General features: G+C 72.7%; 103 protein-coding genes, 3 tRNA genes, 1 other RNA gene and 1 pseudogene (1 of these 108 running past the window's edge). 57 read left to right on the plus strand and 51 right to left on the minus strand.

The genetic code is table 11. The features are described from left to right. The 3 genes and pseudogenes from BMX97_RS04560 to BMX97_RS04570 form a co-directional block, all read left to right on the plus strand. Window positions 1–168, plus strand: a pseudogene (locus BMX97_RS04560) (septum site-determining protein MinD); the annotation flags it as partial. Further along, a complete protein-coding gene (gene minE, locus BMX97_RS04565) occupies window positions 165–434 on the plus strand; it encodes a cell division topological specificity factor MinE (protein ID WP_048461642.1) in 270 nt (89 codons plus the stop codon). The pseudogene BMX97_RS04560 and the gene minE, both read left to right, overlap by 4 nt. A gap of 82 nt (window positions 435–516) precedes the next feature. After that, window positions 517–1,083, plus strand: coding sequence for a hypothetical protein (locus tag BMX97_RS04570; protein WP_091745952.1), 567 nt, complete (start codon window positions 517–519; stop codon window positions 1,081–1,083). A gap of 115 nt (window positions 1,084–1,198) precedes the next feature. On the opposite strand, the gene BMX97_RS04575 is transcribed toward BMX97_RS04570, so the two are convergent. Further along, window positions 1,199–2,884: a methyl-accepting chemotaxis protein gene (locus tag BMX97_RS04575; RefSeq protein WP_091745955.1), complete on the minus strand. Its 1,686-nt coding sequence runs from the start codon at window positions 2,882–2,884 to the stop codon at window positions 1,199–1,201. 371 nt (window positions 2,885–3,255) lie between these two features. Between BMX97_RS04575 and BMX97_RS04580 the strand changes: the two genes are divergently transcribed. The 3 genes from BMX97_RS04580 to BMX97_RS04590 all read left to right on the plus strand — a co-directional run bounded on the left by BMX97_RS04580 (window position 3,256) and on the right by BMX97_RS04590 (window position 6,755). Continuing rightward, window positions 3,256–4,257 (plus strand): Gfo/Idh/MocA family protein, encoded by a 1,002-nt coding sequence (locus tag BMX97_RS04580; RefSeq protein ID WP_091745958.1) that lies wholly within the window; start codon window positions 3,256–3,258, stop codon window positions 4,255–4,257. Between the two features lie 410 nt (window positions 4,258–4,667). Further along, on the plus strand, window positions 4,668–5,921 hold the full coding sequence (locus tag BMX97_RS04585; RefSeq protein WP_244538283.1) for a glycosyltransferase: 1,254 nt from the start codon (window positions 4,668–4,670) through the stop codon (window positions 5,919–5,921). A 3-nt stretch (window positions 5,922–5,924) separates the two neighbouring features. Next, the gene (locus BMX97_RS04590) at window positions 5,925–6,755 is read left to right on the plus strand and encodes a WecB/TagA/CpsF family glycosyltransferase (protein ID WP_091745961.1); all 831 of its coding nucleotides are present in this window, start codon (window positions 5,925–5,927) and stop codon (window positions 6,753–6,755) included. Here the strand turns inward: BMX97_RS04590 and BMX97_RS04595 are convergent. The 7 genes from BMX97_RS04595 to BMX97_RS04625 all read right to left on the minus strand — a co-directional run bounded on the left by BMX97_RS04595 (window position 6,685) and on the right by BMX97_RS04625 (window position 16,426). After that, window positions 6,685–8,676 carry a right-handed parallel beta-helix repeat-containing protein gene (locus BMX97_RS04595; RefSeq protein WP_091745964.1) on the minus strand — a complete coding sequence of 664 codons (1,992 nt, stop codon included), beginning with the start codon at window positions 8,674–8,676 and terminating at the stop codon, window positions 6,685–6,687. The genes BMX97_RS04590 and BMX97_RS04595 overlap by 71 nt on opposite strands. Before the next feature lie 265 nt (window positions 8,677–8,941). Further along, on the minus strand, window positions 8,942–9,457 hold the full coding sequence (locus BMX97_RS04600) for a GrpB family protein (RefSeq protein WP_091745967.1): 516 nt from the start codon (window positions 9,455–9,457) through the stop codon (window positions 8,942–8,944). An 87-nt stretch (window positions 9,458–9,544) separates the two neighbouring features. Continuing rightward, a complete protein-coding gene (locus BMX97_RS04605; protein WP_091745969.1) occupies window positions 9,545–10,444 on the minus strand; it encodes a S66 peptidase family protein in 900 nt (299 codons plus the stop codon). Between the two features lie 128 nt (window positions 10,445–10,572). Then, complete coding sequence (locus BMX97_RS04610) at window positions 10,573–12,693, minus strand: GumC family protein (protein ID WP_091745972.1); 2,121 nt, start codon at window positions 12,691–12,693, stop codon at window positions 10,573–10,575. 87 nt (window positions 12,694–12,780) lie between these two features. Then, window positions 12,781–14,175 (minus strand): O-antigen ligase family protein, encoded by a 1,395-nt coding sequence (locus tag BMX97_RS04615; RefSeq protein ID WP_091745975.1) that lies wholly within the window; start codon window positions 14,173–14,175, stop codon window positions 12,781–12,783. Then, on the minus strand, window positions 14,169–15,443 hold the full coding sequence (locus tag BMX97_RS04620) for a lipopolysaccharide biosynthesis protein (RefSeq protein WP_091745978.1): 1,275 nt from the start codon (window positions 15,441–15,443) through the stop codon (window positions 14,169–14,171). The genes BMX97_RS04615 and BMX97_RS04620 overlap by 7 nt, the downstream gene beginning before the upstream one ends. Then, window positions 15,440–16,426 carry a lipid II:glycine glycyltransferase FemX gene (locus BMX97_RS04625; protein ID WP_244538284.1) on the minus strand — a complete coding sequence of 329 codons (987 nt, stop codon included), beginning with the start codon at window positions 16,424–16,426 and terminating at the stop codon, window positions 15,440–15,442. Before BMX97_RS04625 ends, BMX97_RS04620 begins: the two co-directional genes overlap by 4 nt. A 257-nt stretch (window positions 16,427–16,683) precedes the next feature. On the opposite strand from BMX97_RS04625, the gene BMX97_RS04635 reads away from it, so the two are divergent. Then, on the plus strand, window positions 16,684–17,460 hold the full coding sequence (locus tag BMX97_RS04635) for a polysaccharide deacetylase family protein (RefSeq protein WP_091745987.1): 777 nt from the start codon (window positions 16,684–16,686) through the stop codon (window positions 17,458–17,460). Between the two features lie 76 nt (window positions 17,461–17,536). Further along, on the plus strand, window positions 17,537–18,610 hold the full coding sequence (locus BMX97_RS04640) for a glycosyltransferase (protein WP_244538285.1): 1,074 nt from the start codon (window positions 17,537–17,539) through the stop codon (window positions 18,608–18,610). A gap of 9 nt (window positions 18,611–18,619) precedes the next feature. Here the strand turns inward: BMX97_RS04640 and BMX97_RS04645 are convergent, their stop codons facing one another. Both BMX97_RS04645 and BMX97_RS04650 read right to left on the minus strand, forming a co-directional pair. Next, complete coding sequence (locus BMX97_RS04645; protein ID WP_091745992.1) at window positions 18,620–18,943, minus strand: hypothetical protein; 324 nt, start codon at window positions 18,941–18,943, stop codon at window positions 18,620–18,622. A 265-nt stretch (window positions 18,944–19,208) separates the two neighbouring features. Next, window positions 19,209–19,688: an Lrp/AsnC family transcriptional regulator gene (locus BMX97_RS04650; protein WP_091746963.1), complete on the minus strand. Its 480-nt coding sequence runs from the start codon at window positions 19,686–19,688 to the stop codon at window positions 19,209–19,211. Between the two features lie 279 nt (window positions 19,689–19,967). Between BMX97_RS04650 and BMX97_RS04655 the strand changes: the two genes are divergently transcribed. Further along, window positions 19,968–21,314, plus strand: a complete 1,347-nt coding sequence (locus BMX97_RS04655; protein ID WP_244538286.1) for a bifunctional folylpolyglutamate synthase/dihydrofolate synthase — start codon at window positions 19,968–19,970, stop codon at window positions 21,312–21,314. 44 nt (window positions 21,315–21,358) lie between these two features. On the opposite strand, the gene BMX97_RS04660 is transcribed toward BMX97_RS04655, so the two are convergent. The 5 genes from BMX97_RS04660 to BMX97_RS04680 are packed head-to-tail and all read right to left on the minus strand — an operon-like array spanning window position 21,359 to window position 24,462. Then, entirely contained in the window at window positions 21,359–22,090 is a 732-nt protein-coding gene (locus tag BMX97_RS04660; RefSeq protein ID WP_143074562.1) for a hypothetical protein, read from the minus strand. 59 nt (window positions 22,091–22,149) lie between these two features. Next, window positions 22,150–22,866: an LrgB family protein gene (locus tag BMX97_RS04665; RefSeq protein WP_060847376.1), complete on the minus strand. Its 717-nt coding sequence runs from the start codon at window positions 22,864–22,866 to the stop codon at window positions 22,150–22,152. Beyond that, a complete protein-coding gene (locus tag BMX97_RS04670) occupies window positions 22,863–23,234 on the minus strand; it encodes a CidA/LrgA family protein (protein WP_060847375.1) in 372 nt (123 codons plus the stop codon). The genes BMX97_RS04665 and BMX97_RS04670 overlap by 4 nt, the downstream gene beginning before the upstream one ends. After that, window positions 23,231–23,980 (minus strand): glutamine amidotransferase, encoded by a 750-nt coding sequence (locus BMX97_RS04675; RefSeq protein ID WP_091745998.1) that lies wholly within the window; start codon window positions 23,978–23,980, stop codon window positions 23,231–23,233. Before BMX97_RS04675 ends, BMX97_RS04670 begins: the two co-directional genes overlap by 4 nt. Then, window positions 23,980–24,462: a tellurite resistance TerB family protein gene (locus BMX97_RS04680; RefSeq protein WP_091746002.1), complete on the minus strand. Its 483-nt coding sequence runs from the start codon at window positions 24,460–24,462 to the stop codon at window positions 23,980–23,982. The genes BMX97_RS04675 and BMX97_RS04680 overlap by 1 nt, the downstream gene beginning before the upstream one ends. A gap of 238 nt (window positions 24,463–24,700) precedes the next feature. Here BMX97_RS04680 and BMX97_RS04685 point away from each other — a divergent pair. Together BMX97_RS04685 and BMX97_RS04690 are read left to right on the plus strand one after the other, a co-directional pair. Beyond that, a tRNA-Thr gene (locus tag BMX97_RS04685) sits at window positions 24,701–24,776 on the plus strand. 572 nt (window positions 24,777–25,348) lie between these two features. After that, window positions 25,349–26,233, plus strand: coding sequence for a ribokinase (locus BMX97_RS04690; protein WP_091746006.1), 885 nt, complete (start codon window positions 25,349–25,351; stop codon window positions 26,231–26,233). Here BMX97_RS04690 and BMX97_RS04695 read toward each other — a convergent pair whose 3' ends face one another. Continuing rightward, window positions 26,234–27,190 carry a ketopantoate reductase family protein gene (locus BMX97_RS04695; RefSeq protein ID WP_091746009.1) on the minus strand — a complete coding sequence of 319 codons (957 nt, stop codon included), beginning with the start codon at window positions 27,188–27,190 and terminating at the stop codon, window positions 26,234–26,236. A 183-nt stretch (window positions 27,191–27,373) separates the two neighbouring features. Here BMX97_RS04695 and nikA point away from each other — a divergent pair, with 183 nt between their 5' ends. The 7 genes from nikA to BMX97_RS04730 all read left to right on the plus strand — a co-directional run bounded on the left by nikA (window position 27,374) and on the right by BMX97_RS04730 (window position 33,341). Continuing rightward, a complete protein-coding gene (gene nikA, locus BMX97_RS04700) occupies window positions 27,374–28,960 on the plus strand; it encodes a nickel ABC transporter substrate-binding protein (protein WP_091746012.1) in 1,587 nt (528 codons plus the stop codon). Then, window positions 28,960–29,901 carry a nickel ABC transporter permease subunit NikB gene (gene nikB / locus BMX97_RS04705; RefSeq protein ID WP_091746015.1) on the plus strand — a complete coding sequence of 314 codons (942 nt, stop codon included), beginning with the start codon at window positions 28,960–28,962 and terminating at the stop codon, window positions 29,899–29,901. Before nikA ends, nikB begins: the two co-directional genes overlap by 1 nt. After that, entirely contained in the window at window positions 29,898–30,731 is an 834-nt protein-coding gene (gene nikC, locus BMX97_RS04710) for a nickel ABC transporter permease subunit NikC (RefSeq protein WP_091746018.1), read from the plus strand. The genes nikB and nikC overlap by 4 nt, the downstream gene beginning before the upstream one ends. A gap of 26 nt (window positions 30,732–30,757) precedes the next feature. Continuing rightward, window positions 30,758–31,546, plus strand: a complete 789-nt coding sequence (locus tag BMX97_RS04715) for an ATP-binding cassette domain-containing protein (RefSeq protein ID WP_244538306.1) — start codon at window positions 30,758–30,760, stop codon at window positions 31,544–31,546. After that, entirely contained in the window at window positions 31,543–32,322 is a 780-nt protein-coding gene (locus BMX97_RS04720) for an ATP-binding cassette domain-containing protein (protein ID WP_091746024.1), read from the plus strand. The genes BMX97_RS04715 and BMX97_RS04720 overlap by 4 nt, the downstream gene beginning before the upstream one ends. Continuing rightward, a complete protein-coding gene (nikR, locus tag BMX97_RS04725) occupies window positions 32,322–32,783 on the plus strand; it encodes a nickel-responsive transcriptional regulator NikR (RefSeq protein ID WP_091746027.1) in 462 nt (153 codons plus the stop codon). Before BMX97_RS04720 ends, nikR begins: the two co-directional genes overlap by 1 nt. 399 nt (window positions 32,784–33,182) lie before the next feature. Then, complete coding sequence (locus tag BMX97_RS04730; protein WP_089504140.1) at window positions 33,183–33,341, plus strand: DUF3309 domain-containing protein; 159 nt, start codon at window positions 33,183–33,185, stop codon at window positions 33,339–33,341. 303 nt (window positions 33,342–33,644) lie between these two features. On the opposite strand, the gene BMX97_RS04735 is transcribed toward BMX97_RS04730, so the two are convergent. From BMX97_RS04735 to paaG, 5 genes are all read right to left on the minus strand, one after another. After that, a tRNA-Arg gene (locus BMX97_RS04735) sits at window positions 33,645–33,721 on the minus strand. Between the two features lie 61 nt (window positions 33,722–33,782). Beyond that, on the minus strand, window positions 33,783–34,412 hold the full coding sequence (locus BMX97_RS04740) for a TetR/AcrR family transcriptional regulator (RefSeq protein WP_091746030.1): 630 nt from the start codon (window positions 34,410–34,412) through the stop codon (window positions 33,783–33,785). Between the two features lie 108 nt (window positions 34,413–34,520). Continuing rightward, window positions 34,521–35,855, minus strand: coding sequence for a phenylacetate--CoA ligase PaaK (paaK, locus tag BMX97_RS04745; protein WP_091746033.1), 1,335 nt, complete (start codon window positions 35,853–35,855; stop codon window positions 34,521–34,523). A gap of 211 nt (window positions 35,856–36,066) precedes the next feature. Continuing rightward, window positions 36,067–36,492, minus strand: coding sequence for a hydroxyphenylacetyl-CoA thioesterase PaaI (paaI, locus tag BMX97_RS04750; RefSeq protein ID WP_091746970.1), 426 nt, complete (start codon window positions 36,490–36,492; stop codon window positions 36,067–36,069). A 35-nt stretch (window positions 36,493–36,527) separates the two neighbouring features. After that, on the minus strand, window positions 36,528–37,331 hold the full coding sequence (paaG, locus tag BMX97_RS04755) for a 2-(1,2-epoxy-1,2-dihydrophenyl)acetyl-CoA isomerase PaaG (protein WP_091746036.1): 804 nt from the start codon (window positions 37,329–37,331) through the stop codon (window positions 36,528–36,530). 256 nt (window positions 37,332–37,587) lie between these two features. Here paaG and BMX97_RS04760 point away from each other — a divergent pair, with 256 nt between their 5' ends. The 6 genes from BMX97_RS04760 to BMX97_RS33520 all read left to right on the plus strand — a co-directional run bounded on the left by BMX97_RS04760 (window position 37,588) and on the right by BMX97_RS33520 (window position 43,503). Then, on the plus strand, window positions 37,588–38,745 hold the full coding sequence (locus BMX97_RS04760; protein ID WP_091746039.1) for an ABC transporter substrate-binding protein: 1,158 nt from the start codon (window positions 37,588–37,590) through the stop codon (window positions 38,743–38,745). Window positions 38,746–38,970: 225 nt separating this feature from the next. After that, window positions 38,971–40,008, plus strand: coding sequence for a branched-chain amino acid ABC transporter permease (locus tag BMX97_RS04765; protein ID WP_091746042.1), 1,038 nt, complete (start codon window positions 38,971–38,973; stop codon window positions 40,006–40,008). Window positions 40,009–40,010: 2 nt separating this feature from the next. After that, complete coding sequence (locus BMX97_RS04770) at window positions 40,011–41,789, plus strand: branched-chain amino acid ABC transporter ATP-binding protein/permease (RefSeq protein WP_091746045.1); 1,779 nt, start codon at window positions 40,011–40,013, stop codon at window positions 41,787–41,789. Further along, on the plus strand, window positions 41,786–42,535 hold the full coding sequence (locus BMX97_RS04775; RefSeq protein WP_091746048.1) for an ABC transporter ATP-binding protein: 750 nt from the start codon (window positions 41,786–41,788) through the stop codon (window positions 42,533–42,535). Before BMX97_RS04770 ends, BMX97_RS04775 begins: the two co-directional genes overlap by 4 nt. 240 nt (window positions 42,536–42,775) lie before the next feature. Next, window positions 42,776–42,851, plus strand: a tRNA-Ile gene (locus BMX97_RS04780). Window positions 42,852–43,134: 283 nt separating this feature from the next. Then, a complete protein-coding gene (locus BMX97_RS33520) occupies window positions 43,135–43,503 on the plus strand; it encodes a hypothetical protein (protein ID WP_244538287.1) in 369 nt (122 codons plus the stop codon). Window positions 43,504–43,592: 89 nt separating this feature from the next. On the opposite strand, the gene BMX97_RS04790 is transcribed toward BMX97_RS33520, so the two are convergent. Beyond that, window positions 43,593–44,060, minus strand: a complete 468-nt coding sequence (locus BMX97_RS04790; protein ID WP_091746051.1) for a hypothetical protein — start codon at window positions 44,058–44,060, stop codon at window positions 43,593–43,595. A gap of 307 nt (window positions 44,061–44,367) precedes the next feature. Between BMX97_RS04790 and BMX97_RS04795 the strand changes: the two genes are divergently transcribed. Beyond that, complete coding sequence (locus tag BMX97_RS04795) at window positions 44,368–44,625, plus strand: hypothetical protein (protein WP_048431425.1); 258 nt, start codon at window positions 44,368–44,370, stop codon at window positions 44,623–44,625. Window positions 44,626–44,633: 8 nt separating this feature from the next. Here BMX97_RS04795 and argE read toward each other — a convergent pair whose 3' ends face one another. The 3 genes from argE to BMX97_RS04810 form a co-directional block, all read right to left on the minus strand. Continuing rightward, entirely contained in the window at window positions 44,634–45,830 is a 1,197-nt protein-coding gene (argE, locus tag BMX97_RS04800; RefSeq protein ID WP_244538288.1) for an acetylornithine deacetylase, read from the minus strand. 179 nt (window positions 45,831–46,009) lie between these two features. Then, a complete protein-coding gene (locus tag BMX97_RS04805; protein ID WP_091746056.1) occupies window positions 46,010–46,351 on the minus strand; it encodes a DUF1491 family protein in 342 nt (113 codons plus the stop codon). Window positions 46,352–46,461: 110 nt separating this feature from the next. Further along, on the minus strand, window positions 46,462–46,665 hold the full coding sequence (locus BMX97_RS04810) for a hypothetical protein (protein WP_091746059.1): 204 nt from the start codon (window positions 46,663–46,665) through the stop codon (window positions 46,462–46,464). 471 nt (window positions 46,666–47,136) lie between these two features. Here BMX97_RS04810 and BMX97_RS04815 point away from each other — a divergent pair, with 471 nt between their 5' ends. The 3 genes from BMX97_RS04815 (at window position 47,137) to BMX97_RS04825 (ending at window position 50,645) form a co-directional block, all read left to right on the plus strand. Further along, on the plus strand, window positions 47,137–48,303 hold the full coding sequence (locus BMX97_RS04815; RefSeq protein ID WP_091746062.1) for an MFS transporter: 1,167 nt from the start codon (window positions 47,137–47,139) through the stop codon (window positions 48,301–48,303). Window positions 48,304–48,345: 42 nt separating this feature from the next. Then, window positions 48,346–49,404 carry a spore photoproduct lyase family protein gene (locus BMX97_RS04820; RefSeq protein ID WP_091746065.1) on the plus strand — a complete coding sequence of 353 codons (1,059 nt, stop codon included), beginning with the start codon at window positions 48,346–48,348 and terminating at the stop codon, window positions 49,402–49,404. A gap of 203 nt (window positions 49,405–49,607) precedes the next feature. Further along, on the plus strand, window positions 49,608–50,645 hold the full coding sequence (locus BMX97_RS04825; RefSeq protein WP_244538289.1) for a CorA family divalent cation transporter: 1,038 nt from the start codon (window positions 49,608–49,610) through the stop codon (window positions 50,643–50,645). 55 nt (window positions 50,646–50,700) lie between these two features. Here the strand turns inward: BMX97_RS04825 and BMX97_RS04830 are convergent, their stop codons facing one another. The 4 genes from BMX97_RS04830 to BMX97_RS04845 form a co-directional block, all read right to left on the minus strand. Next, entirely contained in the window at window positions 50,701–51,084 is a 384-nt protein-coding gene (locus tag BMX97_RS04830; protein WP_091746069.1) for a response regulator, read from the minus strand. A gap of 34 nt (window positions 51,085–51,118) precedes the next feature. Next, window positions 51,119–53,953 carry a PAS domain-containing protein gene (locus BMX97_RS04835; protein WP_091746072.1) on the minus strand — a complete coding sequence of 945 codons (2,835 nt, stop codon included), beginning with the start codon at window positions 53,951–53,953 and terminating at the stop codon, window positions 51,119–51,121. A 213-nt stretch (window positions 53,954–54,166) separates the two neighbouring features. Then, window positions 54,167–55,069: a DMT family transporter gene (locus BMX97_RS04840; RefSeq protein WP_091746074.1), complete on the minus strand. Its 903-nt coding sequence runs from the start codon at window positions 55,067–55,069 to the stop codon at window positions 54,167–54,169. A 21-nt stretch (window positions 55,070–55,090) separates the two neighbouring features. Next, entirely contained in the window at window positions 55,091–56,041 is a 951-nt protein-coding gene (locus BMX97_RS04845) for an alpha/beta hydrolase (protein ID WP_091746077.1), read from the minus strand. A gap of 304 nt (window positions 56,042–56,345) precedes the next feature. Here BMX97_RS04845 and BMX97_RS04850 point away from each other — a divergent pair, with 304 nt between their 5' ends. The 4 genes from BMX97_RS04850 (at window position 56,346) to BMX97_RS04865 (ending at window position 59,453) form a co-directional block, all read left to right on the plus strand. Next, window positions 56,346–56,741, plus strand: coding sequence for a DUF6460 domain-containing protein (locus tag BMX97_RS04850; RefSeq protein ID WP_091746080.1), 396 nt, complete (start codon window positions 56,346–56,348; stop codon window positions 56,739–56,741). Window positions 56,742–56,788: 47 nt separating this feature from the next. Continuing rightward, on the plus strand, window positions 56,789–58,162 hold the full coding sequence (locus BMX97_RS04855; protein ID WP_091746083.1) for an MATE family efflux transporter: 1,374 nt from the start codon (window positions 56,789–56,791) through the stop codon (window positions 58,160–58,162). Between the two features lie 15 nt (window positions 58,163–58,177). Further along, window positions 58,178–58,573: a GFA family protein gene (locus BMX97_RS04860; RefSeq protein ID WP_091746085.1), complete on the plus strand. Its 396-nt coding sequence runs from the start codon at window positions 58,178–58,180 to the stop codon at window positions 58,571–58,573. Window positions 58,574–58,634: 61 nt separating this feature from the next. Beyond that, window positions 58,635–59,453 (plus strand): class I SAM-dependent methyltransferase, encoded by an 819-nt coding sequence (locus tag BMX97_RS04865; protein ID WP_091746088.1) that lies wholly within the window; start codon window positions 58,635–58,637, stop codon window positions 59,451–59,453. 41 nt (window positions 59,454–59,494) lie between these two features. Here the strand turns inward: BMX97_RS04865 and BMX97_RS04870 are convergent, their stop codons facing one another. Both BMX97_RS04870 and BMX97_RS04875 read right to left on the minus strand, forming a co-directional pair. Beyond that, entirely contained in the window at window positions 59,495–60,568 is a 1,074-nt protein-coding gene (locus BMX97_RS04870) for a quinone-dependent dihydroorotate dehydrogenase (protein WP_091746091.1), read from the minus strand. A gap of 2 nt (window positions 60,569–60,570) precedes the next feature. After that, on the minus strand, window positions 60,571–60,918 hold the full coding sequence (locus BMX97_RS04875) for a DUF952 domain-containing protein (protein ID WP_091746093.1): 348 nt from the start codon (window positions 60,916–60,918) through the stop codon (window positions 60,571–60,573). A 147-nt stretch (window positions 60,919–61,065) separates the two neighbouring features. Between BMX97_RS04875 and BMX97_RS04880 the strand changes: the two genes are divergently transcribed. Continuing rightward, window positions 61,066–61,737, plus strand: a complete 672-nt coding sequence (locus BMX97_RS04880; protein ID WP_091746096.1) for a S24 family peptidase — start codon at window positions 61,066–61,068, stop codon at window positions 61,735–61,737. 19 nt (window positions 61,738–61,756) lie between these two features. On the opposite strand, the gene BMX97_RS04885 is transcribed toward BMX97_RS04880, so the two are convergent. The 5 genes from BMX97_RS04885 to BMX97_RS04905 all read right to left on the minus strand — a co-directional run bounded on the left by BMX97_RS04885 (window position 61,757) and on the right by BMX97_RS04905 (window position 69,514). Continuing rightward, on the minus strand, window positions 61,757–65,299 hold the full coding sequence (locus BMX97_RS04885) for a PAS domain-containing hybrid sensor histidine kinase/response regulator (protein ID WP_091746981.1): 3,543 nt from the start codon (window positions 65,297–65,299) through the stop codon (window positions 61,757–61,759). Window positions 65,300–65,398: 99 nt separating this feature from the next. Next, a complete protein-coding gene (locus BMX97_RS04890; protein ID WP_060850933.1) occupies window positions 65,399–65,572 on the minus strand; it encodes a metallothionein in 174 nt (57 codons plus the stop codon). Further along, a complete protein-coding gene (locus BMX97_RS04895; protein WP_244538291.1) occupies window positions 65,569–65,919 on the minus strand; it encodes an ArsR/SmtB family transcription factor in 351 nt (116 codons plus the stop codon). Before BMX97_RS04895 ends, BMX97_RS04890 begins: the two co-directional genes overlap by 4 nt. 195 nt (window positions 65,920–66,114) lie before the next feature. Further along, window positions 66,115–67,659 (minus strand): glycogen synthase GlgA, encoded by a 1,545-nt coding sequence (gene glgA, locus BMX97_RS04900; RefSeq protein ID WP_091746099.1) that lies wholly within the window; start codon window positions 67,657–67,659, stop codon window positions 66,115–66,117. Window positions 67,660–67,885: 226 nt separating this feature from the next. After that, complete coding sequence (locus BMX97_RS04905; RefSeq protein WP_091746987.1) at window positions 67,886–69,514, minus strand: alpha-amylase family glycosyl hydrolase; 1,629 nt, start codon at window positions 69,512–69,514, stop codon at window positions 67,886–67,888. 717 nt (window positions 69,515–70,231) lie between these two features. On the opposite strand from BMX97_RS04905, the gene BMX97_RS04910 reads away from it, so the two are divergent. Continuing rightward, window positions 70,232–72,751 carry a glycogen/starch/alpha-glucan phosphorylase gene (locus BMX97_RS04910; protein ID WP_091746102.1) on the plus strand — a complete coding sequence of 840 codons (2,520 nt, stop codon included), beginning with the start codon at window positions 70,232–70,234 and terminating at the stop codon, window positions 72,749–72,751. A 333-nt stretch (window positions 72,752–73,084) separates the two neighbouring features. On the opposite strand, the gene BMX97_RS04915 is transcribed toward BMX97_RS04910, so the two are convergent. Next, complete coding sequence (locus BMX97_RS04915; protein ID WP_091746105.1) at window positions 73,085–74,644, minus strand: OpgD/OpgG family glucan biosynthesis protein; 1,560 nt, start codon at window positions 74,642–74,644, stop codon at window positions 73,085–73,087. Window positions 74,645–74,655: 11 nt separating this feature from the next. Beyond that, window positions 74,656–74,835, minus strand: a complete 180-nt coding sequence (locus tag BMX97_RS04920) for a hypothetical protein (RefSeq protein ID WP_060850654.1) — start codon at window positions 74,833–74,835, stop codon at window positions 74,656–74,658. 234 nt (window positions 74,836–75,069) lie between these two features. Between BMX97_RS04920 and BMX97_RS04925 the strand changes: the two genes are divergently transcribed. Beyond that, the gene (locus BMX97_RS04925) at window positions 75,070–76,668 is read left to right on the plus strand and encodes a gamma-glutamyltransferase family protein (protein ID WP_091746108.1); all 1,599 of its coding nucleotides are present in this window, start codon (window positions 75,070–75,072) and stop codon (window positions 76,666–76,668) included. A 334-nt stretch (window positions 76,669–77,002) separates the two neighbouring features. Here BMX97_RS04925 and BMX97_RS04930 read toward each other — a convergent pair whose 3' ends face one another. Then, the gene (locus BMX97_RS04930) at window positions 77,003–78,871 is read right to left on the minus strand and encodes a M3 family oligoendopeptidase (protein WP_091746111.1); all 1,869 of its coding nucleotides are present in this window, start codon (window positions 78,869–78,871) and stop codon (window positions 77,003–77,005) included. Between the two features lie 318 nt (window positions 78,872–79,189). Between BMX97_RS04930 and BMX97_RS04935 the strand changes: the two genes are divergently transcribed. From BMX97_RS04935 to BMX97_RS04945, 3 genes are all read left to right on the plus strand, one after another. Continuing rightward, complete coding sequence (locus tag BMX97_RS04935; protein ID WP_091746113.1) at window positions 79,190–80,677, plus strand: sigma-54-dependent transcriptional regulator; 1,488 nt, start codon at window positions 79,190–79,192, stop codon at window positions 80,675–80,677. A gap of 239 nt (window positions 80,678–80,916) precedes the next feature. Continuing rightward, on the plus strand, window positions 80,917–83,040 hold the full coding sequence (locus BMX97_RS04940; protein ID WP_091746116.1) for a L,D-transpeptidase family protein: 2,124 nt from the start codon (window positions 80,917–80,919) through the stop codon (window positions 83,038–83,040). A gap of 356 nt (window positions 83,041–83,396) precedes the next feature. Further along, a complete protein-coding gene (locus tag BMX97_RS04945) occupies window positions 83,397–84,932 on the plus strand; it encodes a peptidoglycan L,D-endopeptidase MepK (protein WP_244538307.1) in 1,536 nt (511 codons plus the stop codon). Between the two features lie 33 nt (window positions 84,933–84,965). Here the strand turns inward: BMX97_RS04945 and BMX97_RS04950 are convergent, their stop codons facing one another. From BMX97_RS04950 to fumC, 3 genes are all read right to left on the minus strand, one after another. Then, window positions 84,966–85,268 (minus strand): ribbon-helix-helix domain-containing protein, encoded by a 303-nt coding sequence (locus BMX97_RS04950; protein WP_091746122.1) that lies wholly within the window; start codon window positions 85,266–85,268, stop codon window positions 84,966–84,968. 104 nt (window positions 85,269–85,372) lie between these two features. Further along, a complete protein-coding gene (locus BMX97_RS04955) occupies window positions 85,373–85,564 on the minus strand; it encodes a DUF4169 family protein (protein ID WP_091746125.1) in 192 nt (63 codons plus the stop codon). A 77-nt stretch (window positions 85,565–85,641) separates the two neighbouring features. Next, window positions 85,642–87,051 (minus strand): class II fumarate hydratase, encoded by a 1,410-nt coding sequence (fumC, locus tag BMX97_RS04960; protein ID WP_091746128.1) that lies wholly within the window; start codon window positions 87,049–87,051, stop codon window positions 85,642–85,644. 103 nt (window positions 87,052–87,154) lie between these two features. Between fumC and BMX97_RS04965 the strand changes: the two genes are divergently transcribed. Then, window positions 87,155–88,546, plus strand: a complete 1,392-nt coding sequence (locus tag BMX97_RS04965; protein ID WP_091746131.1) for a cytochrome P450 — start codon at window positions 87,155–87,157, stop codon at window positions 88,544–88,546. A gap of 123 nt (window positions 88,547–88,669) precedes the next feature. On the opposite strand, the gene BMX97_RS04970 is transcribed toward BMX97_RS04965, so the two are convergent. Further along, on the minus strand, window positions 88,670–89,329 hold the full coding sequence (locus BMX97_RS04970; protein ID WP_091746133.1) for an SspB family protein: 660 nt from the start codon (window positions 89,327–89,329) through the stop codon (window positions 88,670–88,672). Between the two features lie 44 nt (window positions 89,330–89,373). Next, window positions 89,374–89,738: a transfer-messenger RNA gene (gene ssrA / locus BMX97_RS04975) on the minus strand. Between the two features lie 33 nt (window positions 89,739–89,771). On the opposite strand from ssrA, the gene BMX97_RS04980 reads away from it, so the two are divergent. The 7 genes from BMX97_RS04980 to BMX97_RS05010 all read left to right on the plus strand — a co-directional run bounded on the left by BMX97_RS04980 (window position 89,772) and on the right by BMX97_RS05010 (window position 96,363). After that, entirely contained in the window at window positions 89,772–90,515 is a 744-nt protein-coding gene (locus BMX97_RS04980; protein ID WP_091746136.1) for a CPBP family intramembrane glutamic endopeptidase, read from the plus strand. Between the two features lie 158 nt (window positions 90,516–90,673). Next, entirely contained in the window at window positions 90,674–91,468 is a 795-nt protein-coding gene (locus tag BMX97_RS04985; RefSeq protein ID WP_060850665.1) for a thymidylate synthase, read from the plus strand. A 1-nt stretch (window position 91,469) separates the two neighbouring features. After that, window positions 91,470–91,964, plus strand: a complete 495-nt coding sequence (locus BMX97_RS04990; protein WP_091746139.1) for a dihydrofolate reductase — start codon at window positions 91,470–91,472, stop codon at window positions 91,962–91,964. 208 nt (window positions 91,965–92,172) lie between these two features. After that, window positions 92,173–93,381: an FtsH protease activity modulator HflK gene (gene hflK / locus BMX97_RS04995; RefSeq protein WP_091746142.1), complete on the plus strand. Its 1,209-nt coding sequence runs from the start codon at window positions 92,173–92,175 to the stop codon at window positions 93,379–93,381. Further along, window positions 93,378–94,319 carry a protease modulator HflC gene (locus BMX97_RS05000; RefSeq protein ID WP_091746145.1) on the plus strand — a complete coding sequence of 314 codons (942 nt, stop codon included), beginning with the start codon at window positions 93,378–93,380 and terminating at the stop codon, window positions 94,317–94,319. Before hflK ends, BMX97_RS05000 begins: the two co-directional genes overlap by 4 nt. A gap of 174 nt (window positions 94,320–94,493) precedes the next feature. Then, a complete protein-coding gene (locus BMX97_RS05005; RefSeq protein ID WP_060850669.1) occupies window positions 94,494–94,688 on the plus strand; it encodes a DUF2065 family protein in 195 nt (64 codons plus the stop codon). A 160-nt stretch (window positions 94,689–94,848) separates the two neighbouring features. After that, the gene (locus BMX97_RS05010) at window positions 94,849–96,363 is read left to right on the plus strand and encodes a Do family serine endopeptidase (RefSeq protein ID WP_091746148.1); all 1,515 of its coding nucleotides are present in this window, start codon (window positions 94,849–94,851) and stop codon (window positions 96,361–96,363) included. 202 nt (window positions 96,364–96,565) lie between these two features. Here the strand turns inward: BMX97_RS05010 and BMX97_RS05015 are convergent, their stop codons facing one another. Together BMX97_RS05015 and BMX97_RS05020 are read right to left on the minus strand one after the other, a co-directional pair. Next, entirely contained in the window at window positions 96,566–96,817 is a 252-nt protein-coding gene (locus BMX97_RS05015) for a hypothetical protein (protein WP_091746151.1), read from the minus strand. 221 nt (window positions 96,818–97,038) lie between these two features. Continuing rightward, window positions 97,039–97,332, minus strand: coding sequence for a DUF6894 family protein (locus BMX97_RS05020; protein ID WP_091746154.1), 294 nt, complete (start codon window positions 97,330–97,332; stop codon window positions 97,039–97,041). A gap of 311 nt (window positions 97,333–97,643) precedes the next feature. On the opposite strand from BMX97_RS05020, the gene BMX97_RS05025 reads away from it, so the two are divergent. Beyond that, the gene (locus tag BMX97_RS05025; RefSeq protein ID WP_177202126.1) at window positions 97,644–97,946 is read left to right on the plus strand and encodes a hypothetical protein; all 303 of its coding nucleotides are present in this window, start codon (window positions 97,644–97,646) and stop codon (window positions 97,944–97,946) included. 25 nt (window positions 97,947–97,971) lie between these two features. On the opposite strand, the gene uraH is transcribed toward BMX97_RS05025, so the two are convergent. Continuing rightward, complete coding sequence (uraH, locus tag BMX97_RS05030) at window positions 97,972–98,334, minus strand: hydroxyisourate hydrolase (RefSeq protein ID WP_091746157.1); 363 nt, start codon at window positions 98,332–98,334, stop codon at window positions 97,972–97,974. Between the two features lie 131 nt (window positions 98,335–98,465). On the opposite strand from uraH, the gene BMX97_RS05035 reads away from it, so the two are divergent. Continuing rightward, entirely contained in the window at window positions 98,466–99,821 is a 1,356-nt protein-coding gene (locus tag BMX97_RS05035) for an 8-oxoguanine deaminase (RefSeq protein ID WP_091746160.1), read from the plus strand. On the opposite strand, the gene BMX97_RS05040 is transcribed toward BMX97_RS05035, so the two are convergent. Together BMX97_RS05040 and BMX97_RS05045 are read right to left on the minus strand one after the other, a co-directional pair. Beyond that, window positions 99,818–100,501, minus strand: coding sequence for an aspartate/glutamate racemase family protein (locus BMX97_RS05040; RefSeq protein ID WP_091746992.1), 684 nt, complete (start codon window positions 100,499–100,501; stop codon window positions 99,818–99,820). The two genes, BMX97_RS05035 and BMX97_RS05040, sit on opposite strands and share 4 nt — an antisense overlap. A gap of 110 nt (window positions 100,502–100,611) precedes the next feature. After that, complete coding sequence (locus BMX97_RS05045; RefSeq protein WP_091746163.1) at window positions 100,612–101,994, minus strand: M20/M25/M40 family metallo-hydrolase; 1,383 nt, start codon at window positions 101,992–101,994, stop codon at window positions 100,612–100,614. A gap of 305 nt (window positions 101,995–102,299) precedes the next feature. Between BMX97_RS05045 and BMX97_RS05050 the strand changes: the two genes are divergently transcribed. From BMX97_RS05050 to BMX97_RS05095, 9 genes are all read left to right on the plus strand, one after another. After that, window positions 102,300–102,821: a (2Fe-2S)-binding protein gene (locus BMX97_RS05050; protein ID WP_048426467.1), complete on the plus strand. Its 522-nt coding sequence runs from the start codon at window positions 102,300–102,302 to the stop codon at window positions 102,819–102,821. Continuing rightward, window positions 102,818–103,831, plus strand: a complete 1,014-nt coding sequence (locus BMX97_RS05055) for an FAD binding domain-containing protein (protein WP_091746165.1) — start codon at window positions 102,818–102,820, stop codon at window positions 103,829–103,831. Before BMX97_RS05050 ends, BMX97_RS05055 begins: the two co-directional genes overlap by 4 nt. An 8-nt stretch (window positions 103,832–103,839) precedes the next feature. Continuing rightward, window positions 103,840–106,077 carry a xanthine dehydrogenase family protein molybdopterin-binding subunit gene (locus tag BMX97_RS05060; RefSeq protein WP_091746168.1) on the plus strand — a complete coding sequence of 746 codons (2,238 nt, stop codon included), beginning with the start codon at window positions 103,840–103,842 and terminating at the stop codon, window positions 106,075–106,077. Window positions 106,078–106,158: 81 nt separating this feature from the next. Continuing rightward, window positions 106,159–107,055 (plus strand): alpha/beta fold hydrolase, encoded by an 897-nt coding sequence (locus BMX97_RS05065; RefSeq protein ID WP_091746170.1) that lies wholly within the window; start codon window positions 106,159–106,161, stop codon window positions 107,053–107,055. Between the two features lie 1,132 nt (window positions 107,056–108,187). Further along, on the plus strand, window positions 108,188–108,802 hold the full coding sequence (locus BMX97_RS05075) for a LysE family translocator (RefSeq protein ID WP_091746172.1): 615 nt from the start codon (window positions 108,188–108,190) through the stop codon (window positions 108,800–108,802). 70 nt (window positions 108,803–108,872) lie between these two features. Next, entirely contained in the window at window positions 108,873–109,574 is a 702-nt protein-coding gene (locus tag BMX97_RS05080; protein ID WP_091746174.1) for a helix-turn-helix transcriptional regulator, read from the plus strand. A 71-nt stretch (window positions 109,575–109,645) separates the two neighbouring features. After that, on the plus strand, window positions 109,646–110,011 hold the full coding sequence (locus tag BMX97_RS05085) for a VOC family protein (protein WP_091746176.1): 366 nt from the start codon (window positions 109,646–109,648) through the stop codon (window positions 110,009–110,011). A 91-nt stretch (window positions 110,012–110,102) separates the two neighbouring features. Continuing rightward, window positions 110,103–110,672: an isochorismatase family protein gene (locus BMX97_RS05090; protein ID WP_091746178.1), complete on the plus strand. Its 570-nt coding sequence runs from the start codon at window positions 110,103–110,105 to the stop codon at window positions 110,670–110,672. Then, window positions 110,669–111,655 (plus strand): GlxA family transcriptional regulator, encoded by a 987-nt coding sequence (locus BMX97_RS05095; protein WP_091746180.1) that lies wholly within the window; start codon window positions 110,669–110,671, stop codon window positions 111,653–111,655. The genes BMX97_RS05090 and BMX97_RS05095 overlap by 4 nt, the downstream gene beginning before the upstream one ends. 109 nt (window positions 111,656–111,764) lie before the next feature. Here BMX97_RS05095 and BMX97_RS05100 read toward each other — a convergent pair whose 3' ends face one another. Beyond that, entirely contained in the window at window positions 111,765–112,199 is a 435-nt protein-coding gene (locus tag BMX97_RS05100) for a tellurite resistance TerB family protein (RefSeq protein ID WP_048428998.1), read from the minus strand. Window positions 112,200–112,292: 93 nt separating this feature from the next. Beyond that, on the minus strand, window positions 112,293–112,532 hold the final stretch of the coding sequence (locus BMX97_RS05105; RefSeq protein WP_091746182.1) for a formate/nitrite transporter family protein. The gene runs 630 nt beyond the window's last position; 240 of the gene's 870 nt are visible here — the last part of the coding sequence; the start codon falls outside the window, past its right edge; its stop codon occupies window positions 112,293–112,295.

Consider the following 112,532-nt stretch of genomic DNA (forward strand, 5'->3'; position numbering starts at 1 on the left):
AAGGCCTCGAACCTCGGCAGCCCGGTGACGCTGAACGCGCCGCAGAGCGCGCCGGCGCGGGCCTACGCGGATGCGGTGCGCCGGCTCAAGGGCGAGACGGTGGCGATGACCGTTCCGAGCGAGAAGCGGTCTCTTCTCGGCAAGCTGTTCACCAGGAGGGCGGCATGAACCTGCTGAGCTTCCTGTCGCGGCGCGGGACGGCGCCGGTGGCGCGCGAGCGCCTTCAGATCCTGCTGGCGCACGAGCGCACGGCCTTCGGCCGCTCGGACCTGGTGGCGGTGCTGCGCGAGGAGATCCTGGCGGTCATCGCCAAGCACGTCGCCATCGACAAGGACAAGGTCAAGGTGACGATGGAGCGGGGCGACGCGGTCTCGACGCTCGGCGTCGACATCGAACTGCCGGACAACAAGGTCGCCCGGCTCGCCAGCGCCTGAGCCCGTCGCCTCGCCGGAGAGAGCGTACTATAGGCCGGTCGGGCGCGGGGTTCCCGGCGCCCGACCGCAAGAGGTCGAGGTCATGCCGGACGCGCCCACCATCTACGCCAACACCCTGATGGCGCTCAGCCTGCGCCGTCCGGGCATCCTGCAGGTCACCCTCGGCACCGCCGGTTTCAGCGGCGACGACGTCGAGGTCGCCGTGCGGCTCGCCGTGCCGGAGGACACCGCCGTCGAGATCGTCGAGGCCCTGGTCGAGGGCCTGCAGGCGGCAGCCGAAGCCGACGAGGACGAGGACGACGAAGTCCCCGAGCCCTACGAGGCCTCGGTCGGAGACGTCGCCACCGCGGGGCTGCTCGCCACGACCCTCGCCACCGCCATGGGCGACGCCCTCGACCTGCTCGCCGCGCGGCCCGATTTCCTCGAGCGCCTGACCGAGATCGAGGACCGCGCGGTGCTCACCACCCGCAACTCCGTCTCGGAGGGCGTCTCGGTCGACGACGAGGCGAAGGCCGTGCGCGACACCGTGGCGGTGCTGCAGAGCCTCTTCGCCCAGTGGCGCAAGGACCACGTTCCGCCGGTCCCGGATGCTCCTCCGGATTCTCCCGCCCCCGATTCTCCGCCGGAGGACGACACCCCGAAGACCTGAAGCCTTCGATCGTTCGGTCCCCGAGATCCAGGCTCCGATCGGGCGCCGCTCACGGGAAAGGCCGGCCCGGGGGATCGCCCCTGGGGCCGGCCTTCGCCACTCGTCCGATCCGCGGTCAGGCCGCCCGGACGGTCGCCAGGAACCGATGCACCTCCGCGGTCAGCTGCTCGGACTGGCGCGACAGGGCCGAGGCCGAGGTCAGGACCTGCGTCGCCGCCATCCCGGTCGTCTCCGAGGCCTGCGCCACCCCGGCGATGTTGCCGGTCACCGCGCTCGTCCCCACCGAGGCCTGGGCGACGTTGCGCACGATCTCCTGCGTCGCCGCACCCTGCTGCTCCACCGCCGCCGCGATCGAGGTCGCCACCACGTCGATCTCGCGGATCAGCGCCGTGATCGTCTCGATCGCCCCCACCGTCTGGTCGGTCACGCCCCGGACCTCGCCGATCTGGCGGGCGATCTCGTCGGTGGCCCGCGCGGTCTGGTTGGCCAGTTCCTTGACCTCGGCGGCCACCACCGCGAAGCCCCGTCCCGCCTCGCCGGCGCGGGCCGCCTCGATGGTGGCGTTGAGCGCCAGCAGGTTGGTCTGGCTGGCGATGTTCGAGATCATCCCGACCATGTCGCCGATCTTCGCCGAGGTCTGGCCGAGGGCCTGCACGAACTGCGTGGTGTGATCGGCCTCCGACACCGCCCGCTGGGCGAGCTGCGCCGACCCGGCGACCTGGCGGCCGATCTCCGAGATCGACGCGCCGAGTTCTTCCGCCGCCGCCACCGTGCCGACATTGGTCGCCGCCTCCTCGGCCGCCGCCGCGACGCTGGTCGATTGCGCCGCCGTCTGGGTGGCGGTGGCGGTCATCGACTGGGCGGTGACCTGCAGTTCGGAGGCCGACGACGACACCGCGCCGACGATGCCGCCGACCGTGGCCTCGAAGCCGTCGGCCATCTCGATCATGGCGGTCTGGCGGGCGGCGGCCGCCGCCGCGTCGGCGATCTGGCGCCGTTCCAGGTCCTCGGCGGCCTTGCGGGCGACCATCGCCTTGATGCTCTCGACGGCGCGGCCGAGGGCGCCGATCTCGTCGGCGCGGCGGGCCTCCGCGATGGTGGCGTCGATCTCGCCGGCGGCCATGCGCTCGAGCACGGCGACGAGGCGCGAGAGCGGGCGCTGGATGTTGAGCATGAGGAGGAGCGCGGCGCCGAGCAGGCTCAGCAGCATCGCCGCCCCGGCGACGAGGCCGAGCCGCGTCGCCGCATCAATCCGCTCGGCGGCCGTCGTCATCGCCGCCTCGGTGAAGCGGTTGGCGTTGGCGACGGATTCGCCGATCGTCTTCTCGGCGCGCCCGGTCAGGGCGGCGATTTCCTCGCGGGACGCGCTCGCCGCCGCGGCATCGACGGGCCGGCCGTAGAGGTCGGCGCGGCCGGCCTGCGCGAAGCGCTGGACCGCGCCGGCGAGGTCGTGGACCGAGCGCTCGCTCTCGCGCAGAACGTCCGGCTTGAGGGCGATGGCGATCGGCTGCGCGAGGCCCGCTGACGCCTTGCGCGCCTCGTCGAGGGCCGCCGCGACGGCGGCGTCGGCCGCGGCGGCGCTGCGCGCCAGCTCGACGGTCTTCTGGCCGACCTGGATGCGGGCCACCGCCATCTGCGCCTGCGAGATCCCGCGCAGGATGGTCTCCTCGCGTGCCAGCGCGTCGTTCGCCGCGCGGATCTCTCGATTGCTGGACCACTGGTTGTAGACGGCCCCGGCGACGAACAACGCGGTGACCGCGGAAGACAGCGCCAGCTTGCGCCCGATGCTGAGCCTGACCATCGTCGAATCCAATGCCCCGAACACGACAGAACGTTTCCAGGCGTGCATGAGTAGGATCCGGCCGTTAACAAGATGTCACGCGGTCGAAAACCGGGACAAAATTATTTTCTCGCCCCCTGGGGAACCGAAGACGATCTGGCGTCTCGTCTCAGCGGCAGGCATGTCGATCAGCTGGTGTTCGATCGGGCCGCCATGGGTTCTCGACGGGTCGCCGCGCGTCCGGATCTGCGGCGGGCCGGCGATGGTCGTGCGGCGGCGAGCCGCGACGGGTGGCTCCCGTGCGTCGCAGGCAGGCCGGGACGGGACCGTCCGGCTTTCCGCCACGGCCTGTTCGGCCTTAAGAGGACGCGACCCGGCAGCCAGGATCTCCGATGACCGTTCCCACCGCCCCCCTCGCCCTCGGCATCGTCGGTGCCGGCATCATGGGCGAGCGCATGATGAACGCCGTCCTCGGGCAGGACGCCCCCCTGGTCCGCATCGCGGCCCTGTGGGACCCGGCGCCGGCGGCGCGGGAGCGGATCGCCGCGCGCCATCCCGGCGTGCCGGTGGTCGCCGACGCCGACGCCGTGGTGGCGGCGAGCGATTGCGTCTACGTCGCCTCGCCGCCGGCCTCGCATCTCGGCCATGCCCGGGCGGCGCTGGCGGCCGGGCGCAGCGTGTTCTGCGAGAAGCCCCTCGCGGTCGACCTCGCCGAGGCCCGCGCCTTCGTGGCCGAGGCCGGGAGCCGGGGCGCCGTGAACTTTCCGTTCGCCTCCTCGCTCGGGGTCGCCGCCCTGGCGCGGTGGATCGCCGAGGGCGCCGTCGGCACGCCGCGCCGGCTGACGATCGAGGTTGCTTTCGCGCGCTGGCCGCGGCCCTGGCAGGAGGATGCCGCCGCCTGGCTCGACGCGCCGTGGGAGGGAGGCTTCACCCGCGAGGTGGTGTCGCACTTCCTGTTCCTGAGCCGGCGCCTGCTCGGACCCCTCGACGGCCTGGACGGCCACGCGGTCTTTCCCGAGCCCGGCCGGTCGGAGCGCGCGGTCGAGGCGACGTTCCGGGCCGGGGGCGTCCCCGTCCGGCTGCGCGGGCGGGTCGGCGAGACGCCGCCCGACGCGCACAACGCCGACGACCACAACACCTGGACGCTCGAGGGTGAAGCCGGTACGGTCCGCCTGCGCGACTGGGCGATCGCCGAGCGGCGCGGCGCGGACGGCCGCTTCGCCCCCGCCGCCGACGCGATGCCGAACGAGCGCGCCCGCCCGATCGCCCTGCGGCGCCAGCTCGAGGGCGTGGTGCGGATGACCCGCGGCGAGCCCCACGCTCTCGCCACCCTGGCGGAGGCGCTGGAGGTGCAGGAGGTCGTCGAGGCGATCCTGGCCTCGCGCACCGCGTGACGCCCGCCCCGGGTACGGGCATCGGAGCGCGGACATCGGGTCGCACCCCGGTACCCGGCCCCGGAGCCCGGACCACCTCCAGAGGAAGCCCATTCGACCCGGCGGCACGCGCAGGCCGCTGCGATCGCAGCCTTATCCCGATCGCTGGTCGATTTTTCCGGTCCGGCGGCGCATCGCGGAAATGTCGCGGCCGGCCGCGTCGGTAGTTCACCGCGCCTGAACGCTTTCCACGTCACGCGTTATCTGCGTACGGCATCGTCGAAGACGATCCCGGCTGTGCTCGACATTACGTTCGGGGAAGGTCGGTTCGTCTCGCGACGACGCGACGCGCGGTCGGGACCTGCGTGCCGCGTACTTTGCGCACCGCGGCGGACCATCGTCGGGACCGGTCGCCAGGAGAGGATCGCGGTTTGGCAGCGTCGAGCATCAGCACGGACCGTTCGGGCGCCCCCGCGGCGCGGACGGCCGACGGAGGTGCCCCGCTGCGCGTCCTCGTCGCCCATAACCGCTACCAGGTCCGCGGCGGGGAGGATGCCGCGGTGGCCCGCGACCTCGCGGCCCTGGAGCGCGCCGGCTGCGCCGTCGAGGCGGTGTTCCTCGACAACGACGCGATCGATTCCGCGCCCGCGCGGCTGCGGGCGGCTTTCTCCGCCACCCACGCGCCGGACGGGATCACCCGGGTGATGGCGGCCGCGCGCCGCTTTCGTCCGGACGTGGTCCACGTCCACAATTTCTTCCCGCTCCTCTCGCCCGGCATCCACGCCGCCGCCCGGGCGGCGGGCCACGCCACGGTGCAGACCCTGCACAATTACCGCCTGGCCTGCGCCAACGGCTTCCTGATGCGGGACGGCGCGCCGTGCGAGCGTTGCGTGACCGGCTCGCCGTACCGGGCGGTGCTCCATGCCTGCTACCGCGGCTCGCGGATCGGCTCGCTGGCCGTGGCGCGGATGATCGACCACCACCGCAGGGCCGGGACCTGGCGGCGCGACGTCGACCGGTTCGTCGCCCTGACGCCCTTCGCCCGCGAGCGTTTCGCGGCCGCGGGGGTCCCGGCCGAGCGGATCCGCATCCGGCCCAACGGCCTGCCCGATCCGGGCCCGCCCCCGGGCGGCCCGCGCGACGGCCTCCTCTTCGTCGGCCGGCTCAGCCCCGAGAAGGGCGTGCTCGTCCTGGCCGAGGCGGCCGCCGCCGCGGGGCTGCGGATCACCGCGATCGGCGAGGGACCGCTCGCCGGCGCGCTCGCCGGCCATCCGGGCCTCGACCTCGCGGGCGCCCGGAGCCCCGAGGCGGTCCAGGCGGCGATGGGCCGGGCCGCCGCCTTGGTGGTGCCCTCGCTCTGGTACGAGGGATTGCCGATGGTGGTGGCGGAGGCCTACGCCGCCGGGACCCCGGTCGTCGCCTCGCGGATCGGGGCGCTGGCCGGCCTCGTCGCCGACGGGGCGACCGGGCTCCTCGCCGCGCCCGGGGATGCGGGCGACCTCGGCCGTGCGCTCGCCCGCATCGCGGCCGATCCCGCGGGCGCCGCCGCCATGGGGCGGGCCGCCCGCGCCGTCTACGAACGCGAGTGGCGCGAGGACGTCACGACCCGCGCCCTCCTCGAGATCTACCGGGACGCCGTCGCCGCGCGCGCGGCGGACGCGTCCCTCGCCAGAACGGGAAGCTGACACGTGGCACACGACCCCCTCGTCCCCTCCTTCGCGATCGGCGACGTGCCGGTCTCGGCGACCGACATGGCCGGGCTGATCGCCGCCCTCGGGCGCCGGCTCGCCAGCGGCGCGGACCAGCCCGGCACCTTCGTGGTGTTCCGCGACGCGCACGGCGTGGTCCGGGCCCAGAAGGACCCCGTCCTGAAGGCGGCCCATCACGACGCGCTCCTCGTCTGCGCCGACGGGCGGCCCCTGAGCTGGATCGGCCGCTGGCGCGGGCTCTCCGGCATGCAGCAGGTACCGGGGATCGAATCCGTCGAGGCGGTGTGCCGGGCGGGCGTCGCCCCCGGCTGGCGCCACTACTTCCTCGGCGGCGGCGAGGGCGTGGCCGCCCAGCTCGCCGAGACGATGCGGGCCCGCATCCCCGGTCTGCAGGTCGCCGGCATCGAGACCCCGCCCTTCCGCCCCCTCGATGCCGCCGAGACCGAGGCGATGCGCGCCCGCATTCGGGATTCGGGGGCGCAGATCGTCTGGGTCGGCCTCGGGACGCCCAAGCAGGAGCTGTTCATGGCGGCCCACGCGCCGCACCTGCCGGGCACGATCGGCATGGGGGTGGGCGCCGCCTTCGACGTCGCCACCGGCCGCATCCCGCGGGCGCCGAAGGCCTTCCAGGTCGCCGGCCTCGAATGGGCCTACCGCCTCGCCCGCGAGCCGCGGCGGCTGTGGCGGCGCTACCTCGACACCATCCCGCGCTTCCTGCTGATCGCGGCGCGCGACGCCCTCAGCGCGCGAAAGGCGCCCCCGCCGCGCGCTCCCGGCGCATCCGGGCGAACGGGATCGCCGGCAGCCTGATCCCGCTCCCCACCGCGAGCGCGGCGAAGTCCTGCGGATCGACGGAGGTCCGCGCCAGCGCGGCGAGGTCGGCGGGCGGATGCGCCGGCCCGCGGTTGCGGGCCTGGACCTGCTCGGCCGCCTGGCCGCCGTCGGTGAAGCGGAACGGCTCGCTCAGGGCGAGCAGGTTGTCGCTCAGCACGTTGCCGCCCGCCACCGCCGGGCGGTCGTAGAGCAGCCCGGGCAGGCCCGGATAGCGCGCCCGCCAGAGGGGGGAGTCCACCGGCATCGCCGCGTAGGCGGCGCGCAGCTGCGACTCCGGATCGGTGATCGCGTCCCGGGCCCAGGTCTGCCCCCGGGAATCGACGTGGATGGCGGGGCTCGACGCCACGAAGACGTTGCCCTCGACGCGGTTGTCGCGCCCGCCGCCGATGAAGACCGGCTGGTCGACCCGCAGGAAGAGGTTGCCCGAGACGGCAAAGCCGCTCGCCATGTCGTCGAGGTAGACGCCCTTGACCTCGCGCTCCCCCCCGCCCCGGATGTCGTGCAGGAAATTGTTCGCGATCACGTTGCCGCGCGCGGTCCAGTCCCGGCCGGAATAGATCGCGCCGCTGTCGGTCGCCCCGGCGAGGAGCCGGGCGACCTCGTTGCCGGTGACCCGGTGGTCGTTGCCGCGCAGATGGATCGCGTAGGCGGGCGAATCGTGGATGAAGCTCCCCGACACCTCGGCGCCGACGCCGTCGAGGGCGACGGCCGGAGCTTGCGTCTCCCACCGCCGCGCGTAGGCCGTGAGGCGGCTGTCGCGCAGGAAGAGCCCGCCGGGGTCGAGGGTACGGCGCTCGCCGCCCGACAGGACCACGCCCTCGGCCCCGCTTCCGGCGACGTCGCAGCGGCGCACGCCGCCGTCCCGGACGCCGAGGAACGCCGCGCCCCGCCCCCCGGACGGGCCGAGCACGCTGTCCTCGACCACGACGTCGCGCCCGCCCTGCACGCGCACGAGGTCGCCCCGCGCCATGGCGAGGCGCAAGGCGGCGATCCGCAGGTGCTCGGTGCCCTCGGTGGCGATCAGCGTCTCGGCGACCGAGACCTCCACCGCCTCGCCGCCCCGCGGCCAGGCGAGCAGCGTGCCGGTGCGGACGTCGCGCCACCAGGCCCCGGGCCGATCGAGGCCGGCAAGGACGTGGACGAGGCGCACCGGCGCGTCCGGCAGGATACCCTCGTAGGGCGTGCGATCGAGGGTCAGGCGCGTGCCCTCCCCCTCTGCCGCGGCCCGCACCACCGGCATCGCCTCGAACAGCCAGCCCCAGCGCCAGTAGCCCTCGGCCCAGAGGTCCGGCTCGTCGCGCACGAGGCCGGGAGGGAGCCCCGCGAGGGTGAAGGCGGGCCCTGTGCCGCCCGCGATCTTGTCGAAGCCCTCCGACGGCCAGCGGGCGGGGTGCATCGCGCCCTCGTCGTCGAAGACCTCGAAGGCCGGGGGCGTGCGCGGGCCGTCGAGGACGATCGGCGCCTGGAACCGCGCCGCCCGGGCCGAGGCCGGCAGGCGGTAGGCCCGAACCTTGCCCCGTGCGCCGGCCGGCAGGCGGGCGGCGAGCGCGGGATCGAGGGGGACGGGCGTCAGGCGCAGGCTGCCGACGAGGCGGGCCGAGCCGTCGGCGGGCCCGCGGATCGTCAGGGGCGCGGCGGCGCTGCCGCCGTCCCGGCGGCCGAGACGCAGGCCGTCCGCGAGGCGATGGAGGCCGGGGCCGAGCGCGATGACGAGTGCGGCACCGGGATCGCGGGCGCGGCGCCGACGCGCCTCGGCCAGGGCCTCGCCCAGGGTGGCGACGCCGCCGGGTGCCGGGCGCGTGCCCTCGGCGGCGACCGTGATCTCGACCGGGGCGGCGAGGGCGGGGGGGTGAACGGCGCCGACGACCACCGCAAGGACGAGCCGGATCCGTATCACTGGGCTTCCCTCATGACTCGGACCGTCGGTGCGGCGGCGTTACCGGAGCGACCATCGAGGACGGCGTACGCGAGCGCATCTCGCACGAGCCCGTGCGGACCTTGACCTCGAAAACGCCAGCGCGCCAGGAGCTGACCCGGGCGGGGCGGCCTTCGCGTCGCGCGAACCGGCGACGGTCCTGGCGTCGTCCCGTGGCTTGCATCTCCATCGAAGTCGGTGGCGGGGCGGCGTGCGGTAGGAGCGGATCGATCCTCGTGTACGCCGCTCATTCGTCGGCCGCGGCGCGAGCGCGGCGGACGATGTCGGCGATGAACGCCCCCTTCGCGGCCGTGTAGCGGTCACCGTCGTAGGGATGTGCCACGGCCAGCCGCATCTTCAATCTCTCGTAGTCTCGTGCAGCCTCGTCATGGATCCGCAGGTAATCCCTGAAGGTGATGCGCCGGGCGTGGGCCTCGTTCCCCGCCGCGAAGACGTAGACGCGACGGGGCGGTACGGCGGTACCGTGCAGGAAGGCCCACATCCCGTCGCCGTAACGGTTTCCGCGGGATTCGTAGCCTGCGGCAACGAGCGCGGCACAGGCCGCGGAGATGTCGTGTCCTCCCCGCAGAGTCACGCCGATATCGAGAAGCGGCTTCGCCGACAGCCGGGGGACGGCCGTACTGCCGACGTGATCGACCGCGATCACGCAGGGACCGAGGAGTGACCGAAGCTCGGCCGCACAGGCCTCGAAGTGACGAGGCCACGCCGCGTCATAGGGCACGATTTCCACCAGGGTCGGCACGCAGAGCCTCCATCATCGGCACGATCCCCGCCATCCGCAGCGAGGCGCCCTCGGCCCGCCCAAACGGACGCCGGGCACAGCCAGCGATCAGCAGGCCGATGGACGATGGCTGATCAATCGCCCGCCCGTCCCGTCGAGGATAGCCTGCGAGCCGACCAGAACGCTCTGCGGGTCGTAACCATGGCCCAGCGGCAGGCCGCCCAGGACGGGAACGTCGAGCGTCGACAGGTGGTATCCGAGCACGTCGACGATGCCGTAGCCGTTCGAGGTCGCAAAGCCGGTGAACTGGCCGAGCGCCACCCCGGCCATCCCCGCCAAGTGCCCGGCCTTGCGCAGCATCGTCAGTTGCCGGTCGACCTGACCGAGACCCGTCCCGACCGCTTCCAGGAGCAGGATGGCGCCCTTCAGCGACGGAAGTGCCCAGCCCGCCGATGTCGCGACGGCATCGAGGTTGCCGCCCAGCAGGGGACCGCGCGCGACGCCGGGCCGGGTCAGCGCGGCAGTCGTCTCGTCGGCCCTGGCAGTGACGACGATGTCCCCCTCGCCCATCAGCGCTTCGCGCAGCGCCGGACCGTTCGTCGGGCCATCGTGCCCGAGGAACGCCCCGTGGATACCGGCGAGCCCGACATGCCTGGCGACGGACAGGTGGAGGTTCGTGATCTCGCTGAACCCGACCAGGGGCTTGGGATCGCGCCTCAGGGCCTCGAAGTCCAGCCGGTCCGCGATGCGGTACGCACCCTTGCCGCCGCGCGTCGCCACGACCGCCCGGACCCCTTCGTCCCGGAAGGCATCGTCGAGGTCGGCCAGCCGCGCGTCGTCGGTGCCCGCGAGGTAGCCCATCCGATCGAAGACATGCCGACCCAGATCGACCACGAGACCCCAGGACCGCAGGGTCGCGGCGCAGGCGAGGACGCTGTCCCGGTCGGGCGGGCTCGCCGGGGAGACGAGCCGGACCCTGTCGCCCGGCTCGAGGAACGGCGTTCTCATGAAACGCTCCGTCGGCCCGTCCGTCCGGGCAGGAGAGGGTGCGGGACCGGCGGCCTTCTCTCAGGGGCGGCTTCCGTCTCAACCGTCCCTTTCGCGAGCCGCGCGGGACGCGTCGAGGTCTCCGTCCCCTACTCCCCCGGCTGGGCGTCCGTCACGACGAGGCGCAGGCGGCGGTTGGTGCCGAGGCCGCGCATCGCCCGGTCGATGGCCGAGAAGCGGCTGCGGCGGGCGCTGGCGGCGAGGAGGAGCGCGGGGAGACGCTCGTCGGCGATCAGGCGCTCGGTCGTCACGTCACTGCCGACGAGGCCGAGATCGACCACCACGAGGTCGGCACCGCTGCCGAGCAGCAGGTCGGGCAGGCGCGCGGCCAGCCCCCGCGGCAGGCCCTCGGCGCGGGGCAGCACATTGAGGCCGGACGACAGGGTCACGAGGGCGTCGGCCAGCGGCGTCCCGTCGCGCAGGGTCGCAGCGAGGTCGCGGTGCGGGGTCGCGGCGAGGTCGCGGGTGAGCGTTCCCTTCGGGTCGGCATCGACCAGGATCACCCGCTCGCGGTCGGCCGCGGCCGAGAGCGCGAGGGAGCGGGCGAGGAGCGACTTGCCGGCCCGGTCGTCCGCCGCGCTGACGAGGACGACGAGCGGCGCCTGCCCGGGAAAGGCGGCGCCGAGGCGGTGGCGCAGGCGCGCGACCGCCACCTCGTAGCGCCCGTCGCCGCGCGTGGTGCCGATCTCGCCGTGGAGCGCCGCCGGGGCCGCGAGGGACCACGGCGCCCGCGGCACGGCGTCCAGCGCCTGGCGGCCGAGATGGCCTTCGAGGCGGCGGCGCGAGCGGACGCGGCCGGCGAGCAGCTCGAGGGCGAGGCTGCCGATAAGGCCGACGCCGAGCCCGGCCACCAGGGCGGCGACGAACACCACCGGGGTCGGCGGGCCGATGCGCTTCTCCGGCGGCGAGGCCGGCGAGATGATCCGGGAGGCCGAGGTGTCGAGGCGCTGCTGCTCCTGCAGCTCGCGGGCGCGGACCAGGAACGACTCGTAGATCGTCCGGTTCGCCTCGACCTGGCGCTCGAGCTCGCGCAGCTGCACGAACTCGTTGCCGACCTTCAGGGCGTCGGCCTTGCGCCGCTCGAGGGTGTCGGCGAGCGTGCGGGCGCTCGACAGCGCCGCCTGGTAGTCGTTGCGGCTGGCCGCCGCGATCCGGCGGGTCTCCGCCGCGATCGTGTCGCGCAGGGCCTTCTCCTGGATCAGGGCGGCCTGGTAGGTCGGGTGGCGCCGCCCCAGCGTCTCCTCGGCGTCGGCGCGCAGGCGCTCGGCCGCGGCGAGCTGGCCGCGCAGGCTCGTGATGGTGGGGTTCTGGACGATCTCGTTGACCGAGTCGGACGGCCCGCCGGCGAGCACCCCGTCGATCTGGCGCAGGCGGGCGCCGGCATCGAGGGCCTTGGCGCGGGCGGCGCCGAGCTGGTCGCTGAGCTGGGTCAGCTGCTGCTCGCTCACCAGCTGCGCGCGGGTGCCGACGATGTTGTGCTTGGCCCGGAAGGCCTGCGCCTTGTCCTCGGCCTTGCGCAGGGCGTCGCGCAGCTCGGCCAGTCGGCCCTCGATCGCCTCGCCGGCCTTCCGGGTCGTGTCGGAGCGGGTGGCGGCGTCGCGGGCCAGGTAGGTCTCGGCCACCCCGCGGGCGAGGCGGGCGGCCTTCTCGCGGTCCTCGGAGGTGACGCCGAGCTCGAGGACGAAGCTGCGCTCGAGGCGCCGCGCCCCGACCCGATCGCGCAGGGCCCGCAGCGCCTTGAGCCGCGGATCGGCCGGCGGCTCGGCGCGGCCGGTGAGGCGCTGGATCTCGGCCCGGATCGCGCCGAGCAGGCTGTCGCGGCCAAGGAACTCGGGGTCGCCCGCGAGGTCGAACCGGTCGACCACCCGGCCGAGCACGTCGTCGGAGGTGAGCACCCGCAGCTGGCTGTCGACGAGGAGCAGGCTCGCGTCGCTCGCCGGGTCCGGGGTGGTGAGCCCGTCCTTGACCACCTGAAGCCCGCGCGGGTCGATCAGGATCTGGGTCGAGGCGGTGAATTGCGGCGGGTTGAACGTCGTCCAGGCCGCGGCGACGGCCAGGAACAGCAGGACGGGCAGCAGCACCGTGAGCCAGCGCTGGCGGACCGAGCGCAGGATCTCCCGCGGATCGAGGAACCAGGGCTCGCGCCCCTCATCCCCCCGCGGGGCCGCACCGATCAGCAGCCCGTTTCGGACATTCTCGACCATGGTCATGCTGCGTCCAAGGCTTGTCGTTGCGGGTCGGAACCGTCCCGTTCCGGGACGACCGGACCGAACGACGTTCCGTCTGCCCCCGATGCTTCAAGCCGCGGGCCAAGCGGCGTCGGCCCCGCGCAGGGCCGGGACGGACCCGGCCGCGATCGCCGCGGCCTGATCAGAGGCGAGCGCCTCGGCCTCGGCCTCGCGCCGGGCCGCCCGCGCGTAGGCGAGCACCGCCACGTAGGCGAGCACGTTGACGTTCCAGTCCTGGTACAGGCCGGGCGTCGTCATGCCGTTGAGGGCCAGCATCAGGATCAGGCAGGCGACGAGGCGGCGGGTGCCGCGGTCGGCCCGGGCGGCGAAGCGGATCGGCTCGACCAGGCACAGGACGGCGAAGGACAGGCCGACGATGCCGGTCCCGGCCCAGGCGCTCAGGAACATGTTGTGCGAGCTCGTGATGAACACCGCCTCGCGGCCGAGTTCGTCGGCGAGCCCGGTGGTGGGGATCAGGAGCTGCACGAAGCGGTCGGCCGCCGAGAAGCCGGAGCCGAGCAGGCGGTCCTGCGTCGCCGCGATGAAGACCGGCCAGAACTGGCCCCGGCCGGTGGCGTTGGCGAGCTCGACCCGGGGCTTCTGGAGGATGACCGAGAGGAGGTCGAGCAGGGCCGGGAAGGTCGACAGGCCGACCATCAGGAACAGGAACACCGCGGTCGCCGCGACCGCCAGGACGACGCCGGCGACGCGCACGCCCGGGCGGCGCGAGGCGATCATCAGGGCCGGCGCGACCGCCGCGAGCGCGCCGGTCGAGGCCGCCGACCCGGCGATGACGAACCCGGCGGCGGCCAGCACGAGGTAGCGGCCGCGCCGCGGGTTGGGCGGCCCGAACACCACCGCGAAGCCGAGGGCCGCGCAGACGAGCGGCATCATGTTGTTCTTGGCCGAGGAGAACACGATGCCGGAAGCGAAGCTCGTCAGGATCTCCGGCGTCACGAAGACGAGCCAGGCCAGCGTCACGATCGCCAGGAGGTCGGCGAGCCGGCGCCGGATGTCGGGCCGGTCGAAGATCAGGATCAGCGCGAGGGTGAAGACCGCCAGCTCCGCCGTCCGGTACAGGGTGTAGGTCGGCACGATCGACCACGCCGCGCTCAGGCCGTCCATGCCGATCATCAGGGTGAACGGCAGGTAGGGCATCGCGAAGGGCAGGAGCAGGATGCGCCGGTCGGCGGCGATCTTGGCCGCGAGGTAGAGCGCGGTGAGGCCGGTGAGCACGATGGTGACGACGTTCGAGGCCGTCAGCCCCTGCTCCAGCACGGCGTTGCCGTCCTCGCGCGGGACCGTGAAGACCAGCGGCATGAACGCGAACACGGTCACCAGGGCGAGCGGCCAGAACACCGGCGCGCCGCCCGAGGGCGGGCGGGTCTCGAGGCGGCGGCGCAGGACCGGGTAGGCGACCGCAAACCAGGTCGCGACCCCGACGGCGATCAGGACGTTCAGCATCGCTCGGAAGTCTCCGCCCGGGGAAGCGCGCCGCGGCCGAGGGCGACGACGAGCGCCAGCAGGGAGGCGCCGTGGGCGATCGCCACGACCGCCGCCGCCCCGGCGGCGCCGTAGCGGCCGATCAGCGGATGGATCAGCGCCAGCGACACCACGAAGCTGACCGCGAAGGCGCGGAAGATCACGTCGGTGCGGCGACGGGCGCGGAAGATCTGGGCCGCCATGTCCCGCAGGAAGGTGAAGGCGACGCCGAGGGCGAGCCAGCGCAGGCAGGACGCGTAGGGGGCGTAGGGGGCGCCGAAGACGAGGCGCAGCCACAGGTCCGCCGGGGCCGCCACCACGCCGAGCAGGACGGCGACCGGCAGGCCGAGGCGGCGCGTGACGCCGAGGAGGTAGGCGCGCAAGGCCGGCTCGCCGCCGGCCTCGTAGGCGCGACTCGCGCCCGTCGGCACCACGTTCTCGGTCGCGGCGAGCATCAGCGACACGATGCCGACGAGGTACTGGGCCGCCCGCAAGCCCCCCAGGGCTTCGTCGCCCAGCGCGGCACCGGCCAGGATCCAGACCAGCTGCTCCTGCCCGAAGGTGACGAGGACCACCGGCAGGAACCAGCGCGCCATCTGCCAGTGCCGCCGGGCGGCGAGGGCAAGACGGCGCCGGCCGGGATCGGCGGCCCGGGCGAGGAGCGCCGGCAGCGTCGTCAGGAACGCCGTGAGCGCCAGGATCTCGATCAGCCGCGCCGCATCGAGGGGAATGCCGGCGGCCCACAGGGCCGCGACGCCGAGCGGGAACGCGGCCGCCCGGGCGAGGTCCATGACGAGGGCGCGGCCGCCGCCCTCGTAGGCGAAGAGCAGCCGGCGCGCGGTGAGCTGCAGGTTCTGGGCCAGGGTGAGCGCGCCGGCGGCCGTCACGAGGTCGATCGGGACCGCCTCGCCGCGGGCCTGGAAATACAGGGCGAGCGCCCCGGCGACGGCGAGGGCGAGGCCCGCGGCCAGCACCAGCGCGCCGGCGCTGACGGCGGCGGCGTAGCGTCCCGGGTCGCGAACGGAGCCCGCGAGGGTCATCAGCGGCGCCGTGACGAGGGCGTTGTGGAGCCCCTGGGCGAAGCCCGCGACGATGAGCACGAGGGCGAAGCGCCCGAACCCCTCCATGTCGATCAGGCGGGCGGCGGCGATGCCGGCGACGAAACCGAAGCCGCTCACCGCGCCCTGGTCGAGGAGCGAGAGCAGCGCCGGCCCGCGCAGGCGGGCAAGGAGGGCGGAGGCCAGGGTCACCGGGCGAGCACCGCCCCGGCCGCCGCCGTCACGAGGCGGCTGCGCCCGTAGAGCCAGAGCGGCCCGCTCGACGCGACGGTGCGGGTGAGCCCGCGCTTGAAGTCGTAGACGCCGCGGTTGCCCGCCGGGTCGATGCCGCCGAAATCGAACACCCGGCAGCCCTCCTCGGCCCCGCGGCGCAGGAAGCTCCACACCGCCAGGAAGGCGGCGGCGTTCGCCTTGGCCCGCTCGGTGGAAGCGGTGAAGAAGTCGGTGAAGCGGTCGCGACTCAGATGGGCGATGCGCACGAGGCAGATCTCCCCGTCCTCCCGGATCTCCAGGATGACGTGGCGCGGGTCGTTCGCCGCGAGATCGCGGTAGGCCGCGGCGTCGAAGTCGTTCGAGAAGCCCTTGCGGGTCTTCAGGGCCGCGTACATCGCCGTGAAGGCGTCGAAGGCGGCGAGCCGCTCGGCCGGGTCGTCGAGGAAGCGCACCGACAGGGCGGGGTTGCGCTCGGCCTTGCGCAGGGCCTTGCGCCAGCGCTGCTCCATCTCGGCCTGCACCGTGTCGAGGCCTCGGGTGAGGTCGACCTCCAGGGTGTGCCGGCCGGCGGTCGTCACCGGCTTGAACCCGGCCGCCAGGAGGCCGAGCACGGCGCCCGGGCTCTCGGCCCGGGCGAAATCCACCACCAAGAGGTCGAGCGGCCCGAGGGCGAGGTGGGCGAGGAGCGCCCGCACCACCGCCTCGCCCTGGCGCTCGCCCTTGTCGGTGAGGAGCGGCCCGCCCTGGATGTAGGCCTGCCGCGCCGGGCCGCGCCGCCTGAGCTGCACCTGCGCCAGCCCGAGGAGGTCGCCCGATTCGTCGACGACCTGGAGCCGGGCGACCTCCGCGCCGCGCCGCGCCTTGTAGGTCCCCCAGCCCGACGCGGCGAAGATGCCGCCGCGGGCCTGCGCCCACACGGCGGCGTCCCAGGCCGGCACATCGGCCGCGGGGAGGACCCGCAATCCGCTCTCGCGTTCCGTTCCGGTCATGGAAACCCCGTGCCAGGATGCGACAGACATCGTCGTCATGCCCGGCGTGACGCAAGCGGCGCACCGCCCGATGGCCGCGCACGGTTTCGTTAGGCTTGATCCCCGAAAGATCGGCGGGGACCGCGCCGTGAAGGCGGCGAACGGGCGAACCCTACGTTGTTCTTTCGTCTTGCTCCGGCGCCGGATCGATCACATCCTCGTCAGGTAGGGCCTTCGCAACGGCGGGTGAGATGCTGCAACCGTTCAAGACCCTCGCCCGCGACCATCCGGTGGTCCGCGCCGTGCTGCTGCGGGCACTCGCGCGCCTCCGCCGGCTCGCCCACGCGCCGCCGGGCCTCTACACCCTGTGCTACCACCGCGTGCCGGAGCGCCACCGGGCGGGCTTTTCGGCGCAGATCGGCTACCTGCAGCGGCACGGCCGCTTCGTCGGGGCCGACGAGGCGGTGACGCTGCTCGAGACCGGCACGGCGACGGCCGGGCGGCACTTCCTCGTCACCTTCGACGACGGCTACGCCGATACGGTCGAGGTGGCGCTGCCGGTGCTGAGGGCGGCCGGCGTGCCGGCGATCCTGTTCCTCGTCTCCGACTGGCTCGACGCCCCGCCGGCGAACCCGCCCGGCCCCTACGCCGACCGGGCGATGGTGGCGGCCTGGCTCGCGGCCGGCATGGCGGTCGGCTCGCACAGCTGCAGCCACGCCCGCATCGCCACCCTGGGGGATGCGGCGGCCGGGCGCGAGATCGCCGGCTCGCGCGAGGTCCTGGCGGCGGCGACGGGCGTGCCGATCCGGCACTTCGCCTGCCCCTGGGGGGTCGCGGCGCGCGACTACCGGCCGGGCCGCGATCCGGACCTGGCGCGGGCCTCCGGCTACGCCACCTTCTTCACCACCCGCCGCGGCGTCGCCACCGGCGCCCGCGACCTCCCGGCGCTGCCGCGCCACGTCCTCGAACCGGAATGGCCGTTGCACGAGATCGACGCCCTGCTGGGAGCCCGCCTTGCCCGGCGCTGAGCGGCCGAGCGCCGACGTATCCGGCCCCGTCTTGCCCGGCCCCGTCTTGCCGGCAACAAGCCGGCCGGTCGTCGTGGTGACCGGGGCCCTCGCGCCCTACACCCAGGTGCTCTACCGGGCGCTCGCCGCCGCCCTCGACGCGCCGCTCACCGTCCTCGCCTGCGCGGCGCGGGAGCCGGCGCGCCAGTGGCAGCTCGCCGCCGCCGACGGCTACGGCTTCTCGGTGCTGCCGGGCCTGCGCTGGCACCGGGACGCGGTGCGCAACCTCTACGTCAATCCGGGCGTCGTCCCGCGCCTCGCGGCCCTGCGGCCGGCGGCGGTGATCCTCAACGACTTCTCGCCCACCATGGCGATGGCGGCCCTCGCCGCCCGCGCCCTGCGCGTCCCCTACGGCATCCGCACCGACGGGGTGCCGGAGACCGATCCTGGCACGCGCTCGCCGGCCCACCGGGCCCTGCGGCGGGCGATCGTCCCGGGGGCGGCCTTCGGCCTCGCGCCGAGCGAGGGCAGCCGGACGCTGCTCGCCTCCTACGGGCTCGCGCCGGAGCGGATCTTCCGCGCGCCGCTCTTCCCGGCCTGGGAGGCGGCGGCCGCCCTGCCCGACCCCGAGACCCGGCCCTACGACGTCCTGTTCTGCGGCATCCTCAACGAGGAAGTGAAGGGCGCGCGCTTCTTCACCGACGTGATGCGGGCCTGCGCCGCCGCCGGGCGCCCCTTGCGGATGCGGGTCGCCGGCGACGGACCGCTGCGCGAGGAGATGGCGGCGCGACTGAGGGAGGCCGGCATCGCGGCCCGGTTCGACGGCTACCTCGCCCAAGACGCGCTGGCGGAGGCCCACGCCTCGGCCCGGCTCCTGCTCTTCCCGAGCCGCGGCGACGTCTGGGGCATCGTGGTCAACGAGGCGCTGCAGAGCGGCACGGCGGTCCTGGCCTCGCCGCATTCGGGCGCCGCCCGCGAATGGCTCGCGGCACGGGAATGCGGCGTGGTGCGGGCGCTCGCGGTCGAGGACTGGGCGCACGAGACCCTGGCGCTCCTCGACGACCCCGGCCGGCGCGCCCGGCTGCGGCAGGCGGCGGCGCGCACGATGCCGGACTTCTCCCTCGCCCGCGCGGTCGAGGGCTACCGGACCGCCCTCGCGTCCCTGCGGTGAGGGGTGCCGTCAGGGACGGTCGAGGCCGGCGGCGGCGAGGAGCGCCTCGTCGAGGCCGTCGCCGCCCGCCGACAGCGCCTCGCGCAGGGCGTCCTCGTCGGCATAGACCATCACGTCGCAGGCCTGCCCGCGCCCGGGGCCGAGATGCAGGCAGGTGCGGATGACGAAGCGGTCGTCGGGCGTGCGGTACAGCGTCTGGATCACCGGCAGGGCCTCGCCGGGCGGGCTCGCCGCCCGGCCGATCGGCACGGCGAACAGGCTGACCGGATCGGTCAGGCCCGTCGGCGGCGGGGGCCCGGGGCGACCGGGCGCGGAGGGGTGGGGCATCGGCATCCTTGAGGGTCTCGGCGCTCCGGCAATGCGGTCGAGTATTGTCGGCGGTCCCGGCCTCCCGTCACCGCTGGCGCACCCCGGCCCGGCAGCTCGGGGGGCTGCCGGCACCGACGGGGCGGCCCGATGACGCGGCGGGCACTGCGCCATGACAGCACGGACCGGTCTCCGGCGCATCTGCAATTCACGGCTCGACTGGTCCGCGCGCCCGGTTGTCACGGTTAAAGTGATGACCGGAGCGTTTCCGGAACCGGAGACTGGACCGGTATTACGTCTCGGCCGGGCCGTCCAGCGGGGCGATCGGCTCGTCCTTGATCTGGTCGATGGCGAGCGCCGTGCGCACCGTGCGGACGTTGGGCAGGCCGGTGAGATGGCCGACGAGCTGCTGGAAGGCGCCGAGGTTCGGCGCGACGCACTTGAGCAAGAAGTCGGTCTCGCCCGAGAGCGTCCAGCATTCCCGCACCATCGGCCAGCCGCGCATCTCGGCCGCGAAGGCGGCGAGCTCCGCCTGGCCCTGGGCCGCGAGCTGCACCATGGCGAAGCACACGACCTCGTAGCCCAGCGCCTTCGGCTCGAGGAGCGCGCGGTAGCCGCGGATGATCCCGGCCTCCTCCAGCGCCCGGACCCGCCGCAGGCAGGGCGGCGCCGATAGGCCGACGCGCCGGGCCAGCTCGACGTTGGTGATCGAGCCGTCGGCCTGCAGTTCCCGGAGGATCGCCCAATCGATGGCGTCGAGGCGGGCGGGCAAGGGGGCGATCACGATCCTGGCGGGTGGACACGGGCGAGCGCCGGCGCGACGGGCCGGACGGGCGGATAAGCGGGCGCGCGACGGCGCGAGGGGTCCGACGGGCCGCACCAGGCGGGCCGCATGAGTAGCCGGCCGGAGGGGCCGGCACAAGGTGACGCGCCGGCACCGCCCCGCACCCGGGTTCCGCTCTTCTGGGGGGCTGGCGGCACGGCGCGGGCGGGTCAAGGTAGGCGGCCGGGAAGCGCCGGCCCCGCCCGCCCTTCGACCCGACCGGACCCCATGCACGCCGCGCCCGCCCCGTCCGACGCGCCCCTCCCGTCCGCGAAAGCCCAGCCGCTGCCGGAGGTTCTGGCGCGCCTCGACCGGCTGACCGACTGGGAGAAGCGGCCGCGCGGCGGGATGCGGGTCGGCCTCGCGCCGATGCGCGACCTGCTGGTCCGCCTCGGCGCGCCGCAGAGCCGCCTGCGGGTGGTCCATGTCGGCGGCACCAAGGGCAAGGGCTCGGTCGGCGCCCTGATCGAGGCCGGGTTGCGGCGGGCGGGCCTGCGGACCGGGCGCTACGCCTCGCCCCACGTCGAATCCATCACCGAGCGGGTCTGCCTCGACGGCCGCCTGGTGGCGGAGGCGGTCCTCGCCCGGGCGCTCTCCCGCGCGCTCGACGCCCACGAGGCGGCGCGGCGCGATGACGGGCCCGGCGGCGACGCGACCTGGTTCGACGTTTTGACCGCCGCCGCCCTCCTGGTCTTCGGCGAGGCGGGACTCGACTGGGCGGTGATCGAGGTCGGGCTCGGCGGGCGGCTCGATTCGACCAACGCGGTCGACGGCGAGGTCGCGGTGATCACCAATATCGGCCTCGAGCACACCGAGATCCTCGGCCACACCCGGGCCGCCATCGCCGCCGAGAAGGCCGGGATCCTGAAGGCCGGGGCGGCGCTCGTCACCACGCTGGCGCCCGGGGACGAGGCCGGCGCCGTCGCGGCGGCCCGCGCCGCCGCCCTCGGCTGCCCGGTGCTGCGCCCGGTCCTCGCCCCCGATGCCTCGATCGCCGAGGAGAACGCGGCGCTCGCCGGCCTCGTCCTCGACCGGCTCGGCGCACGGGGCGTGCGCGGACCCGGCGGCATCCCCGTGGGCGCCGCCCTCCTCGACGGCGCCACCCGGGCGGCGGCCCGCCTCTCCGGGCGGCTCGAGCGGCGCACGGTCTCGACCGCGGCCGGCCCGGTGCCGGTGGTGCTCGACGGCGCCCACGTCCCGTTCAACCTCGCGGCGGTCCTGCGCGACCTCGCCCGCGCCGGCGACCTGCCCGGCCCGTGCTGCGCGCTCGTCGCGATGGCGGGGGACAAGGATGCGGCGGGTTTCCTCGCGGTGCTGGCCGGGTCCGCCGGGGCGATCGTCTGCACCGAGATGCCCGAGCGCCGCGGCCATGCCGCCGAGGCGCTGCGGCGTCTCGCCACCGACGCAGGCACCGCCGCCGCCGCGGTGGCATCGCCGGAGGCGGCGCTCGCCCGCGCCGCGGACCTCGCCGCGGCGCGCGGGGGCTGGCTGCTCGTCACCGGCTCGCTCCACCTCGTCGGGGCGTTGCGGGGGGCGACGCAGGCCGAGGCGCATGATCGGGGCCGGTCCCCCTGACCGGAGCCGTGATCACGGGCGACCGGTGAGACCGATCCGCTGCGTCACGTCCGCGGCAGCGGGCCGCCCCTCGCTGTCACCTCCGCGCCGTGCCGCCTGGCGAGGACCGTGACGACCTGGGCCAGAACGTAGGAATCCCGATCCAGCATCACGATGGGAATGCAGAGGGTGTCGGGGCGCCTGTGCCAGGCGTTGATCGTCGTTCCGGCCCGGAACGGATTGTGCCGCACCCGGATCGGGGCACGCAGCGTCAGATGAAGATGGGCCAGGAAATTCGGGGTGTACACGACGCCGACCCGGGACACCGTCGCCCACGGGATCGTCGCGCCGGCCCGCCGATCCTCGATGTTCCGCGACCGGACGATCAGGACGGGCTCCGTCCGGAAGGCGTCCCGCAGACAGATCCAGCCCTGAGGCAGTCCCTGGACGCCGAGGAGCAAACCGACGGGGAGGCAGCCCACCACGACGACCCAGGGCACCCACTCCGATGGGTGTGTCGCGACCAGCAAGAGCGCAATGGCGACCATCGCCATGCCGAACACGCCCGAGGCCAGCATGACGAGGCCGCAGAGGTACTGGAGGACCGGGCGAGTGTGGACGTCGAGCGGCAGATCCACCGGGATGGGAGGAATCGCGTAGGTCCGGCCGAAGCTCGGCAAGCCCGGCACCCGAACCGTTTCCGTGTCCGTCGTCGTGTCCTGCAGCATGGCAACGACGATACGACGAGGGATGCCGTCCGACCATGCGAACGAGACGCGGCCGGGGCGGATTTTCACGTCCGCCGATGCCGGAAGACGCCGCCGGCACGGGCGGTCCGACGAGGGCGGTCTTCGGCCTACCGCAGGAACGCCAGCGCCAGCGGCACCAGCACGGCGGTCAGGAAGGCGTTGAGCCCCATGGCGATGCCCGCGAAGGTGCCGGCGACCTCGCTGACCTGGAAGGCGCGGGCGGTGCCGATGCCGTGGGCGGCGAGCCCCGCGGCGAAGCCGCGGGCGCGGTAGTCGGTGACGCCGAGGCGGTCGAGGAGCGGGGTCACCAGGATGGCGCCGAGAATGCCGGTGAGGATCACCAGGACGGCGGTCAGCGTCGGGTCGCCGCCGAGCGCCGAGGTGATGCCCATGGCGACGCTGGCGGTGACGGATTTGGGCGCCAGCGCGATCAGGATCGGGTCGGGCACGCCGAGCAGCTTCGCCGTGCCGATGCCGGTGACGAGCGCGACCGTGGAGCCGACGACGAGAGCCGCCAGCATCGGCACCAGCACCCGGGTCACGGTCTTGCGGTGCTCGTAGAGCGGGATCGCCAGCGCCACCGTGGCGGGCCCGAGGAGGAAGTGCACGAACTGCGCGCCCTCGAAATACACCGCGTAGGGCGTGCGGGTGACGATCAGCACGAGGCCGACCATCCAGATCGCGTGCAGGACCGGGTTCGCCAGCGGATGGCGGCCGGTGGCGGCGGAGACCCGGTCGGCGACGACGTAGGCGGTCAGCGTCACGGTCAGCCACAGCAGCGGCGTGCGCGACAGGAACACCCAGAGGGCGAAATCCCCGGTCATCGCCCGGTCCTCTTGGCGACGTACGAGAAGGTCAGAACGGTGGCGACGAGGGCGAGCGCCGTCGAGACCACCAGGGCGGCGGCGAGCGCGAGGCCGTGGGCGGCGAGCACGTCGAGCCGGCCGATCACGCCGGCGCCGGCCGGCACGAAGAGCAGCGAGAGATGGGCGAGGAGCCCCTTGCCGGTGCGCTCCAGCGTGCCGTCGACCAGGGGGGCGGGCAGCCCTCCGGGGCGGCGGTCGCGCAGGACCAGCACCCCGAGGAGCAGCGCCATGCCGACGACCGGCCCCGGCACCGGCAGCGAAAGCGCCCGGGCCAGGATCTCGCCGACGAGCTGGCAGAGCAGCAGGAGGGTGAGGCTGAGGATCATGCCGCCGCCCGGGACGGGCCGGATAGCCAGTGGTCGAGGAAGGCGTCGAGCCAGGCGACCACGCGGCCGTCATGCATGAACCGGCCCTCGATCTGGCGCGCCCGGTCCTGCGCGCCGGGCAGGCGCAGGCGCTCGGCGGCGCGCACGGTCCAGCGGCAGATCATGGCGTGGGTCACCTCGGGGTGGAACTGGAGCCCGAAGGCCGCCGGCCCGACCCGGATCGCCTGGGTGGGAAAATCGTCGCCGGTGGCGAGCGTGTCGGCCCCGGCCGGGCAGGAGAACCCCTCCCGGTGCCAGTGGTAGACGTGGGACGGCCAGGGCTGGCCGATCTCGCCGGCGAAGTCCCGCCCGGCCTCGGTCGGCAGCAGCGGGTAGTAGCCGATCTCGGCCCGGCCCTCCGGGTGGGCGCGGACCGGGGCGCCGAGGCACTTCGCCAGCATCTGCGCGCCGAGGCAGAGCCCGAGGAACGGGCGCTGCTCGCGCAGCGGCACCCGGATCCAGTCGATCTCGCGGCGCACGAAGTCGTCGCCGTCGTTGGCGCTCATCGGCCCGCCGAAGATCACCGCGCCGGCATGGTCTGCCAGCGTCTCCGGCAGCGGGTCGCCGAAGCGCGGGCGGCGGATGTCGAGGGGGTGGCCGCGCTCCTGAAACAGCCGGCCGAGGCGGCCGGGGGTCGATTGCTCCTGGTGGAGGATGAGCAGCACGGGTTTCGCCCCGGCCTCCGGCGTCGCGACGGACCGCGCCATCACCGGGCCGGCACCTGCTGGGTCGGCAGGCCCGCCAGGGCGACCGCCCGGGTGGCGGTGATCGCCGCGTCGTCGAAGCCGAGGAGCTGGCCGACGCGCCAGACGAGGTCGTCCTCGAATTCGTGGACCTGCCCGTCGGCGGCGGCGACCGCCCAGGCGAGGCCGAGAAGCCCGCGCCGCTCCTCCTCCGGCAGGTCGCGGCCGATCATCTCGACGAGCTCGGCGACGTCGCGGGTCTCGTCGTCGAAGCTGATCGCGCGCTCTATCAGGGCCTTCGCCTGCGCCTCGGACGGGGCGAAGCGGTGGGTCAGGAGACGAGCCAGCCGGTCGCGCTCGACCGCCGCCAGCGTCCCGTCGACCCGCGCGACGTGGACGAGGAGCGCCGCGGCGGCGAGGTGCTGCTCGGCCTCGGCATCGAGCGGCAGGGCGGGCGCGCCGAACATCTCGGCGGCATAGGCGCGAAGGCGGGCGATCAGAGGCATTGGGGGGATTGGGTTTTTCCGGCTCGTCCCATCGTCCGGATTCGGCGGCCCAGCGTCAAGCGCCGTTGCGTGCCGGCACCGCCCCGGAGCCCTGCACGGGCAGCAAGTCCGCCCCGGTGTCGCCCGGAAACCACCCCCGCGGCCGCAGGCGCCGCGCGCCGTCCCGAGCCGCCTTGCCAACCCGACCGCCCCCGGCTATGAGAGCGCCACCGAACGCCGCATCGCCGGCCCGGTCGGCGCCGCAATAGCTCAGCTGGTAGAGCACCTCATTCGTAATGAGGGGGTCGGGGGTTCGAATCCCTCTTGCGGCACCACTTTTCTCCCTCAAATTTAGCGTCTTCAGCCGTCAGCGAGGCGGCAGGGGTCTACCGGCGTTTTGCGCTGGCAAGCACCTGGTACGCGGTCGTGATCGATACTGCAGGCGAGACGGGAAACGCCCGCTTGCAGAGGCGGCGGCCGGCCCCTTCCAGAGCTGAGCCAGTCTACACGCAATCCATACCGCTATCGCCGTGGCACGCGGCCAATTTCGGCACGGCGTCGGCCTCGACCTGAGGGAGCACGCCGGACGCGGGCCTCCTTCGCACGAGCATCGAGCGCTTCCTTGCGGACCAGTCCTTCGCGGCACGCGCCGAGGCGGTGGCCGCTGAATCCCGGGCCGTGGGGCGGCCGCGATCTTCGCAGTCGGCGACGGGCTGGCCGACTGGCGATGGAGTACGGCGGCGGGCGACGGAGCGCGGGCGGCATCGGCAAGGGACCCGGCATGCCGCCGGGCTCGACGGCTTCGCCGGTGGCGCGCTAGCGTGGCGCCGGCCGGCGCCATCGGCACGAGCGGCGAGGCACGCCGGCTGCGGGGGATGCGCATCGCCGGCCTGAACGGAGAACCCGCGTGATCGTCTGCTTCGGCTCCCTGAACGCCGACCTCATCTTCCGCCTGCCCGAGGTCCCGCGCTCGGGCCAGACCCTGCTGGCCGACGACCTCGCCGTGCAGGCGGGCGGCAAGGGGGCGAACCAGGCGGTGGCGGCGGCGCGCGACGGGGCGGCGGTCGCGATGGTCGGCGCGGTCGGGAGCGACGCCCTGGCCGAGGTGGCCCTGTCGGGCCTGCGCGAGGCCGGCGCCGACACCGCCCGGGTCCGGGCGGTCGCGGCGGCGACGGGCTGCGCCTCGATCTGGATCGACGCGCAGGGCCGCAACCGGATCGTGGTGGCGCTCGGCGCCAACGGGCACACGCGGGCCGACCAGGTCGCGGATGCCGATCTTGCCCGGGCGACGTCGCTGCTCCTGCAGATGGAGGTCGATCCGGCCGAGACGACGGCTTTGCTGCGGCGCGCCCGGGCGCTCGGCCTGCGCAGCATCCTCAACCTCGCCCCGGCCCTGCCGCTCGACCTCGACACGATGCGGCTCGCCGGCCTCCTCGTCGTCAACGAGGACGAGGCGGAGGCGACCGCCGCGCGCCTCGGCTGCGCGCCGGAGGCCGCGGCCCTGCACGCCGCCCTCGGCATCGACGTGGTGCGCACCCTCGGAGAGGCCGGCTCGGAGGCGGCCACGGGCGAGGGCACCTGGCACGTCCCGGCCCGCGCGGTCGAGCCGGTCGACACCACGGCGGCGGGAGATTGCTTCGTCGGCGTGCTCGCCGCGGCCCTCGACCGCGGCGCGCCGTTGCGCGCCGCGATGGAGCGGGCGAGCGTCGCGGCCGCCCTCGCCTGCGGGCGGCGGGGCAGCCAGGCGAGCCTGCCCTGGCGGGAGGAGACCGACCGGGCGCTCGGGGCCTGATCAGGTCGGGCAGCGCGCGGGGTCGGCCTGGACCGGGAAGGCGGTCTCGCGCGCCTTGATCAGCGCCACCACCGTGTCGTTGACCGGGGTCGGCACGCCGCAGCGGCGGCCGAGACGGGGAATCGACCCGTTGATCGCCTCGACCTCGCCGCGGCGCCCGGCCCGGTGGTCGAGCAGCATCGAGGGCCGGGCCGCCGGGATCTTGCCGCCGAGGCGGCGGATGTGCGCGACCGGGTCGCCGACCTGCAGGGCCACGCCCATCGCGGTCGCCACGGCGATCGCCTCCTCGGCGCAGGCCCGCGCCACCTTCCAGGCATCGGGATCGGCCATCACCTCGCCGATGGTGAGGCCGGTCAGCGTCGTGGTGCCCGAGAAGGTGACGTTCATGATCAGCTTCTCCCACACCATCCGGCCGAGATCGTCGAACAGGCTGACCGTGAAGCCGGCCGATTGCCAGATCGCCGCGGAAGCCTCCAGGCGCTCCCGCGAGAGTCCCGCGAAGGCGCCGAAGCGGATCATCTCGAGGCCGTTGTGGTGCGCATGGCCCGGCCCGCGCATCGAGGCGCCGAAGCCCCCGACGACGCCGACGGCGATCCGGTCGGGATCGATGACGGCGGCGGCGACCTCCGGCGAGCCGAGCCCGTTCTGGATCGTCTGCACCACCGTCCCGGGGCCGAGCAGGGGGGCGGCGCTCGCGGCTGCCGCCGCGACGTCGAAGGCCTTCGTCGCGACGATCACGAGGTCGCACGGGCCGATCCCCTCCGGGGTGGTGCCGGCGCTCGCGAGCCGCACCGTGCGGTCCCCGCTCGCGCCCTCGACCCGGAGGCCGTGCGCGCGCATGGCCGCGGCGTGGTCGGCCCAGAGCGTGACCGCGTGGACCTCGTGGCCCGCCGAGGCCATCAGCGCCGCGTAGACCGAGCCCATGGCGCCGCACCCGACGATCGCGACCTTCGCCATCCCGTCCCCTCCCCTGTCGTCGTCCTTCGGGGCGTCGTCCGGTCCGGCGCGCCCGTCTCATTGGAGCACGACCGACGGCCCCGGAGATACCCGCCCGCGCGGGCATGCACGGCCTTGCCATTCGCGCCCGCCGTCGTATCAGGGCGTAGGATGTTTTGGTGCGTTCGTCATACCAGGGGCCCGATGTCGAAGCCGGCGATCCTCGTCAAGGTCCGTGCCGCGCTGCTGGCCCTCGCCGCCCTGCACGCCGGCCCGGCCGGCGCCCAGCAGCTCGCCACGGCCTGGCCGAGCAACGTCGGGCCGCTCAACCCCCACCTCTACGCACCCAACCAGATGTTCGCCCAGGCGAGCGTCTACGAGCCGCTGGTGAAGTACCGGGCCGACGGCACCCTCGAGCCCTGGCTCGCCACCGCCTGGACGATCTCGCCGGACGGGCGGACCTACGATTTCACCCTGCGACCCGGCGTGACCTTCAGCGACGGCACGCCCTTCGACGCGCCGGCCGTGAAGGCGAATTTCGACGCGATCCTCGCCAACCGGGCCCGCCACGCCTGGCTCGACCTCGTCCGGCGGATCGACCGCACCGAGGTCACCGGACCGCTGGCCTTCCGCCTGGTGCTCGACGCCCCGCACGCGCCGACGCTGAACGAACTCTCGCTGCCGCGGCCGTTCCGCTTCGTCTCCCCGGCCGCCATGAAGGCGGGCGGCACCACGGCGGACGGGATCGCGGCGCCGATCGGCACCGGGCCCTGGCGCCTCGTCGAGACCCGGCTCGGCGTCTCGGACACCTTCGCCGCCAACCCGGCCTACTGGGGCGAGAAGCCCAGCTTCGCGCGCCTCGTCGTCAAGGTGATCCCCGATCCCAACACCCGGGCCATCGCCCTGCAGACCGGCGAGATCGACCTGATCACCGGCGCCGCCGGCCTGATTCCCTCGGAAGCCTTCCTGCGCCTGCGCGACCAGGCCCCGGCCTTCTCGGCCGCGCTCTCGCCGCCGTTCGCCACCCGGGTTCTGGCGCTCAACTCGGCCCGCTTCCCGACCGACGACCCGGCCGTTCGCCGCGCGATCAACCGGGCGGTCGACAAGGACACCCTGGTGCGCACCGTCCTCGACGGGCTCGAACCCCGGGCCGACTTCCTGTTCGGGCCGGGCGTCCCCGACGCCGATGCCGGCCTCACCCCCTACGGCTTCGACCGGACGGCGGCGGACACGCTTCTCGACGAGGCCGGCTGGATCCGGGGCCGCGACGGCGCGCGGACGAAGGACGGCCGGCCGCTCGCGGTCGAGCTCGCCTTCGTCGGCACCAACGCCCAGCAGAAGGCCATCGCCGAGGTGGTCCAGGCCGACCTCGCCCGGGTCGGCATCGCGGTGCGGCTCGTCGGCGAGGAGGAGAGCGCGATCCTCGCCCGCCAGAAGGACGGGCGCTTCGGCCTGATCTTCGGCGAGACCTGGGGCCCGCCCTACGACCCGGCCTCCTTCTTGAGCGCGATGCGCGCCCCCTCCCACGCCGACTACCAGGCGCAGAAGGGCCTGCCCGACAAGCCGACGATCGACGCCACCATCACGGCGGCGCTCGCCGCGACCGACCCGGAGGAGCGGCGCCGCCTCTCCGGCCGCGTCCTCGCGGCCCTGCACGAGGCGGCGGTCTACCTGCCGATCTCCTCGGCGGTGGCGATCGAGGTCCACCGCCCGACCGTGACCGGGGTGCGCTTCGGCGCCACCCTCAACGAGATCCCGTTCGCGGCGATGCGCCCGGGACCGGGCCGCTGATGCCGCGCTTCGTCCTCGCCCGCCTCGCCGTGATCCCGCCGATGCTGCTCGGCGTCTCGCTCCTCGTGTTCGTGATGCTGCGGGTCGGGCCGGGCGACCCGGCGCTCGACTACCTGCGCCTGTCGCAGGTGCCGCCGACCGACGCGGCGCTCGCCGATGCCCGATCGATGCTCGGCCTCGACCGCCCCTTCGCGGTCCAGTACCTCGACTGGCTGTGGCGGGCGCTCCAGGGCGATTTCGGCCTCTCCTACGCCACCCGTCGGCCGGTGCTGCCGGAACTCCTAGGCTACCTGCCGGCGACGCTCGAGCTCGCCGGCACGGCGCTCGCCGTCAGCCTCGCGCTCAGCCTGCCGCTCGGCGCCTGGGCGGCGGCGCATCGCGACGGCTGGCAGGACCGGCTGGTGCGGGGGATCGCGGTGCTGGGCGTCTCGCTGCCGAATTTCTGGGTCGCCTTCCTGCTCGTCGTCGCCTTCTCGGTGACGCTCGGCTGGCTGCCGGCGATGGGCCGCGGCGGGGCCGCCCACCTGGTGATGCCGGCGCTCGCCATCTGCCTGATGTCGCTCTCGGTGAATGCCCGGCTGCTGCGGGCGAGCATGCTGGAGGCGGGCCGCGGGCGCCACGTCCTCTACGCCCGCCTGCGCGGCCTCTCCGAGGGCGCGGTGGCCCGTCGGCACGTCTTCCGCAACGCGCTGGTGCCGGTCGTCACCGCCACCGGCATGCATGTCGGCGAACTTCTGGGCGGGGCCCTCGTGGTCGAGACGATCTTCTCCTGGCCCGGCATCGGCCGCTACGCGGTCTCGGCGATCTACGACCGCGACTATCCGGTGATTCAGTGCTTCACCCTGGTGATGACGCTGGTGTTCGTGCTGTGCAACCTCGCGGTCGACCTGGCCTATGCCTGGCTCGACCCGCGCCTGCGCCTCGGGCGGGAGGCCGCGTGAGACCCGTCCCGCTCATCTCCCGCCCGGTCGCGCTCGCCGGCCTCCTCGCGGCGGGCTTCCTGCTCCTGGCGCTGCTCGGACCGGTGATGGCGCCGCACGATCCCCTGGCGGTCGACCTCGCCCACCGCTTCGCGCCTGCGAGCCTCACCCATCCCCTCGGCACCGACCATCTCGGCCGCGACATCCTCTCGCGCCTCGTCGCCGGGGCGCGCACGACGCTGGGCGCGGTGCTGGCGGTGCTGACCCTCGTCGTCGCCCTCGGCCTCGCAGTCGGCGGCCTCGCCGGCATGCTCGGCGGCCGGGTCGACACGGCCCTGATGCGGCTCTGCGACGTCTTCCTCACCGTGCCGACCTTCGTGCTGGCGCTGTTCATGATCGGGGCGCTCGGCACCGGGCTCGCCAACGTGGTGGCGGCGATCGCGCTGTCGCACTGGGCCTGGTACGCGCGGATCGTGCGCGGCCTCGTCCTGGAGCTGAAGACCCGCGACTACGTGCTGGCCGCGCGGATCGCCGGGGCGCCGCGGCGGGCGATCTTCTCCGAGCACATCCTGCCCGGCGTGGTGCCGCCTCTCGCGGCGCTCGCGACCCTCGATATCGGCCACATGGCGCTCCACGTCGCCGGCCTGTCCTTCCTCGGGCTCGGGGTGCAGCCACCGACGCCGGAATGGGGCGTGATGATCAACGACGCCCGCGCCTTCTTCTGGACCCGGCCGCTCCTCGTCGTCTGGCCGGGCCTCGCCATCGCGCTCGCGGTGCTGGCCTTCAACCGGCTGGGCGACGCGCTGCGCGACCGGCTCGACCCGGCGCTGACCGCGGAGCGGGGCCTGTGAGTGCCCGCACGCTGCGGGCCGAGGGCCTGTCGGTCGAGACTTGGCGCGAAACCCGGCGCGAGACCCGGCACGACACCCGGGCCGGCCGCGAGTCGGTGCCGCTGGTGCGCGAGGCCAGCCTCGATCTCATCACCGGCGAGGTCCTGGCCCTCGTCGGCGCCAGCGGCTCGGGCAAGTCGCTGGCCTGCGCTGCTCTCCTCGGCGTGCTGCCGCCGGGCACCCGGCAGAGCGGCGGGCGGATCCTCCTCGACGGCGTCGCGGCGGAGCCGGCGGCGTTGCGCGGCCGCGCGGTCGCGACCGTGCTCCAGGCGCCGCGCACCGCCTTCAACCCGCTGCGCACCCTCGCCGACCACGCGGCCGAAACCCTGGCGGTGGCGGGCCTCCGCGGGGCCGCCGCCCGGGCGGCAACCGCGGAGGCCTTCGCGGCGGTCGGGCTCGGCGACGAGTCCCGCATCCCGGGCCTCTACCCGTTCCAGATGTCGGGCGGCATGCTGCAGCGGGCGATGATCGCGCTGGCGCTGATGTCCCGCGCGCCGTTCCTCGTCGCCGACGAGCCGACCACCGACCTCGACCTCGTCGCCCAGAAGCGCATCCTCGACCTCCTCGCCGGGCTGGTGCGGGCCCGCGGCCTCGGGCTCCTGATCGTCACCCACGACCTCGGCGTCGTCGCCCGCCTCGCCGACCGGATGGCGGTGATGGAGGCCGGGCGGATCGTCGAGGCCGGTCCCGCCGCGCGGCTCTTCGCAGCGCCCGCCGCCCCGGCGACGCGGGCGCTGCTTTCCGCCCACCGGGCCCTGCACCGGGACCCGGCATGACGGCCCTGCTCGCCGCCCGCGGGATCGGCCACTCCTATCCAGCGCCCGGCGCCCGCCGCACGGTGCTCGCGGGCATCGAGCTGGCGCTGGCGGAGGGCGAGTGCGTCGCCCTGATCGGCCGCAGCGGCTCGGGCAAGAGCACGTTCGCCCGCCTGCTCCTCGGGCTCGAGCCGGTGGAGGCCGGCGAGGTGCTGTTTCGTGGCACGCCCCTGTCCCGCCTCGACCGCGCCGGGTGGCGGGCCTTCCGGGCCGCGATCCAGATGGTGCTCCAGGACCCGCTCTCGGCGGTCAATCCGCGCCACCCGGTCGGGCGGATCGTCGCCGAGCCGCTGCGCCACCTGACCGGCCTGTCGGTCCCCGAGCGGCAGGCGCGGGTCGAGGAGGTGCTGGCCACGGTCGGCCTGGACCCCGCCGTGGCCCTGCGGCTCCCGGGGCAGCTCTCCGGCGGGCAGGTGCAGCGCGTCGGCCTCGCCCGGGCGCTCGCCACGCGGCCGGCCCTCGTCGTCCTCGACGAGGCGGTCTCGAACCTCGACGCGCCGCGCCAGGTCGAGATCCTCGACCAGCTCGCGGCCCTGCGCCGCCGGCACGGTACCGCCTTCCTGCTCGTCACCCACGACGTGCGGCTGGCGCGCCGCTTCGCCGACCGCATCGTGGTTCTGGGTGACGGGCGGATCGTCGACGCCTCGCCGTGCCGCCCGGCCCTGTCGCTCACCCATCCGGCGGCGCGCGAGCTCCTCGACGCGGTCCTGCCGGCCGAGCCCGCGGAGGCGCGCTGATGCAGCGGATCACCGTCACCCTCGATCCCGGCCTCGTGGCGGAGGTCGACCGGATCGCGACGCTGCGCGGCTATGCCGGCCGCTCGGAGGCGATGCGCGATCTCCTGCGGCGCGGTCTCGCCGAGACGCGCCGCCAGCTCGATCCCGACCTCTCTTGCGTCGCGACCTTCGGCTTCGTCGCCGAGGCGGGGGTGCGCGACCTCGGCCAGCGCCTCGCCGAGATCCAGCAGCGCCGCCACGACCTGGTGATCGCCCAGGTCCAGGTCCCCCTCGACCACGATGCCAGCCTGCACACGCTGATGCTGCGCGGCCGCGCCCGCGACATCCTCGCCTTCGCCGATGAGGTCGCGACCCAGCGCGGCATCCGCCACGACAGCCTCTCGCTGATCCCGGCCCGGATCGAGCTCGCCGACCACGGCCACGGCCCGGAGCCGCATCCGCACGAGCATATCCGGACGTGAGCCCCTATCGCCGGGCCCGGAGGCCACGGGCGGAGTCGAACGAATCGATCGAGCCGGCTCGACGCTCGCCGGGATGAGGACACGGCCGGGGCTCCGGCCCGTATCGGGCGCGGAAGCCGACCTCGATCGACACCGCCGGCGCGCCACGGCCAGCGCGCCGTAAGTGGAACCCGGACCGGCGAGAAGTCTGCGTCTCGGCCAAGTCCGACGGGGTCGGGCAGCTGCGCGGAAGGCTCAGCTGAGACGCGACGATCCGCGCCGCTCCACAGCGGTCGATCGAAAAACGCCGAAGCCACGATCGCGAAGCGACATCGCCGCAGGAAGCCACGCCCTGAAGGAACGAAAACGCGTGGCCGGCATTCCTCATGCCAGCCAGCTTGGCTTTAAGGACTGCTGCCCATGACGCTCCTGATCGTCCTCATCCTGCTCATCCTGCTCTTCGGTGGCGGCGGCAGCTTCTACGGTGGCGGCCGCTACCGTACGGGCGGCCTCGGCATCGGCGGCATCCTCCTGATCATCCTGATCGTGCTCTTGCTCACCGGCCGGCTGACCATCTGATCTCTCGCCCCGGCCACCCGCCGCGGCTCGCCCCGCGGCGGGTGATCCCGGTCGCCATGGACCTCGGGAACCAGGTATCCGGTTCCGGGACGTTTTGGTGAGCCGATCGGCTTGCAGTCGCCGCCGATCCGGTTGGGCGGCGACAGGAAAGAACGTCCCGCCAAACGTTCTTCGTAAGGTCGTTCGGGATCTTTCGCGCCGATTGGTTGCTTTCGGCGTCCTTCGCTCGCGATCCGCTGCTCTGGCGGACGGCTCTACATATACTTGAAATACGTCAACTCATTGACATGCAATGCGTGTCAGTGGCGACCCCGGCAGGGCTCGAACCTGCGACCTGCCGCTTAGAAGGCGGCTGCTCTATCCAGCTGAGCTACGGGGCCTGGCCGCCGGCGGTGGTAGCAGGAGCCTCGCCGGTCGTCCACGGTTGAGTCGGGCGGGCCGTCAGCCGCCGGCGGCGCGGCGCTCGGGGGCCGGCTCGGCGGCGATGCCGCGGGCGCCCTCGGCGATCAGCCGGGTCACGAGGTCGGCGTAGTCCGCCCGGGTCAGGCCGGCGCCGGGGCGGAACCAGAGGTAGTGCCAGTTGACCATGCCGAAGAACGACATGGTGACGGGCTTGAGCAGGGCAGTGCCGGCGAGGTGGGGCGCCACCCCGGCGATCGCCTCGGAGAAGAGGCGCACCAGCTCGCGCTCGCTCGCCTTCAGCTCCGCCTGCCGCTCGGGGGCGAGGAGGCCGAGGTGGTTGATCTGCACCTTGTGCTGGGCGTCGGCGTCTCGGTAGGCCTCGAGCAGCGCCTCGGCGAGGCCGCGCAGGCGCGCCTCCGGCGGCAGGCCCGGGCGGTCGGCGGCCTCGACGGCCTCCAGCAGCTCCTCGAGATGCAGCCGGATCACGTCGAACAGGATCTCGTCCTTGTCGCGGTAGTAATGATACAGATTTGCCTTCGAGACCCCGCAGGCCTCGGCGATCCGGCTCATCGAGGCGCGGTCGTAGCCGTGGGCGGCAAACAGCTCGGCCGAGCGATCGAGGATCGCCCGGCGCTTGTCGTCGTAGTCGGTGGCGCGGGTGCGGGCCATGAGGTCTCGTCGCTGCTGGTCTCGTATGAGTGTCTCTCACAAAACTCCCGATCACTGCCTCGGCTTGCTGTGGCAGCGACATTGCAGCGGGAGTTTTGTGAGGTGCACTTACTCGCGGGGACGCCGGTCGACGACCCGGCGGGCCTTGCCCAGCGAGCGCTCGATGCCGCCGGGCGCCAGCACGTCCACCGCCGCGGTGATCCCGATCGTGTCCTTGACCGCCTGGCAGAGCCGGTCGGCCGCCGCCTCGCGCAGATCCGCGATGTCGGCCTCCGGCCGGGCCTCGACGCGGATCGTCATGGTGTCCATCCGACCCTCGCGGGAGAGCACCACCTGGTAATGCGCCGAGAGCGCCGGGATGGTCAGGATCTTCTCCTCGATCTGGCTCGGGAAGACGTTGACCCCGCGCACGATCATCATGTCGTCGGAGCGCCCGGTGATCTTCTCCATCCGGCGCATCGCCCGGGCGGTGCCGGGCAGGAGCCGGGTCAGGTCGCGGGTGCGGTAGCGGATCACCGGCATCGCCTGCTTGGTGAGCGAGGTGAAGACCAGCTCGCCCTCCTCCCCGTCCGGCAGCACCGCGCCGGTCCGCGGATCGATCACCTCGGGGTAGAAGTGGTCCTCCCAGATGTGGAGCCCGTCCTTGGTCTCGACGCACTCGCTGGCGACCCCCGGTCCCATCACCTCGGACAGGCCGTAGATGTCGACGGCGTGGAGGTCGAACGCCTCCTCGATCTCGGCCCGCATCGCGTTGGTCCAGGGCTCGGCCCCGAAGATGCCGACCTTGAGCGAGGAGGCCCGCGGGTCGAGCCCCTGGCGGCGGAACTCGTCGAGGATCGCCAGCATGTAGGACGGCGTCACCATGATGATGTCGGGCTTGAAGTCCTGGATCAGCTGGACCTGGCGCTCGGTCATCCCGCCCGACATCGGGATCACCGTGCAGCCCAGCCGCTCGGCGCCGTAATGGGCCCCGAGCCCCCCGGTGAACAGGCCGTAGCCGTAGGCGACGTGGACCAGCATCCCGGGCCGCCCGCCCGCGGCGCGGATCGAGCGCGCCACCACGTCGGCCCAGGTGTCGATGTCGGCCTTGGTGTAGCCCACCACCGTCGGCTTGCCGGTGGTGCCGGACGAGGCGTGGATGCGCGCCACGTCTTCCCGCGGCACCGCGAACATGCCGAACGGATAGTTCGCCCGCAGATCCCCCTTCGCCGTGAAGGGGAAGCGGGCGAGATCGGGCAGATCGGAGAAATCGCGCGGGTGCACGCCGGCGGCGTCGAAGGCGGCGCGGTAATGGGGCACGTTGGCGTAGGCGTGGTGCAGGGTCTCGCGCAGCTTCTCGCGCTGCCAGGCGGCGAGTTCCGCCCGCGAGGCGGTCTCGAACCGGTCGAGCTCGGCGGCGTCCGGCACCATGCGGGCGAGCTTGCGGGGGGCGATCTGGAGCATGGCGTCTCTCCCTGGAGTATTTTTGACTTTCTATGTGTAGATTACCCCGATCACCCCATCCGCGGCCTCATCCTGAGTTGTCAGTCGATCGAAGATCGGCTGACCTCGAAGGAGAGCTCCAGGGAGCGCGAGACATCTGCAGCCCTCCTTCGAGGCTCCCTCCGGTCGCACCTCAGCATGAGGTTGTGGGTGGGATGAGGCGTCGCGGCGTTCAGGGGGGCTCCGATCGGGCGGACGGCACCGCTCCCCCCTCCCCCGCCAGCACCGTCCCCGGCACGGTCCGCGAGTGGCCGCGGAACTCCGCCACCACTCCGCCCTGCGCGTCGGTCACCGTCACGTCGTAGATCCCCGAGCGCCCCTCGCGTACCCGCTCGACGGCCCGCGCCGTCAGCACCTCGCCGCGTCGGCCCGGCCGCAGGAAGGTGACGGCGCAATGCTGCGCCACCGCCCGCTGGTCGTGCGCGTTGCACGCGAAGGCGAAGGCCGAATCGGCGAGCGCGAAGATGAAGCCGCCGTGGCAGGAGCCGTGGCCGTTCGTCATGTCGTCGCGCACCCGCATCGACAGCACCGCCTCGCCCGGCCCGGCATGGTCGAGGGTCATGCCGAGCCCCCGGCTCGCCCGGTCCTCGGCCCACATCGCCTCCGCGCAGGCGCGGGCCAGCTCGCCGGGATTCACCGGCGCCGCCCGGTGAAGCGGGCCGGGCGCTTCTCCAGGAAGGCCGCCACGCCCTCGCGGTAATCTGGCGAGCGCCCGGCCTCGCCCTGCAGCTCGCTCTCCACGGCGAGCTGGGCGTCGAGGTCGTTGGTCTCGGAGGCGTCGAGGGCGCGGCGGATCAGGGCGAGGCCGTAGGTCGGCTGCGTGGCGAGGTGGGCGGCGAGCCGATGCGCCTCGGCCATCAGGTCCGCGTCGTCGATCACCCGCCAGATCATGCCCCAGGCTTCCGCCTGCTCGGCGGTGATCGGCTCGGCGAGCAGCGCCATGCCGCGGGCCCGGGCCCGCCCGGCGAGGCGCGCCAGCAGCCAGGTGCCGCCGGCGTCCGGAATCAGCCCGAGCTTGGCGAAGGCCTGAAGGAACTTGGCCGAGCGGGCGGCGAGCACGAGGTCGCCGTGGAAGGCGAGGCTGGCCCCGGCGCCGGCCGCCACCCCGTTGACGGCGCAGATCAGCGGCATCGGCAGGTCGCGGATCTGCCGGACCAGCGGGTTGTAGAAGGCGTCGAGGGTGCGGGAGAGGTCGGGCTCGACGTCGGGCGCGAAATTGCGGGCCGAGAGATCCTGGCCGGCGCAGAAGCCGCGGCCGGCCCCGGTGAGGATCAGCGCCCGGCAGTCGGGATCGGCGGCGGCCTCGCCGAGCGCCTCGCGCAGGGCGAGGTGCAGCGGCTCGTTGAAGGCGTTGAGCCGGTCGGGCCGGTTGAGGACCAGCACGCGGTAGCCGGCGTGGCGCTCGACCAGCACCAGGGTCTCGCTCGTCTCGCTCATTCGGTTCCGTCCTCCCCGCCCCGCCGTGTCGAACCCCCAAGGAGCCGCCGGCGCGATCTATTGACCAACCGGACGGTAAATTATAAAGCTGCGCGGGTGATGTCAAACGCGCGCCCTTAGCCGAACGCCAGGGTGGACGGGCGCCGCGCGGACTTGCGAAACGGACTTGCAAAGCACGACCGGACGGGCTCAACGACGGCCCGGGACGCCAGCGACCGGATTCCAACCGGCGCGGCCCGAAGGGGAGGATACCACCATGAGGCGCATCGTCTGGGCGCTCGCCCTTGCCGGCACCGTTCTGGCCGGTCCCGTGCTGGCGCAGCCGATCAAGATCGGCGTCACCATCGCCAAGACCGGCCCGGCGGCCTCGCTCGGCATCCCGCAGGCCAACACCGTGACGCTGCTGCCGACCGAGATCGGCGGCCAGAAGGTCGAGTGGATCGTCCTCGACGACGCGACCGACACCACCAAGGGCGTCGCCAACGCGCGCAAGCTCGCGAGCGACGACCGTGTCGATGCCATCGTCGGCTCGTCGGTGACCCCGGTCTCGCTGGCGCTGATCGAGGTCGCGGCCGAGGCCAAGGTGCCGCTGATCAGCCTCGCGGCCTCCTCCAAGATCGTCGCCCCGATGGACGACAAGCGCCGCTGGGTGTTCAAGGCGCCGCAGAACGACGGCCTGATGGCCGAGGCGATCGCCGCCCACATGGCCAAGGCGGGCGTGAAGTCCGTCGGCTTCATCGGCTTCAACGACGCCTACGGCGACGGCTGGCTCGCCGAGATCACGCCCCGGCTCGAGGCCAAGGGCATCAAGCTCGCCGCGACCGAGCGCTACGCCCGCACCGATACCAGCGTCACCGGCCAGGTGCTGAAGGTGATGGCGGCGCGTCCCGACGCGGTGCTGATCGCGGGTTCGGGCACGCCTGCGGCGCTGCCGCAGAAGACGCTCAAGGAGCGCGGCTACGCCGGCAAGTACTACCAGACCCACGGCGTCGCCAATGCCGACTTCCTGCGCGTCGGCGGCAAGGACCTGGAAGGCACGGTGCTGCCCGCCGGCCCGCTGCTGGTGGCCGAGCAGCTCCCGGAATCGAACCCGGTGCGCAAGGTCGCCCTCGACTACACCAAGGCCTACGAGGCGAAGTTCGGTGCGGGCTCGCTCGCGACCTTCGGCGGCCACGCCTACGACGCGCAGGTGCTCTTGGCGAACGCGATCCCGGTCGCGCTCAAGACCGCCAAGCCGGGTACCCCTGAGTTCCGCGCTGCGCTCCGCGACGCGATCGAGGGGTTGAAGGACGTCGTCTACACCAACGGCGTCGTCAACATGACCCCGACCGACCATGTCGGCCAGGACGACCGCGCCCGCGTGATGGTGACGATCGAGAACGGCAAGTGGAAGCTGTTGCCGGCGACGAACTGACGGGCGGATCCTGATCGGACACCCACGCCGCTATCCCTCCCTCCCCCTCATCCTGAGGTGTTAGTCCATCGCCGATGGACTAACCTCGAAGGAGGGCTCCAGACATCCCTGCGATCACTGGAGCCCTCCTTCGAGGCTCGTTTCACTCGCACCTCAGGATGAGGGCGCGAGTGGGATAGACATAAAAAATCACGACATCCCCAAAGACGCCCAGGATACCATTCCGTGGACGCAACGATCCTCCTTCTCCTCCTCCAGGACGGCGTCGTGAACGGCGCGATCTACGCGCTGATCGCTCTGTCGCTGGTCCTGGTCTTCACCGTCACGCGGGTCATCCTGATCCCGCAGGGCGAGTTCGTCGCCTACGGGGCGCTGACGCTGGCGAGCCTGGAGGCCGGCACCCCGCCGGGCACCGTGCCGCTGCTCCTCGGCCTCGGCGGCCTCGCCTTCCTGGCCGATTGTGCCGAGGGACGCCACACCCTCGACGGGCGCGGGCTCCTGCGCCTCGCGCTGCGGGACCTCGCCCTGCCGGCGCTCGTCGCCGCCGCGGCCTGGGTCCTGGCGCCGACGAAGCCCGGCCTCTTGGTCGAGATCCTCCTGACCCTCGCCATCGTGACGCCGATGGGCGGCTTCCTGCACGCGGTGGCGTTCCGGCCGCTGGCGCATGCCTCGGTGCTGGTGCTCCTGATCGCCTCGGTCGGCGTGCACCTGGCGCTGACCGGCCTCGGCCTGGTGTTCTTCGGCGCGGAGGGCTCGCGCACCCCGCCCTTGTCGGAGGCCTCGTTCCCGGCCGGGCCCCTGCTCGTCAGCGGCCAGTCGCTCTGGATGATCGGGCTGACGCTGACGATCATCGTCGCGCTATGGCTGTTCTTCTCGCGCACGCTGCTCGGCAAGGCGCTGATCGCGACGGCCGTCAACCGCCTCGGCGCCCGGCTGATGGGCATCGCCCCCTCGCTCGCCGGTCGGCTCAGCTTCTCGGTCGCGGCCTTCATCGGGGCGCTGTCCGGCGTGCTGATCGCGCCGCTCACCACGGTCTACTACGACACCGGCTTCCTCATCGGCCTCAAGGGCTTCGTCGCGGCGATCATCGGCGGGCTCGCGAGCTACCCGGCGGCGGCCGCCGCCGCGATCCTCGTCGGCATCATCGAATCCGTCGCCTCGTTCGAGGCCAGCGCCTTCAAGGAGGTGATCGTGTTTATGGCGATCATCCCGGTCCTGCTTTGGCGCTCCCTGCGCTCGGCCCCGGTGGAGGACGAGGAGTGACCATGCCCACCCGTCCCGCCCCCACCCCACTCCTGACCGGCCTCTTCGCCCTCCTGGTCGTCGCCCTGCCGTTCCTGCCCGGCGTGCCGCCGTTCTGGCTCACGCTGATGATCTATGCCGGCCTCTCGGCGATCGTGGTCACGGGCCTCGTGGTACTGACCGGGGTCGCGGGCATCACCTCCTTCGGGCAGGCGATGTTCGTCGGCATCTCGGCCTACGCCACGGCGCTGCTGACCACGCAAGGCGGGCTCTCGCCCTGGCTCTCCCTGCCGGTGGCCCTGCTCCTGTCGGCCGTCGCCGCCTGGGTCATCGGGGCGATCACGCTGCGCCTGTCGGGCCACTACCTGCCGCTCGGCACCATCGCCTGGAACATCTCGTTCTTCTACGTGCTGGGCAACACCGACGCGCTCGGCCGCTACGACGGGCTGACCGGCCTGCCGCCGATCTCGCTTTTGGGCCACCCGGTGCTGGGCGGCGGCGAGGCGATGCTGCTGACCTGGGGATTCCTGGCGCTGAGCCTCTGGCTCACCCACCGCCTGCTGCGCTCGCGCACCGGCCGGGCGATCCGGGCGCTCAAGGGCGGGGTCGTCGCGGCGGAATCCTTCGGGGTCGACACGGCGCGGGTGAAGATCGTCGCCTTCGTCTACGCGGCGATGCTGGCGGCTTTGTCGGGCTGGCTCTACGCCCACATCCAGCGCGCCATCAACCCGACGCCCTTCGGCATCAATGCCGGCATCGAGTACCTGCTGATGGCGGTGATCGGCGGGGCCGGCTCGATCGGCGGCGGCGTCTTCGGCGCCGTGCTGGTGACGGTGCTGAAGGACCAGCTCCAGAACGTGCTGCCGCTGGTCTTCGGCGCGCAAGGCAACTTCGAGGCGATCGTGTTCGGGGTGCTGCTGGTGGTGATGCTCCAGCGCGCGCCGGACGGCCTGTGGCCGCTGATCGTGCGCCGCTCCGTCGCCGCACCGCCCGACCGCGGGCCGGCGCGCGAGCCCCTGGCGCCGCGCCCGGCCGCCGCCCCCGGCACGGCGCTTCTGGAGGCCGCGAACCTCAGGAAGACCTTCGGGGGCCTCGTTGCGGTCAACGACATCGGGTTCGCCGTGAGGGCCGGCGAGGTGGTGGCGCTGATCGGGCCGAACGGCGCGGGCAAGAGCACCACCTTCAACCTCGTCACCGGGGTGGCGCGCCTCACCGCCGGCGCGGTGCGGCTCCGGGGGACGGACGTGACCGGCCTGCCGGCACGGCGCATCGCCCGGCTCGGCTGCGCCCGCACCTTCCAGCACGTCAAGCTCGTCGCCGGCATGTCGGTGATCGAGAACGTGGCGCTCGGCGCCCATCTGCGCGGCGCCGCCGGCCCGGTCCGCGGCGCGCTCGGCCTCGATGCGGCGGAGGAGGCCGCGCTCTTCGCCGAGGCCGACCGCCAGCTCGCCCGGGTGGGATTGACCGCCTGCCGCGACCTGCCGGCGGGCAGCCTGGCGCTCGGCCAGCAGCGCATCGTCGAGATCGCCCGCGCGCTCTGCCTCGGCCCCCAGCTCCTCCTCCTCGACGAGCCGGCCGCGGGCCTGCGCCACCAGGAGAAGCAGGGCTTGAGCGACCTCCTGCGCCGCTTGCGCCAGGAGGGCCTCGGCATCCTGCTCGTCGAGCACGACATGGATTTCGTGATGGGGCTCGCCGACCGGCTGGTGGTGATGAACTTCGGCGCCAAGCTGTGCGAGGGCGCCCCCGCCGCGGTCCGCCGCAACCCCGCGGTGGTCGAGGCCTATCTGGGGAGCCCCGCATGACCGTCCCGATGCTCGAGGCGCATGCCGTCTCCGTCGCCTACGGCAAGGTCGAGGCGGTGCGGGGCGTCTCGCTCAGCGTCGCGCCCGGCCGGCTCGTCACGGTGCTGGGCGCCAACGGCGCCGGCAAGACCACGCTGCTCAACGCCCTGATGGGGGTGCTGCCGGCGAAGGGGATCCTCCGCTTCGAGGGGCGCGACCTAACGCGGCTGCCCGTCGAGGCCAGGGTGGCGCTGGGGTTGAGCCTGATCCCCGAGCGGCGCGAGCTCTTCTCGACCATGACCGTCGAGGACAACCTGAAGCTCGGCGCCTTCCGGTTCCGCACCTCGGGAGGCGGCGGCGACCTCGGCGAGATGTACCGGCTCTTCCCCCGCCTGGCCGAGCGCCGGCGCCAGCAGGCCGGCACGCTCTCGGGCGGCGAGCGCCAGATGCTCGCCATGGCCCGCGCGTTGATGGGCCGTCCGCGGCTCCTGATGCTCGACGAGCCGAGCCTCGGCCTCGCCCCGCTGATCGTCGCCGAGGTGATGCGCACGGTCGCGCGCCTGCGCGACGAGGGGGTGGCGATCCTGCTCGTCGAGCAGAACGCCCGCGCCGCGCTCCGCATCGCCGATCACGGCTACGTCCTCGACGGCGGCCGCGTGGTGCTGGAGGGCGACAGCCGCACCCTCCAGGCCGATGCCCGGGTCGCCGAGACCTATCTCGGCAGCCTCGGGGCCGAGGCGCCGGACCGGGCCGCGGCGACGGGCTGACCCGGGGGGCCGCGCGGGACGGCCGGCAGTGCTCAGAGCGGGAGCGCCGCCACCCGCCAGGGTCGTATCGCGGCCTCGCAGGATACAACCGCCCCCTCCCGGTCCGGAACCGCCACCGAGGGGCTTGCCGCCACCGCCCTCGCCGGGTACCTACGGACAGGTTTCGCGTCACCGTCCCCGCGACCGAGCGCGCCGCCCCGTCCGCGGGCCAGCCGCGAGGATGCCGAAGACGAAACCGAAGGGCCTGTAGCTCAATGGTTAGAGCCGACCGCTCATAACGGTCTGGTTGTAGGTTCGAGTCCTACCGGGCCCACCATTCTTCCTTCTCGATCCGCATGATTGACGGCCTGTTGTATCGGTGCCGTGCAATTCGGACCGAGACGGAGGCAAGTCCGAGCCGACCAGCCGGCTTGCCTCCGCGAGGCTTTATCCTGAGAGAACCGCCCTGTTGTGGCTCTTGCCGCCATCGGATGGGCGCTGGGAATCGTTTCCAGGGTTCCGATCGGCGAAAGCGGGCATTTGAGCGGTGCGGATCAGGGATTCGCAGCGGACGCGGCCTCACGGTGGCGAGGTCCCTCCTGCCCGGACCGAGCCGTCTCATGATCCTGTGCCCCGCCCTCCGCCGCCGCACCCTCGTCACCGTCGTCGCCGTGCTCGCCGGCTCGCCGGCCCTCGCGGACGGGCGTTCGATCGTCGGGGATTGGGCGCCCGATCCGCGCCAGTGCCGGCCGGTCGACGGGGCCGTGCGGATCGCACCGCTGGGCATGGCCGGGGACGAGTTCGCTTGCACCTTCAAGAGCGTGTCCCGGGCGGGCGACGTCGTCACCTGGCGCGGTTCCTGCTCGTTCGCCGACCGGTCGAAAGCCTCGACCGTCGTCGCGGCCCTGCAGGACGACCGGCTCTCGGTCCGGGTCGACGGCAACGCCCTCGGCTCGTATCGGCGCTGCCGAGCCGGCAGCGGGGCCTGACGCCCGGCCCCTGTCCTTCCCTGGAGCGGCGTCCGGACGGGGACCCGCCGGACCCCGCCCGGACGAACATCTGCGGGCCGCTGCCTCCCTTACGGCACCGGCACGGCGTGGCGCCGGGTACCGGTCGGGCAGCAGCGGGCGTCGTTCTCGCGCAGGACCTGCATGGTGAAGACGGCGCGACCACCCTCGAACCCGATCCGACCCGGGCCCTGGCCGAGGATGTCGCCGACTTTCCGCACGAGGACCCAGCGCCCGCCCACGGCGCGGAAGGTCGCCACCTCCAGGTTCTCGGCGTTCCCGGTCGGATCGGCCTGGAAGCGGACGAACGCGATCGCGGCGGCGCCGTCCGGTGCGTAGCCGACGGTGTAGCGAGGACCGTTGCGGGCGGTGCAGCGCGTATCGGTGCCGTCGGCGGAGACGCAGAGCGGCCGCGCCGCGCTCCGGAACCAGGCATCGACGGCACCCGCGGCGGGTCCCAGCCCCTGGGCGCTCGCCCCGCAGACGCCGGTGGCGAGGGTAAGAGCGACGAGGCCGCCGCGGCGCGCGGAACGGTGCATGCGAGATCCCCGAGCGGTGGCGGGCGGAGATCGGTCCTCCGCCCCGGGCGCCGGACCAGATCACGGGAACCCTCGCGACGGGATTAAAGATCTCGCGGCAATGCTCCTTCCGGGCCCGATCGCGGAACCTCGGGACGGCCTTCCGACGACGGGGCTTCGCGGACAGGACGATGCCGGTCGGAGGGCTTCCGTCGGGCAAGCGGTCGAGCGACGATGCCGCGTTGCCAGCGCGGCCCGATCTTCCCATCCTGGCCCCGTCGGCGGCACGCCGGCATCCCCTTGGTCGAACGCGCGAGGGAGGAGCGGCGTGGAGGATTACCGGGCCGAGTTGCTGCGCCAGGTGCGCCTCGGCGACATCGCCACCGGCGAGGCGGCAGGGGCTTGCCTGCCGGGCCTGCTGCGCCGCCTGACGCACCACGAGACCCGCGCCGGCACCGCCGCGCTGCCCTGGCGCCTCTATCACCGCTGGCGCCGCGACAGCCTGCGCCGGCAGGTGGCCGATGCGCGCTGGCACGTCGAGCAGGGCCGCGCCGCCCGGATGGGGGATCTGGCCGCGCGGCGCTGAGGGCTCGCTTACGCGCAGCTCTCGGCGATCAGCCGGCGCAGGAAGGCGGCGCAGTCGGCGAGCTCCCGGGTCTCGACGTACTCGTCGGCCTTGTGGGCGCGGGCGATGTCGCCGGGGCCGATCACCACCGAGGGCACGTCGCCGAGGCTCTGGAAGAGACCGGCCTCGGTGCCGTACGAGACCTTGGCGTGGCCGTTGCGGCCGGCGAGCCGCTTGGCGACCGTGACGAGGGGCGCATCGGGGGCGATGTCGAGGCCCGGATAGTCGATCACCGGCTCGACCGCGATGCCGCAGGACGGGTCGCGCGCCTGCATCTCGGGCACCAGCACGTCGCGGGCGTAAGCGAGCACGGTCTCGGCGAGGCCGCGCGGGTCGTCGCCGGCGATGGCCCGGAACTCGAACCCGACGGTGCAGCGGTCGGGCACGATGTTGAGCGCCGTGCCGCCCTGGACGAGGGCGGTGAGCCCGGTCGTGTGGGGCACGTCGTAGAGCTCGTCGCGGACGCCGTCGCGGGAGAGCCCCTCGGCGGTCAGCCGCACCCGCTCGATGAAGCGGGCCGCGTACTCGATCGCGTTGACGCCGGTGGGCGCCAGCGCCGAGTGGCAGGCCCGGCCCCGGAAGGTGACCTTGGCGCCGTACTTGCCCTTGTGGCCGATCACCACCGCCATCCCGGTCGGCTCGCCGACGAAGCAGCCGAGGGGCTTCACGCCCCGCTCGCGCATGTGGCCGATGAGCGGGCGCACGCCGAGGCAGCCGACCTCCTCGTCGTACGAGATCGCGAGGTGCAGCGGGCGGCTGAGCGGGGCCGCCGCCATCTCGGGCAGGAGCGCCAGGCAGACCGCCAGGAATCCCTTCATGTCCGAGGTGCCGCGGCCGTAGAGGCGCCCGTCGATCGCGGTCAGGCGGAAGGGGTCGTGGGTCCAGTCCTGGCCCTCCACCGGCACCACGTCGCTGTGGCCCGACAGCACGTAGCCCGGCCGGTCGGCCGGCCCGACCGTGACCCACAGGGCCGCCTTCTCCCCCGTCTCGTCCGTCACCCGCTCGACCGCGGCGCCGTGGCGCCGGCAATAGGCCTCGACGTGGTCGACGAGGGGCAGGTTGGTCGCCGAGCTGACCGTCTCGAAGGCCACCAGGGTGGCGAGGAGGTCGGTGATCGCGGGAAGGGTCGGATCGGCGGGGGACGAAGCGGAGGGGGATGGGGACACGGTGGGGGCCTGACGGAGAAGGGACGGAGCGTCGCGCCGGGGCGGAACGGCCTTGTCGGCGTACCGGACGGGCAGGGCGGACCCTGCAGGGTCGGTGCCACCGCGGGACGGCCGGACCCTCCCCTTATGCCGTGTTCGAGCCCCGGCGGACAGCCGGGCGCCGACGCACCGCCTGGCTTCTACCCGGCGAGATCGAGGAAGTGCCGGCCCTCGCGGTCGTCGATCTCGACGATCCAGAGATCGGAATCGAACCGGATCTCCTTGGCGAGCCGGGCCTCGACGTCGGGCGGGAAGGCCTCCCGCATCAGGGGCTCGAAGCGGCGCCCGCCGGTCTCGTCGTCCTCGAACAGGGCCTGGGGCGCCGGGCCGTAGAGGTCGGCGCGGCCGTCGAGGCGGTCGACCTTGACGAAGATCGCGCCGGCCTCGGGCGCGCCGCGCCGGCGCTGCACCGCGCTCAGCCCCTCGACGGCGCAGCGGCGCAGGTGGGCGGCGACCCAGAAATCGGAGCGCAGGCGGGCCATCGGGCAGGAGGTCCTCGGCAAGTCCTTGGGGAGGTTCCTCATAGGACGACGCCCGATCGCGGGGCAATCGGGCGTCGTGGGCTCGAGGCATCGGGTCGGGGGGTGCCGGATCAGGCGGCGCGGGTCGCCCCGGAATCGAGCTCGGCCACGTCGGCCCGCTCGCGCCAGTCCTCGACGCCGTGCTGGCGGGCGAAGCGCAGGGCGGCGGCGCGCACCGCCCGGTCGGGATCGCGGGCGCGGCCGATCTCGACGGCCCCGACGGTGAACGGGACCCCGAGGATCTGCTTGGCGAACAGCACGCGGTACTGCGACATGGTGCATCTCCCTGGACACTGGATCGCGTCGACGAGGGTGCGGGTGTCCCCGCTCGAAGGCTCCCGAGGCGACCTCGCCGCGGCCCGTGGAGGGGCCGGGGCCGCGGGGCCGGATGCTGCGTCGCATCCCGGCCCGCGAGGGAACCGATCGACCACGATCGATGGATCGGTATGGGGGCGGGCCGGTGTCCCAGCCGCCCGATTAGAGAGATGGGGATCGATCTCCCCCGACGGAAGGTACCCCGGGGGGCGTGCGATTGCCGCATGTCGGGGGGCAGGGATGTCCGACGGGCAGAGCCGGTGTGCGGGCCAAGCCCGTGCCGCGGCGCGAAAAGCCGCTATGTCGGATCACCGTCCACCAGGGCGATCCCCCGGCGCGGTCGTCTCCCGGGCATCCTGCCGCGCGATACCGCCCCAAGTTCCCGCCCCCAAGTCTCCGTTCCCGCCCAGGCCCCTCCCCGGAAGCCATCGATGACCGCGCTCACCGCCGCGACCCGCCTGAGCCTCAGCCTGATCGCCGGCGGGGCGGTCGCCAACATCTACTACAACCAGCCGCTGCTCGGGCTGCTCGCCCAGGTCTTCGGCCACGACGCCTCGGTTCTGGTGCCGACCGCGACGCTCGCCGGCTACGGCCTCGGCATCCTCGGCCTCGTGCCGCTCGGCGACGCCCTGCCGCGGCGCAGCCTGATCGTCGGTCAGCTGCTGCTGCTCGCCGCCGTGCTGGTCCTGGCAGCGGCGAGCACGAGCCTGTGGGTCCTGGTGCTGGCGAGCTTCCTGATCGGCGTGCTGTCGACCGCCGCCCAGCAGGCGGTGCCCTTCGCCGCCGAGCTGGCGCCGGACGCCACGCGCGGCCGGATGGTCGGCCAGGTGATGACGGGCCTGCTGCTCGGCATCCTGCTCGCCCGGACCCTGAGCGGATTCGTCGGCGCCTGGGCCGGCTGGAGGGCGGTGTTCTACGGGGCGGCCGGGCTCGCGGTGGCGCTGGCCGGCCTCGCCCGGCTCGGCCTGCCGGGGACGGCGCCCAGCACCCGGATCCGCTACGGGGCGCTCCTGGCCTCGCTCCTCGACCTCGTGCGCGAGCAGCCGGTCCTGCGCCGGGCGGCACTCGCCCAGGCGCTGCTGTTTGCCGCCTTCAACGCATTCTGGACCACCCTGGCGCTCCTCGTCGAGGCGCCGCCCTTCGGGCTCGATCCCGCCGGGGCCGGGCTGTTCGGGCTCATCGGGGCGGCGGGCGCGCTCTGCGCCCCGGTGGCCGGGCGCTTCGCCGATACCCGCAGCCCGCGCCCGGTGCTGGTCGGCGGCGGCGCGCTCACGCTCGCCGCCTTCGCGGTGTTCGGGCTCCTCGGCGGCCATTCGCTGGTAGCCTTGGCGGTGGGCGTGCTGCTCATCGACATCGGCATCAACACCGCGCTCATCGCCAACCAGACCCGGGTCTATGCGCTCGCGCCGGGCGCGCGGGGCCGGATCAACACCGTGTTCTTCACCGCGATCTTCGCCGGGGGCGCGCTCGGCGCCTCTGCGGGCACCCGGGCCTTCGCGGCCGGCGGCTGGCCGGCGCTCTGCGCGGTCGGCGGCGCCTTCGCGGCGGCGGGCCTGCTCGTGCCCCTGCTGGAGCCCCGCGACCGCCCTAGATCCTGAGAGCCCGCGCCCTGCACGCAAGCCCCGCATCCGAGCCCGTCCCTGTCAAACCTCCTGGCCATCGACACGATCTACCTCGAGCCCGCCGTCGCGGCCTATCCTCTCGGCCGGGAGATCCTGGAGCGGTTCGGGCCGGCGCGGCGGATCGAGGTCGCCTCGCACTGGAACATCCCGGAGCTGCACGGCAATGCCGGCTCGGTCGAGGACTGGGTGCGGATCAAGCGCTCGACCCTGGTGCTCGGGGTCAAGAAGGGCCTCGCCTCGCGGCCGAACGGCCGCAGCGCCCACTTCATCGCGCCGTCGAGCTCCAACGGCTGCGCCATGGCCTGCGCCTATTGCTACGTGCCGCGCCGCAAGGGCTACGCCAACCCGATCACCCTGTTCGTCAACACCGAGGCGATCGGCCGGGCGATCGCCCGCCACGCCGCCGGGCAGGGCCCCCTCCCCGCCCCCGACCAGATCGACGACCGGCACTGGGTCTACGACCTCGGCGAGAACGGCGACCTCTCGGTCGACGCGCTGGCGAGCGGGGGCGTGCGCGACCTCGTCGGGCTGTTTCGCGGCATCCCGAACGCCAAGGCCTCCTTCGCCACCAAGTTCGTCAACCCGGACCTCCTCGCCTACAGGCCCGAGGGCAAGACTCGCATCCGCTTCTCGCTGATGCCCGAGCGCATCGCCCGGGTGGTCGACGTGCGGACCTCGCCGATGCCGGAGCGGATCGCCGCGATCGACGCCTTCGTGGCCGCCGGCTACGAGGTCCACGTCAACTTCTCGCCGGTGATCCTCTACGAGGGCTGGGAGGAGGATTGGCGGGCGCTGTTTCGCGCGCTCGAGGCCGGCATCGGCCCGGCCGCCAAGGCGCAGCTGAAGGCCGAGATCATCTTCCTCACCCACAACGCCGCCCTGCACGAGGTGAACCTGCGCTGGCACCCCAAGGCCGAGGCGCTGCTGTGGCGCCCCGACATCCAGGAGACCAAGCGCTCCGAGGGCGGGATGGAGAACCTGCGCTACCGCACCGGCTGGAAGGGCCGCTGGCTGTCCCGGTTCAAGGCGCTGCTGGCCGAGGAGCTGCCGTATTGCGGCGTGCGCTACGCGTTCTGAGGGACGCGGCCCGGCAGCGGGCGCCGTCATCGAACCGTCGCGCTCCGTCCCTAGAGCGCTTCACGATCGCGTTGCAATCGCGAAGCTCTCTAGAATTTTGATTTTGCCGCATTTTCGTCGACGAACCGGCATCCACTTCGTCGGAAAATGCTCTAGCCCTCGGGCCACGCCGTCTCCGGCGAAGAGGCGCGAAGGACGCTGCGATGACCCATCTCCTCAGCGACGAGCCGGCCCTGCCGGGCCTGATCTGGGCGATGCGGTTCGACGCGGGCGGGCGCGGGCGCCTGGTCGAGCCCGGCGAGGAGGTGCCGGCGCTCGGCCGCTTCGGCGACGGCTTCGTCTGGCTCCACGTCAACCTCAACGACGCCCGGGTGCCGGGCCTGATCGCCGAGGGGCGGCTCGGTCCGCCCGACCTCGCGGCGGCGGCCTTCGCCAGCGATCCGCACCAGCGGGTGAGCATCGAGGACGGCCAGGTCGGCGGTGTCATCGCCGACCTCGCCCGGGAGGCCGAGGGGCCGGAGGCCGCGCCCGAGCGGCTGCCCGACGCCGCCGGGCGGCTGCATTTCGTGCTGGGCGCCAACTTCCTCGTCAGCGGGCGGCGGCACCCGATCGTCGGGCCCGACGCGGTGCGGGAGGTCGTCGCCGGGGGCCGGCCGCTTGCCGGGCCGGTGGCGCTCCTCGAAACCTTGATCGGCCGGGTCGCCGCGGCGATCGGGGCGCGGGGCGCCGCCCTGTCCGACCGGCTCGACGGGATCGAGGACCACATCCTCGACGAGCGCATCCGCCAGGAGACCCGCCAGCTCGGGCCGATCCGCCGCGACGCGGTGCGGCTGCATCGCCAGCTCAACGGGTTGCGGGCGGTCTTCCACCGCCTGGAGGAGGAGAGCGACGACCTGCCGGAGGAGACCCGGGAGGCCGCCGCCCGCATCGCCCAGCGGCTCGACGCCCTCGACCGCGACATGGTGGTGCTGGCCGAGCGCAGCCGGCTCCTGCAGGAGGAATTGTCCGGCCTGCTCGCCCGGCAGTCGAACCGCCAGCTCCACACCCTGTCGATCCTGACCGCCCTGTTCCTGCCGCCCACCCTCGTCACCGGCCTGTTCGGCATGAACACCAAGGGCCTGCCGCTCGCCGAGTGGGACGACGGCTCGACGGTGGCGATCCTGATCGCCGCGATGTCGGCGGCGGCCGCCTTCCTGCTGATCCGCCGGCTCGGGCTCGGCGGGCAGAGGGGCCAGGGCTGATCCTCCGAGGCTCTTGGCGATCGAGGGTCTGCTGGCGACCCATCGCGGAACCTGGTCAACCGGCGGCTGATAGGAATGAGCGAATGCTTCCGACAATGCCCGCGTGGTTGAATGGCTTGTCGTGGAACACACCACGGGCCGGGATGCTCGACAGATCCGGCTTCACCGCACCCGTCAAGATCAGTTCAATTGGCGGCCAGCGGTCTCGGATCAGGGCGGCCAGCTTCAGCCCCATCACCGATCCGCGCACATCCAGGTCCGCCATCACCACGCGGATGTCCGTGCGCTCCTCTAGGAGACGGACCGCCTTGGCGGTCGTCGTCGCCTCGACAACGTCGCAGCCGGCATCCTCGATCAGGTCCGACAGGGTCATCATCAGGATCGGTTCGTCTTCAATCAGAAGTACGATCGGTCGGCGCTCGTCGCGCTGCGTCGTCATGGGCTCCCCTCGAGAGAACCCGTCACCGCCCGGATCACGACGCCACTACCTCTGAGCTGGGCGCCCGAAATTCAGCGTCGAAGCCCAACGTGCTATAACTCAGCCGGGTGTCACGGGTTCCGACCAGTCCGAGCTGTATCAACCGCGTTCCGAAACCACGACGCGTCGGCGCCTGCGCTGGCGGACCACCACGCTCCTGCCAGGTCAGCACGGCCGTTCGATCGTCGTCATCCTCGACCCGCCAGGTAACACTGACCATCCCCGCTTCTGTCGAGAGCGCGCCGTACTTTACGGCGTTCGTGGTCAACTCGTGCAGCAGCATCGAGAGCGACAGTGTCGCCTGAGGGGCCAGCGACAGGTTGGGGCCATTAATCCGGAAGCGCTCCAGGGGCGCTTGCACGGCCAGCACACGGTCGACGACGGCGCGCATCGGCGCGGATGTCCAGCTGTCCTGCAAGAGCACATCGTGCGCCTGCGACAGGGCTACCAGCCGCTGCGTGAAAGCCTGGACTGGGGCTTGGTCCGGCACGCTGCGTAGCGTCTGGCTGGCGATACCCTGCACCATCGAAAGAGTGTTCTTGAGCCGGTGCGACAGTTCGCCGTTCAGCAGCACTTGCTGCGCCTCCGCCTGCACGCGCGCCACAGCGACCTGGATCCGATCAGCCACGGCCCGCACAAAGGCCAATTCCTCGGCTGAGAGGGCGTTGGGTCGATCGGAGTTGATGAAGCCAATCCCGACGAGGCGCCCGCGCTCCATCACGGGCACGTTGATCAGCGTCCGCACACCGATCGCGAGCAGCTTCACCGCGCTCTTCTGCGTGCGTGGGTCGCGCTCCACATCCTTGATCAGGACGGCTGCGCCGCGCCGCAGGTCCTCGATGTATGAGCCGTAGTCGCGGAAATCGTGCAGGCCCGCGACGGAGGCAATCCCCGGTGCGCACCAATCGGATGGAACCTCTACCGTCTCGCGTGCGACATCGACCAAGCCATAACCGGCACGTGTTGCACCGAGCATCCGCGCGACGGTCCCAGCCGCTGCGTGTACGATGGTGGGCACCGTGCCAAGGTCGCGCAACTGGTCACCTATCTCGACCAATGCTGCCTGCCGCGCCTCGGCGGTTCGACGGGCGGTCACGTCGCTCGCCGCCCCGAACCACTCTGCGATCTCGCCGTGCTCCTCGAAGAGGGGGACGGCGCGCGAGAGCGTCCAGCCGAAGCTTCCATCGGCCCGCCGCACCCGATGCTCAAGCTCGAACGTACCCTTGCGCCGGATCGCATCCTCGATCGCTGCCATCATCTCCGGGCGATCGGCGGGATCGATGTACAGGTCGAGCCAGTGCACGGTTGGCACGACCGTGTCGGCGAGAAAGCCATGCCCGTCGAGCTGGCGCATCTCCTGCCAGTCGGGACTCATCCGGTAGACGGACTGTGCGCCCGCAGTCACGAGCGCCCTCAATCGGCTCTCGCTCGCGGTCAGCGCGGCCTGGGCAGCGCGTCGTTCCTCGATATCGAGCAGGACGCCAGGAAAGCTCAGCGGTGTGCCATCCTCCGCCCTGTCGACTCGACCGTTGGCCTCGATCCAGTAGTAGCGCCCGTCCGCGCGGCGCACCCGGTACTGATGGGCGTAGGCACCGCCACGCAAAATAGCGGTGGTGATGGCGGTCGATAACCCGCGCTTGTCGTCGGGATGCACGGTGGCGACGATCTGAGCGAGCGGGATGCCTTTACGTCCGAGGGCCGGGTCAAGGCCGAAGGTCTGGGCGAAGGCTTCGTCGATGGTGAAGCGGTCCGAGGGAATGTCCCAATTCCAGGTGCCGATGATCGCCCCGGCCGCCAGCGCCAGCTGCACGCGCTGGACGCTCTCCCGAGCCAGTGCCTCGCTGGCGTGCAGGGCGTCCTGCACCTTGCGGCGCTCGGTGACGTCCCGGACGGTGCCGAACATGCCGACGACGGTCCCATGCTCGTCGCGGGTGAAGCTCGCCCGACGTGCGATCCAACGCAACTCGCCGTCGTCCGCACGGTGGATGCGGTACTCGACATCGAGCGCTGCGCTGCCATCCTCGCGGCTCGCGTCGCGGGAGCGCACGTTGGCGTCCTCGGGCAGCACCAGCGCCTCGAAGGTTGCGGCCGAGTAGAGGGGCGCGATCGGCACGCCGTAGAGGCGGCAGAACTCGGCCGAGACCTGCATCATGCTGGAAGCGACGATCAGCTCGAACGTGCCGACGCCACCGGCCTCTTGGGCGAAGCGCGAGCGTTGGTCGCTGACGCGGAGGAAGATATTCTGCGCCTCGCTCACTGCGGCGCGCGCGAGCGCGGAGGCCTGCGCCTCCCTCTTCTCGACGGCCTCGGCCCTGTCGCGGGCCATCGATCGTCGCGCCTCAAGGAGGAGGACGACCTGGCGGCCCAAGGCGCGCAGGTCGTCACCCTGTTGCGGGGTCAGCCCTTTGGGCCGGGAAACGGTATCGATGACACACAGCGAGCCGACGACCGCGCCGTCCGTCAGGCGCAGCGGCGCTCCGGCGTAGAAGCGGATATGGGGCTCTCCCGTGACGAGGGGGTTTGATGCCGTGCGCGGATCAGCGGCGAGGTCCGGGATGACGAGCAGGTCGGGCTCGGTGAGCGCGAACTTGCAGACCGAGCCCTCAAGGCCGGTTTCGCAGCGCGGGAAGCCGACGTTGGCCTTGAACCACTGTCGATCAGCGGCGACGAGGCTCACGAGAGCGACGGGTGCCGCACAGAGGCGAGAAGCGAGGCGCGCGACGTCATCGAAGCTCTGCTCGGTCGGAGTGCCGAGCACCGCCAAGGCATCGAGAGCCGCGAGCCGGTCCGGATCGGCGATAGAATGGCCAAGGGGGTCGATTTGCGTCACAGCAGCTCACACGCACGGCGAGCCCTTCCCACCCGTCTGCATCTCGTTTGTAGCGGCGACGTTCCGCTTTGCCAGCCGGTTTCGGTCGGCGATTGGTCCCGATGCATACATGTACCAGGTCGCGAGCCGCTCTTGGATGCTGCGGATCAGTGCGCTTACCACCCCCAGCGGTCATTCACGCGGTCATGATCGACCGTGCGTCCGAGCGGCGGCTCAAGCCGCCTTGCGCCCGAAGAACTCCGCCACCGCGATTCCACCGAGCACCAGGGCGAGCGCCAGCGCCTCGACGGTGCCGAACGGCTCGCCCACCAGCCCCACCGCCAGGAGCGCCCCGAAGGCCGGGACGAGGTTGTTGAACAGGCCGGCGCGGTTGGGGCCCAGCGTCTCGACCCCGCGCATGTAGGCGAGTTGCGCCGCGAGCGACGGCCCCAGCGCCGTGAAGGCGATCAGCCCCCAGCCGGCGGCGCCGGGCCACAGGGTGCGGCCGCTCGCCCACTCGCCGAGCAGGAGCGGCAGCGAGGTCGCCCAGGCCGCCACCGCCATGGCGGCGAAGAAGGCGAGCGCCGGCACCGCCGGGCGCGCCGGCAGGGCGATGGTGTAGCCGGCGTAGAACAGGCAGGCGAGCGCGGCCAGAAGGTCGCCGCGGTTGAGGTCGAGGGCGGCGAGCCGGGCGAGATCGCCCCGGCTCACCACCAGCACCACCCCGCCGAGCGTGATGGCGGCGCCGAGGAGCTGGCCGCCCCGCACCGGCACGCCGCGCACGAGGAAGTTGAGGACGAGCACCAGGACCGGGATCGTGCCCTCGATCAGCGCCAGGTTGACCGCGCTGGTCATCGCGCCCGCCTCGTAGGTCAGCGCGTTGAAGCCGGTATAGCCGAACCCGCCCATCAGGAGGATCATCGGCCAGTGCGCCCGCAGGGTCGCGCGGTGGCGGATCGTCTCGCGCCCGGCCAGGACCGCGATGGCGGTGAGCGCGATCGACCAGCGCAGGGCCACCAGCGCCTGGGGCGAGACGAGGCCGACCGCGACCTTGCTCGCCACCGCGTTGCCGGCCCAGAGCAACGTCGCGAAGGTCAGGAGCGCGTAGGCGAGCGCCGCCGCCCGGCCCGGCGCCACGCCGGGCGCCCTACCCCGCCCTCACGCGAGCGCCATCAGGAACCGCTCGATCAGCTCCAGGGCCCGCTGGGTCATCGCCAGGTTGTAGCGGATGAAGACGTGGCAGCCGCCGGTATAGACCGAGGTGTAGCCGCCGTTGTTGGCCGAGGCCCAGCGCATCGACATGAACAGCGTGTCGTCGAGGAGCGGATCGCGGGTGCCGACCGAGAACAGCGCCGGGGGCAGGCCGGCGAGGTCGGCGTAGAGCGGGGAGACGTCCGGCGAGCGCCGGGCGACGCCCTCGGGCACGAAGCCGTCGGCGAAGCGGCGGATGTCGGTCGAGTTGAGGACGAGGCGCTCGTCGCCCCAGTTGCGGGCGCTCGCGGTCACGCCGAGGTCGTAGAGGCCGGAGAACAGGTTGGCGCCCCGGAAGGCTTTCGGCAGCCGGTGGCGGTCGCGCAGGCGCAGGAGCGTCATCACGCTCAGGTGCGCCCCGACCGATTCGCCGCCGATGGTCAGGGCCTCGACCCCGAACAGCGCCCGGCCCTCGCGGTAGAGCCAGAGCGCCGCCGCCTCGCAATCGTCGATCGGCGCCGGGTAGGGGTGCTCGGGGGCGAGGCGATACTCGACCGAGACGCAGACGAAGCCGCAGCGCTCGGCGATGCGCTCGAGCCAGGGATCCTGCTCGTCGGCCCCGCCCCAGACCCAGCCGCCGGAATGGATATGCAGGTAGGCGCCCCGGGCCTTGCGCTGGGGCCGGATCACCCGGAGCGCCAGCGGGCCGCCGGGGCCGGCGATCGTGATCGTCTCGGCCCGGGCGCTGCGCGGCATCGCCGGGTAGGCGATGCTGCCGCGGCGGCGGCGCTCGCGCACCTCGGCCACCGGCATCGACCACGGGTCGGGCGCCTGGGCCTGCGCGGCGATGATCTCCCGGTTCAGCCGCTCGGCGTCGGGATCCGTTTTCGCCGGGTCGAAGAGCGCGTGGTCGATCATGCTCGGGGTATCAATCTCGCGGCGCCGCGCCGGGGCGGGGCGTCTCGGGGTTGCGGGGGGCCCTCGTCCGGCCCGGCGTGTTCGGATGCGTCCCGTTCAGGCTCGTGCTGTCACACCGGGCATCTCAGCTTGGGCATCTTGGGATAATCCGCGAAGGTTGCCATCTCAGGTGCGGATTGCCAAACGGTGCAATGCGCCAGGCCGCGCCGGGTTTCGTCGAATCTGTGACAATCCCGCCACGGTCGGAGCGCATCGCCGTTTTACAGGTCCGGACAGGCGCAACGGCGAGGGGTCGCGAGGACACATGAGCGAGCAGAGATTCCAGCGGCCCTTCGGCGGCCAGGGTCCCCGTGGTCAGGGCCCCCTCGGCCAGGATCCCTACGGCCAGGGGCCGGCCGGCTTCGATCCGGGCCCCGGCGCCTACCGCGACCGCCCCTCCTCCGGCCTGCACCGTTTCCTGGGCGGTTCGCCCGGCGCGGTCCTGCTGAGGCTTGTCTTCCTGTCGGTCCTCGTCGGCGCGGGCATGGCGATGCTCGGGGTCACGCCCGGCCTCCTGTTCGCCCAGGCCTACGACACCGTGCGCTCGCTGCTCGAACTGAGCTTCGACACCTTCCACGATGCCGGCCGCTGGTTCGTCGCCGGCGCGGCGGTGGTGGTGCCGCTCTGGCTCCTGTCGCGCGTCTTCGCCCGCAGCCGCTGAAGGCCCCTGCGGGTCAGGATCGGCGAGAGAGTATCGGAACACGATCGATGAACCCTGCCGCCGCGGGCCCGGGCAGTGCGGGCCCGGAGGTCACGCATCGCCGCATGCTGGCGCTCGCCGTGCCGATCACGCTCGCCAACGTCACGACGCCGCTCCTCGGCCTCGTCGGGACGGCGGCGGTCGGGCGGCTCGGCGACGCGGCGCTCCTCGGGGCGCTGGCGCTCGGCGCGGTGGCGTTCGACTACCTGTTCTGGACCTTCGGTGCCCTGCGCATGGCCACCGCCGGCCTCACCGCGCAGGCGACCGGGGCGGGCGACGCCGCCGAGATCGACCGGACGCTCGCCCGGGCGCTCGCCGCGGCGCTGGCGGTGGGCCTCGCCCTGGTGGCGCTGCAGGGCCCCCTCGCCGCGGCGGCCGTGCGGCTGTTCGGGGCCAGCCCGGCGGTGACCGGCGCGCTCTCGGCCTATTTCGCCGTGCGGATCTGGTGCGCGCCGTTCACGCTCGCGAACTACGCGATCCTGGGTTCGACCCTCGGGCGCGGCCGCACCGATCTCGGGCTCGGGCTCCAGGTCGCCATCAACGCCGTCAACGTCGTGCTCACCCTGCTGTTCGTGCTCTGGGCGGATTACGGCGTCGCCGGCGCGGCGCTCGCCACGGTGCTGGCCGAGATCGCCGGCACCGCGCTGGGGCTCGCGGTGCTCCACCGCCTCGGCTCCAGGCCCTGGCGGGTCCCCGTCGCCGAGATCGGCGAGCGGGCCGGCCTCGCCCGGATGCTGGCGGTCAACGGCGACGTGATGGTGCGCACCCTGGCGCTGATCACCGCGCTCGCGCTCTTCTCCGCCCTCGGGGCGCGATCCGGGGACGCGACGCTCGCCGCCAACGCGGTGCTGCAGAACCTCTTCCTCGTCGGCAGCTTCTTCCTCGACGGGTTCGCCACCGCCGCCGAGGTCCTGTGCGGCCAGGCGCTCGGCGCCCGCGACGAGGGCCGGTTCCGGGCCGCGGTGCGGCTGTCGCTCGGCTGGTGCCTCGGCTTCGCGCTCGCGGTGTCGGGCCTGTTCCTCGTCGGCGGCGGATCGTTCATCGACGCGATCACCACCGCGCCGGAGGTGCGGGCCGTCGCCCGCGACTACCTCGTCTACGCCGCCCTCACGCCGGTCGCGGCGGCGGCCGCCTTCGCGTTCGACGGGGTCTATGTCGGAGCGACCTGGACCCGGCCGATGCGCAACCTGATGCTCGCGGCGCTCGCCGTCGACGTCGCGGTGCTGACGCTGACGCGGGGGGCCGGCAATACCGGGCTGTGGCTCGCCATGCTGGCCTTCCTGGCGGCCCGCGGCCTCGGCCAGGCGCTGCTCTACCCGCGGCTCGTCGCCGGCGCCTTCCCGCAGGCCCCGGCCGGGCGGGCGGCCGAGGCGGCCCGGTGAGCGCCGCGGGGGCCGATCGCCGGCGGATGCCGCTGCGGCGCGGTCCGCTACGCGGCGGACGGCGAGCCGTGGAACCGGACCGTCTGCCACTGCACCGATTGCCGCGCCGCCACCGGCGCGCCGATGGTCGGCTGGCTCACCGTGCGGCGCGACGCCTGCCGCTTCACCGCCGGTCCGCCCGCCTGGTCGCGCTCGAGCCCGCGGGCCGAGCGCGCCTTCTGCCCGTCCTGCGGCACGCCGCTGGCCTACCGGGCCGATGCCCTGCCGAACGAGATCGACCTGACCCTGGCGAGCCTCGACGACCCGGAGCGGTATCCCCCGCGCGACCACGTCTGGGTCTCCCGGCGCCTGTCCTGGGTCGCCCTGCCGGAGGGGATGCCGGCCTATCCGACGGCGCGGGACGACGCCTGACCCCCGCCCTTTCGCCCGAACCCGCCGCCCCACGAGACGAACCCCGCGAGATGACCCCCGCATGACGACGGCGGACCCGCCCGCGCAGACCGAGCCCCCGTTCCTGCCGCCCCGGGTGGTGGACGACCGGGCGGAGTGCACGTTCAACCACACCATCGACCTGCCCGGCCACGGCACCGTGCCGGGGACCTGGGACCTGCGGGCGGGGCTCGACGCCTATCTCGGCGTCGTCGCGGTGGCGGGCAAGCGGGTGCTCGATTTCGGCGCCACCAGCGGCTTTCTCGGCTTCGCCATGGAGGCGCGGGGCGCCGAGGTGGTGTCCTACGACTTTTCCGGCGAGGCCTGCTGGGAGATGGTGCCCTACCCGGATTTCGAGCGCGCCGTGATCGCGCCGGAGATCCGCAACCACCTGCGCCGGTTCGAGAACGCCTACTGGTACGCCCACGCCGCCCTCGGCTCCCGGGCGCAGCGGGCCGGCGGCTCGCTCTACGAGGTGCCGGCGGCGGTGGGTCCCGTCGACGTCGCGGTGCTGGGCAACGCGCTCACCCGCCTGCGCGACCCGTTCCGGGCGCTGCACGGGACCTTGCGGCTCACCCGCGAGACCGTGGTGGTGACCGAGATGCTGCCGAAATCGCTGCATCTCCTGCGCTTCCTGCCCCGCCGCCTCGGCCTGCCGGTCTTCCTGCTGCCGCGCAGCGACCAGCGGATCCGCTTCGATGCCTGGTGGACCATCGCGCCGACGACGATGCAGGAGCTGCTGGCGATCCTCGGCTTCGGCGAATCGGCGGTGACGTATCACCGCCAGTCGCTGCTCGGGCAGAAGCGCCTCTGCTACACCGTGGTGGCCCGGCGCACGGAGCCGACGAACCCGGAGCTGTGAAGCGGGCTCCGGAGGGTTGCCTCCGGACCCCCTGTGCCCCGTCAGGCCGACTTCGCCAGCTCCGCCGCGTCGCGGCCGACGACGCCGGCGAGGCTCCGCAGTCCCTCCCGCTCCATCCGCTCGACCAGCCCGGCCTTGATGTCGCGCGCGAGGCCCGGGCCGGCATAGACGAGGGCGGAGTAGAGCTGGACCAGGCTCGCCCCGGCCCGGATCTTGGTCCAGGCGGCCTCCGCCGAATCGACCCCGCCGACGCCGATCAGCGGCAGCGCGGTGCCGACCCGCAGGTAGGCCTCGGCGAGGAGCCGGGTCGCGGGCGAGAAAAGCGGCCGGCCGGACAGGCCGCCGGTCTCCGCCTTCGCGGCCCCCCGCAGGCTCGCGGGCCGCGCCACGGTGGTGTTCGAGACCACGAGGGCGTCGACGCCGCGGCGCCGGGCGGTGGCGGTCATCGCGTCGAGGCCGTCGAGGCCGATATCCGGGGCTATCTTGAGCAGCACGGCGGTGCCCGGTCCCGTCTCGTCGCGGGCCGCGACCACCCGGGCGAGCAGGTCGTCGAGGAAGGCCTCGCCCTGGAGGTCGCGCAGGCCCGGGGTGTTGGGCGAGGAAACGTTGACGGTGATGAAATCGACGAGGCCGGCCAGAGCGCGGGTGCAGGCGACGTAGTCGGCCAGCCGGTCCGTCGCCTCCTTGTTGGCCCCGATGTTCACCCCGACGACGCCCGGTCGGCCGCGCCTGGCCTCGAGGCGGGCGCGCACCACCGCCAGCCCCTCGCTGTTGAGGCCGAACCGGTTGATCACCGCCCCGTCCTCCGGCAGCCGGAAGACCCGGGGCCGCGGGTTGCCGGGCTGTGGCCGGGGGACCACCCCGCCGACCTCGACGAAGCCGAAGCCGAGCCCGAGGAGCGCGTCGGGCGCCCGGGCGCCCTTGTCGAACCCGGCCGCGAGGCCGACCGGGTTGGGGAAAACCTGCGACATAACCGTTACGCAGAGTCGCGGGTCGTCGGCCGGGGGGTCACGCAGGGGAAGGCGCGCGAGGCTCCCCAGGGTCAGCGTGTGGGCGGTCTCGGGGTCGAGGGCGTGCAGGAGCGGACGGACGAGCGGGAAGACGGCCTCGAGCACGGTCAACCTCCGATGGAATCTGGGAAAACATGGCGGCCGTCGGGTCCGGCCGGCAGCGGCGCGACCCAGGCGACGGCGGAGAGCGGCAGCGGGCCGTAGAGGTGGGGAAAGAGCGCGCCGCCGCGGGACGGCTCGAAGCGCAGGGCAGAGCCCAGCGCCTCGGCCTCGACCGCGACGAGGAGAAGATTGTCCTGTCCCGAGAAGTGCTTGGCGGCGGTCTCGGGCGCCTGCGCGGCGGTCGAGAAATGGATGTAGCCGTCCGCGAGATCGACCGGCGCGCCGTCGAACCGGCCGGCGGCCTCGGCCTCCCGCCACAGGGCGGCGGGGCAGATCTTGTAGATGAGGGACATGGGCGCCGCGGGCTTCCTGGAGGGTGGGCGGGCGAGCGATAGCGGCCGCGGGACGGCGCGGCAACGCCGTTGCCTTTCCGCGAAGGTTCGGTAGTTTACATTTGATAGTCCGGTGGCGACCACCGAGGGCGTCAGACCAGGTCTCCAATGCTGTCCCACGAGCGAATCTGGTCCGCGATCGATCACCTGGCCCAACGCAACAATCTGACGGCCTCCGGGCTCGCGCGGCGCGCCGGCCTCGACGCGACAAGCTTCAACCGCTCGAAGCGGATCAGCCCCGACGGGCGCAAGCGCTGGCCGTCGACGGAATCCGTCTCGAAGGTCCTGGCCGCCACCGGGGCGAGCCTCGACGAGTTCCTGCGCCTGATCGAGCCGCGCGGCCCGGCGCCCGCCCCGTCGGCGTCCCGCCCGGGTGCGATCCAGCCCTGCGAGGCCCGCGTCACCGTGCCGGTGATCGACAGCGGGAGCGCGGCCGGGCATCTCGGCGCCAACGGCCTGCCGGGCCGGGGCAGCGTCCTGCAGGAGATGGCGCTGCCGGGCCTCGACGAGGACGGCTGCTTCGCCATCGAGGTCCGGGGCGGCGCCCTGACGCCGCTCTACCGCGAGGGCGACGTGCTCGTGCTCTCCCCGACGGCGGCGATGCGCGAGGGCGACCGGGTGGTGACGTGCCTGGACGGGGGCGGCATCCTGGCCGCCGAGCTCCGGCGCCGCACCGCCCGGGCCGCCGAGCTGAGCGGCCCCCTCCCCGGCGCGCCCGACCGGGTGATCCCGGCCGCCGAGATCGCCTGGATGGCGCGGGTGATGTGGGTGCGGCACTGACCGGACGCGGGCGTCCGGGCTATTCCGCCGCTTGACGGCCGCGCCACTGGGTCAGCAGGGCGCGCAGGGAAGCGGGCTTGAGCGGCTTGTTCAGCACCTGGACGCGCTGCGCGGCCGCCGCGTCGCGCACGTCGGGCGAGCGGTCGGCGGTGAGGAGCACCGCCGGGATGTCGGCGGCGAGCGCGGCCCGCAGGGACACGATCAGGTCGAGGCCGGTGCCGTGGTCGAGGTGGTAGTCGGCCACGATCACGTCCGGGCGCAGCGCTCCGCCGAGCACCAGGGCGAGGGCCTCGCTGAGCGAGCCGGCGGTGTGGAGCGCACAGCCCCAGCTGCCGACCAGCACCCGCATCCCGTCGACGATCGCCGGCTCGTTGTCGACCGCGAGCACCGTGAGGCCGGCGAGCGGCACGGTGGCGGGGCGCGGCGCCTCGCCCTGCGCCTCGAGGGCCGGCCGCACCGGCGCGCCCGGCACCGCGACCGAGAAGGCCGAGCCGCGGCCGGGCTGCGACTTGAGCCCGACCGGATGGTCGAGGAGCCGCGCGGTCCGCTCGACGATCGAGAGGCCGAGGCCGAGGCCGCGGGCGACCCGGGCGCCCTGGTCGAGGCGCTGGAACTCGCGGAAGACCAGCTTCTGCTGCGCGGCCGGGATACCGAGCCCGGTGTCGCACACCATCAGCACCACCCGGTCGCCGCGCCGCCGCGCGCCGACGAGCACGCGCCCTTCCGGCGTGTACTTGATGGCATTCGAGACCAGGTTGTGGAGCAGGCGCCGCAGCAGCTGCCGGTCCGAGCGCACGGCGAGCGACGAGGGCATGACGGCGAGGTCCAGGCCCTTCTCCTGCGCCATCGGGCCGAACTCGCGCTGGACCTGGCGGAAGAGGTCGGAGACCCGCACGATCGAGAGCTGGGGCTTGAGCGAGCCGGTGTCGAGGCGCGAGATCTCGAGGAGCGCGGTCAGGATCTCCTCGACGGCGTCGAGGGAGGCGTCGACGTTCTCGGCGAGCGTCGGGTCGGTGCCGCGGTCGCGCTCGACGAGCGCGCTGGCGTAGAGCCGCGCGGCGTTGAGGGGCTGGAGGATGTCGTGGCTGGCCGCCGCCAGGAAGCGGGTCTTCGAGGCGTTGGCGTCCTCGGCCTCGGCCTTGGCGCGGGTGAGCGCCGCGTTGAGGCGCGTCAGTTCCTCGGTGCGCTCGCGCACCCGGCTCTCCAGCTCCTCGTTGAGGCGGGTGCGGGCCTCCTCGGCGGCGACCGAATCGGTGACGTCGGTATAGGTCGCCACCACGCCGCCGTTCGGCAGCAGGTTGGCGCGGATCTCGATCACCCGGCCGCTCGGATGCAGCCGCAGGCGCTGCGGCCCGGATTCGAGCCGGAAGGCGGCGATGCGCTCGGCCACCAGGGTGTCGGCGTCGCGCACCCCGTAGGCGCCGCGGCCGGCATTGTAGCGCACGATCGCCTCGAGCCCGATGCCGGTGCGGATCATCCCGGCCGGCAGGTCGTAGAGGTCGGCGAAGGCGCGGTTCCAGACGATCAGCTTCATGTCGCGGTCGAAGACCGTGATGCCCTGCTTGGCGTGGTCGAGGCCGTGCTGGAGGATGTCGCGGCTGTACTGGAACGCCGCCGAGGCGTCGTCGAGGAGCTTCAGGGCCGCCCGCGGCGAGACGTTGCGCCGGCGCAGCACCAGCGACAGGGCGAGGCGGGCCGAGGAGGCGCCGATCGCCGAAGCGAGCAGGTGCTCGGCGTGGCGCAGCTCGGGCAGGCCCGCCACCGCGTCGTCCGGCATCGGGCTGCGGCCTTGCGCCTGCGCGAAGTCCCGGAAGGCGCGCGACGCCCGCTCCTCGCCGAGGAAGCGGGCGACCGTGGCGCGCAGTTCGCCCAGGGTGACGGCGCTGCGAAACAGCCGGAAGCTCGGCGCGACGGGACCGGCCTCGTCGAAGCCCGCAACCTGACCGAAGGCCTCGGCCTGCAGCCGCTCGATCGCGCTCGGCGGGCGCAGGAGCGAGAAACCCACGTAGGCGAGCGTGTTGAGGCCGAGGCTCCACAGCGTGCCGTGGACGAGGCGCGGCACGTCCTCGAGGCCCATCAGGGCGGTCGGGCTCAGGGCCTCGATGCCGAACGGGCCCTCGGCGATGAGCGAGGCCGCCCAGCCCTCCCCGGTAACGAGGCTCGGCAGGAGCAGGGTGTAGAGCCAGACCGCGAACCCGACGGTGAGCCCGGCGGCGGCCCCGGTGCCGGTGCCGCGGCCCCAGTAGAGCGCGCCGACGAAGGCCGGGCCGATCTGCGCCACGGCGGCGAAGGACAGGAGCCCGATCGAGGCGAGGGCGACCTCGCCGGCGACCCGCGAATAGGCGTAGGCCACCAGCACCACCGCGACGATCGCGATGCGGCGCACCACCAGCACGTAGCCGCCGAGGTCCGAGGCGCCGGGCTCCGGCGACGGCGAGGCGCCGGCCACGAGGTTGCGGCGGCGCAGCGTCACCGGGATGACGAGGTGGTTCGAGATCATGATCGCCACCGCGACCGACTCGACGATCACCATCGCGGTCGCCGCTGAGAGCCCGCCGATGAAGGCGACGAGCGCGATGCCGTCGGCCCGTTCGTGCAGGGGGAGCGCCAGCACGGTCATGTCGCGCTGGACAGTGCCCTCCGGGAAGAGCGCCAGGCCGGCGAGCGCGAGCGGCACCACGAACAGGTTGATGAGCACGAGGTAGAGCGGAAACGTCCAGGCGGCGCGCCCGACATCCGCGACCGCCCGGTTCTCCACCACCGCCATGTGGAACTGGCGCGGCAGCAGCAGCACGGCGGCGGCCGAGAGCAGGACCTGGACGACCAGCGTCGCGGGCCCCGAGGTCTGCCCGACCAGCGTGCCGAGGGAGACCTCGGCGACCGGCGGGGCCGGCACGTCGCGCAGCATCCAGCCGACCACGAAGCCGCCGACGGTGATGAAGGCCACCAGCTTGACGAGGGATTCGAGCGCGACCGCCAGGGTCAGCCCGTCCTGATGCTCGGTGGCGTCGGCGTGGCGGGTGCCGAAGGCGACCGCGAAGCCCGCCAGGACCAGGGCGACGAACAGCCCGAGATCGCCCAGCATGCCGGCCGACACCCCCACCCCGTCGGTGGTGCGCAGGAAGACCTGGAGCGAGGCCGCCACCGCCCGCAATTGCAGGGCGATGTAGGGTACGGCCCCCACCACCGAGATCAGGCAGACCAGGGCGGCGATGCGCTCGCTCTTGCCGTAGCGGGCGGCGATGAAGTCGGCGATCGAGGTCGAGTTCTGGGCCTTGGCGATCCGCACCACCCGGGCGACCAGCCGGTAGCCCAGCCCGATCACCAGGACCGGGCCGACATAGATGGTGAGGAAGTCGAGGCCGGTATGGCTGGCGAGCCCGACCGAGCCGAAGAAGGTCCAGGAGGTGCAGTAGACCGCGAGCGACAGGGCGTAGATCGTCGGCCGCACCCGTGCGTCGCGCATCAGGGTCCGCCCGGCCACGTCGCCCCAATGGGCGACCGCGAACAGGGCGCAGATATAGACGAGGGCCGCCAGCACCACCGTCCAGCCCGCGATCATCGGCTCATCCATCCCCCGATCCGGGCGGGGGCCCGGATGCGCTCGTATCCGGGGGCTTTAGAGCATGCCGGGGCCGGACGCGCGACCCCGGCGGGACGCTCAGCCGTGGCAGGTGCAGCCGGCGTGGTCGCAGCCCGCGTGATGGGGATGGCCCTCGGCGCATTCCTCGCAGCAGAAGGCCTTGCCGTCGCGGGAGACGGCCTTCGCCACCGGGACCGTGCAGACGCAGTCCTCGCAGGCGCACTTCACGGTCTCGACGTTGGTGCTGGTCATGGGTCAGGTTCCTCGCGGTGGGACCGATCGTGGTCGTGGCTGTGATCGTGATCGTGCGGCTCGGTGAGGTGGGCCACCATGTTGCGCAGCACGTCGCGCACGTGATCGTCGTCGATCGCGTAGGCGACGTGCCGGCCGTGGCGGATCGCCCGCAGGATGCGGGCGGTCCGCAGCAGGCGCAGGTGGTGCGAGGTCAGCGATTGCGACAGGCCGAGGGCCTCGCCGATCTCGCCGACCGTGCGCTCCGTCTCCAGGCAGGCCAGCACGATGCGCAGGCGGTTCGGCTCGCCGAGGAGCCGAAAGACCTCCGCCACGTCACCGACCTGCTCGGGCGACAGGACCTGCACTCGCCCTCTCATCGACACATGAACACGTGCTCATGTATTTCTGCCGTTGCGGCAGATGTCAAGCGCCTCGGCGTCCTGCGGCGGCGTGGACGCGGCCCGAACGCGAAAGACCCCGCGGTGCCGGGGGCACCGCGGGGTCTTGGAAGACCGGAAGACTTGGAAGACCGGTGATCGGATGGTGACGAGCGATCCGCCTCAGGCGACGGCGCGCGCCCGCATCAGTTCGCCGCCGTTGCCGACGGCGCGGGTGTAGAGCGAGGAATAGCCGTCGGCGGCCCGGTCCCAGCCGAACTCGCGCGCCATGGCGTTGCGCCGCATCGCGCCAAGGCGGCGCTTCGAGGCGAAGACGTCGAAGGCGCGGCGGATGGCGCCGCTCAGGCCCTTGAGCGAGGATTCGCCGAACAGGAAGCCGGTGACGCCGTCCTCGACGGTGTCGGCCAGTCCCCCGGTGCGGTGGACGATCGGCAGGGAGCCGTAGCGCTGGGCGTACATCTGGGCGAGGCCGCAGGGCTCGAAGCGCGACGGCATCAGCAGGAAGTCGCTGCCGGCGAACATCCGGTGCGCGTCGGTCTCCTCGAAGCCGACCCGGACGCCGACCGAGCCGGGATGGCGCCGGGCGAGGTCGAGGAAGGCGGCCTCGAAGCGCGGTTCGCCCTGGCCGGTGACCACGAGCTGGCCGCCCTCGGCGACGATCGACTCGGCCGCCGCGAGCGTCAGGTCGACGCCCTTCTGGTGGACGAGGCGCGACACGATGGCGAAGAGCGGCCCGCGCGACACGCCGAGGCCGAAGCGGGTGCGCACCGCGTCGGCGTTGGCACGCTTGCCCTTCCAGTCGTCGGGCTCGAACCGCGTGGCGAGATGCGGGTCGGTGCGCGGATCCCAGGACTCGTCGATGCCGTTGAGGATGCCGGCGAGCCGCCCCTGATGGGCGCGGGTGCGCAGGAGGCCGTCGAGGCCGCAGCCGAATTCCGGCGTGGTGATCTCGTGGGCGTAGGTCTCGCTCACGGTGGTGACGTGGGAGGCGTAGTACAGGCCGGCCTTGAGGAACGACAGCTTGCCGTAGAACTCGACCCCGTCGATGTTGAAGGCGCTCTCCGGCACGCCGAGGCGGCCGAGGGTCTCCCACGGAAAAAGGCCCTGGTAGGCGAGGTTGTGGATGGTGAGCACGCTCGGCGTGCGCAGGCCGCGCCAGGCCAGGTAGGCCGGCGCCAGCGCCGTCTGCCAGTCGTTGAGGTGCAGGAGGTCGGCGCGCCAGTCCGGGTCGATCCCCTGCGCGAGCTCGGCGGCCGCGAGGCTGAGGCGGCCGAAGCGCAGATCGTTGTCGGGGAAGTCGACGCCCTGGTCGCCGTAGGGCGAGCCGTCGCGCTCGTAGAGCGCGGAATTGAGGATGACGTAGACCGGCAGGCCGTCGCCGGTCTCGATCAGGCCGAGGTCGCATGGCGGCATCTCGGCGTCGCCAGGAAGGTGGGCGACCACCGCGATCTCGGGATGCCGCTCGACGACCTGGCGGTAGCCCGGGATCAGGATGCGCACGTCATAGTGCTGGCGCAGGGCGCGGGGCAGCGAGGCCGCGACCTCGCCGAGGCCACCGGTCTTCACGAAATCCGCCATCTCCGGCGTGGCGTAGAGGATTCGCGGCTTGAGCGAGCCGCGCAGCCCCTCGACGGTCTCTCGAGGAGAGCCGCCAGACGACACGGCCGGCGAATGCCAAGCCAACCGCGCCGACGCCGGAAATGTCATGAAAGAGCCCTCACGCCGCGAGCCGGACGGATTGCGAGCGGACGAAACCGCGACGTACTGCCACGACAACGCACGACTCCCGCTTTGGTTCCTGTGCACTGCACAATATCATGCGATTCCGGAGCGGCAATATTTTTCTCATAAACGACAAGAAAAATCCCGATTTCGCGCCTCACGCAGAAAGCTGTACCGCGTGAGGTCGGAGCTTAGGCGCGTAAACCACCGGTCAGCCCTGCGCGGCCGCCGCGCGCCGGATCAGCACGAGCGCCTCGTCTCCCGCAAGTGCGAAATGGCCGTCGAGCGGCCGCTCGCCGCGCCGGCCGCCGGCGCTCGACAGGAGGATCTCCCAGCCCTCCCGGGCGCCGTCGGGCTGCGCGACGGCGATATCCCCATCGACCTTGCAATCCCCGTGCCCGAAATTGAGGGCGACCCGGATCGTCTCGTCGGCGTGCCGGCGCTCGTAGACCAGGACGTCGCCGTCGACTGAAACCGGGCGGTAATCGCCGACGCTCAGCGCCGGATGCTCGCGGCGGAGCGCGATCAGGCGGCGATGCAGGGTCAGGATCGAGCCGGGATCGTCGCGCAGCACCTCGACGTTGCGGGACTGGGCCTGGGGGTCGAGGGGCAGCCACGGCTCGACGGTGGAGAAGCCCGCCTGCGGCCCGGGCTGCCACTGCATCGGCGTGCGCTCCGGGTCGCGGCCACGGCCGGGCTCGTTGTGCTCCCAGGGGTCGCGCACGCGCTCGGGCGGGATCGGCACGCGGCCGAGCCCGATCTCGTCGCCGTAATAGAGCGTCGGCGTGCCCCGCAGGGTGAGCAGCAGCACCGCCGCCACCCGGGCCTGCGCGTCGCCGACCCGGGCGGCGATGCGGGGCTGGTCGTGGTTGCCCAGCACCCAGTTCGGCCAGCCGCCTTCGGGCAGGGCCGCCTCGTATTCCTCGATTAGCCGCGCCACGGCGGGCGCGTGCCAGGGCGTCTGGATCAGCTGGAAGTTGAACGGCAGGTGCGCGCCCGACAAATCGACGCCGTAATACGCCACCAGCCGCTCCAGCGGCAGGTAGATCTCGCCGATCAGCACCCGGGCGTCGTATTCCTCCAGCACCGCCCGCATCTCGGCGATGACCTGCATCACCTCGGGCTGGTCGGCGGAATGGAGCTGGACGAGGCTGTTGATCTCCGGCTCGCCGGCGACGTAGTCCGGGTTGACCGGATTGTCGCGGAGCGCCTCGTCCTTCATCAGGTGCCAGATCACGTCGACCCGGAACCCGTCGACGCCGCGGTCGAGCCAGAAGCGCAGCACGTCCATCATCGCGGCGCGCACCTGCGGGTTGCGCCAGTTCAGGTCCGGCTGCTCGCGCAGGAAGGCGTGGTAGTAGTATTGGCCGGTCGCCGGATCGAGGGTCCAGGCCGGGCCGCCGAAATTGCTGATCCAGTTGTTGGGCGGACCGCCATCGGGGCCGGGGTCGCGCCAGATGTACCAGTCGCGCTTGGGGTTGTCGCGAGAGGCGCGGGCCTCGCGGAACCAGGGGTGGTCCTGCGAGGTGTGGTTGGGCACGAAGTCCATGATCACCCGCAGGCGCCGGCGATGCGCCTCGGCCACCAGGGCGTCGAAATCGGCCAGCGTGCCGAACAGCGGGTCGATGTCGCAGTAATCCGAGACGTCGTAGCCGTAATCGGCCATCGGCGAGCGGCAGACCGGCGACAGCCACACCGCATCGACCCCGAGCCAGGCCAGGTAGTCGAGCCGGGCGGTCACGCCCTCGAGGTCGCCGACGCCGTCGCCGTTCGTGTCCTGGAACGAGCGCGGATAGACCTGGTAGACGATGCCGGCCTTCCACCACAGCTCGCCCGCCAGCAGGCGGGCGGGCTTCGCGTCCTCGGTCATGCGGATCTCCTGAGCAGGTTTCGCGGGCGGGTTCGGATGGAACGGGCCTGCCGGCGCCACGACGGCGGGTGGGCCGGGATGCGGCCGGGACCGGGCCGGGGTTGAGGAGGCGGGCGAGCGCCGTTATACATCGCGTCCGATCATGATGCCCGCGATCGAATATTTTTCGGCCGGCTTCCTTGCGGGAAGCCGCGTCTTCGTCTCCGGTTCCCCCGTCGCCCGCGCGGGGGCCCGAGCGTGGCGATCCTGCATCACGGCTCGCCAGGACCAGGGCTCGCCAAGATCGCGGCCTGCCAAGATCGCGGCTCGCCAAGACAGGGGCATGACGCCGACCCGCCGGAAAGAGCGGAAACGGCAGCCCCGAGGCCAGACCGGAGGCGCAACCCTGCCCCGCCGGCTAACTCTTCCCTAGGGGCATCTCCTAACCCTAAGGTCGCAGATGCGGACGGTCTCGGAGGCGTTCACACTCGCTTCAGGCCGGTTCGCCAAAATCAAGTCGCGTTTCCGTGAGACGTGTCGGGACAGCAACACGCGAACAATCGTGTGGTCAAGCTTGATCCTGGCGTCTCGACATCGCCGTTCCACAGCCACACGATGCTGCCGTGGCCGAAGGTTTGCTGCAGAGCACGCGACGCGAGATCGCGCTGCAACAACTGAAGACCTACGGCAAGGAAGGGGGTTCCTCAGGTGCTCAACGATGCTGTTCTGACCGGTCGCCGCCGCGACGAGACCTCGCGGGATGCCGCCGAGGCGCCGCGCTCCTGGATGCCGCAGGCCGCGCCTGCGGTGCCCGCGGGCGACGACGTCACGGTGATGCGCACCGCGATCCTGGCTAAGCTCGCCTACGCGCTCGGCAAGACGCCCGCCACCGCCCGCGACCGCGACTGGTTCGTGGCCACCGCGCTGGCGCTGCGCGACCGGGCGGTCGCCGCCAGCGCCATCTCGGCCGGGATCGTTCCGCCGAAGCGCGTGCACTACCTCTCCCTCGAATTCCTGATCGGCCGCCTGCTCTCCGACGCTATGGGCAATCTCGGCGTCGCCGAGACCGTGCGGGCGGCGCTCGCCGGCCTCGACGTCGACCTCGAGGCGGTGGCCGGCGCCGAGCCCGATGCGGCGCTCGGCAATGGCGGCCTCGGGCGGCTGGCCGCCTGCTTCATGGAGAGCATGGCGAGCCTTGCGATTCCCGCCTACGGCTACGGCATCCGCTACGATCACGGCCTCTTTCGGCAGGTGATCGAGGACGGGGTCCAGCGCGAGGTGCCGGAAACCTGGCTCGCCGAGGGCAACCCCTGGGAGTTCGAGCGGGCGGAGGCCGCCTGCGAGGTCGGTTTCGGCGGCGACGTCGCCATGAGCGTCCAGCCCGACGGCACGCTGCGCCGCGTCTGGCGCCCGGCCGAGACCGTGCGCGCGGTCCCCTACGACACCCCGGTGATCGGTCGCGGCGCCAAGCACGTCAACGCCTTGCGCCTCTGGGCCGCCCGCGCTCCGGAAGCGATCGACCTCGCCCGCTTCAACGCCGGCGACCATGTCGGCGCGGTGGCCGAGCGCGCCCGGGCCGAGGCGATCTCGCGGGTGCTCTACCCGAGCGACGGCACGCCGGCCGGCCAGGAGCTGCGCCTGCGCCAGGAATTCTTCTTCACCTCGGCCTCGCTCCAGGACCTGGTGCGCCGCCACGTCGCCGAGCGCGGCGACCTGCGCTCGCTGCCCGACCACGCCGCGATCCAGCTCAACGACACCCACCCGGCCATCGCCGTGCCGGAGCTGATGCGGCTCCTCGTCGACGTGCACGGCCTGTCCTGGGAGGATGCCTGGCACGTCACCACCCAGACGCTCGGCTACACCAACCACACCCTGATGCCGGAGGCGCTGGAGACCTGGCCGGTGGAGCTGATGGAGCGGCTGCTGCCGCGCCACATGCAGATCATCTACCTGATCAACTGGATGCACCTCGAGGAGGTGTCGAAGCACGGCAGCACGCCCGAGCACCTCGCCGAGGTCTCGCTGATCGACGAGAGCCACGGCAAGCGGGTCCGCATGGGCCACCTCGCCTTCCTGGGCGCGCGCCGCGTCAACGGCGTCTCGGCGCTCCACACCGAGCTGATGCGCCAGACGGTGTTCGCGCCGCTCCACGCCCTCGACACCGACAAGATCGTCAACAAGACCAACGGGATCACCTTCCGGCGCTGGCTCCACAACGCCAATCCGGGCCTGACCGCGCTCGCCGTCGAGGCGGTCGGCGCGAAGGTGCTCGACGATCCCCGCCACCTCGAAGGGCTCGCCGCCTTCGCCGACGATTCCGCCTTCCAGGCCCGCTACGCGGCGGTGCGCCGCGAGCGCAAGGAGGCGCTCGCCCGCGTGGTCGAGGAGCGCACCGGCATCGCCCTCGATCCCGACGCGCTGTTCGACGTCCAGATCAAGCGCATCCACGAGTACAAGCGCCAGCTCCTCAACATCCTGGAGACGGTCGCGCTCTACCAGGCGATCAAGGCCGAGCCGCACCGCGACTGGACGCCCCGGGTCAAGCTCTTCGCCGGCAAGGCGGCGCCGAGCTATACCCAAGCCAAGCTCATCATCCGGCTCGCCAGCGACGTGGCGAAGCGCGTCAACGCCGATCCGGACGTGGCCGGCCGCCTGACGGTCGCCTTCGTGCCGAACTACTCGGTGAGCCTCGCCGAATCGATCATCCCGGCCGCCGACCTGTCGGAGCAGATCTCGACGGCGGGCCTCGAAGCCTCGGGCACCGGCAACATGAAGCTCGCTCTCAACGGCGCGCTCACCATCGGCACGCTCGACGGCGCCAACATCGAGATCAAGGACCATGTCGGTCCCGACAACATCTTCATCTTCGGCCTCGACGCGGCCGGGGTGCAGCGGGTCCAGGCCCAGCCGGGCTACGCCTCGCGGGCCATCGCGGCCTCGGCCCGCCTGCGCGGCGCCCTCGACATGATCGCGGCGGGCGGGTTCTCACCCGGCGAGCCGGGCCGCTTCCGCCCGCTCGTCGACGAGCTGACCCACGGCGACCGCTTCCTGCTCACCGCCGACTTCGACGATTACTGGCGCGCCCAGCGCGAGGTCGACGCGGCCTGGCGCCGGCCCAAGACCTGGTGGAAGTCGGCGATCCTCAACACCGCGCGGACCGCGTGGTTCTCCTCCGACCGGACGATGCGGGAATACGCCGAGGAGATCTGGCGGGTGCGGGTGGTCTGACGCCTTCCGATCCTAAGACGAAAAGAGAAGCCCCGCGGCGCAAGCCGCGGGGCTTCTCTTTTTGGAAGCTATGGTGACGCGCGATCACCGGCTTAGTTTGGTCGAGGCTTAGTGAAGCGCGGGATCCCCTCTCCCGTGTGGGAGAGGGGTAGGGGTGAGGGTGGAGACGGTGCAGCTAGAAGCCTGAACCGTCACGCTGCCAGCACAACGATCAGTGCTTGAACAAGAACCGTAGCACCCTCACGCGGGATCTTCGATCCCCCGACCCCTCTCCCACACGGGAGAGGGGAGACGCGCTCAATCTTTCTTCGATTCTATCAACTCGAATCTGTTTCACGCCGCCGGAATATACTGGTACGTCCAGGTCTCGCTCAGCGTCTCGTCCCCGCGGCGTAGGAACAGCCGCAGCTCGACCGGCTCCGCCCCCGTCACAGCGAGGTCGAACTCGGCGCGCCAGTGGCCCGGCACGTCGTCCGGCACCGCCTCGGTGCGGGCGAGCGGGAAGGTGCCGCGCGACGCGGTGAGGACGGCCTCCGGCTTCACCCCGGCGGGCAGGCGTCCGAGCGGCTCGCCCAAAAACTCGACCACGAACTTGCGCACACCCTTCGGCCGGTCAGTGCCGGCCTGGCCGCCATTGCCCTCGCGGGTGGCGACGACGCGGGCGAGGTTGCTCGGATAGGGCTCGCCCGCGACCCAGTGCAGGCGGTAGGCGAGGTCGTGCGAGGAGCCGGCGCGGGCGGGTTCGGCCGGCACCCACATCGCCACCACGTTGTCGTGGATCTCGTCGTCGGTGGCGTTCTCGACCAGTTGGACGCTGCCCTTGCCCCAGTCGCCGAGCGGCTCGACCCAGAGCGAGGGCCGGCGGTCGTAGTAGACGCCGTCCTGGTAGTGGTCGAACAGGCGGTCGCGCTGCATCAGCCCAAAGCCGCGCGGGCGCTCGTCCGAGAAGGCCGACACCATGGTGCGGGGCGGGTTGCGCAGCGGGCGCCAGATCCGCTCGCCGGTGCCGGTCCACAAAGCCAGCCCGTCCGAATCGTGCACCTCCGGGCGCCAGTCCACGGCGGTGGGCTTGGCGGTCTCGGAGAACCAGTACATCGAGGTCAGCGGTGCCAGGCCGAAGCGGCCGACATCCTTGCGCAGGTGCAGGCTCGCCTCGATGTCCATCACCACCGACTTGGTGCGGCGCATCCTGAAGCGGTAGGCGCCGGCGGCCGAGGGGCCGTCGAGCAGCGCCATCACCGTGACGGTGTCGGAGTCCGCCGCCGGAGTCTCAAACCAGACATGGGTGAAGTCCGGGAACTCCTCGGGGCGGTCCGGCATCACCGTGTCGAGGGCGAGCCCGCGGGCCGAGAGGCCGTACTGATAGAGCTCGCCGATCGCCCGGAAATACGAGGCGCCGAGGAAGGCGACCCAGTCGTTGCGGCGCCAGTCGAGGAGACCGCCGCGGCGCTCCTGGAAGCGAAAGCCCGCAAAGCCCGGATTCGGAGGCAGGCGCCGTGCCGGGGAATCCGCCGGCATCTCGAAGGCGGCCGGATCGTAGACGATCTCGCGGGCCTGGCCGCCCTCGACGACGTGCATCCGCACCGGCTTCTGGAAGTAGCGGCCGAGGTGGAAGAACGTGACCGGGAAGGCGCTCGGGCCGTCGGCCCACAGGGCGTGGTCGGGCTTGAACTTCAGCTTGCCGTGGGCGTCGTAGTCGATCGCCTGCAGCGCGTCGCGGTCGGGAATCGCCGGGGGCGCGTAGGGCTTGGCCGCCATCTCCCGCGCCCGCGCCTTCAGGGCCTCGAAGCCGAAGGGCTCCGGCTTGCCGAGGGGCAGCTGGGCGCTCATCACCTCGGGGCCGGAGGCGAGCAGGAGCGCGGCGCCGGCGAGCAGCGAACGACGGTCGATCATCGGCAGGTGCCCTAGCGGATCGGCTCGATGCTGGTGGCCCGGCGCCAGAGCTGGACCATGATGTAGAGGGCGCAGAGGCTGAACAGCACCATCAGGATGTGGCCGACGGTGTCGCCGAGCTCGAAGATGCCGGCGAGCGCCCAGCCCGCCGCGATGGCCACCGCGAACACCTCGACGCCAACCAGCACCATGATGCTGAGGATGGTGAGGAGGCTGCGGGGCTTGAGGGAAGCTGATGCGGGCACGCGGCCTGACCCTTGTGCTGTGTGGCGGGGCGACGGGCGCGCGAGGCGCCTATCGTTTCATGGCTCCGGGGACTAGCCTGAACCGGCGGCTGCGCGCAACCGCGCGGGCCCCCGGCCGTCGATTTCGTAACGTCATCGCAAGCCGCCCGTCACACGAGCCGAGAGCCGTCCAAACCGCCGATGCCCGAGACCCCCGTCTTCCCCCGCGCCGCCTGCGCGGCTCCCCACCATCTCGCCGCCGAGGCCGGCCGGGCGATCCTCGCCGAGGGCGGCAACGCCGTCGAGGCGATGCTGGCCATGGCGGCGACCATCGCGGTGGTCTACCCCCACATGAACGGTCTCGGCGGCGACGGCTTCTGGTTGATCCGCGGGCCGAACGGCGTCGTGCGGGCGATCGAGGCCTGCGGGCCGGCCGGCAGCCTCGCGACGATCCGGCGCTACCGCGACAAGGACTACGAGACGATCCCCGAGCGCGGGCCTGACGCGGCCCTGACGGTGGCCGGTGCGGTCGGCGGCTGGGCCGTCGCGCACGGGATCGCCCGCGACCTCGGCGGGCGCCTGCCCCTGGACCTGATCCTGTCCGACGCGGGACGCCACGCCCGCGAGGGCGTCGCGGTCTCGGCCTCCGAGGCGCGCTACGTGCCGAAGGAGCTCGACACGCTCCACGACCAGCCGGGCTTCAAGGAGACCTTCCTGGTCGACGGCAAGCCCCCGAAGGCCGGGACGGTGCGGGCGCTGCCGACGCTCGCCGCGACGCTCGAGCAGCTCGGCCATGCCGGGCTCGACGACTTCTACCGCGGTGATATCGGCCGCGAGGTCGCCGCGGACCTGGAGCGGGCCGGCAGCCCGGTCACCCGCGCCGACATCGCGCGCTACCGGGCGGTGTCGCGGGCGCCGTTGTCGCTGAAGCTCTCGGGCGGGACGGTCTACAATTGCCCGCCGCCGAGCCAGGGCCTGGCGGCGCTGATGATCCTCGGCCTCTACGAGCGGCTGGGCGCGATCCGGCCCGAGACGGCGGCGCATTACCACGGCCTGATCGAGGCGACGAAGCGGGCCTTCCGGGTCCGCGACGCGGTGGTGACCGACTTCGACCGCCTGCGCCACGACCCCGCGACCTTCCTCGCGCCGGAGCGCCTGGCGGCCGAGGCCGCGGCGATCCGCATGGACCGGGCCTCGCCCTACCCCGTGCGCCCGGTCGGCGACGGCGACACGGTGTGGATGGGAGCGATCGACGGCAACGGCGTCGCGGTCTCCTACATCCAGTCGGTCTACTGGGAGTTCGGCTCCGGCCTCGTCCTGCCGCGCACCGGCATCACCTGGCAGAACCGCGGCATCGCGTTCTCGCTCGACCCCAAGGCCGTCAACCCGCTGGAGCCGGGGCGGCGGCCGTTCCACACCCTCAACCCGGCCCTCGCCGTGCTCGCCGACGGGCGGGTGCTCTCCTACGGCAGCATGGGCGGCGACGGGCAGCCGCAATTCCAGGCCCAGGTCTTCACCCGCTACGCCAGCTACGGCATGGGCGTCGCCGAGGCGGTGGACGCGCCGCGCCTCCTGTTCGGCCGCACCTGGGGCGCGGACTCGATGACCGTGAAGGTCGAGGACCGGTTCGACTCGGCCTGCATCGCGGCGCTGTCGCGGATGGGCCACGAGATCGAGGAGCTGGGCGGCTCCTACATCGATTCGCTCGGCCATGCCGGCCTGCTGGTGCGCCACCCGGGCAACGGCCGGATCGAGGCGACGCACGATCCGCGCTCGGATGGCGGGGCGGCGGGGGTGTGAGGTGCCCTGAGTTTTCGGCAGCGGTTCCTGCCGTCTTCTCAGGCTCCCTCGACCGACGATCCCCGTATCGTCGGAGATTTTTCGTCCGACCCACACCCTCATCCTGAGGCGTCGGCCCATTGGAGATGGGCTGACCTCGAAGGAGGCCTCCAGCAGGCGCAGAGCTTCCTGGAACCCTCTCCTTCGAGATCGGTCGATCCGCGATCGACCGACACCTCGGGACGAGGCCGCGAGTGGGAGAAGGAGAGGCTTGGCAGCCCTCACCCACCGATCCGCGACCGCGAAACGCGACGCCCGGACCGACGGCCGGGTCACCGGCCGCCTGCCGGCGCCCTCACGCCTCCATCGCCTCCAGCTCGGCGATCATGCCCTCGATCATCGACAGGCCGATCTGCCAGAAGGCCGGGTCGCGGGCGTCCAGCCCGAACGGCGCCAGGAGCTCGCCGTAGGGCCGGCTGCCGCCGGCGGCGAGCAGCGCGAAGTAGCGCTCGACGAAGGCCTCCTCCGCCGCCGGGGCCCCGTTCGCCCCCTGGTAGACGCCGTAGAGCGAGTTCACCAGGCAGTCGCCGAAGGCGTAGGCGTAGACGTAGAACGGCGAGTGGATGAAGTGGGGGATGTAGGCCCAGTAGGGCTCGTAGCCCTCGTCGAGGCGGATCGCCGGCCCGAGGCTCTCGGCCTGGACCGACATCCACAGCTCGCAGATCTTCTCGGCGGTCAGCTCGCCCTCGCGGCGGGCCAGGTGGACCTTGCGCTCGAAGGCGTAGAACGCGATCTGGCGCACCACCGTGTTGATCATGTCCTCGACCTTGGCGGCCAGCATCGCCCGCCGCTGGACCGGGTCGGTGGTGGCCTCCAGCACGCGCCGGAAGGTCAGCATCTCGCCGAACACGCTGGCGGTCTCGGCCAGGGTCAGCGGCGTCGGGGCCATCAGCGCGCCGTTGTGGCCCGCCAGCACCTGGTGGACGCCGTGGCCGAGCTCGTGGGCGAGCGTCATCACGTCCCGCGGCTTGCCCTGGTAGTTGACCAGCACGAAGGGATGGGCGGAGGGCACGGTCGGGTGGGCGAAGGCGCCCGGGGCCTTGCCGGGGCGCACCGGCGCGTCGATCCAGCTGCCGTCGAAGAAGCGCCGGGCGATCTCGGCCATCTTGGGCGAGAAGGCGCCGTAGGCCGACAGCACGGTCTCGCGCGCCTCGGCCCAGGGAATCGTGCGCTGCTCGACCTTCGGCAGCGGCGCGTTGCGGTCCCAGTAGGCCAGGCTGTCGCGGCCGAACCAGCGCGCCTTCAACTTGTAGTAGCGATGCGACAGGCGCGGATAGGCCGCCTGCACGGCGGCGACCAGCGCCTCGACGGTGTCGCGCTCGACCCGGTTGGCGAGGTGGCGGGCATCCGACACGTCGGTGAAGCCGCGCCAGCGGTCGGAGATCTCCTTGTCCTTGGCGAGCGTGTTGGTGATCAGCGTGAACACCCGCAGGTTCGTGCGAAACACGCTGCTGAGCGCGCCGGCCGCGTCCCGGCGTACGGTCTCGTCGGAGTCCTGGAGCTTGTTGAGGGTCGGCTCCAGCGTCAGCTCCTCGCCCCGCAGCGGGAAGCGCAGGGACGCGATGGTCTCGTCGAACAGCCGGTTCCAGGCGGCGCGGCCGGTCACCGACTTCTCGAGGAAGAGCTTTTCCGCCTCGTCGCTGAGCTGGTGCGGCTTCTCGCGGCGGATGTCCTCGAGCCAGGGGCGGTAGCGCGAGAGCGGCGGGTGGGCGGCGGCCGCGTCGACCAGCCGGTCCTCGATCCGGTTGAGCTCCAGGGTGAAGAACAGGAGGTCGCTCGCCGCAGCGGTCAGGCGCTCCTGGGTGTCGCCGTAGAACTTCGCCCTCGCCGGGTCGGTGGTGTCGCCCGAATAGACGAGGCCGGCATAGGACATCAGCCGGCCGAGCCGGTCCTCGATCGCCTCGTAGGCGGCGACCGCGGTGCCGAGCCGGTCGGAGGCGCCGTCGCCGGCGACGAGGTCGGCGACGCGGCCGCGATAGCTCTCGGCGAAGGCCCGGCACTCGGCCTCGGCCTGCGCGAGGTCGGCCGCGAAGGCCGGGTCGTCGAGACCGGCATAGAGGTCCGACAGGTCCCATTCCGGCAGCGGCCCGAGATCGACGGCGCGGGCCGTGGCCTGGGCGGTGCTCAGGGCGCTGTCCGACGGCGCGGCGGCACTCTGGGGCATGGGGGATGTTCCTCTCGGGGCGCGAAGGCGGTGTCGGGCGTGCGCCGGGACATATCGGCTCCCACCGGCCCGCGATCAACCGAGGCGGCGGCGATTGCCGCGCAAGGCCGGCCGGAGCATGGGCCGTGCCGCCGGACGGCCCGCGGGCCGGGAACCGTCCGTTGGCGTTAAGGGCGACTTTACGGTTGTGGCGCAGCATGCGGCTCGAAACGAAACAGTCCCGCGATTCGCGCCGCCCCCTCGCCGGAGCGCGGTGCCGGACACGGAACGAGGACCCGGGCGGCGCGACCCGCCGCCCCGGTCCTCCGAGGAGAGCAGATGACCACCACGGTCCTCATCGTCGACGACGATCCCGTGCAGCGCCGCCTGGCGGAGGCCATGGTGCGGCGCCTCGGGTACGACGCGGCGGTCGCCGAGAGCGGGACCGCCGGGCTCGACGCGCTGCGCGCCCCCGATGCCGGCATCGACGTGGTGCTCCTCGACCTCGCCATGCCGGGCGACCTCGACGGGCTCGGCGTGCTGGCGGAACTCCGCAAGGCCGGGATCGACACGCCGGTCATCGTCCAGACGGCGAACGGCTCGATCGACGCGGTCGTCAACGCGATGCGGGCCGGCGCGGTCGACTTCGTGGTCAAGCCCGCCGGACCGGAGCGGCTCCAGGTCTCGATCCGCAACGCCCTCCAGGTCGACCAGCTCCAGGACGAGATCCGGCGGATGCGCCGGCGGGCGTCGGGCGCCCTGTCGTTCCGCGACCTCACCTCGAAGAGCCCCGACATGGGCCGGGTGATGCGGCTCGCCGAGCGGGCGGCGAAATCGAACATCCCGGTGCTGATCGAGGGCGAGTCCGGCGTCGGCAAGGAGGTGCTGGCGCGCGCGATCCAGGGCTCGGGCGAGCGCCGCGGCAAGCCGTTCGTCACGGTCAATTGCGGGGCGATCCCCGACAACCTCGTCGAATCGACCCTGTTCGGCCACGAGAAGGGGGCGTTCACCGGTGCCACCGAGCGCCATCTCGGCAAGTTCGTCGAGGCCTCGGGCGGCACGCTCTTCCTCGACGAGATCGGCGAACTGCCCCTCGACGCGCAGGTGAAGCTCTTGCGCGCGCTGCAGGAGGGCGAGGTCGATCCGGTCGGCGGGCGCAAGAGCGTGCGGGTCGACATCCGGCTGATCTCGGCGACCAACCGCTCGCTCCTCGACCTTGTGAAGCAGGGCCGCTTCCGCGAGGACCTGTACTACCGCCTCAACGTCTTCCCGATGACCCTGCCGCCCTTACGGGCCCGGCGCGAGGACATCCCGGACCTCGCCCGCTCGTTCTGCGCCCGGTTCGCGGCCGAGGAGGGCAAGCGGGTCCGCGGCATCGCCGCGGAGGCGATGGCACTGATCACCCGCTACGACTGGCCCGGCAACGTGCGCCAGCTCGAGAACGCGCTGTTTCGCGCCGTGGTGCTCGCCGACGGCGACGAGCTGACGATCGCGGAATTCCCGCAGATCGCCGCCCAGGTCCAGGGCTTCGACGTGCGCATCCCCGCGGCGCCCGCTTCCCCCGAGCCCGGCACCGCGCCGGCCCCGGTGCGCGAGATCGTCCGGGTCGAGGTGCGCGACCCCCACGCCCTCTCCCTCGTCGCCGAGGAGACCGGCGAGATGAAGACGATGGAGGGGCTGGAGGGTGAGATCATCCGCTATGCCCTGCAATTCTATCGCGGGCGAATGTCCGAGGTGTCGCGCCGGCTCGGCATCGGCCGCTCGACCCTCTATCGCAAGTTGAAGGAACTCGGCCTCGACGACGAGAAGGCGGAAGACGCCGCCTGATTCTGCCGTTCGGTCCGAAGAAAACCGCATTTGACGGGCTCTGGGCTCTCCTGCCGGGGGAGCGCGAGCGATGTCGCGCGGTGAACACTGTCGCGTGCCGTGGCGCACGTCGTGCACGAGGCCGGGCGGCATTCCGACCGGGTGTGGCAGCCATGCGATGGTGCGACCTGCACCGACGTGCTGACTGATCGAGTTATCCAGCGTGGCCGCTCCCCGGCCGCAGCTTCGAGGAGAGGACCATGGCTCCCAAGCGCAGGACCGGCCGGAATGTCGGCGCAGCGGCGACCCTCGCGGTGCTGCTGGCGGCCCAGCCCGGCCAGCCGGGCGCACGGGCCGAGGGCGTCGCCGCGGTGGCGACGACCGGCGAGGCCGCCGCGAGCGCGGCCGCGCCGCCCCCCGCGGTCACCACGATCCCGGACAGGGCGGCCGCCGCGAGCCCGCCCGAGGCCGCGTTCCCGAAGGCCGAGGCTCCGAAGGTCGAGACCTCCAAGGTCGACTTGCCCAAGGTCGAGGCCCCCAAGCCCGACCTGACCAGGGCCGCGACCGCCGCGGTCTCGCCCGAGGCCGTGCCGGCGACGCCGCCGGCCGCCGCGAGCCCGCCCGCTCCCGAGGCGCCCGCGGCCCCGGCGGAAGCCGCGGCGCCCGCCCTGCCGCCGCCCGCCCCCGGCGACCCGGTGGCCGAGGTGGTGGCGGCGCGCCTCGCCGACCCGGCCTTCACACTGATCCGCCGCCTCAACGCGAAGCAGCGCGAGGCGATGCAGGCCTTCTACGCGCTCGGTGCCTTCAAGGCGGTCTGGCTGACCGAGAGCGGCTGGTCCGACGCCGCCAAGGCGGTGATCGCCCGGCTGCAGGCGGCGGGCGAGGACGGGCTCGACCCTCTCGCCTACCCGATCCCGCTCCTCGATCCGCCCCACGCCACGGCGGCGGACCGGGCCGAGGCCGACCTGAAGCTCTCGGCGGCGGCGGTGCTCTACGCCCGCGACGCCCGCGGCGCGCGCCTCGAGCCGTCGCGCCTGTCGCGCTTCATCACCCCGAAGCTCGACCTGCCCGGGGCCGACGCGGTGCTGACCCGGCTCACCCCGGCCGGGACGAATGCCGGCGCCCTGCTCCAGACCTACAACCCGGCGCAGCCCGGCTACCTCGCCCTCAAGGCCAAGCTCGCCTCCCTGCGCGCCCAGCAGCCGAACCGCGCCGTGCCGATGGTGCGCCTGCCCAAGGGCCCGGCGCTCAAGGCCGGCATGCGCGACGCGCGGGTGCCGCTGATCCGCGCCCGCTTCGGCCTGACCGGCGCCCAGGACGCAACCGCCTACGACGAGGGCGTGGCGACCGCGGTGGCGAGCTTCCAGCGCCAGCGCGGCCTGAAGGCGAGCGGCGTCCTCGATCCCGCCACCGTGGCGGCCCTCGCCGGCCCGAGCCCGGACCGGCAGGAGGCCGACCTCCTCGCCAACATGGAGCGCTGGCGCTGGCTGCCGGCCGATCTCGGCCGCACCCACGTCTTCGTCAACATTCCCGAATACAAGGTGCGGGTGATCCGCGACGGCCGCGTCCTCGACGAGGCCCGGGTCATCGTCGGCAAGCCGGATTCCCCGACCCCGATCTTCTCCGGCGAGATGACCTACGCGGTGGTCAACCCGTCCTGGACGGTGCCGCCCTCGATCCTCAAGAGCCAGTTCCTGCCGGGGCTGGCCCGCGACCCGAACTACGCGGCGCGCCTCGGCTACCAGGTGGTCAAGCGCGGCAACGGCATCGCCATCCGGCAGCCGCCGGGCGAGCGCAACGCGCTCGGCTTCATCAAGTTCATGTTCCCCAACGACCACGCGGTCTACCTGCACGACACGCCGAACCGCACGCTGTTCTCCCGCTCCGAGCGGGCGCTGAGCCACGGCTGCGTGCGCGTCGACGACCCCTTCCGCTTCGCCCAGGTGGTGCTCGGGCCGCGCTGGCCGACCGAGCGGCTGAAAGGCCTGATCGGCAAGGGCGAGCGTACCGTGATGCTGCCCGAGAAGATCCCGGTGCATCTGGCCTACTTCACCCTGGAGGCCGACGGGACCGGCGCGCTGCGCAGCCTGCCGGACCTCTACGGCGTCAACGCCCGGGTGAAGGTGGCGCTCGGCCTCTCGAACGAGGCGCTGCCGCCCGAGGCCGGCCACAAGCCGAAGGTCGCCAAGCCCGCCGGGACGCCGTCCGGCGCGCCCGCCGCCGCACCGCGCCGAGACCGGGACGTAGCGCAGCACCAGGCCGCGCCGCGCCCGGCCCCGCGCCGCCCGGTCGCCACCGCGACCGAACCGCAGGAGCCCGCCGTGGTGCAGCCGGCCCCGGACTATTTCGGCGAGACCGGGGCGATCCGCCGAGGCTGGTGGTAGGGGCCGCGGGCCCCGTCCACGCCATTCCTCCCCTGCTCCGGGCCGCTCGCGCGGCCCGCGACGGCCGGCCGCGATCCCGTCCCGGGGTCGCGGCCGCGCGCGTGCCGAGCCCTCGCGCATCCATCCCGCACGGAAACGTGAAGCGGGGCCGATTTTCGCCACGGTTACGACTTAGCGCTCTTCGGGTCCTGTCGCGGGGACCCGCTAACCCTTTGTTTACGGTTCTCGGCAACCCTGCGTTCACCATGTGGGCCCGTCGGCCCGAGTGAGGATGAGGGATCGTGCGAGCGCTCAAGCGTGCCGGCCGCGGGGCGGCCGACCCGACCCGGGGATCCCGCTCCTGCCGCCGCGCCGCGCTGGCGCTGGTCGCCTGCCTGGGCACCGTGCTCGGCTCGACCAGCGGCACGCAGGACGCGGTCGCCAACGGCGATACCCGAACGATCTCGATCTTCCACGAGCACACCAAGGAGAGCGCCGCGATCACGTTCAAGCGTGACGGACGCTACGACCGGGCCGCCCTGGAGCAGCTGAACTGGCTTCTGCGCGACTGGCGCCTCGACGAGCCGACCAAGATGGACCCGCGCCTGTTCGACGTGGTGTGGGAGGCCCACCGCGCCGTCGGCTCGCAGGACGCCATCCACGTCGTCTCGGCCTACCGCTCGCCCCAGACCAACGCCGCCCTGCGCCGCCGCTCCCGCGCGGTGGCCGAGCACAGCCAGCACATGCTCGGCAAGGCGATGGACTTCTACCTCGCCGACGTCTCGATCGACCGGATCCGGGCGATCGGCATGCAGATGCAGCGCGGCGGCGTCGGCTGGTACCCGCAGGCCAACAGCCCGTTCGTCCACCTCGACGTCGGCTCGGTGCGCTCCTGGCCGCGGATGAGCCACGACCAGCTCGCCCGCCTCTTCCCCGACGGCCGCACCGTCCACCTGCCGGCCGACGGCCGGCCGATGCCGGGCTACGAGATGGCCAAGGCGGAGATCCTCTCCCGCGGCGGCACCGTGATGGGCGTCAACCAGGCCATCGCCGCGGCGGACGAGGAGGACAGCCCGAACGTCGTCGGCCAGTTCTTCGCGATGCTGTTCGGCGGCGCCAAGCCCGCCGCCGCCCCGCCGCCCGCACCGGTGGTGCTGTCCTCGCGCTCCGGCCGGGTCCGCCCGGTGGCGCTCGCGAGCGCCCAGCCGGACGAGGCTGCCAGCCGCACCGCCATGGCCTATGCCGACGCGGCGGCCCCGAGCGCCCTCATGCCGGAGGCGGCTCCCCGCCAGGCCGCCCTGCGCGTGCCGGAGCCGGTCGCGCCGCAGGAGGCGCCCGCCGCGGCGGCAGCGCCCGACGCGACGAGCGGCGCCGCCGAGCCCGAGGCCCCCGAGGCGCCGGAGAAACCCGAGAAGCCGCGCCTCGCCACGGCGCCGCTGCCGCCCCGGCGGCCGTCCGAATTCGCCGGCCCGGCGCCGACCGCGATCGCGGCGGCGACCCCGACGACCGCGCTCGCCGCCGCCCTCGTCTCGGTGCCGCTGCCCCCGGCGCGACCCGCCTCGATCCACGTCGCCTCCGCCGACGCCGATCCGGCGGTCCTGGGCGCCATGCTCCGCCCGCGCCTCGGCGCGGTGCCGTCGATCAGCCCGTCCTTCGCAATGCCGAAGGTCGGCGCCGACGGCAAGATGCAGATGCGGGCCCTGTTCAGCGCCGGCGCCCCGGTCTCGCCGCCTGCCAAGGGGGCTGCGGCCCACCCGCCCGTCCACGTCTCGCAGAAGGTCCAGCGCGGCGCCCCGCCCGCCGGCCTCGTCGCCGCCCCGGCCGGCAAGGTCGCCACCCGCTTCCGCCGCGACGCGACGGACGAGACCACGAAGACCGGCAGCTTCAGCGGATCCGCGACCGGCCGGCGCTGACGGCCGGCACGGCCGCAGGGGCGAAAGGCGGGATCACCCGCGGACCGGCTGGGCCTCACGCCGGATGTCCGCCGGCCCGACCGAACCCTCGCCGGGCCACACCGCCCGCAGGACGAAGACCCGGATCGCCGAGGACAGGTTCTGCTCGCCCCGCTCGGCGTCGATCCGCCCGACCAGCGCCTGGATAGACAGGCCGCGGGCGGCCGCGAGCCGCCGCAGGGCCTCCCAGAACGCCGCCTCGAGGGAGACGCTGGTGCGGTGGCCGGCGATGACGAGGGAGCGCTTGAGCAGGCCGCCCTCGGGCAGGCGATCCGGCGGCGGGCCATCCGGGTCCATCCCCGCGGGGTCGTCCTCCGGGCGCGCAGGGGGCGAACCGCCCTCCGGGCGCACACCTCTCGGGTCGCCCTCCGGGCTGATGCCCCTCGGACCGCCCTCCGGGCTCATGCCTCGCCGTCGGGCGTCTTCAGCCGGTGGCCTTCATGGCGGGCGGTCTCCAGGCTCTTGCGGGCCTCCTCGCGGGTCTTCGCCGCCTTGGGGCGGCCGAAGACGACGCGGTTCTCCGCCGCCTGCGCGTCCTTGGCGGCGCGCTCGCGGGCCTTGCGGACCTGCTTCAGGTTGATGATCTCGGCCATGCCCGATCCTCCGCGCCCCCATGGTGGAAACGCCCCGCGCGGCCGGAAAGCTGCGCGGGGCGGATGTCAAATTGGGGTTATTCGGCGCTCGGCGCCAGCATGTCCTCCGGCCGCACCACTGCGTCGAACTGCTCCTCGGTGACGTAGCCGAGGCGCAAGGCCTCCTGCTTCAGCGTGGTGCCGTTCTTGTGCGCGGTCTTGGCGATCTCGGCGGCCTTGTCGTAGCCGATCGAGGGCGCCAGCGCGGTGACGAGCATCAGCGAGCGGCTCATCAGGTCGGCGATGCGATCGTGGTTCGGCTTGATGCCGACGACGCAGTTGTCGGCGAAGCTCACCGCGGCGTCGGCGATGAGCCGCACCGATTGCAGCACCGCGTTGGCGATCACCGGCTTGTAGACGTTGAGCTCGAGGTGGCCCTGGCTGCCGGCCATCGACACGGTGGTGCCGTTGCCGATCACCTGGCAGCACACCATCGTCAGCGCCTCGGCCTGGGTCGGGTTGACCTTGCCGGGCATGATCGACGAGCCGGGCTCGTTCTCCGGCAGCGAGATCTCGCCGAGGCCCGAGCGGGGCCCCGAGCCCATCAGCCGGATGTCGTTGGCGATCTTGAACAGGCCGCTCGCCAGCGCGTTGAGCGCGCCCTGCGTGAACACCAGGGCGTCGTGGGTCGCCAGCGCCTCGAACTTGTTCTCGGCCGAGGTGAAGGACAGCCCGGTCAGCTCCGCCACCTTGGCGGCGAATTTTTCCGCGAACTCGGGATGCGCGTTGAGGCCGGTGCCGACCGCGGTGCCGCCCTGCGCCAGCGCCAGCACGCCCGGCAGGGTCGCGCCGACGCGGGCGCCAGCGAGCGCCACCTGCGCGGCATAGCCGGAGAATTCCTGGCCCAGCGTGACCGGGGTCGCGTCCTGCAGGTGGGTGCGGCCGATCTTGACGATCTCGGCGAAGTCCTTCGCCTTGGCGTCGAGGGCGCCGTGCAGGTGCCGGAGCGCCGGCATCAGCCGGTCGTTGATCTCGCGGGCCACCGCGATGTGCATCGCGGTCGGGAAGACGTCGTTCGAGGACTGGCCGCGGTTGACGTGGTCGTTGGGATGCACCGGCGACTTGCCGCCGCGCTGACCGCCGAGACGCTCGTTGGCGAGGCTGCCGATGACCTCGTTGGCGTTCATGTTCGACTGGGTGCCCGAGCCGGTCTGCCAGACCACAAGCGGGAACTCGTCGTCGTAGCGTCCCTCGACCACCTCGGCGGCCGACGCCGCGATGGCCTCGGCCAGCTTCGGATCGAGCACGCCGAGGTCGCGGTTCACCAGCGCCGCGGCCTGCTTGACGAGGCCCAGCGCGTGGACGAGCGGCGCCGGCATCCGCTCGGTGCCGATGCGGAAGTTCTGGATCGAGCGCTGGGTCTGGGCACCCCAGTAGCGGTGCGCCGGGACTTCGATCGGCCCGAACGTGTCGGATTCCGTGCGGGTGGTTGTCTCGGTCGGCGACATCTTGGCCTCTTTGGCGGTGCGAAACGGCGCCTACTTAAGCCATGAGCGGCGATTGCGCGATGCCCCGGCACGCCCCGAATCACGCCACGCCCAAGGAGTCCGGATGACCTCCCCCGCGGCGGCCGCGGCCGCCCCCTTCCGTCCCGCCGTGCCCCGCCCGCGGACCGAGCCGATGGGGCTGTTCAGCTTCCTGCGCGCGGCGCGCGCCAACCCGCTGACCACCTGGTACGAGGAGCACTTCGAGAAGCCGATCGTCACCGGCGAGGGGGCGCTCGGCCGGGTCACGGTGGTGAGCGAGCCCTCGGCGATCCGCCACGTGATGGTCGACAACGCCGCCAACTACCGCAAGGACGACCTGCAGCGCCGGGTGCTGGCGCCGGGCCTCGGCAACGGGCTGCTGACCGCGGAGGGCGACGAGTGGCGCCTGCAGCGGCGCACCCTCGCGCCGATCTTCTCGCCCCGCCACGTCGCCCGCTTCGAGGCGCCGATGGCGGAGGCCGCCGCCCGCCTCGCCCGCCGGCTCAAGCGCCGGGACGGCCAGAGCGTCGATGCGGGCCTCGAGATGACCCGGGTCACCCTCGACGTCCTGGAACGCACGATCTTCACCCACGGCCTCGCCCGCGAGCCCGACGCGCTCGGGCGTGCCATCACCCGCTACTTCGAGGCGCTCGGGCCGATCGACCCGCTCGACGTGTTCGGCATGCCCGACTGGCTGCCGCGGATCGGCCGGCTCAAGGCGCGGCCGGCCTTGCGCTTCTTCGCCGAGGTGGTGGACGAGCTGATCGAGCGCCGTCGCGCCCTCGTCGCCTCCGGCGAGGAGGCGCCGCACGACCTCCTGACGCTCCTTCTCCAGGCGCAGGATCCCGAGACCGGCCGCGGCCTCTCCGACCTCGAGGTGCGGGCCAACATCGTCACCTTCATCGGCGCCGGTCACGAGACCACCGCCAACGCCCTGACCTGGACGCTCTACTGCCTGTCGCAGGACGAGACGGCGCGCGAGGCGGTCGAGGCCGAGATCGACGCGGCCTTCGCCGAAAACCCGGCCCCGGGCCTGGACGCCCTGCCCCGCACCAAGGCCGCGCTGGAGGAGGCGATGCGCCTGTTTCCGCCGGTGCCGTTCATGAGCCGGCAGGCGCTGGCCGAGGACCGGATCGGCCGGATCAAGATCCCGCGCGGCTCGCTGGTGACGGTCGCCCCCTACGTGCTCCACCGCCACCGCCGGCTGTGGGACGAGCCCGACGCCTTCATCCCCGAGCGCTTCCTGCCGGAGAACCGTGCCCGGATCGACCGATACGCCTACCTGCCGTTCGGGGCCGGCCCGCGGGTCTGCATCGGCGCGAGCTTCTCGGTGATGGAGGCGACCCTGGTGCTCGCCCACGTCCTGCACGCCGTGCGCCTCGACCGGGCGCCGGAGGCCGGGCCGGTGGTGCCGCTGCACCGGGTGACGCTCCGGCCGCAGGACGGCCTGCGGATGCGGGTGACGGCGCGGGGGTGAGGCGCACCGGAGGCGGGCCAATGCACAAAGCCGTTCGGAGGCCGATGAAGACGGCCTCCGAACGGCTTTGATGTAAGGCGAAGGGAGCGAGCGGGGGGCTGGAACGTCGCCCGGCCGTTCGGCTCAGCTCTTCTTGCGGAACGCGTCCAGGCTAACGACGGAGGCCCCCTCCTGAGGGGCGTCGGTCCGCTCGGCGGCCTCGTCGGGCTTGGCCTCGCCGCCATCCGTCTCGTCGTTGCCCGCGCCGTCCTTGGCCTTGGCCTCGGCTTTGAGGTCGATCTTGGCGGCCGGCAGGATCTTCGGCACGTTGCTGCCGAGCGCCGGGACCTTCGGCAGGGACTCGCTCGGCTCCGAGCCGGCGCCGCGGATCGCCCTCAGGGGCGAGGGAGCAGGGGTGGGTGCCGCATCCTCGGCGGTCGCGGTACCATCGTTCAGCTCGAACTTGAGGCCGAACTGCACCGACGGATCGAAGAAGCCGGTCACCGCCTCGAACGGCACCAGCAGCCGCTCCGGCACGCCCGAGAACGAGAGCCCGACCTCGAAGGTGTGCTCGGTGACGCCCAGGTCCCAGAACTGGTGCTGGAGGACGATCGTCATGTCCTGCGGGTACTTTTCCCGCAGGCGCTGCGAGACTCGCACGCCGGGATAGTCGGTCCGGAACGAGACGTAGAAATGGTGCTCGCCGGCCAAGCCGTCGCGCGCCGCATCGCCCAGAACCTTGCGCACGACGTTGCGCAGGGCATCCTGCACCAGGAGATCGTAGCGAATCAGATCGTCTGCCATCAACCGTTGCCTGGCGCCGCATCGCTCGCGGGAAGAGAATTCGAAGTGGAGGCTTCTGTTGCCAGGTGCCTCCGAACCCCGCCTATTCGGTGCTACCCGGTAGGACTTCGTTTGGTATTGGGGACCGCTTACGCGGCCACCGCCACCGGAGCAAAGTTGTCGTTGGCAACTATTGCATTGGCCCGATAACGGCGGAACCATGCCGAGCGAAAGCTCAACCTTTACGCCCTCGTCGATCCTATTTCGCCCCCGCCGAAGCCCGAACCGAACGGGCCGTTCCGGGCTTGGGTGGAGGCGCCGGGTACCGCCCCCGGGTCCGATAGGTTTATTCCGAAGAACGTTTATCGCCATAGCCGGCCTCGCGACCGGCAAGGCGAATATAGGGGGTTCCGTGCCGCTTTTGAAGCCCGCCCCGCACCATTCTGCGTCCGTTTCGCAAAGCGTGGCTCCGGCGCCCGGAAATGCTCCCCCGAACCCCGGCGGCGGACCCCGCCGGGCCTGGGCCGTCGCGGCGGCGATCCTGCGGGCGCTGCTACTCCAGCTCGCCGCGTTCGGCCTCGTTCTCGGCGCGCTCGCCCTCGCCCGGCGCCTGCCGTCCCCGCCGCCCGGCCTGCTGCCGTTCCCGTCCCTCACCGGGGCCGAGCGGGCGGCGCTCGCCCTCACGGTGCTGCCGCCGGCCGCCCTGGCGCTCCTCGTGCTGGCCGCCGCCCGGTTCTCCCCGGGGAGGATCGGCTTCGCCCGGCCGGCGCTGCCCCGGCGCGCGGTGCTCCTGCTGATTCTCTGGCCGCCGCTCCAGGTCGCCTGGACGGCGGGCCTCCTGCTCCTGTCGGGGGCTGTGCCGGTCCGGGCCTGGCGCCTGTCGCCGTTCCTCACCGGCGAGGTCTTCCTGGCCTGGACGCTGTGGCTGGTGGTGCTGGCGCCGCTCGCCGAAGAGATGCTGTTTCGCGGCGACCTCTTCTCGCGCCTGCGCGCCCTCCTGCCGCCGGTCGCCACGGTCGCGGTCGGCGCCCTGGTCTTCGGGCTCTGCCACGCCGAGCGCGGCCTGCTCCAGCCGGTCTCGGTCCTGCCCCTCGGGCTGGCGCTCGGCGCGATGCGGCTGTGGACCGGCAGCCTGTGGCCCTGCATCGCGCTCCACGCGCTCAGCAACGGCGCCGTGGTGCTGGCGCGGGTGTGGAGCACCGGCTGAATCCGCCGCCGCGCGTCTCACGCCCGGGCCGGCGACGCGCTATCCTGCTCCATCACGCGGCCGGGCCGGGAACCGTTCCTCCACCGACGCATCGACACAGAGGGGTTTCTCGAGCGCCGCGCGGCGCCCCGAATCCTCTCTCCACGCGGAAGCCCGCCATGCGCCCCTACCACGCCCTCCTCCAGCGCATCCTCGACGACGGCGTCGAGAAGCAGGACCGCACCGGCACCGGCACGCTCTCGGTGTTCGGGCACCAGATGCGGTTCGACCTCGCCGAGGGGTTTCCCCTCGTGACGACGAAGCGGCTGCACCTGAAGTCGATCATCCACGAGCTCCTGTGGTTCCTCGCCGGCGACACCAACGTCGCCTACCTGCAGGCGAACGGGGTGACGATCTGGGACGAGTGGGCCGACGAGCACGGCGACCTCGGCCCGGTCTACGGCCGGCAGTGGCGCTCCTGGGCCAAGCCGGACGGCGGCAGCGTCGACCAGATCGCCTGGGTGCTCGACGAGATCCGCCGCAACCCGGATTCGCGCCGCCTCGTCGTCTCGGCCTGGAACCCGGCCGACCTCGACCGGATGGCGCTCGCGCCCTGCCACTGCCTGTTCCAGTTCTACGTCGCCGACGGCCGGCTCTCGCTCCAGCTCTACCAGCGCTCGGCCGACGTGTTTCTCGGCGTGCCGTTCAACATCGCGTCCTACGCGCTCCTCACCCACATGATGGCGCAGGTGCTCGACCTCACCCCCGGCGACTTCGTCCACACGCTGGGCGATGCGCACCTCTATTCCAACCACGTCGCGCAGGCCCGCGAGCAGCTCTCCCGCGAGATCCGCCCACTGCCGCGCCTGCGCCTCGACCCGTCGGTGCGCTCGCTGTTCGATTACCGCTACGACGACATCGCCATCGAGGGCTACGACCCGCACCCGGCGATCAAGGCACCGGTGGCCGTCTAGGATGTCCCCTCCCCTCGTCACCCTGATCGTCGCGGTCGCCCGGAACGGCGTCATCGGCCGCGACAACACGCTGATCTGGCGCCTGCGCAGCGACCTCCGCCGCTTCCGCGCCCTGACCATGGGCAAGCCGGTGGTGATGGGCCGCAAGACCTGGGACTCGATCGGCCGGCCGCTGCCGGGGCGGCGGGTGATCGTGATGACCCGCGACCCCGCCTGGACGGCGCCCGGCGTGGAGCGGGCGGCGAGCCTCGACGACGCCCTGCGGCTCGCCGGGCCGGTCGAGGAGGTGATGGTGGCGGGCGGCGGCGAGATCTACGCGCTGGCCCTGCCGCGGGCCGGGCGCATCCAGCTCACCGAGGTCGATACGGCGCCGAACGGCGACGCGCGCTTCCCCGAGATCCCCGGCGACTTCCGCGAGGTCGCGTCCGAGGCCCACCCGGCCGGCCCGGAGGACGAGCACGCCTTCCGGTTCGCGACGTTGGAACGGCACGTCTGAGACGATCCGGCCATCTCAATTCCGCGGGTGCGGCGATGGTACTCCCGCGGCGGCGCACAAACCTTGAGAATTGGAGCGGGGCCGGAGGTTGCTTTCGCGTGGGGCTCGTCCGATATCGCAAGGGAGCGAGTACCAGAGTGATGCGAGTGCCGTGCGGGACGCGAGAGACAGCGCGGGGCGTGCCGGCCGGGAAAGGACGTGGGCGAGCATGCCTTGGAGCAATCAGAGCGGCGGTAGCGGCGGCGGCGGCAACGGGGGTGGTCCCTGGGGCAACCGCGGCGGCAATGGCGGCGGCCCCTGGGGCGGCGGCTCGGGCGGCGGTGGCGGCGGCGGCCCGTGGGGCGGCGGGGGATCGGGCGGCGGCAACCAGCCGCCGGACCTCGAGGACCTACTGCGCCGCAGCCAGGACCGCCTGCGCAACCTGATACCCGGCGGCGGCTCGGTCGGCGCCAAGGGCGCGGCCCTGGCGGTGCTGGTCGTGCTGGCGCTCTGGCTGATGACCGGCTGGTACACGGTGCTGCCCAACCAGGTCGGCATCAACACGGTGTTCGGCCGCTACACCGGCCAGTCCGGCGAGGGCCTGCGCTACAACTTCCCCTACCCGATCGGCGCCGTGGTCAAGCCGAATGTCGGCGAGTCGCGCAGCATCCAGGTCGGCTACCGCTCGGGCGTCGGCGCCCAGCGCTCCCGGGACGTGCCCGAGGAGAGCCTGATGCTGACGGGCGACGACAACATCGTCGACATCGACTTCGACGTGCAGTGGCGCGTCAACCCGGCCAAGGCCGAGGACTTCGTGTTCAACCTCCAGAACCCCGAGGGCACCATCAAGTCGGTGGCCGAGAGCGCGATGCGCGAGGTGGTGGGCCGTCGCCAGATCCAGGCGATCCTGACCACCGAGCAGTCGAGCGTGGCGCAGGAGGTGCAGCAGATCATCCAGAAGGCGCTCGATTCCTACGGCGCCGGCGTGCTGATCAACGTGGTCCAGCTCCAGGGCGTGAGCCCGCCCGTCGAGGTGCGCCAGGCCTTCGTCGACGTGAACGCGGCCCAGCAGGACGCGGCCCGCGCCCGCAACGAGGCCGAGACCTATGCCAGCCGGATGGTGCCCGAGGCCCGCGGCCGCGCCGCGCAGGCGGTGCAGCAGGCCGAAGCGTTCAAGTCCCAGGCCACCGCCGAGGCGACCGGCCAGGCGCAGCGCTTCCGCGAGGTCTACGAATCCTACAAGCTCGCGCCCGCGGTCTCCCGCGAGCGCATGTTCCTCGACACGATGGAGAAGGTTCTGGGCGGCGTGAACAAGGTGATCATCGACCAGGGCGCCACGGCGGGCGCCGGCGCTGCCGCCGCCGGCGTGGTGCCGGTCCTGCCGCTGCAGGAATTCACTACCCGTCCCGGCATCTCGGCCCAGGGGAGCGCCCGATGAACGGCAACGCCCTCCGCACCGGCCTCGTCGTCCTCGGCGCCCTCGTCCTGGTGGTGATCTACGCCTCGGCCTTCACGGTCGGGCAGACCCAGCAGGCCCTGGTGCTGCAGTTCGGACGGGTGCGCACCGTGCTGAACCAGGCCGGCACCGACAAGCCGGGCCTGTACTTCAAGGTTCCGTTCCTCGAAAGCGTCACGATGTTCGAGAAGCGGCTGCTCGACCTCGACCTGCCGGTGCAGACCGTGCTGTCGGCCGACCGCCAGAACCTCGAGGTCGACGCCTTCGCCCGCTACAAGATCATCGATCCGCTGCGCTTCTACCAGGCGGTGAACAACATCCAGGTCGCCAACCAGCGCCTGGGCAGCTTCACCAACGCGGCGATGCGCAACGTGCTCGCCAGCGCCTCGCGGGACGCCATCGTGCGCACCCAGCGCGAGGCACTGATGAACCGCATCCAGGAAGAGGTGAACCGGCAGGCGAAGAACCTCGGTATCGAGATCGTCGACCTGCGCCTGACCCGCGTCGACCTGCCGGCGGCGAACTCGCAGGCGGTCTACCAGCGGATGCGCACCGAGCGCGAGCGCGAGGCGGCGGATCTGCGCGCCAACGGCGCCCAGGTGGCGGCGACCATCAAGGCGCGGGCCGACCGCGACGTGACGGTTCTGCTCGCCGAGGCCAACCAGAAGGCGGACCAGCTCCGCGGCCAGGGCGAGGCGGACCGCAACCGCATCCTCGCCGAGGCCTTCGGCCAGGATCCGGACTTCTTCGCCTTCTATCGCTCGATGCAGGCCTACGAGAAGGGCCTGACCGGGCCCGACACGCGACTGGTGATCAGCCCCGGCTCGGAGTTCTTCCGCTACTTCAACGACCCGCAGGGCCGGGCCCGGCCCGCCGCGGCCCAAGCCCCGGCTCAAGCCCCGGCACAAGCCGGCCAGTGATCGGCCGGAACCCCGTGCGGGACCGGCTCGACCTGTGACGACATCCAGCGCCCCGCCTCGGCGGGGCGCATTTGCGTGTGACGGCGGCGATACGGGCCGGCCGGGCGGCGGAGACGACACGAAGATGCGACCGCAGGGGGAAACGGAAGGGGCGCGACGCGCCTTGGGGCAACCGTGAAGGACCTCGCCGCGGCGCTCGGCCTCGCGCTCGCCATCGAGGGCCTGCTCTGCGCCGCCTTCCCGGGGGCGATGCGCCGGGCGATGCAGGAAGCCTCGCAATCCCCGATGGAGCGGATGCGCCTCGTCGGCCTCGTCTCGGCGGTGGCGGGCGTCGTCGTGGTCGGCGTGGTGCGCCTGCTCTTCGGCTGAGTTGTCGCGGGACTTGAACCGTTCCGCCGGGAGACGATCTTAAGGCACGCTCCCGGCCCCGCGCCGGGGCTGCCCGGGCCGCGCGGGCGGGGCCGACGCGCCCCCGCGCCGGCCCGTGCCGTGACATCCTTGACGCCTATTGCCCAACGAGGTTCCCAAGATGGCCGCTTCCTCGCGCCGTAACTCCGCCTTCGCGAGACGGCGCCTGCCCGCCCTCGCCGGTGCGCTCCTGGCGCTCTCCGTCGGCACCGCGTCGCTGCCCGGCGTCGCCCTGGCCAAGGGGCCGGAATCGCTGGCCGACCTCGCCGACCAGGTGACGGATGCGGTGGTCAACATCTCGGCCTCGACCACCGTGGAGGCGCGCGGCCGCACCCTGCCGCAGCTGCCCCAGGGCACCCCGTTCGAGGACCTGTTCGAGGAGTTCTTCAACCGCCGCGGCCAGGGCGGCGGCGGCGGGGCCGAGAGCCAGCCGCGGGCGCCGCGCCGCTCGAACTCGCTCGGCTCGGGCTTCATCATCGACTCGTCCGGCATCGTCGTCACCAACAACCACGTCATCGGCGACGCCAACGACATCCAGGTGATCCTGCACGACGGCCGCAAGCTGAAGGCCGAGATCATCGGCAAGGATTCGAAGATCGACCTCGCGGTGCTGCGGGTGAAGCCCGATCCCGACCGGCCGCTGAAGTCCGTCCCGCTCGGCGATTCCGAGAAGATGCGGCCGGGCGACTGGGTGATCGCGATCGGCAACCCGTTCGGCCTGGGCGGCTCGGTCTCGGCCGGCATCGTCTCGGCACGCGGCCGCAACATCGAGTCGGGCCCCTACGACAATTACATCCAGACCGACGCGGCCATCAACAAGGGCAACTCGGGCGGTCCGCTGTTCAACATGAACGGCGAGGTGATCGGCATCAACACCGCGATCCTGTCGCCGACCGGCGGCTCGGTCGGCATCGGCTTTGCCGTCCCCACCGCCACCGCCGGCCCGGTGATCGACCAGTTGCGGCAGTTCGGCGAGGTGCGCCGCGGCTGGCTCGGCGTGCGGATCCAGAACGTCGACGACACCACCGCGGAAGCCCTCGGCCTCAAGGGCGGCGGCCGCGGCGCGCTGATCGCCGGCGTCGACGACAAGGGCCCGGCCCGCACCGCCGGCCTCGAGGTCGGCGACGTGATCACCAAGTTCAACGGCGTCGACGTCAAGAGCTCGAGCGACCTGCCCCGCATCGTCGCCTCGACCCCGGTCGGCAAGGTCGTGGACGTGACCACGATCCGCAAGGGCCAGGAGCAGACCAAGCAGGTCACGCTCGGCCGCCTGGAGGATGGCGACAAGCCGCAGCAGCAGGCCGCCCTCAGCAAGCCGCAGCCCGAGGCCGACGTCACCCGTCAGGCGCTCGGCCTGAACCTCACGGGCCTGTCCGACGAGGGACGCAAGCGCTTCGGCGTCAAGGACAGCGTCAAGGGCGTGCTGGTCACCCGGGTCGATCCGAACTCCAACGCCGCCGACAAGCGCATCCAGCCCGGCGACGTGATCGTCGAGGTCGGTCAGGAGGCGGTGACCTCGCCCACCGACGTCACCCGGCGCATCGACCAGATCAAGAAGGACGGCCGCAAGTCGGCGCTGCTCCTCGTCGCCAACAAGGACGGCGAGGTGCGGTTCGTGGCGCTCAGCCTCGAGTAGGCAGTGGGGCGGCGGGCTCCGCGCCCGCCGCCCGCACGGCGCGCGTCCCCGCCGGACGCCCCGCCTCTGTCTTCGCGCCGACTTCTCTGTTCGCGCTCACATGCAAAAGCCCGGGATCGTCCCGTCCAGAGTGGAGGGGACGATCCCGGGCTTTGCTGCGTTCGGGGTCGTTCGCGCCGCCGGGCGCAGGATTTTCGAAGAATCAGGTCGCCGCGCGGGCCCGGACGGTGGCCTGCTTCGCCCGCGGCTTCGGGGCGGGCTTGGCGGCGACGACGGCCTCGGCCTCCGCCTCGCGGGCGAGACGCAGGGCCTTCAGGCGGGCGGTGTTGTCGTCGCGGTTGCGTTCGGCGCTGGCAAGGTCGGCCCAGGCCTGCGCTGCCATCTCGGCCTGCATCTGGGCCCGAGCCGCGCGGGTCTCGGCCTGTCCGCGCGCAGTGCTGTCTTGGGTCGCCATGACGTCATCCCTCATGCGGGGCGCGGGCGAACCGCGGCCCCGGGGGGCGGCCGGGCCGAACGGGCCGCCGGGTGCGGCTCGCCCCCGGGCGCCACTTGGACATATGGGGCGCGGCCGCGATTTGTCACGCCGGAGCGTCGATTCCCGCCGGCAAGAGCTGACACTCGACCTTGCCGGGACAGGCGACAGCGGCATGCCGGTCAGGGCCGAAGGCCCCGGGCTCAATGGAGGTTCGGGGCGTCGGCCAAGGGTGCATCGGCCGAGGGGGCGTCGGCGGCCAGCGCCTCCGCGAAGGGGAATTCCAGCACCACCTCGCCGGCCTCGTCGGTCACCACCAGGATGGCGGCAAGCAGCCGGTCCTGGTTGCCGGATTGCGCCATCTTCGGGTCCTGCACCATCGCGTGGATGATCGCGCGCGACGCCTCCCAGGCATGATCGGGATCACGCAGCTCCTCGCCGTTCAGATCGGTGATGACGTCCTCGCCGATCTGCGTATTGAAGAAGTATCGCGGCATGGCTGATCCTGTCGTCTGCATCCGTCCTCTTCCTGCCCGGTCCGCCCCGCCGGCACCAGCCCCCCGTCCGGCGGTGCAATGCGGAGCCGGGGCCGAGCCGCCGCGCGACCGGCCGGCGGACCCGTTCCGATCTCGCAAACGCAAAAATAATCCTCCTCCGAAAAGGGGGGCCGCCGCGATCGCAAGCCGGTGATCCGGCCACTTGCACGGAGCCTGCGATTCAGGTTTGCTGTGGTTCGGGAATCCGGCGGAACGCTAGGTCATCGAATACCGGCGTCGCTCGGCCCTCCCGTGGGAGCCCGAAACGTCCGATGTTGTCGCGCATCGTCAACTGGAGCCGCAAGGCCAGCCCGCCCGCTCTCATCGGGGGGTTCGACCCGGCCTATTACCTCCGCAAGAACCCGGACGTGGCGGCCGAGGGCTGCGACCCGTTCGAGCATTACCTGTATTTCGGCTGGCGCGAGGGGCGGGACCCCTCCGCCGAGTTCAGCACCAGCGGCTACCTGTCGGCCAACCCGGACGTGGCGCGGGCCGGCGTGAACCCGCTGCTGCATTACCGCGAGCACGGCCTCATGGAGCGCCGCCGCGGCTGGCAGAAGGCGGGCATGCTCTGACCGCCGGAGAGCCGCGCCCGGGGGCTCAGCTGCCCCGGTAGGTGCTGTAGGAATAGGGCGCGATCAGCAGGGGCACGTGGTAGTGGTCGAGGCCCGGCCGGACCACGAAGCGCACCGGCACGTCGTCCAGGAAGTCGCTGGCCCCGGCATCGCCGGCACCCGCGAAATACGCACCGACCGCGAAGACCAGCTCGTAGATTCCCGGCTGCAGGGCTGGGCCGGCCAGAAGCGGCGCGTCGCAGCGCCCGTCCGCGTTGGTGATCGTGCGAGCGACCTCCTCCCGGCTGCCCTCGGCGAGGCGCCAGAGCCCGACCGCGACGCCCGCGGCCGGGCGGCCATGGGCGGTGTCGAGCACGTGGGTGGTCAGGCGCGGCGTCTCGGGCGACATGGCGGGGCCTCCGTCTCGGGCGATTTCCTCGGAATGCCTCCGGGGTGCCCGAGCCCTGCCCTGCGGTCAAGCACGGCTTGACCGGGCCGCGGCCGGGCCCGAGCATGACCCCTTCCCGCCGGAGCCCCCGCATGGCCACGCTTCTCCTGCGCAACGCCGCGCGCGTCGTCACCATGGACGCCGACCGGCGCGAGATCGCCGACGGGTTCGTGCTGATCGAGGACAACCGGATCGTCGCGGTCGGCGGCCCGGAGGCGCGGCCCGAGGGCGCCGACGCGGTGATCGACCTACCCGGCCACGTCCTGATGCCGGGCCTCGTCAACACCCATCACCACATGTTCCAGTCGCTCACCCGCGCCGTGCCGGCGGCGCAGGACGCCGACCTGTTCGGCTGGCTGAAGGCGCTCTACCCGATCTGGGCCCGGCTCACCCCCGAGATGGTGCGGGTGTCGACGCAGGTCGCGATGGCCGAATTGATGCTGTCGGGCTGCACCACGTCGAGCGACCACCTCTACCTCTATCCCAACGGCTGCCGCCTCGACGACAGCATCGAAGCGGCGGATGAGATCGGCCTGCGCTTCCACGCCGCCCGCGGGGCGATGAGCCTCGGCGAGAGCGCCGGCGGCCTGCCGCCCGATGCGCTCGTCGAGGACGAGGCCGCGATCCTCGCCGACACCCGCCGGTTGATCGAGACCTGGCACGACCCCGCCCCTCTCGCGATGCGCCGCATCGTAGTGGCGCCGTGCTCGCCGTTCTCGGTCAGCGAGGGCCTGATGCGGGATTCGGCGGCTCTCGCCCGCTCCCACGGGGTGTCGCTCCACACCCATCTCGCCGAGAACCAGGACGACGTCGCGTATAGCCGCGAACGCTTCGGGAAGACGCCGGCCGACTACGCCGCCGATCTCGGCTGGGTCGGGCCGGACGTCTGGCACGCCCACTGCGTCAAGCTCGACGAGGACGGGATCCGGCTGTTTGCCCGCACCGGCACCGGGGTGGCGCATTGCCCGTGCTCGAACATGCGGCTCGCCTCCGGCATCGCCCCGGTGCCGCGGATGCGCTGCGAGGGCGTGCCCGTCGGCCTCGGCGTCGACGGCTCGGCCTCCAACGATGCCGGCCACCTGCTCGGCGAGGCACGCCAGGCGATACTGCTCGCCCGGGTCGGCCACGGCCCGGCCGCGATGACCGCCCGGCAGGCCCTCGAGATCGCGACGCTCGGCGGGGCCAAGGTGCTCGGGCGCGACGATATCGGGGCGCTCGCCCCCGGCATGGCCGCCGATTGCGTCGCCTTCGACCTGCAGGGGCTCTCCACTGCCGGCGCCCTGCACGATCCGGTCGCGGCTTCGGTGTTCTGCGCGCCGCCCGCGGTGGCGCTGAGCGTGATCAACGGGCGGATCGTGGTGCGGGACGGGCGGTTGCTGACGCTGGAGACGGGGCTGCTGGCGGAGCGGCACAACGCGCTGAGCCGGCGATTGGTGAACGGCGATTAGACGCCTGATGACCCGCCCGCCAGCGCCCAATCCACCGCCGCCTCGGCGTGGAGCGCCGTCGTGTCGAACAACGGCACCGGGCTGTCCTCCGGCCGCACCAGCAGCATGATCTCGGTGCAGCCGAGGATGATCGCCTGCGCGCCCCGCGCGGCCAGCCGGGCGATGACCGCCCGGTAGGCCTCGCGCGAGGCCGGCAGCGCCCTTCCCTGGACCAGTTCCTCGTAGATCACCCGGTGCACCTGCGCCCGGTCCTCGGCCTCGGGCACCAGCACGTCGAGGCCGTGGCGCGCCGCGAGGCGGCCCTTGTAGAAGTCCTGCTCCATGGTGAAGGCGGTGCCGAGCAGGCCCACCCGGGACAGGCCGGCGGCGCGGAGGCGCTCCGCCGTCGGGTCGGCGATGTGCAGCAAGGGCAGGCCGATCGCCGCCTGCACCTCGTCGGCCATGCGGTGCATGGTGTTGGTGCAGATCAGCACGATGTCGGCCCCGCCCCGCTCCAGCCGCCGGGCGGCGTCGATCAGGGCAGCGGTCGCCTCGTCCCAGCGGCCGGCATGCTGCAGGGCTTCGATCTCGCCGAAGTCGAACGACCACATCAGGCAGCGCGCCGAGCGCAAGCCCCCGAGGCGGGCCCGCACCGTCTCGTTGACGATGCGATAGTACTCGGCCGAGCTCTCCCAGCTCATCCCGCCGATCAGGCCGATGACCTTCTGCTGCACCTCGGGGTCCCTCCCGGTCGACGATGCGCCTCGGGCCGTCCACCGCCGGTCGTTCCGGCGGCGGAACCCACGCCGTCCTACTTCGCCAAAGCCGTCAGGATCCGCGCCCAGGAGCGCGTGCCCTTGTGGAAGCTCTGCAGGTCGTACTTCTCGTTCGGCGAGTGCACCCGGTCGTCGTCGAGGCCGAAGCCGACGAGCAGCGTGTCGAGGCCCAGCGTGCGCTTGAAGTCGCCGACGATCGGGATCGAGCCGCCCGAGCCGATGGTCACCGGGGGCCGGCCCCATTCCGCGGCGAGCGCGCCCTTGGCGGCCTCCAGGGCCGGCATGCCGTGGGGGAGCGCCAGCGCCCGCGAGCCCTTGTGGGTGATCACCTCGACCGAGCAATCGGCCGGGATGCGGGCCGCGACGAAGGCGCGGAAGTTGCGGTCGAGCGCCTCCGGGTCCTGGTCGCCGACGAGGCGGAACGAGATCTTGGCGCTCGCCTTCGCGGCGATCACCGTCTTGGTGCCCTCGCCGGTATAGCCGCCGATGATGCCGTTGGCGTCGCAGGTCGGGCGGGACTGGATCTGCTCGATCAGCATCCGGTCGCGCTCGCCGGCCGGCGTCTTCAGGCCGACGGTGCCGAGGAAGTTCTCGGGGGTGAGGTCGAGGCCGCGCCACTGTTCCAGCACGTCGTCCGGCGTGTCGTGCACGCCGTCGTAGAAGCCCGGCACGGTCACCCGGCCCTGGTCGTCGTGCAGGTCGGCGATGATGCGCGAGAGCACCCGGATCGGGTTGGCGGCCGCGCCCCCGAACAGGCCCGAATGCAGGTCGCGGTCGGCGCAGGTCACCGTGACCTCGAAATAGGCCAGCCCGCGGAGCGACGAGGTGATGGCCGGGGTGTCGCGGTCCCACATCCCGGTGTCGCAGACGAGCGCCACGTCGGCCTTCAGTTCGTCGCGGTTCTGCGCGACCCATTCGGGCAGGAACTTCGAGCCGTCCTCCTCCGCGCCCTCGATCAGCAGGGTGACGCCGACCGGCAGCTCGCCGTCGATCGCCTTGAAGGCCCGGCAGGCCTCGACGAAGGTCATCACCTGGCCCTTGTCGTCGCAGGCGCCGCGCGCGCTGATCACCTTGCGGCCGTCCGCCAGGGTCGCCATCCGCGGCTCGAAGGGCGGCGTCTCCCACTCCTCCAGGGGATCGACCGGCTGCACGTCGTAATGGCCGTAGAACAGGACGTGCGGCGCGCCGGGCTTGGCGTAATGCGCGAGCACCACCGGGTGACCGCCGGTCTCGCGCAGCGAGACCTCGAAGCCCATGGCGGCGAGATCGCCCTTCAGCCACTCGGCGGCCGTCCGGCACTCCGCCGCGTAGGCCGGATCGGTCGAGATCGACGGGATGCGCAGGAAGGCGAACAGCCGCTCCAGGGAATTGTCGAGGTCGCGGTCGATGTCGTCGAGGATCCGGTCAAGCGCGGCCATGCGGTGTCTCCGGTCTGTATCAGGGCCCCGCGGGCCCGATCGTCACGGCGTCATCACTAGCCCAGCCGGAGGGCGGCCAGAAGCCGTGGGACGCGGCTTCCGGCGCATGGCCGGCGGAGCGCGCATGCGCGCTCCCGCCGAGGCTCGTGCGACGCCCGCCTGCCCCACCTAACCCCCTGCGTTCGACCTTGCGGAACGCCCGCACCCTGGAACGGTTATCGGGTACGCCAGCCCGGGCGGAGTTGCGCGCCGTCTCGGCGTGTACCGGCACCGGGCTCCCCGTGTTTCGAGAGACGGTCACGCCCATGCTGAGCGACAGCGGCTCCTCCGCCCGAACGGGCACGATCCCGATCACCCTCACGGTCAACGGGCAGGAGCGCCAGCTCCAGGTCGCGCCCTGGACCACGCTCCTCGACCTCCTGCGCGAGGAACTCGACCTCACCGGCACCAAGAAGGGCTGCGACCACGGCCAGTGCGGCGCCTGCACGGTGATCGTCGACGGCAAGCGGATCAATTCCTGCCTGGCGCTGGCGGTGCAGAAGGATGGGGCCGAGGTCACCACCATCGAGGGCCTGTCGTCGGGCGCCCTCCACCCGGTCCAGGCCGCCTTCGTCGAGCACGATGCGTTCCAGTGCGGCTACTGCACGCCGGGCCAGATCATGTCGGCGGTGGCCCTGATCGAGGAGGGCCGGGCCCGCACCCGCGAGGAGATCCGCGAGCACATGAGCGGCAACATCTGCCGCTGCGGCGCCTATTCCAACATCGTCGACGCGGTCGAGGATGTCCTGAAGAGCAAGACCTCGTCGTTCAAGGAGGCCGCGGAATGAACCGGTTCGAGTATACCCGCGCCGGCACTGTCCAGGAGGCCGTGCAGGCGCTGGCCGCCGATCCGGCGGCGCGCTTCATCGCCGGGGGCACCAACCTCGTCGACCTGATGAAGTATAACGTCGAGCGGCCCGGCCGCATCGTCGACATCACCCGCCTGCCCCTCGACGAGATCGTCCAGCACGACGGCGGCCTGCGCCTCGGCGCGCTGGTGCCCAACGCCACGGTCGCCTACGACCCGCTGGTCAACGAGCGCTATCCCCTGCTCGCCAGCGCGCTGCTCGCCGGTGCCTCGCCGCAGCTGCGCAACGCCGCCACCACCGGCGGCAACCTGCTCCAGCGCACCCGCTGCTACTACTTCTACGACGAGGGTACGCCCTGCAACAAGCGGGAGCCCGGCAGCGGCTGCCCGGCGATGACCGGGGTCAACCGCATCCACGCGATCCTGGGCGCCTCCGACACCTGCATCGCCACCCACCCCTCCGACATGTGCGTGGCGCTGGCCGCTCTCGACGCGACCGTGCAGGTCGAGGGGCCGAACGGCCGGAGAGCGATTCCCTTCGGCGAGTTCCACCGCCTGCCCGGCGACGAGCCGCAGCGCGACACCACCCTGCGTCACGGCGAGATCGTGCTCTCGGTCGACCTGCCGGACGAGGACTTTTCCAAGCACTACACCTACCTGAAGCTGCGCGACCGGCTCTCCTACGCCTTCGCGCTGGTCTCGGTGGCCGCCGCCCTCGAGATGGACGGCGACACGATCCGGACTGCCCGCCTGGCGCTCGGCGGCGTCGCCCACAGGCCCTGGCGCAACGCGGAGGCCGAGAGCCGCCTCCAGGGCAAGCCGGCGACCGAACAGACCTTCCGCGAGGCCGCGGACGTGATCCTGGCCGAGGCCCGGCCCTATTCCCACAACGCCTTCAAGGTCGAGCTGGCGCGGCGCGCCATCGTGCGGGGCCTGTCCCAGGCCGCCGCCGGCACGCCGCAATCCCAGACCGACAAGCGCATCGCCTGAGGTAACCCATGGCCACCCCCTCCCACTACGTCGGCACCGCCCGGAGCCGGCTCGACGGCCCCGCCAAGGTGACGGGCGCCGCCAAGTACGCCGCGGAGTTCACCGCCCCCGACCTCGCCCACGGCGTCGTCGTGTCGAGCGCCATCGCCAAGGGCCGCATCACGGCGATCGACGCCACGGCCGCCGAGGCGGTGCCCGGCGTGATCAAGGTGTTCACCCACGAGAACCGGCCGCGCACCGCCTGGCTCGACTACAATTACCGCGATCAGGTCGCGCCCCCCGGCTCGCCGTTCCGGGCGCTCAACGGGCCCGAGATCGTCTATGGCGGCCAGCCGGTGGCGCTGGTGGTGGCGGAGAGCTTCGAGCTCGCCCGCCACGGCGCCAGCCTCGTCAAGGTGACCTACGCCGAGGAGGTGCCCAACACCGACCTGGCGAAGAACCGCGACGCGGCCTACGTGCCGCCCAAGAAGCGTTCCGGCATCAAGCCGCCGCCGGACCCGCGCGGCGATGCGGCCGGCGCCTACGACGCGGCCCCGATCCAGCTGCGCCAGGAATACAAGCAGGCGATCGAGCACCACAACCCGATGGAGCCGCACGCCTCGACGGTGGTGTACGAGGGCAAGGGCAAGCTCACGATCCACGACAAGATCCAGGGCGTGAACAACACCCAGGGTTACGTCTGCAGCGTGTTCAACCTGAAGCCCGATGACGTGCGGGTGATCACGCCTTACGTCGGCGGTGGGTTCGGCTCGGGCCTGCGGCCGCAATACCAGCTCTACCTCGCGGTCTCGGCCGCCCTCGACCTCGAGCGCTCGGTCCGGGTGGTGCTGACCCGCGACCAGATGTTCACCTTCGGTTACCGGCCCGAGACCTACCAGACCGTGGCGCTGGGCGCCGACAAGGACGGCCGGCTCCAGGCGGTCACCCACGATGCGGTGGCCGGCACCTCGACCTTCGAGGATTACCAGGAGGCGGTCGTCAACTGGTCGGGCCTGCTCTACCACTGCCCGAACGTCACCCTCGACTACAAGCTCGCCAAGATCGACACCTACACCCCCTCCGACATGCGAGCGCCGGGCGCGGTCACCGGCATCTTCGCCCTCGAATCGGCGATGGACGAACTGGCCTACGCCACCGGCGTCGATCCGCTGGAATTGCGGCTGCGCAACTACGCCGAGCGCGACGAGGGCGAGGGCAAGGACTTCACCTCGAAGGCGCTGCGTGCCGCCTACGAGCAGGGCGCGCAACGCTTCGGCTGGTCGAAGCGCCAGGCGGAGCCGCGCTCGATGCGCGACGGGCGCGAGCTCGTCGGCTGGGGCATGGCGACCGGCGTGTGGGAGGCCATGATGATGCAGTCGAGCGCGAGCGCCACGCTCACGCCCGACGGCAAGCTCGAACTCGCCTGCTCCACCGCCGATCTCGGCACCGGCACCTACACGATCCTGGCCCAGATCGGCGCCGATGCGCTCGGCCTCGACCTCGACCACGTCACCACGCGGCTCGGCGACACCGCGCTCCCCGAGGCGCCGCTCGCCGGCGGCTCCTGGACCGCGGCCTCCTCGGGCGCGGCGGTGCAGGCGGCCTGCCGCACGGTGGCGGAAAAGCTCTTCGGCTACGCCCGCGGCATGGCGGATTCGCCGCTCGCCAACGCCGACTTCGCCCACGTCACCTTCGCGGGCGGCGAGATCCGGCTTCAGGGCGATCCCGCGCGAAAGGTCGGAATCGCCGCGGCGATGCGGGCCGGCGGCGTCGATCGGGTCGAGGCGACCGAGACGGTGAAGCCCAGCATGCTCACAAACATGCGCTTCTCGGCCTACACCCACTCGGCGGTCTTCGCCGAGGTGAAGATCGACGAGGATCTCGGCGTGGTGCGGGTGACCCGGGTGGTCAGCGCCATCGCGGCCGGCAAGATCCTCAACCTCAAGACCGCCCGCAGCCAGATCCTCGGCGGGGTGGTGATGGGGATCGGCGCGGCGCTGGAGGAGGAGTCGATGCTCGACCACACCCTCGGCCGGATCATGAACCACAATCTCGGCGAGTATCACGTGCCGGTGAACGCCGACATCCACGACATCGACGTGATCTTCGTCGACGAGCACGACGACAAGGTGAGCCCGCTCGGCGTCAAGGGGCTGGGCGAGATCGGCATCGTCGGCGCGGCCGCCGCGGTGGCGAACGCGGTGTTCCACGCCACCGGCAAGCGGATCCGCGAGTTGCCGATCACCATCGACAAGATCATCGCCTGACCCATCTCGACGGGTGAGGGGTTGCAAGGGGCGGGGCCTTCGGGCCCCGCCCTTCGCGTTTTTGCACGGGGAGTACCGCCCATGGACGTCAACAGCGTCGCCGCCGGCGAGGTCGAGATCACCTACGAGGCCTCGGGGCCCGACATGGGCCAGCCGGTCCTGCTGCTGCACGGCTGGCCGGACGATCCGCGCACCTTCGATCGCGTGGTGCCGCTCCTCAACGCCGCCGGCTGGCGCACTATCGTGCCCTACTGGCGCGGTTGTGGGCCGACGAAGTTCCTCGACGCGAACACGCCGCGCACCGGCGAGACGGCGGCGCTCGCCACCGACATCCTGGCCTTCATGGACGCCCTCGGCTTCTCGCGCCTGCCGGTGATCGGGCACGATTGGGGCGCGCGGGTCGCCTACATGCTGGCCGCGGCCCGGCCGCAGCGCGTCACCTCGATCGCCGCCCTCTCGGTGCCGTGGGCGCCCGGCCGCCTCGGCGTGCCGCCGCTGCCGCAGGTGCGGGCGTTCTGGTACCAGTGGTTCATGAACACCGAGCCGGGCGCCGCCTTCGTGCGCGAGAACCCGCTGGCCTTCGCCCGCGAGCAATGGGTGGCCTGGAGCCCGCCCGGCCCGTGGTTCACCGACGAGACCTTCTCGAAGACCGCGCCCTCGCTGCAGAACCCGGACTGGGCCGCAATCACCCTCAACTTCTACCGCTCGCGCTGGGGCGCCGACGCGCCCGACCCGCGCTTCGCGGAATTGCGGCAGGCGGCCGAGGCGGCCCGCAGCATCGACGTGCCGACCCTGGTGATCCACGGGGCCGCCGACACCTGCCTCCTGCCGGCCTCGTTCGAGGGCCAGAAGCAGTTCTTCACCGGCACCTACCGCCAGATCGAGTTGGAGGGCGTCGGCCACTTCCCGACCCGCGAAGCGCCCGAGAAGGTCGCCGAGGCGCTGCTGGCGCATCTGGGCGAGGTCGGGGAGCATTGATGCGCGGCATGCGGGCTCGGTCTCCGTGAGCGCCTGTCGCGCGCCGTCCTGATCCGCGTCGAGGCCCCACCGAGTGCGGGTTTCCCTTTTCCCGCATGCGGAGACAGAAAAAGGCACGGCTTTCCCCTCTCCCCGCGGGCGCAGGACTGTCCGGGGAAAAGACTGGCCTGCCTCCCCTCTCCCGTGTGGGAGAGGGGCCGGGGGTGAGGGTGACACGCTTCAGTATCAAGCTCGAAGCGTCGTGCTGGCAGCAGGCAGCAGGCAACGGGACGGTTCATTATTCTGAGGAACCGTAGCACCCCGCGCGATCTCCGATCGCCCCTACCCCTCTCCCACACGGGAGAGGGGATCCCGCGCTCGATTTCGAAAGGGATTTTCCCCTGACAGCCCTTCCGCCTGCGGGGAGAGGGGATTTCCTGTGGGTCTCTATCCTGGACGATCCCGCGCGACCGGGCAGAAGGGACTTCTCTTCCCGTCTCCAACCGACACACGCAGGCGCCGCCCGCACGCCGCGCCGGGCGCTGCCGATCGGCCTTGATGGGCCTGTTCACTCTCGGCAACTTGCTCTCGGGCCGCGCCGCGGGCTCCGGCTTCGTCACGGCGATGCTGGTCGTCTACGGGCTCGGCCTCGCCCTCCGCAACTGGCTCGGCGGCCGCCTCGCGGACCGCGCGCCGGACGCGACGCTCTTCGGGTCGCTCACGGGCCTCGTCGTGCTGCTGGTGCTGTTCGCGGCCGGCATGCGCTCGGACTGGGCCAGCGTGCCGCTGGTCTTCCTGTGGGGGGTCGCGAGCTTCACCCTCGTCCCGCCGCTCCAGATGCGGGTGGTGGGTGCGGCGGCGGCGGCCCCGAACCTCGCCTCGGCGATGAATATCGGCGCCTTCAACCTCGGCAACGCGATCGGGGCGGCGCTCGGCGGCGCGGTGATCGATGCGGGGCTCGGCTTCCCGGCGGTGTCGCTGGCGGGCGCCGCCGCGGCCGCAACCGCCCTCGTCCTGCTGCTGGGCCTGCGGCGCGGCGCCCGGCCCGCGCGCCTGGCCGCGGCGCGGTGCCGATCCGGCGCCCGCCCTGGCCCGGTTCTTGATGGGTCGTCGGTGATGGGCCGTCTTGCCCACCGACCGACAGGTGCACACGATGGACCCGACGACCCTCCTCGCCTTCGCGGCCGCCTTCCTGGTCTTCGCCGCGAGCCCCGGGCCCGACAACATGACCATCGTCGCCCGCACCCTGTCGCACGGGCCCGCCGCCGGCATCGCCTACGGGCTCGGCATGGTGGCGGGCATCCTGGCCTTCCTGGTGCTGGCCGCCACCGGGCTCGCTGTCGTGGCCCGCGAGATGGGAACGGCGATGACGGTCCTGCGCTACGCCGGGGCCGCCTACCTGGTCTGGACCGGGATCCGGCTCTGGACCGCCGAGCCGGTGCTGCCGGCGGAGCGCACGGGCGGCAGGCGGCCGGGCCTCGCGGCGAGCGTCCTGACCGGCCTCGCCCTCAACCTGGGCAACCCGAAGATGCCCCTGTTCTACCTCGCCCTGCTGCCGAGCGTCGTCGGCGCCGCGCTCACGCCGTCCCAGGTCGGACTCCTCGCGGCGATGATCGTCGCGGTCGAGGCGTTGGTGATCGGCGGCCATGTCCTCCTGGCCGGCCGGCTGCGGCGCATGCTCCGCACCCGCATCGCGGTCCGGCGGGCGAACCGGGTCGCCGGCGGAACGATGATCGGGGCCGGCGTGGCGGTGGTCGCCGTGCGCTGACGCGCGGGGCTTCCGTTCGCGCACCCCGTCTGCGACGACCCGGCGTCCGACCCGCCGCGAGCCCGACGCCATGTCCCGTGCCGAACGCCTGCTCGACCTCATGCAGGTCCTGCGCCGCCACCGCGGCCCGGTCAGCGGCCGGCACCTCGCGCAGGAGACGGGCGTCAGCCTGCGCACCCTGTACCGGGACATCGCCAGCCTCCAGGCGCAGGGCGCGGCGATCGAGGGCGAGCCGGGACTCGGCTACGTCCTGCGCCCTGGCTTCACCCTGCCGCCGCTGATGTTCCGCGAGGAGGAGATCGAGGCGCTGGTCCTCGGCATGCGCTGGGTGGCGGCGCGGGGCGACGATCCCCTGGCGGCGGCGGCGGGCGACGCGCTCGCGAAGATCGCCGCCGTCCTGCCACAGGCGCTGCGCGAGCGGCTCGATACCTCGACGCTGATCGTCGGTCCGGCGGAGGCGGTGCCGGAGTGCATCGACCTCGCGGCCCTGCGCGGCGCCATCCGGGCGCAGCACAAGGTGACGATCCGCTACCGCGACGCCGGCGGGGCGGGATCGGAGCGGGTGATCTGGCCCTTCGCCCTCGGCTTCTTCGAGCGCGTGCGGGTCGTCGTCGCCTGGTGCGAGATCCGGGACGATTTCCGCCATTTCCGCACCGACCGCATGGAGGCGTTGACGCTCACGAGAGAGCGCTACCCCCGCGGCCGCCCGGCCCTGCTGCGGGACTGGCGGGCGGCGCAGAGCGTCGCGTCCAAGAAGCCCCGCCCGTGCTGACGGCTGCTGCCGGAATCTGTCAGCGGGCTCGCCTACTGCCGGGGGCGTCGCACCAGACGGAAACCCCGACAATGCTCCAGCCGACCTACACCATCCTCTACGTCGACGACCCCGAGGCGAGCGGCCGCTTCTACGCGGCCGTGCTCGGCGCCCCTCCGATCGAGGCGGGAGCCGGCTTCGTGCTGTTCGCATTCGACAACGGCCTGAAACTCGGCCTGTGGTCCCGTCACGCCGTCATCCCGGCTGCAGGGGCAGCGGGCGGGGGGAGCGAGATCGCCGTCACGGTGGCGGACGACGCCACCCTGGAGGCCACCCACGCGGCCTGGGCGAAGAACGGCGTGCCGATCCTCCAGGCGCCGACCGACATGGATTTCGGCCGGACCTTCGTGGCGCTGGATCCCGACGGGCATCGCCTGCGGGTCTTCCGGCCGCACTGACGGCCTGTCCTTTTTCGTCCGCTTCCGGTCCGGGCGCGGCCTTTCGGGACCCGCGGCGGCGCCTATCCTGGCGCCGTCCCACCCGATAAGGATGAGCCCCATGCCGGACACCGCGCTCCTCGTCATCGACGTCCAGGAATCCTTTCGCCACCGTCCCTACTGGGACGAGCCGGACCTCACCCGCTTCCTCGATCGCCAGCAAACGCTCATCGACGGCGCGGTGGCGCGAAACGTCCCCGTGGTGCAGGTCTTCCACGTCGAGGACGAGGGACCGTTCTCCCTCGCCTCCGGCCATGTCCGCACCCTCGAACCGCTGCGGATCGCCCCCGACGCGGTGTTCCACAAGTGCCGCCACTCTGCACTCGTCGGCAGCGGGCTCGACGTGTGGCTGACCCGGACCGGGATCCGCCGGCTGATCGTCAGCGGCATCCGCACCGAGCAATGTTGCGAGACGACGACCCGCCACGCCTCCGACCTCGGCTACGGCGTCGATTACGTTGGGGAGGCGACGCTCACCTTCGCGATGACGGACGCCGCCGGGCGGCTTTGGAGCGCCGGCGAGATCCGGGCCCGCACGGAACTGGTGCTGGCCGGGCGCTTCGCCCGCATCGCCACGGTCGCGGAGGCGCTCTGCGGACCGGCGCCCCGCCTCGCCGCGTGAGCGGGCCGGCCGAGATCGCGGTCGTGGTGGTGTGCCCGCCGCGCACCCTGCTCCTCGACGTGGCCGGGCCGGTCGAGGTCCTGCGCAAGGCCAACCTGATCCAGGAAAAGGTCCGCTTCCGGGTCGACCATGTCGGGCCGTGCTCCGCGGTCACGAGCTCGATCGGGCTTGGTCTCTCGGGGCTCGGGCCCCTGCCCGCGCCGTTGCCGGAAGGGGCGACCGTGGTGCTCGCCGGCACGGCGGAGCTGGTGCTGGGGGATCCCGATCCCCCGGGCGAGGACGAGCGGGCGGCGCAAGACGCGATCGTCGCCTGGCTGCGGGCCGAGGTGAGGCCCGGCCATCGCCTGGTCTCGATCTGCTCCGGCGCGCTGCTGGCGGCCCGGGCCGGGCTCCTCGACGGACATGACTGCACCACCCACCACGCCGCCTGCGCGGAGCTAGCCGCGCTCGCCCCCGCCGCCAGGGTGCTGGAGGACCGGCTGTTCGTCGAGGACCGCGAGCGGCTGACGAGCGCGGGCATCACCGCCGGCATCGACCTGATGCTCCACCTCGTGGCGCGCCTCGTCGATCCGGCCTGCGCGGCGGCGGTGGCGCGCTACCTCGTGGTCTACCTGCGCCGCGCCGGGCACGACCCGCAGGCCTCGCCCTGGCTCGAGGGCCGCAACCACCTCCACCCGGCGATCCATCGGGTGCAGGACGCGGTGAGCGCCGATCCGGCCCGGGCCTGGAGCCTGGAGACCCTGGCCGACCTCGCCGCCACCAGCCCGCGCCACCTCTCGCGGCTATTCAACCGCCATGCCGGGATGAGCCTGCCGGCCTACGTCAACGGATTGCGGGTGGCACTCGCCCGCGATCTCCTGGCCCGGACCCGCCTCGACATGGAGCGCGTCGCCGAGCGGGCGGGCTTCGCCTCGCCGCGCCAGCTCCGCCGCGCCTGGAGCCGGGTCAACGACGGCCCGCCGAGCGCGGTCCGGGACGGGTGACATGGGATCCGGAAGATTGCTTCCGGATCCCATGTCACCAGCCGGCGCGGCGCTCGAGCGAAGCCGAAATCCGCATTGCGAAGCAATCGATCGGATTTCGTATGACCGATCAGGCGAGCAGCGCGTCCCGGTCGAGCCCGAGGGCGGCCGCCACCTCGGTCAGGGCCCGGTGCTCGGAGGGACTGATGCCCTCGAAATCCGCGACGTCGGCGGCGATGAGGAAGACGCTCTGGCGCTGCTCGGCCGCGCGCTCGGCGATGGCCTCGATGAAGTGCATGTTCTGCATCCGGCCGGCCCGGGTCCGGGCCCGCCCGATCGCGTCGTAGAGCTCCTCCTCCAGCATCAGGCTGTCGTAGCCCTTCTCAAGGACGGGATCGGCCAGCATGCCCTTGAGCGCCGTCTCGAACTCGGCCCCCGCGACCTCGCCGTCGGCCACGATCACGTTGGCGCAGGCCGACACCGCCGCCTTCATCAGCGGCTCGTCGCCCGCATAGGCCGTCACCGTCTGCTTGAACCGGCCGAAGGCCGCCTGGACGAAGCTCATGGGTCTCCCTTTTCCGCGCATGGAACGCGGTCTCCTTACCAAGCGCGAGGGAGGGAGAAAATCGGCAGGCCGCCACACCTCGTCGGCGTCGCGTCACAGTTCCTGGCGCACCTGGGCGTGGGCGAGGAGCGCGAACAGGCCGGTGCCGCCGATCACGTTGCCGACGAGCGCCGGCAGGATCATGCCGCCGAGGACCTCGCCGGGACCGGCCTCGCCGGCGCAGAGCAGCAGGAAGGCCTCGGCCGCCCCCGCCACCACGTGGGTGAAGTCGCCGAGCACGATCGCGAAGGTGAGGAGGAAAACGATCCAGACCTCGCCGCCGCTCGACGCCGC

It is taken from the genome of Methylobacterium sp. ap11, from assembly GCF_900110515.1.
Classification (GTDB): domain Bacteria; phylum Pseudomonadota; class Alphaproteobacteria; order Rhizobiales; family Beijerinckiaceae; genus Methylobacterium; species Methylobacterium ajmalii.

Bases quoted from the DNA above. Each gene is read 5' to 3' on its own strand.
- minE (WP_048461642.1), top strand. From the start codon at position 165: ATGAACCTGCTGAGCTTCCTGTCGCGGCGCGGGACGGCGCCGGTGGCG.
- BMX97_RS04570 (WP_091745952.1), top strand. From the start codon at position 517: ATGCCGGACGCGCCCACCATCTACGCCAACACCCTGATGGCGCTCAGC.
- BMX97_RS04575 (WP_091745955.1), bottom strand. From the start codon at position 2,884: ATGGTCAGGCTCAGCATCGGGCGCAAGCTGGCGCTGTCTTCCGCGGTC.
- BMX97_RS04580 (WP_091745958.1), top strand. From the start codon at position 3,256: ATGACCGTTCCCACCGCCCCCCTCGCCCTCGGCATCGTCGGTGCCGGC.
- BMX97_RS04605 (WP_091745969.1), bottom strand. From the start codon at position 10,444: ATGAGAACGCCGTTCCTCGAGCCGGGCGACAGGGTCCGGCTCGTCTCC.
- BMX97_RS04610 (WP_091745972.1), bottom strand. From the start codon at position 12,693: ATGACCATGGTCGAGAATGTCCGAAACGGGCTGCTGATCGGTGCGGCC.
- BMX97_RS04615 (WP_091745975.1), bottom strand. From the start codon at position 14,175: ATGCTGAACGTCCTGATCGCCGTCGGGGTCGCGACCTGGTTTGCGGTC.
- BMX97_RS04635 (WP_091745987.1), top strand. From the start codon at position 16,684: ATGCTGCAACCGTTCAAGACCCTCGCCCGCGACCATCCGGTGGTCCGC.
- BMX97_RS04645 (WP_091745992.1), bottom strand. From the start codon at position 18,943: ATGCCGATGCCCCACCCCTCCGCGCCCGGTCGCCCCGGGCCCCCGCCG.
- BMX97_RS04655 (WP_244538286.1), top strand. From the start codon at position 19,968: ATGCACGCCGCGCCCGCCCCGTCCGACGCGCCCCTCCCGTCCGCGAAA.
- BMX97_RS04665 (WP_060847376.1), bottom strand. From the start codon at position 22,866: ATGACCGGGGATTTCGCCCTCTGGGTGTTCCTGTCGCGCACGCCGCTG.
- BMX97_RS04670 (WP_060847375.1), bottom strand. From the start codon at position 23,234: ATGATCCTCAGCCTCACCCTCCTGCTGCTCTGCCAGCTCGTCGGCGAG.
- BMX97_RS04675 (WP_091745998.1), bottom strand. From the start codon at position 23,980: ATGGCGCGGTCCGTCGCGACGCCGGAGGCCGGGGCGAAACCCGTGCTG.
- BMX97_RS04680 (WP_091746002.1), bottom strand. From the start codon at position 24,462: ATGCCTCTGATCGCCCGCCTTCGCGCCTATGCCGCCGAGATGTTCGGC.
- BMX97_RS04695 (WP_091746009.1), bottom strand. From the start codon at position 27,190: ATGGCGAAGGTCGCGATCGTCGGGTGCGGCGCCATGGGCTCGGTCTAC.
- nikA (WP_091746012.1), top strand. From the start codon at position 27,374: ATGTCGAAGCCGGCGATCCTCGTCAAGGTCCGTGCCGCGCTGCTGGCC.
- nikB (WP_091746015.1), top strand. From the start codon at position 28,960: ATGCCGCGCTTCGTCCTCGCCCGCCTCGCCGTGATCCCGCCGATGCTG.
- BMX97_RS04720 (WP_091746024.1), top strand. From the start codon at position 31,543: ATGACGGCCCTGCTCGCCGCCCGCGGGATCGGCCACTCCTATCCAGCG.
- nikR (WP_091746027.1), top strand. From the start codon at position 32,322: ATGCAGCGGATCACCGTCACCCTCGATCCCGGCCTCGTGGCGGAGGTC.
- BMX97_RS04730 (WP_089504140.1), top strand. From the start codon at position 33,183: ATGACGCTCCTGATCGTCCTCATCCTGCTCATCCTGCTCTTCGGTGGC.
- BMX97_RS04740 (WP_091746030.1), bottom strand. From the start codon at position 34,412: ATGGCCCGCACCCGCGCCACCGACTACGACGACAAGCGCCGGGCGATC.
- paaK (WP_091746033.1), bottom strand. From the start codon at position 35,855: ATGCTCCAGATCGCCCCCCGCAAGCTCGCCCGCATGGTGCCGGACGCC.
- paaI (WP_091746970.1), bottom strand. From the start codon at position 36,492: ATGTGGGCCGAGGACCGGGCGAGCCGGGGGCTCGGCATGACCCTCGAC.
- paaG (WP_091746036.1), bottom strand. From the start codon at position 37,331: ATGAGCGAGACGAGCGAGACCCTGGTGCTGGTCGAGCGCCACGCCGGC.
- BMX97_RS04760 (WP_091746039.1), top strand. From the start codon at position 37,588: ATGAGGCGCATCGTCTGGGCGCTCGCCCTTGCCGGCACCGTTCTGGCC.
- BMX97_RS04770 (WP_091746045.1), top strand. From the start codon at position 40,011: ATGCCCACCCGTCCCGCCCCCACCCCACTCCTGACCGGCCTCTTCGCC.
- BMX97_RS04775 (WP_091746048.1), top strand. From the start codon at position 41,786: ATGACCGTCCCGATGCTCGAGGCGCATGCCGTCTCCGTCGCCTACGGC.
- BMX97_RS33520 (WP_244538287.1), top strand. From the start codon at position 43,135: ATGATCCTGTGCCCCGCCCTCCGCCGCCGCACCCTCGTCACCGTCGTC.
- BMX97_RS04790 (WP_091746051.1), bottom strand. From the start codon at position 44,060: ATGCACCGTTCCGCGCGCCGCGGCGGCCTCGTCGCTCTTACCCTCGCC.
- BMX97_RS04805 (WP_091746056.1), bottom strand. From the start codon at position 46,351: ATGGCCCGCCTGCGCTCCGATTTCTGGGTCGCCGCCCACCTGCGCCGC.
- BMX97_RS04810 (WP_091746059.1), bottom strand. From the start codon at position 46,665: ATGTCGCAGTACCGCGTGCTGTTCGCCAAGCAGATCCTCGGGGTCCCG.
- BMX97_RS04815 (WP_091746062.1), top strand. From the start codon at position 47,137: ATGACCGCGCTCACCGCCGCGACCCGCCTGAGCCTCAGCCTGATCGCC.
- BMX97_RS04825 (WP_244538289.1), top strand. From the start codon at position 49,608: ATGACCCATCTCCTCAGCGACGAGCCGGCCCTGCCGGGCCTGATCTGG.
- BMX97_RS04830 (WP_091746069.1), bottom strand. From the start codon at position 51,084: ATGACGACGCAGCGCGACGAGCGCCGACCGATCGTACTTCTGATTGAA.
- BMX97_RS04845 (WP_091746077.1), bottom strand. From the start codon at position 56,041: ATGATCGACCACGCGCTCTTCGACCCGGCGAAAACGGATCCCGACGCC.
- BMX97_RS04850 (WP_091746080.1), top strand. From the start codon at position 56,346: ATGAGCGAGCAGAGATTCCAGCGGCCCTTCGGCGGCCAGGGTCCCCGT.
- BMX97_RS04855 (WP_091746083.1), top strand. From the start codon at position 56,789: ATGAACCCTGCCGCCGCGGGCCCGGGCAGTGCGGGCCCGGAGGTCACG.
- BMX97_RS04865 (WP_091746088.1), top strand. From the start codon at position 58,635: ATGACGACGGCGGACCCGCCCGCGCAGACCGAGCCCCCGTTCCTGCCG.
- BMX97_RS04875 (WP_091746093.1), bottom strand. From the start codon at position 60,918: ATGTCCCTCATCTACAAGATCTGCCCCGCCGCCCTGTGGCGGGAGGCC.
- BMX97_RS04880 (WP_091746096.1), top strand. From the start codon at position 61,066: ATGCTGTCCCACGAGCGAATCTGGTCCGCGATCGATCACCTGGCCCAA.
- BMX97_RS04885 (WP_091746981.1), bottom strand. From the start codon at position 65,299: ATGATCGCGGGCTGGACGGTGGTGCTGGCGGCCCTCGTCTATATCTGC.
- BMX97_RS04890 (WP_060850933.1), bottom strand. From the start codon at position 65,572: ATGACCAGCACCAACGTCGAGACCGTGAAGTGCGCCTGCGAGGACTGC.
- glgA (WP_091746099.1), bottom strand. From the start codon at position 67,659: ATGACATTTCCGGCGTCGGCGCGGTTGGCTTGGCATTCGCCGGCCGTG.
- BMX97_RS04915 (WP_091746105.1), bottom strand. From the start codon at position 74,644: ATGATCGACCGTCGTTCGCTGCTCGCCGGCGCCGCGCTCCTGCTCGCC.
- BMX97_RS04920 (WP_060850654.1), bottom strand. From the start codon at position 74,835: ATGGTGCTGGTTGGCGTCGAGGTGTTCGCGGTGGCCATCGCGGCGGGC.
- BMX97_RS04925 (WP_091746108.1), top strand. From the start codon at position 75,070: ATGCCCGAGACCCCCGTCTTCCCCCGCGCCGCCTGCGCGGCTCCCCAC.
- BMX97_RS04930 (WP_091746111.1), bottom strand. From the start codon at position 78,871: ATGCCCCAGAGTGCCGCCGCGCCGTCGGACAGCGCCCTGAGCACCGCC.
- BMX97_RS04935 (WP_091746113.1), top strand. From the start codon at position 79,190: ATGACCACCACGGTCCTCATCGTCGACGACGATCCCGTGCAGCGCCGC.
- BMX97_RS04940 (WP_091746116.1), top strand. From the start codon at position 80,917: ATGGCTCCCAAGCGCAGGACCGGCCGGAATGTCGGCGCAGCGGCGACC.
- BMX97_RS04950 (WP_091746122.1), bottom strand. From the start codon at position 85,268: ATGGACCCGGATGGCCCGCCGCCGGATCGCCTGCCCGAGGGCGGCCTG.
- BMX97_RS04955 (WP_091746125.1), bottom strand. From the start codon at position 85,564: ATGGCCGAGATCATCAACCTGAAGCAGGTCCGCAAGGCCCGCGAGCGC.
- fumC (WP_091746128.1), bottom strand. From the start codon at position 87,051: ATGTCGCCGACCGAGACAACCACCCGCACGGAATCCGACACGTTCGGG.
- BMX97_RS04965 (WP_091746131.1), top strand. From the start codon at position 87,155: ATGACCTCCCCCGCGGCGGCCGCGGCCGCCCCCTTCCGTCCCGCCGTG.
- BMX97_RS04970 (WP_091746133.1), bottom strand. From the start codon at position 89,329: ATGGCAGACGATCTGATTCGCTACGATCTCCTGGTGCAGGATGCCCTG.
- BMX97_RS04985 (WP_060850665.1), top strand. From the start codon at position 90,674: ATGCGCCCCTACCACGCCCTCCTCCAGCGCATCCTCGACGACGGCGTC.
- BMX97_RS04990 (WP_091746139.1), top strand. From the start codon at position 91,470: ATGTCCCCTCCCCTCGTCACCCTGATCGTCGCGGTCGCCCGGAACGGC.
- hflK (WP_091746142.1), top strand. From the start codon at position 92,173: ATGCCTTGGAGCAATCAGAGCGGCGGTAGCGGCGGCGGCGGCAACGGG.
- BMX97_RS05000 (WP_091746145.1), top strand. From the start codon at position 93,378: ATGAACGGCAACGCCCTCCGCACCGGCCTCGTCGTCCTCGGCGCCCTC.
- BMX97_RS05010 (WP_091746148.1), top strand. From the start codon at position 94,849: ATGGCCGCTTCCTCGCGCCGTAACTCCGCCTTCGCGAGACGGCGCCTG.
- BMX97_RS05015 (WP_091746151.1), bottom strand. From the start codon at position 96,817: ATGGCGACCCAAGACAGCACTGCGCGCGGACAGGCCGAGACCCGCGCG.
- BMX97_RS05020 (WP_091746154.1), bottom strand. From the start codon at position 97,332: ATGCCGCGATACTTCTTCAATACGCAGATCGGCGAGGACGTCATCACC.
- BMX97_RS05025 (WP_177202126.1), top strand. From the start codon at position 97,644: ATGTTGTCGCGCATCGTCAACTGGAGCCGCAAGGCCAGCCCGCCCGCT.
- uraH (WP_091746157.1), bottom strand. From the start codon at position 98,334: ATGTCGCCCGAGACGCCGCGCCTGACCACCCACGTGCTCGACACCGCC.
- BMX97_RS05035 (WP_091746160.1), top strand. From the start codon at position 98,466: ATGGCCACGCTTCTCCTGCGCAACGCCGCGCGCGTCGTCACCATGGAC.
- BMX97_RS05040 (WP_091746992.1), bottom strand. From the start codon at position 100,501: ATGAGCTGGGAGAGCTCGGCCGAGTACTATCGCATCGTCAACGAGACG.
- BMX97_RS05045 (WP_091746163.1), bottom strand. From the start codon at position 101,994: ATGGCCGCGCTTGACCGGATCCTCGACGACATCGACCGCGACCTCGAC.
- BMX97_RS05050 (WP_048426467.1), top strand. From the start codon at position 102,300: ATGCTGAGCGACAGCGGCTCCTCCGCCCGAACGGGCACGATCCCGATC.
- BMX97_RS05055 (WP_091746165.1), top strand. From the start codon at position 102,818: ATGAACCGGTTCGAGTATACCCGCGCCGGCACTGTCCAGGAGGCCGTG.
- BMX97_RS05060 (WP_091746168.1), top strand. From the start codon at position 103,840: ATGGCCACCCCCTCCCACTACGTCGGCACCGCCCGGAGCCGGCTCGAC.
- BMX97_RS05065 (WP_091746170.1), top strand. From the start codon at position 106,159: ATGGACGTCAACAGCGTCGCCGCCGGCGAGGTCGAGATCACCTACGAG.
- BMX97_RS05075 (WP_091746172.1), top strand. From the start codon at position 108,188: ATGGACCCGACGACCCTCCTCGCCTTCGCGGCCGCCTTCCTGGTCTTC.
- BMX97_RS05080 (WP_091746174.1), top strand. From the start codon at position 108,873: ATGTCCCGTGCCGAACGCCTGCTCGACCTCATGCAGGTCCTGCGCCGC.
- BMX97_RS05085 (WP_091746176.1), top strand. From the start codon at position 109,646: ATGCTCCAGCCGACCTACACCATCCTCTACGTCGACGACCCCGAGGCG.
- BMX97_RS05090 (WP_091746178.1), top strand. From the start codon at position 110,103: ATGAGCCCCATGCCGGACACCGCGCTCCTCGTCATCGACGTCCAGGAA.
- BMX97_RS05100 (WP_048428998.1), bottom strand. From the start codon at position 112,199: ATGAGCTTCGTCCAGGCGGCCTTCGGCCGGTTCAAGCAGACGGTGACG.